Here is a 115,343-nt window from a genome sequence, read left to right as displayed (position 1 = left end):
GCCAGAGGCTGTCAGCCACAGCACCTGGCAACGGTTCCTCGACCCGAGCGAGCCGACCCATGCCGCCCTCGCCTGGGCAGATGGCAAAGCGGTGGGTATGGTGCATTTCATCTATCACCGCTCAAACTGGAGTATCGAAAACTCCTGCTACCTGCAAGACTTGCTGGTGACACCCGAAACCCGCGGCACCGGTGTCGGCCGCAAGCTGATCGAATTCGTCTACGCCACTGCCAAGGCGGACGGTTGCTGCAAGGTTCATTGGCTGACCCACGAAACCAACGCCACCGCGATCCAGCTCTACGAGCGCATCGCCGAACGCCCGGGTTTCATCCAGTTTCGCAAAGCCCTTTAAGGTTCAAGGAGAGCGGCATGTCGACTTTACTCGCGGACTGGAAAGGTGTCCCGGCACCAACGGTTCAACTGATCGAAGGGCGCTTCATTCGCCTGGAAAAACTCAACCCGGCGCGCCACGCCGACGGCTTGTTCAAAGCCCTGCAAGGCCCGGGCGCCGACCCGAAGCTGTGGGATTACTTGCCATACGGCCCGTTCCCGGAGCGTAGCGCGTTCAACGACTGGCTGAACAACCACGCCGCCAACAGCGACCCGTATTTTTTCAGCGTCATCGACCGTACCTCTGGTGAAGTGCAAGGCATCCTCAGCCTGATGTCGATCGTGCCGGCCCACGGTCGCATCGAAATCGGCCACGTCACCTTCGGCGCAGCGATGCAGCGCTCACCGAAAAGCACCGAAGCGGTGTACCTGCTGGCCAAAGAATCGTTCGCCCAGGGCTACCGTCGCCTGGAGTGGAAGTGCAACAACGGCAACGCCCGCTCCAAATACGCCGCCGAACGCCTGGGCTTCAGCTTCGAAGGCGTGTTTCGCCAGCACATGGTGGTCAAGGGCCAGAACCGCGACACCGCGTGGTATTCGATTCTGGATTCGGAATGGCCGGCGATTGGTGCCGGGTTTGAAAAGTGGCTGTCTGATGAGAATCAGACAGATTCGGGGCAGTTGAAAACATTGGCTGAGTGTCGGGGGTAACAGATGATGATCGTTCCCACGCTCCGCGTGGGAATGCAGCCCGTGACGCTCCGCGTCACATTCAAGAGCGGACGCAGAGAGCCCAGTGAGGCATTCCCACGCAGGAGTGTGGGAACGATCTTTACGCCAACTTCTGCGCCAACACCGCTATATGCTCCGGGCCAATCCCGCAGCAACCACCGAGATGGCTGGCGCCGCGCTTCTGCCAATCGGCTGCCCAATGCAGGTAACCGGGCGGATCGAGGTCCTCGCGCAACGGGTCCAGACCATCATTGGCCGTGGCCTCTTTCGGTTGCGGCGGGAAGGCGTTGGCGTACGCGCCGATGTGAGTCTTCGCACCTAAACGCTCGAAGGTTTCCCGCGCAGCATCAATCGCCGCACCGATTACTTCCGGCTGGCTGCAGTTGAACAGCAACGTTTCGACACCCAGTTCTGCGGCCACCGCAGCGGCTTCGGTCACAGGTTCACCCGAACGCAAACGCGGCACTTCGTCCGTGTCTTCATCCTTCAAGGTAAACGACAACCAGAACGGCTTACCGTCCTTTGGCAAACCGGCATGGATAGCCCGCGCCTCGACAATCGAACTCTGGGTTTCAGCCAGCCACAGGTCGACATGAGGTGCCAACCCGGTGACCAATGGCGTCAGCAATTCAGTCACCCGGGCAGCATCAAAAAGGTCCGGACGATAGGAACCGAACAGCGGCGGTAATGAACCCGCCACACGCACGGGCTGTTTAGCCGCGTCGGCTGCACGCCGTGCAAGCTCACCTGCCAAGGCGGCGAGCGCCTGACCTTCAGCCGCAAAACGTTCTTCACCGATATGAAACGGCACCACCGCGTAGCTGTTGCTGGTGATCACGTTCGCACCGCTTTCGATATAAGCCGTATGGACGGCCTCAACCGCTTGCGGTGCTTCGCTCAACGCCAACGCGGACCACTCAGGCTGCCTGAACGGCGCGCCTCGGCGTTGCAGTTCGCGACCCATACCGCCATCCAGAATTACCGTGCTGCCTGCGTCCATATGTTTTTTTCTCATATGCTTATGAAAATAACTCACTACCAGAGTCGTCCTTATAACTATTAAATACGCACCATTCCGTTAATAACAACTTCTTTTTTAGTCAGGAACTGCCCGTGAAACTTCAACCGCTACTGGCCCTGGGCCTGACGATTTTTGCTGCCTCTTCCCAAGCCTTTGCCGGTGCCACGCTGGATCGTATCGAGCAAAAGAAAGAGTTGGTGGGCGTGCTGATGGAAAGCTATCCGCCGTTCTCGTTCCTCAACGATCAGAACCAGCTCGACGGTTTCGACGTTGACGTGGCCAAAGCCGTGGCGGACAAACTTGGCGTCAAACTGCGTCTCGAAACGCCGTCCTGGGACGTGATCGCTGCCGGTCGCTGGAGCGGTCGCTATGACATCTGCATCTGCTCCATGACCCCGAGCAAGGCCCGCGCCGAAGTCTTCGATTTCCCGGTGGAGTACTACGCTTCGCCAGCCGTGATTGTGGTCAATGCCAAAGACGATCGCATCCATGACGCCAAAGACCTGAGCGACAAAAAAGTCGGCCTCACCAGCGCGTCCAGCTACGAAAGCTACCTGAACAAAAACCTGGTGATCGAAGGCGCTGAAGACACCCGATTGCAGTACCCGTTCGAGAACGTGCAGATCGCCCCGTATGACACCGACAATGTCGCCTTCCAGGACCTGAGCCTGGGCGCTGGCGTGCGACTGGATGCAGTCCTCACCAACCTTGTGACCGCACAACCGCGCCTGAACCAGGACCAGCGCTTCAAGCTTGCCGGCGAGCCGCTGTACTCGGAACCCAACTCCGTGGCCATCGAAAAGGGTGATGCCCAGTGGGATGGCAAAGTGCGCGAAGTCTTTGCCCAGTTGAAACAGGACGGCACCCTGACCCGGCTGTCACAAAAATGGATCGGCGCCGATATCAGCAAATGACTTCTTTCCCCCGACCTCCTCAGCCACCGCAACCGGTGGCTGAGTCATTGCTCAAACGCGCCTTTGGTTTTCGTACCCGCCTGTACCTGACTTGGGCGACGATGCTGGGTCTGTTCGCAAGTTTCTTCCTGAGCTTCGACCTGAAGTTTTCGATCATTCTCGACAAGCTGCCGAACCTGATCGGCCTGCATTTGGCGCCCAACGGCTTCTTGCAAGGCGCAGCACTGACACTGTTTTTGTGCCTGTGCTCGATTGTCGCCTCGTCGCTGCTGGGCTTCATCACCGCCCTGGCGCGGTTGTCGAAGAGTGCCGTGGCGTTCGGCATCGCAAGCTTCTACGCGTCATTTTTTCGTGGCACGCCGTTGCTGATTCAGATCCTGTTGATCTACCTCGGCCTGCCGCAGTTGGGCATTGTCCCCGGTGCCATTGCCGCCGGGATCATTGCGTTATCACTGAATTACGGTGCGTACCTGAGCGAAATCTTCCGCGCTGGCATCGTCGGTGTACCTCATGGCCAGCGCGAAGCTTCCCTCGCGTTGGGTATGCGCGAGTCGGTGATCTTCTGGCGAGTCACCCTGCCACAGGCCATGCGCACCATCATTCCGCCCACCACCAACCAATTCATCTCGATGCTCAAAGACTCATCACTGATCTCGGTGATGGGCGTCTGGGAAGTGATGTTCCTGGCGCAGTCCTATGGCCGTTCCAGTTATCGCTACATCGAAATGCTGAGCACGGCAGCGATCATTTACTGGCTGTTGTCGATTGGTCTGGAGTTGATTCAGGCGCGGATGGAGCGACATTACGCGAAGGCGTACAAGCAGCGGAGCTAGGGGTTCAGCTGATCGTACGCCGAACCCTCACCACTCCCATCTTCAAACCGAATGGTCGGAACACCGCATTCAGCGACTTAAGCGTCTGGTTCCCTTCCCCGTGCTCGATGTGCACCAGCGTTCGTACCGATATTTTGCACATCTTTGCGAATTGACTCTGGTGCAGGCCGGTGACCTCAACTCGCAAGCGTCGAACCGCATCACCAATCTCCAGGGTGCCTTCGGCCAGTCCTTGCTGAATGCTCTCGATCAGGAGAGCCCGGGCGTCAATGGAAAGCGTCATTTCAGCCCCCAGTTTTTCAAGCGCTGCTCAAGGTTTTTCAAAGCGATGCTCGGGTGGTTCATGGTGACGTCAGGCAAACCGCTGCCCGCCAGAATGTCCGGCAGCGCCAGCAAGTGCTCAGCATCTTGTCGCAGGCGTTCGAACACACCCTGCGGGTCAGCGATATCAGCTAACGCATGGCATACACCGCGCCAATCAATCTCCCCCGCCACCTCCAGCTCTTTTGACCATTTAGTGGTACGCGTCACATCCTCCTCGTCCATCACCATCGGCGCCAGATCGTAGATCGGAGCGAGGCGAAAGGAATCCATATCGCGGATGATCGAGGTGTTACGCCCATGGTTATCCGAATTGCCGAGAATTTTGTTGAGCAAATCACGACGCAGGTAATCCGCCACCAAGTCCGGCACTTGATCCGCCTGTCCAGCCTGTTTCCATAGAGTTGCGAGGAGCTGGATCACTTCCAGATGCTTCATGTAACTGCCGGGAATGGTCACGCCTGCCAGCGAATAGATTGATTCAACTGCCAGTCGCTCGACGCCCTGTTCGGTGACCTTGCGATCAAAACGCGGCATCCACAGACTGGGCTTGCTCGCCTCCTCCAACGCCAGCCCATCTGCCGCAATGGTCTCGATTCCTAGCGTCTGCAATGCCTTGTAGTAGTGGTATTCGCTTCTGAGGATGTCTTGATCCGTCTGACCTGCCTTGTTGCGGGCAAACTTCACAAACCAGTGACGCACTGCTTCGCCATCGTCCAGCACAGCGTCCGGGTATAGCAAACCTTCGCGGTTTTCGGTCATCAACAGTTTGGGTGCTTCACCTCCAGCCCCGGTCGCCCCACCAATGGCCGCGCCTTGCTCGTACGCGTATTCCAGGAAAGTGTTATCGCGGGCAATCACTTCTTCCCGGCGAAACCCCATAGGCGGCCTGCTATCCAACGCCTCGACCGACTCCTTGATGCGCATATTGCCGATAGGTGCCGGGGTGCTTCGGCCCAGCAAAAACAGGTCGGCACTCACCTCGTCAGGCTTTTCCTGACCCATGCGCGCCATCAGGAAACGCTTGGCTGCCCCAGCCGGCGCGATGTCATGCAGGAAGGCGGGCGCTTTTTTCAACGACACATTGTCCCAATCCAACGGCAATCTGGCGCTGACCGCTCGGGAGAAAGGGGATTGGATAAAGTCAAAATGACCGGCGATGTAATCCTGCTTGTAAGCGAATCGGCATGCCCCTTCGAACCCCTTTAACGGTTCGGCAAATACCAGCGTCATGGCGTCTAACCAATTTCCGGCGGCGTATAGCTGGAGAGTCAGTGTGTACATGGGCTAAACCTGCAATTTAATGCGTTCTCAGGGAGCTAAATGCTCATTCACTTGCAATATAGTGCATGTGCCTTTCAATAGCCTCATTGATATGCGCAATAAAATGCATTTATTGAGAAAATGACAGTATAAAAACGCATTAAAATGCATACAAGAACCTCAATTCCTCATACATCAATCTGTAAAACCCAACTGCATAGCTAGAAGACAGGCTGATCGAGCAGTAGCAGGACGAGTTTCCGAGCCTTCGCCAATCGACACATCCGAGAACGACGTAAGGAAAAACGTCAGTGCAAGAAGGTCAATGATCATCTGGCCTCGTGGGCTGGTCCTTTGCTACAACCAAAGCTCCAGCGCCTTGCAATAGAGCCGGAAATACCCGGCATCGGGGCATGCACCCGCCCTTTTAGAGTTCGACCTCCCCAAGGAAGAGGTCGCATTCAATGCCCATTTTGCACACTCATCGCCCACACCATCTCGCCCTGGCGATCGCCCTCGCCTTCGGCGGCATCGACATGTCCCATGCCCAGCAAACAGAGTCTGCCGTTACCGAGACCAAGCCCCGTCAGGTCAAGGCCCGAAAACCTGCGAAACCCAAACCCGACGCCCAGCAAACCGCCGGGCCGCACACACCTGATGCCCTCGCCAGCACAGCCGTGGAGTCGATCACCGCCGATAACACGCAAGCGCTTCCCGTTCCTGATCCACTGCTCGTCGACACGACGCATGACGCAAAAGCACCCACGGCAAGTGAAGGGTTGAGCACTGCGCTGACGCCTGATCTCCCGGCAGACGTGGCTACAAACGCCCGCGATGTGAAACAACACGACCTTGATAAACCCACGGTCCAGGAATTGTTCAGCGCATTCACAGTGGCACCCACCACTTATCAGACCCAAAGCGCAACCGCCCTCGAAACCGCCGATGGCTTTGCCGCGAGAGTCCTCAAGGGTGCCACCCTGTACAACCAGGGCAGTATCGCCGGCGATGTGAGGGTCGAGTCCGGTGGACTCTACGGCGGTGCCGGCTCAGTCAACAATCTGTTTGTAGACGGCGGCTTGTCGGCCAATGCAGCTCTTGGCGCCGCCAGAGTTCGTCAGGATCTGTACCTGAACGAGGGCGCCGTTCTGTTCTATGACATTGACGCCGAAGGCCGAAGCGCTACCGTTGTTGTCGAGGGTAAGGCAGCCATCGGCGGTGCTACGCTAGCAATCAATGCGGCCAATGCCGACCACCCGCTGACCAGCGAGCATGTCGTGCTCCAGGCTGGCAACGTCGAGGGAACGTTCGCCACCGTCACCAACAACCTGGCGTACATGACGCCCACCCTTGCCTACACCGACACCAGCGTTGGCCTGAGCTATGCCCGCAACGACGTGCCGCTGGAAAGCGCAGCCACCACCGACAATGCCCGCCAGGTCGCCAACAGCCTCGAATCCGATAAAACCGGCACAACGCAAATACAGAAGACTGATGCGGACAACGCTGCCGTCGATGCACTGCTCACTGCCAGCATAACCATCGCTGGGGCAGCACTGGAACAACTGGCCGGCGGCAACAATGCCAACCTCGCCAATGCCACTTTGAGCAGTATCCGGCCGGTAAGCGCGAGCATGCTTTCGGCCATGCGCGAGCTGAGCAACGATGCGAGCCTGCAAGATCGCTCGGCAACCGCTCACGACACCAACGGCAGGGTCTGGGTTCAGGCCCTCGGCAACTCCGCAACCCTCGATGACAAACGGGACAACAGTGCATTGCGGCAACGCACTCATGGCATTGTCGTGGGTGCAGACTGGTCCCTGGACAGTGAATGGCGCGTAGGTGTACTGGGTGGCAAATCACAAACACGCCTGGACAGTGTGCTACTGGACGGCGATCTCGACAGCTGGCACCTCGGTGCTTATGCCCTGCGTCAAAGCGGCCCGTTGGCATTGCGACTGGGTGCGACCTACAGCAGTCATGACGGTACGACCAAACGCAACATTGCCTTCAATCGTTATAGCAACAGACTCAAAGGTAGCTACAACGCCAGCAGCCAGCAGGTATTCGCCGAACTCGGTTACAACCTGAGCAGTGGCGCCCTGCAGGTCGAGCCTTTCGCAAACTTCGGTCATGAGCATTATCAACACGACAGCTACCGGGAAAGAGGCGGGCCGGCGGCATTGAAGGTCGACGAGCAAACCCAACGCAACTTCAACAGCATCTTTGGCCTGCGCCTGGCACACCGCAGCGACCTGGAAAACGGCATGCGCCTGACCCCGCGCATGAGCGCTGGCTGGAAGCACACCTACGGCAATGTCAGCAGCCATGTACATCAAACCTTTTTGGTCGGTGGCGAGTCGTTCTACGTCGAAGGTATTCCACTGGACCGCAACAGCCTGACACTGGAAGCGGGGGTGGACTTGAGGGTCTCGAAGCAGCACTCCCTGAGTGTTGCCTACAACGGTGAGATGAGCAGCAACAGCCACGAAAACGGCGTAATGGGGCAGTGGCGAATGAGCTTCTAACGTCCACAAATCCGCGGCGAAAAAAAAAGGGGGGCACATGCCCCCCCGAGGTAAAAGTGTTGCAATCGAGGCTGTTAAATCAGCCTTCGATCTCAATCAGGATTTCGCCCGGGTTGACCCGGTCGCCCTTGGCCACGTGGATGGCGGTGACTTTACCGGCGATGGCTGCTTGCACTTCGGTTTCCATCTTCATCGCTTCGGTGATCAGCACCGCCTGGCCGGCTTTCACGGTGTCGCCTTCCTTGACCAGCACATCGACGATGTTGCCCGGCATGGTGGTGCTGACGTGGCCCGGTGCGCTGGCTTGCTTGCGCTTGCTGCTGCCGCCGCCGACGAATTCGTTGAGTGGTTCGAACACTACTTCTTCCGGCATGCCGTCGATGGACAGGTAGAAGTGACGCTTGCCTTCGGACTTGACGCCCACACCGGTGATGTCGACGCGGTAGGTTTCACCGTGAACGTCGATGACGAACTCGGTCGGCACACCTTCGCCACCCGCCGAGGTCACGCCACCGGCTTCCGGAATTGGCAACAGCACTTCCGGGGTCAGGGTGCCGGCTTCGCGTTCTTCAAGGAACTTGCGCCCGATGTCCGGGAACATCGCATAGGTCAGCACGTCTTCTTCAGACTTGGCCAACGCGCCGATTTCGCCGCGCAGTTTGGTCATTTCCGGCTTGATCAAATCCGCCGGACGAACATCAATGACTTCTTCGTTGCCGATCGCCTGACGGCGCAGCTTCTCGTTAACAACACCCGGAGCCTTGCCGTAGCCGCCTTGCAGGTAGAGCTTCACTTCGTTGGTGATGGTCTTGTAGCGCTCGCCGGCCAACACGTTGAAGAACGCCTGAGTACCGACGATCTGCGACGTCGGGGTCACCAGCGGTGGGAAGCCGAGGTCTTCGCGAACCCGCGGGATTTCGGCCAACACTTCGCTCATGCGGTTCAGTGCACCCTGCTCTTTCAACTGGTTGGCAAGGTTGGAAATCATCCCACCCGGCACCTGGTTGACTTGCACGCGGGTGTCGACGGCGGTGAATTCACTTTCGAACTGGTGGTACTTCTTGCGCACGGCGTAGAAGTACAAACCGATTTCCTGCAGCAGCTCCAGACTCAGGCCGGTGTCGAACTCGCTGCCCTTAAGGGCGGCAACCATCGACTCGGTACCCGGATGACTGGTGCCCCAGGCGAAACTGGAGATCGCGGTGTCGATATTGTCGGCACCATTTTCGATGCCCTTGAGTTGGCACATCGCGGCCAGGCCGGCGGTATCGTGAGAGTGGATGAACACGGGCAGCGATTGCTCGCTTTTCAGTGCTTTGACCAATTCGCCAGTGGCGTACGGGGTCAGCAGGCCGGCCATGTCCTTGATCGCCACGGAGTCGCAACCCATGGCTTCCATTTGCCTGGCTTGCTCCACGAACGCCTCGATGGTGTGCACCGGGCTGGTGGTGTAGGCGATGGTTCCCTGCGCGTGTTTGCCGGCCGCTTTCACCGCTTCGATGGCCACCCGCAGGTTACGCACGTCGTTCATCGCATCGAAGATGCGGAACACGTCAATGCCATTCACGGCGGCCTTGGCGACGAAGGCTTTGACCACGTCGTCGCTATAGTGCCGGTAGCCCAACAGGTTCTGGCCGCGCAGGAGCATTTGCAGACGAGTGTTAGGCAGCGCCGCACGCAGTTTGCGCAAACGCTCCCACGGGTCTTCTTTGAGGAAGCGTACGCAGGCATCGAAGGTCGCGCCGCCCCAGACTTCCAGCGACCAGTAGCCGACTTTGTCGAGCTTGTCGCAGATCGGCAGCATGTCGTCAGTGCGCATGCGAGTCGCGAGCAGCGATTGGTGGGCGTCGCGCAGGATTGTGTCGGTTACGTGGATTTTTTTAGTCATTGGAATATTCCTCACAGGCCTGCGTGGGCGGCGATGGCGGCGGCGATGGCCAGGGCCAGCTCTTCGGGTTTGCGCTTGATCGAGTAGTTGGTCAGCTCAGGGTGGCTTTCAACGAAGCTGGTGTTGAACTGACCGCTACGGAATTCCGGGTTACGCAGGATTTCCTGGTAATAGGCGGCAGTGGTCTTGACCCCTTGCAGACGCATGTCGTCGAGGGCGCGCAAGCCACGGTCCATCGCCTCTTCCCAGGTCAACGCCCAGACCACCAGTTTCAGGCACATGGAATCGTAGAACGGTGGAATGGTGTAACCGGTGTAGATCGCCGTGTCGGTACGTACGCCGGGACCACCGGGTGCGTAGTAACGGGTGATCTTGCCGAAGCTCGGCAGGAAGTTGTTTTTCGGGTCTTCGGCGTTGATCCGGAATTGCAGCGCAAAACCGCGGTGCTGGATGTCTTCCTGCTTCACCGACAGCGGCAGGCCGGAGGCAATGCGGATCTGCTCACGGACGATGTCGATACCGGTGATTTCTTCAGTGATGGTGTGTTCCACCTGCACCCGGGTATTCATCTCCATGAAGTACACCTCGCCCTCGGCGAGCAGGAACTCCACGGTGCCGGCGTTCTCGTAACCCACCGCCTTGGCAGCACGCACCGACAAGTCGCCGATATAGGCTCGCTGCTCTGGCGTCAGTTGCGGGCTCGGGGCGATCTCGATCAGCTTCTGGTTACGACGCTGGATCGAGCAGTCACGCTCGAACAGGTGCACCACATTGCCGAAACTGTCGCCGAGGATCTGCGCTTCGATGTGCTTGGGATTGACGATGCATTTTTCGAGGAAGACTTCCGCCGAACCAAAGGCCTTGGTCGCTTCGGAAATCACCCGCGGGAAAGCTTGTTCGAGTTCATCGCGGCTGTTGCAGCGACGAATCCCGCGACCGCCACCACCGGAGGTGGCCTTGAGCATCACCGGGTAACCGATGCGATCGCCTTCGGTCAGGGCTTCGGCGATGTCGGCGACATTGCCTTCAGTGCCCGGCGTGACCGGCACGCCGGCCTTGATCATGCTGCGGCGGGCTTCGGTCTTGTCGCCCATGCGGCGAATGACTTCTGCTGACGGGCCAATGAATTTGATTCCGCGCTCGGCGCAGATATCGGCCAGCTCGGCGTTTTCCGAAAGAAAGCCGTAACCTGGGTGCAACGCGTCGCAACCGGTTTCCACCGCGAGGTTCACCAGCTTGCGCGGGTTCAGATAACCGGCCAGTGGCTCGGCACCAATGCTGTGGGCTTCATCGGCGCGTTTGACATGCAACGCATGACGATCGGCGTCGGAATAGATCGCGACCGAACGAATGCCCATCTCGGCGCAGGCACGTACGATTCGTACGGCAATCTCACCACGGTTGGCAATCAGGATCTTTTTTATCACTTGGAGGTTCCCTTGAGCCGGTTGCTACCCACGACCTTGGACTGGGTCGGCGCGTGACTAAATGTTTCAAGCCAGTCGCACAGTCACACTAGCCCGCTCAAGGGATTAACAAAAATCAATAATAATTGGGTCAGGCATAAGTAAAGACTTATAGTTGAAGAGCCAACCCGCGACCTGAGTATTTAAATAATGCGTAAGTCCTTGATGCGTATGACATTACGCCAGCTTCAGATCTTCAACGAAGTCTGCGATTTGCGTTCCTACAGCCGTGCAGCTGACGAAATGTCGCTCACACAACCGGCCGTCAGCCTACAGATTCGTCAGCTTGAAGAGCTGATTGGTCAGCCTTTGTTCGATTACGTCGGCAAAAAGCTCTACATGACCGAAGCGGCTGAAGCGTTACAGCGCGCCAGCCGGGATATTTTCGGGCGCCTGGAAAACCTCGATATGCAGCTCTCGGACATGCAAGGTTCATTGCAAGGTCAGCTGAAACTGGCCGTGGAATCCAGCGCCAAGTACTTCGTACCGCACTTGTTTGCCGCCTTCAAGCGCCAGCACCCGGAAGTGAACCTGCAACTGACGGTGGTCAACCGTGGACAGGTCATCCGACGCCTGTCCGACAACCGTGACGACCTGGTGATCATGTCCATGGTGCCGCAGGACATGGGCCTGGAGTTCTTGCCGTTCCTCAACAACCCGATCGTTGCCGTGGCGCCACCGGATCATCCGCTGTGCCACATGGGTCCCTTGCGCTTGCAGGATCTTGAACCCTACACATTGCTGCTGCGTGAGCCCGGTTCCGGGACACGGTTGGCGTGCGAGGAGTATTTCAAAGAGAAGCGCGTGCACTTCAACCAGACCCAGGAAGTCTCGTCGGCCGAAGCCCAGCGCGAATGCGTGGTAGCGGGTCTGGGCCTGGCCTTGTTGACGCGCCACGCCCTGAACCTGGAGTTGGCGACCGGCGGACTCAAAGAGCTGCCGGTCGAAGAGCTGCCGTTGTACCGCAGCTGGTGCCTGGTGCAGGCCAAAGCCAAACGCCTGTCACCGGTAGCGCATGCGTTCCTGGGGTTTATCCGCAGTGAACGGGTGCAGATCAGCGCGCTGGTTGAGCGTTTCGACGCGAAGCTGCCGGTGTTGCCTGCCAATAGTTGAGCTCCAGATCCGGATATTCACCGATCTCGGCCAGAAGCTGACGGTGCTCGCAACGGTCTTCAATCGCGCGGCGAAACGCCATGCGACGCTGGTCTTCTTGCTGACGGCGGGTTTTGACTGCGCTGTTGCGTTCTTCGTAGTGCTGGGCCATTTCGAGTCTCCCAAGGCGAGTACGGGAGTTTCAAGATAGGCGCAGGGGATGACGGTTTGGCGGCACGGGGATTACAGGGATGTGAACTTTCGGCGCCTTCGAGGACGCCATCGCGAGCAGGCTCGCTCCCACAGGTTCAGTGTTGCACACGCTCTTTGTGCAACACCGGCGATCAATTGTGGGAGCGAGCCTGCTCGCGATTAAGGTCGGAACGACCTTCCAGCAATCTCGGATCAGTCGTCGAGGGCTTTGACCGATTTGGGCGACAGACGCAAGCTTCGAAGGCTGCGTTTGACGCTCTTGAGGTGGTTGACCAGGCTCGGCCCGCGCGCCATGGCCACGCCCATGGCCAGCACGTCGATCACCACCAGGTGCGCGATACGCGAGGTCAGCGGTGTATAGATCTCGGTGTCTTCATGCACATCAATCGCCAGGTTGACAGTCGACAGCTCCGCCAACGGGGTCTGGCTCGGGCACAACGTGATCAGCGAGGCACCGCTTTCACGCACCAGGTTGGCGGTGATCAACAGGTCCTTGGAGCGGCCGGACTGGGAAATGCAGATCGCCACGTCCGTCGGCTTCAGCGTGACCGCCGACATCGCCTGCATGTGCGGGTCGGAATAGGCCGCAGCCGTCAGCAGTAACCGGAAGAATTTATGCTGGGCATCCGCCGCCACCGCGCCGGACGCACCAAAACCATAGAACTCGACGCGCTGGGCTTGGGACATGAGGGTCACAGCCCTCTGCAACTCCAACGGATCGAGCTTCTCGCGAACTTCCATCAGGGTGTGCAGGGTGGTGTCGAAAATTTTCAGGCTGTAGTCGGCGACCGAGTCGTCTTCGTGAATCGCGAACTGCCCGAAACTCGCTCCTGCTGCCAGGCTTTGCGCCAGTTTCAGCTTCAAGTCCTGAAAGCCCGAACAACCGATGGCCCGGCAGAAGCGCACGATGGTCGGTTCGCTGATGCCGACACTGTGGGCAAGATCGGCCATGGAACTGTGCATCACAGCCGCAGGATCAAGCAGCACATGATCGGCGACCTTGAGCTCCGACTTGCGTAACAGATGGCGTGACTGGGCGATGTGCTGCAACAGATTCAAAGGGCAGGACTCATTGTTATTGGCTGACGCCGAAGATGTAGCAATTTTGTAGTTATACTACAAGAATTCGCTTTTTGCCTGTTCAATCCGTAACTCAATGCCTGTGCTGCCCACGGTTTTGGCCCTGCATACGCGATGTAGCTGCCTTCGCACGTTACCCCACCCGTAAGCAGCCGCTGTCGTTTTCAAGCCCCTTGACGCGCCTTCATCCCTTATCTCAACTTGAAACGACAACTTCTCCCGTTCGGCACTCACTGCTGACACCTGCACTTTGCCCAACTAACAAAGTCAATCCACACCCAACCAACTCTTGGCGCACGAACACGCTTACATCTTGAACAACTGTGCCACTCCACAAACAAAATACTTCGCGCTAATAATGGCCGGGCAGGAAGCACTTTAATTCTAACTTATGGAATATTAAATATGACTATTAAAAACAGTGACTGGGTAGCGCAGATCAACCGTATGCCGGGTGACCTTTTTTTCCGCACTTACGGAACCGTGACCGTGGCGCATCCCGGCATTACACCGACATTGGTACTGAGCCCAATGCAAGACAAGTCCTTCGACCTAAGACTTGATCTGGAACTTAAAGACTCTGGCGACATTAAAACTCAGGTCGAAACAGAAAAAGCCGTCATCTATAAAAACCTCGGCGACTCACATGTCACCGGTGTCAGTATTTTCTTCGAAGGCGAACTTCTGCATCATATTAAAGACGTCATGATCACCCATTAAGATAAAAAGACACTCATTATCCCCAGGTCTTTTCCTGCCAGGCTAATCACATTAACTGGCAGGCGTTTTCATACGTAAAAAATAAAAACTCATTCTGGGGGCTCCCCTCTTAACAAGCTTGCAAGCTTGAACGCCTCCACCGGACGGCTGATGAGGTAACCCTGCACTTCATCGCAGGACTCAGCCTCAAGGAATGCCAACTGCTCCGCGGTTTCTACGCCTTCTGCCACCACTTTCAGCGAAAGCCCATGCGCCATGGCAATGATTGCCCGGGTGATCGCCGCGTCTTCCCCGCCCTCACCCAGCCCACGGATAAACGCCTGATCGATCTTCACGTAGTCCACGGGAATGCGCTTGAGGTAGCTCAGCGACGAATACCCCGTGCCAAAGTCGTCGATCGCCAGTTTCACGCCAAGGTCGCGCAACTGCTGGAAGGTCACGATGATGTGTTCGACGTTGTCCAGCAATTGGCTTTCCGTCAGTTCCAGTTCGAGGTAATGCGGCGCCAGACCGGTTTCTTCAAGCACCTGGCGCACCAGGCTGACCAGCTTGCCCTGACGCAGCTGGTGGACCGACAGATTGACCGAAACCCGAATCGGCTCCATCCCCTGACGCTGCCACTCGCACGCTTGCCAGCAGGCTTGGCGCAACACGAACTCGCCAATGGGTCCGATCAACCCGACTTCCTCCGCCAACCCGATAAAATCCCCCGGGGGCACCCGCCCCATGGTCGGATGATCCCAGCGCACCAACGCTTCGGCGGCGTTCAAGCGACCAGTCGCGAGGCAAAGTTTCGGTTGGTAAAACACTTTCAGCTGCTTTTCTTCGATGGCCTTGCGCAGTTGGTTCTCGAGTTGCAAGCGCTCGAGGGTGCTGGCCTGCAGGCTGTCGGTGTAGAAACGGAAATTGTTCCCACCCAGATGCTTGGCATGTTGCATGGCCATGTTTGACTGGCTGACCAACGCGGAAATTTCCCGCGCGTTGTCCGGCAACATGCTGATGCCCATCGACGCACTGACCACCAGCTCATGCCCTTCAACGGTCAGCGGCAAGCGCAGCTTGGTCGACAATCGGGTGGCGACCCGCGCCAGGCTCGACAGGTTGCCATAAGCGTCGAACAGCACCGCGAACTCGTCGCCGGACAAGCGCGCAATGGTGTCCGCCTCCGGCAGCGCATTGACCAGACGCCGAGCGATTTTCTGCAGCATCTGATCGGCGACTTCATGGCCGAGGCTGTCGTTGAGCAATTTGAAGCGGTCCAGATTGATGTGCAGCAGCGCCAGGCTCCGGCCGCCCTGGCGCACCCGTTGATGAGCTTCATGCAGGCGCTCGCGGAACAATGAGCGGTTGGCCAGCCCGGTCAGTTCGTCGTAGTGGGTCAGGTAGCGCATGCGCTCTTCAGATTCGCGCCGGGCTGACAGATCGGCGAAAAAGCCCACGATATGACTGACATTCCCTCGAGTATCGCGCACCACATTCAGTTGCAGCCATTGCGGATAGAGCTCGCCGTTTTTGCGCGCCTCCACCAACTCGCCCTGCCAACTGCCCTGCTGTTCCAGCGCCTGATGGATCGCCGAGTAGTGCCGCCGCGCGTCACGACTGCACGGCAACTCGACCACATTGCGCCCCAGCAAATCTTCAATCTGATACCCGGTGACCCGGCTGAACGCCTGATTGACCGCGATCAAGGCGTAATCCGGGTCGAAAATCACAATACCTTCGCTGGCGGCTTCAAACACTGTCGCCGCCAGTTGCCGCTGCTCTTCAAGCCCTTTGCTGACGCTGATGTCACGCCGGGTGCCGACCATCCGGATCACCCGACCATTGGCACCCCGCTCCACTGCCCGACCGCGGTCTTCGATCCAGACCCAGTGGCCATCGCCGTGGCGCACGCGGTATTCGATCTGATAATCCTCGGTGCGGCCCTTCAAATGCTCGACCAGCGCCCGCCGCAGCGGCGGCAAATCCTGCGGGTGCAGCCGCGGCTTCAAGTGACTGAGCATCGCCGTGACAAATTCCGGCTCAATGCCGAACAACTCCTTGAGTTGGGTGTGATGCACCTCATCGGTTTGCAGGTTCCAGTCCCAGAGACCCAACTCACTGGCCTTCAACGCCAGCGCCAGCCGCGCTTCGCTTTTGCTCAGGGCCTGGTTGGCGATGTCCAGTTCGCGGCTACGCTGGGCCACCCTGCTTTCGAGACCGACTTGAGCTTCGCGCAGCTCTTCTTCGGCGTGGCGACGCTGTTCGATTTCCCGCGCCAACTCCTGATTGAGCTGCTCGCTACGACTCTGCGCCTGCTGCAAGTGCTCGATCAGTGCCTGATTCTGGAAACGCCGCATCAACCCGTGCTGGATCAGCCGGTTGACCTGCCACGCGACCACACTCAGGGAACCCAACAGAATCAGCCCGAGCCAGCCCCAGCCCTGCTGCTGTTCATCGCCGCCCCAGAACAAATAACCGATCGCCGGTAACAGACACGGCAAGGTGAACGACAGGAAGGCCGGCAGGCTCACCGCATAAGCGACACTGGCCGAGAGGGTCGCCGCGCCGATCAGGCCGAATACCCAGGCTTGTTGCAGGAAGCTGTCGGTGGGCACCAGGGCAATACCGGCACCGGCCAGGGTCAGACCGGTCATGGCCGAACCCAGCAGAAACATTCGACGCCAGACTGGCTGCGCCTGACGACTGGGCATCGCCGAGTCGAAGGCTGCGACCTGAATCACCCGCAACGCCACCAGCGACAGTAACCAGATCAGCCAGATGCTCACCAGGAAGTAGCGCTGCGGGCTCCAGAGCAACCCGGCGCAAACCAGACCATTGATCAACATGAACAGCGTGGGCAGCAACGAGCCCTGATACAGCAGACGCGTGCGCTCGACCGCCATCTCCATGGCGTACTGTTTGCGGATAACCCGCGGCTCCACAGAAGGGCCCGACAGGCTGGGGCTGAGGGTCATAGGCAGTATTCTTGTTCTTATAAGGGTGAGCGTGATGAGCCCGAAATGTCGACGGAGCATACACAAGCAATGGCCCGGACCAAACTGCTCCAGATCATAAAATCGACAAAACAAATGGCCCGTTGCCAGCGCTCAAAACCGCAGAAGCGCGGCCCTTCAAGGCTTGCAACGAATGACTGACCGGTCGTCCCCTGCGCTTCTTTCATCGGTTAATGCAAAGCTCGGTTTGCCCGGTGTGGCGCGGCACCCTAGAATGCCCTGATGCGCGATGACCTCTCCCTTCTGCTGAACTCCCTCAACGATGCCCAACGCCAGGCCGTAGCTGCCTCCGTGGGTCGTCAGTTGGTCCTGGCCGGTGCTGGTTCCGGTAAAACCCGTGTGCTGGTGCACCGTATCGCCTGGTTGATCCAGGTCGAGAACGCCTCGCCACACTCGATCCTGTCGGTGACGTTCACCAACAAGGCCGCTGCCGAGATGCGCCATCGCATCGAGCAGCTGATGGGTATCAACCCGGCCGGCATGTGGGTCGGCACCTTCCACGGCCTGGCGCACCGCTTGCTGCGGGCGCACTGGCAGGAAGCCGGCCTGAGCCAGACCTTCCAGATCCTCGACAGTGACGATCAGCAGAGGCTGGTCAAGCGGGTGATCCGCGAGCTGGGACTGGACGAGCAACGCTGGCCGGCCCGTCAGGCCCAGTGGTTCATCAACGGGCAGAAAGACGAAGGTCTGCGCCCGCAACATATTCAAGCCAGTGGCGATCTGTTCCTGGCCACCATGCGCAGCATCTATGAAGCCTATGAGGCCGCGTGCTTGCGCGCAGGCGTCATCGACTTCTCCGAGCTGCTGCTGCGCGCCCTCGACCTGTGGCGTGACCATCCGGGCCTGCTGGCGCATTATCAGAAGCGTTTCCGTCATGTGCTGGTGGACGAATTCCAGGACACCAACGCCGTGCAGTACGCCTGGTTGCGTCTGCTGGCCAAGGGCGGCGACAGCCTGATGGTGGTTGGCGATGACGATCAGTCGATCTACGGCTGGCGCGGCGCGAAAATCGAGAACATTCACCAGTATTCGGCCGACTTCCCGGACGCGGAAGTCATTCGACTGGAACAGAACTACCGCTCCACCGCCGGGATCCTCAAGGCCGCCAACGCCTTGATCGCCAACAACACCGGGCGTCTGGGCAAAGAGCTGTGGACCGACGGCGGCGAAGGCGAAGCGATCAACCTGTACGCCGCGTTCAACGAACATGACGAAGCACGCTACGTGGTGGAAACCATCGAAAGTGCGCTGAAAACCGGCATGGCCCGCAGCGATATCGCGATTTTGTACCGCTCCAACGCCCAATCGCGGGTTTTGGAAGAAGCGCTACTGCGTGAACGCATTCCGTACCGCATCTATGGCGGCCAGCGCTTCTTCGAGCGGGCCGAAATCAAGAACGCCATGGCTTACCTGCGTTTGCTCGAAGGTCGTGGCAACGATGCGGCGCTGGAACGGGTGATCAACGTTCCGGCCCGTGGCATTGGCGAAAAGACCGTCGAAGCGATCCGTGATCACGCTCGTCACAGCGATGTGTCGATGTGGGAAGCCATGCGCCAGCTGGTGGCCAATAAAGGCCTCACCGGTCGCGCAGCCAGCGCCCTGGGTGCGTTCATCGAGTTGATCGAGCACCTGGCGACCACAACCGCCGAAATGCCGCTGCACCTGATGACCCAGACCGTCATCGAGCAGTCCGGCCTGATTGCCTATCACCAAGCGGAAAAAGGTGAGAAAGGTCAGGCGCGGGTAGAAAACCTTGAGGAACTGGTCAGCGCGGCGCGTAACTTTGAAAGCGCCGAAGAAGACGAAGACCTGACGCCGCTGGCCGCGTTCCTCGGCCACGCATCGCTGGAGGCCGGCGACACCCAGGCCGACGAGCACGAAGACAGCATTCAGCTGATGACCTTGCACAGCGCCAAAGGCCTGGAATTCCCTTACGTGTTCCTGGTGGGCATGGAAGAAGGCCTGTTCCCGCACAAGATGAGCCTGGAAGAGCCCGGCCGCCTTGAAGAGGAACGCCGCCTGGCCTACGTCGGCATTACCCGGGCCATGCAAAACCTGGTGATGACCTACGCCGAAACCCGACGCCTGTACGGCAGCGAAACCTACAACAAGGTTTCACGCTTCGTACGCGAAGTACCTAAAGGCCTGATTCAGGAAGTGCGGCTGTCCAACAGCGTCAGCCGTCCATTCGGTGGCGGCCAGAAGCAAAGTTCGAGCAGCATGTTCGCCGGCACGGAAATCCCGGAAACCGCGTTCAGCCTCGGTCAGCAAGTGCAACACGCGGTCTTCGGCGAAGGGGTGATCCTCAACTTCGAAGGCGCCGGCGCGCAGGCCCGGGTGCAAGTGAACTTCAGTGAAGGCAGCAAGTGGCTGATGCTCGGCTACGCCAAGCTCGAAGCCATCTAACGGCTATCTGCTGATAGCTTTCTGTGGGAGCGAGCCTGCTCGCGATGAACGATGACGCGGTGCTCCGATACTCCGCGGTGCCGCCATCGCGAGCAGGCTCGCTCCCACAGTGTCTTGCGCTGCAGCCAACTGCAGGCTCCCACAGGTTGATCTGATAGAAGGCATAATAAACATGGGCTCAGGCTTTTTTTCTTCCTGGACATTCTGGGCCTTGCTATCGGCGGCATTCGCTGCGCTGACCGCGATTTTCGCCAAGGTCGGCATCGAAAACGTCAACTCCGACTTCGCTACGCTGCTGCGCACGATCGTGGTACTGGTCAGCCTGGCCTTGATTTTGTACGCAACGGGCCAATATCAGTCATTAGGATCGATATCCGCCAAGAGCTACCTGTTCCTGCTACTGTCCGGCCTGGCAACCGGTGCCTCGTGGATTTGCTACTTCCGTGCGCTGAAACTCGGGCCAGCCTCGCTGGTAGCACCCGTCGACAAACTCAGTGTGGTGCTGGTGGCCGTGTTGGGCGTAGTGTTATTGGGTGAGCGGCTCGACCTGCGTCAATGGGGCGCAATTGGTCTGATCACAGCGGGCGTGGTGATGTTGGCATTGCGACGTTAAACAACACTCCTTCTCTATCAATCCACTTGTCCTACAGACAAATGTACAAGCGCCTCCTTGTATCGACGGAGCTGAACGCAGCCTGTCAGGCAAAAGCCCGAAACACTCTGCCGCTAGCCAGTGTCACTTCACCTGTGCAACATGGCGCGCGTGCCATCCACAAATGGGAATTCCCTTTATGAAACGTTTTCTTAGCATCGCCCTGGCGCTGTGCATCGGCCTGACGATGAGCCTCGACGCCAACGCCAAGCGCTTCGGTGGCGGCAAAAGCGTAGGCGCTGCGCCTACCCACCAGACCAGCCAAATGGCGCCGTCCTCGCCTGGCATGGGTTCTGCTGCCGCGACCGCCGGTGCTGCGGGTGCCGCAGGCGCTGCCGCCAAAGCTGGCGGTGCTTCGCGCTGGCTCGGCCCTCTGGCCGGTATCGCTGCCGGCGGCCTGCTGGCCTCCATGTTCATGGGCGGCGGCTTCCAGGGCATGCAGATTTTCGACATCCTGATCATGGCGGTCATCGGGTTCGTGATCTTCCGCTTTATCGCCGCTCGTCGCCGCAAGCAACAAGAGCATATGGCCCCTGCGGGCGCCCCAATGCAGCGTGAAGTGTACGAACAGAAGCCGGCCATGGGTTCGATTTTCGGTGGTTCGGCTGCCCCTGCTGCCGCTCGTCCGGTGATCAACGCTCCGGCCTGGTTCAACGAAGAGCGCTTCGTTGAAGCCGCACGCAACCACTTCCAGTCCCTGCAACAGCACTGGGACGCCAACGAAATGGACAAGATCGCCGAGTTCGTGACCCCGCAAATGCTGGAGTTCCTCAAGCGTGAACGTGCCGATCTGGGTGATGGCTTCCAGTCCACCTATATCGACAACCTCCACGTTCAACTGGACGGCGTGGATGATCGCGCAGACAAGACCATCGCCACCCTGACCTTCACGGGCGTGTCGAAAAACTCGCGTTTCGACCAGGGCGAAGTGTTCAGCGAAAGCTGGAACATGGAACGTCCGCAAGGCGAAAACCAGCCTTGGCTGGTGGCGGGTATCCGTCAGAACGGCTAATACCGCTCTCGATTCGCATGCAGTAATAAAAACCCCGGCCTAGTCCGGGGTTTTCTATTTCGCAGTTGCATCTATAGCGAGCTACTGTATAAACCGCCCCAACCAAACCGCGCCATTGAGCAAGAGGATCCCGGACGTGGAAGAAATCATCGAACAACTGCGAGAAGCCAACGAACCGGTACCGGTGCCCTTGGAGCTGCCTGACGAAGACCTGCTGGTGGAAATCGAAGAACAACTGTTCATCGATATCCCGTTCGTCTTCAGAGAATTCCTGCTGACCGTCAGCGACGTCGTGTACGGCAGCCTGGAGCCGGTGACTGTCACCGACCCGCAATCGCACACCTACCTGCCGGACGTTGCCGCCAACGCCTGGGATGCCGGTGTTGATCGCAGCATGATTCCGATCTGCCAGGACGGCGACAACTACTACCTGGTCGAAGAAGACGGCACCGTGGTGCTGTGGCTGGCCGAAGAAGAGCTGTTGGCCGAAGAAACCTGGGAATCGGTGTGGCACTGGGCGCGGGACGTCTGGCTGGAAAGCTGATCTGCCTGACGCTCTGCGGGGTCAATGCCCGGACGAATCCTTGTGGTTGTCCAGGGTTTCCAGCAAGGCGACCTGCATCCGCGTGTGCACGCGGATGAACCAGCGCCAGAGCAGGGCCGCCACCGCGGCGGTCACAACGGCAATCAGTACCAGCAACTTGTTGGTCGGCAAGATACTGGCCGACAAGGCTGCCAGCAGCAGAAAAATCACCAGCAGCGACAGAATCGGGATCACTTCGGCGATCACCCGACGCACTCGCTGCGTGTGGCGGCCCGCCATCTCCGGTTTCACGCCCATTTCCGCCAGCAACATCGAGAGCGCCTTCAGCTTGCGATAGGCGGCAATCAGGAATGGCAGCGACAGCAACAACGCCCCGCCCCAGATCAACGCCTTCTGCCAGCTCGGATCATTGATCCAGGCATGCAGGTAGTTGGAAATCCGTTCGGCAAAAAAACTGCCCGAGAAGAAGATTGCCATCACCAGCGCCAGATTGACCCCGACCTGCAACAGAATCCGCCGAATCATCGACGCCAGCTGTGCACCCTCGCCCTGCGGCTGAATGCTGCGCAGCCACTCCCCATACATCCCCAACACGCGGCCCAAACGCTGCGGGATAACTGCAGCCAGCTTCAACGAAAGCGGATCGGCAGCACGGATCAGGTACGGCGTCAGTAAGGTGGTGATGGCCGAAACAGCGACCGCCACCGGATAAAGGAAATCGCTGGTGACCTGCAAGGTCATGCCCAGCGCCGCGATGATGAAAGAGAACTCGCCAATCTGCGACAGGCCCATGCCGACTCGCAGCGAGGTGCGTCCGTCATTGCCGGCGATAAACGCCCCGAGACCACAGGAGAGTATCTTGCCGAGTACCACCGCGATGGTAATCACCGCAATGGGCCAGGCGTACTGAAGAAGAATCTGCGGATCGATCATCAGACCGATCGCAACGAAGAAGATGGCGCTGAACATGTCGCGAACCGGCTCGATCAGGCGTTCAATTTTCACCAGTTGCCGAGATTCTGCCATGATCGCACCGATCAGAAACGCCCCGAGCACCATGCTGTATTCAAGCTTGACCACCAGCAGGCAAAAGCCAAAACACAGGCCAAGCACGGTGATCAGCAGCATTTCGTTGCTGTCGAACTTCGCCACATAGGCCAGTACCCGCGGCACCAGCAGGATGCCGACCACCAGTGCGACGATCATGAACAGCGAGAGTTTGCCGACCGTGGAAAACACTTCGCCGGAGCTCACGGTGCCGCTGACGGCGATACTCGAGAGCAAGGCAATGATGCCGATGCCGAGGATGTCTTCGACGATCAATACACCAAAGATCAGTTGGGCAAAGCGTTGGTTCTTCATCTTCAGGTCGTTGAGTGCCTTGACGATGATGGTGGTCGAGGAAATCGCCAGGATCGCGCCCAGGAACAGCGAATCCATGGTGCTCCAGTCAAACCAGCGACCGATTTCGTAGCCGATCCAGATCATCAGTACGATTTCCAGGAACGCCGCGATAAACGCCGTGGCACCGACCTTGAGCAGCTTGCGTAGGCTGAACTCCAGGCCGAGGCAGAACATCAGGAAAATCACCCCGAGTTCGGCAAGGGTCTTGATGGTTTGCTCGTCGTGGATCAACCCGAATGGCGGGGTGTGCGGGCCAATGATGAAACCGGCGACGATGTAGCCCAGGACAACCGGCTGTTTGAGTCGATGAAAAACAATGGTCACCACACCCGCAACCAGCATGATCACTGCCAGGTCCTGAATAAAACTGATGGCATGCATGGCGAGGGCTCCTTGGCTGCTGGGTGTGCTGACGTCGTTGGCGATTACCAGATCGGATGAAAGGGCCCTTGAGGTGGGCTTTTGAAGGGTAACACCGCGACTTCGGGCGCAAAGGCGGTGCAATATATAGAAACAGATCGATTAGGGCGTGACGGCCATCATCGGCGTGGCGTCCCGTTAACGGTGGTTTTGAAAAACCAGCCAGGCACCCACAGAGGTGCACCCGCAATCCCAGCCTTGAACCGTGAGTAGTGTGCTATGGAACCCGGAAACGCCCAGCTGTCGATGACGGTATTGATGACCCCCGACATGGCCAACTTCTCTGGCAATGTCCACGGCGGCACCCTGCTCAAATACCTCGACGAAGTCGCCTACGCCTGCGCCAGCCGTTATGCCGGGCGCTACGTGGTAACCCTGTCGGTGGATCAGGTGATCTTTCGCGAACCGATCCATGTCGGTGAGCTGGTGACCTTTTTGGCGTCGGTCAACTACACCGGTAATACCTCGATGGAGGTGGGCATCAAGGTGGTGACCGAGAACATCCGCGAGCGCTCGGTACGTCACACCAATAGCTGCTTCTTCACCATGGTCGCGGTCGACGATCAGCGTAAGCCGGCCGCTGTCCCACCGTTGCAACCGCAGAACAGCGAAGATAAACGCCGATACGCCCAAGCCAAACAGCGTCGGCAGATTCGTCAGGAACTGGATCAGCGTTATCGCGAAATCAAGGCTGACGCCTGATACCGCGCCGATCGCAGCCTCTGTAGAAACTACTGCAGGCTGCGATCTTTTCTGCCGCGACGACGTTACAAACTGATCGCTGTCGCCTCGAACTTCACCCGAGGATGGGCAATACGGTCCTGGGCCCGCACCAGTTCCAGCTCATAGCTTGCGCTGGCCTGGGTTTCCAGCAGCACTTCATGCACTGCGGACGCGGCGAATTCAAAGGCCGCGACCAGGCTGTCCCCCAACAACACCCGCGCCAGGAACAGACCCGACGTCAGGTCGCCCACGCCCACTGGCTGACGTGGAAACGCCAGCAATGGACGACGTAGATGCCAACTGCCTTCGGCCGTCACCAGCAACATCTCGAAGCTGTCCGGCAACTTGCCGGGATAGTCCAGATGCTTGACCAGCACCGCCTTCGGGCCACGCGCCAGCAGTGCGCGAGCCATCGCCAGGCAATCGAACAATGACTGTGGCTTGCGACCGGAGAAACTGTCCAGCTCCAACTGATTCGGGCACATGAAATCCGCCACCGCCGCCGCTTCATCCAGCAGGAAGTCGCTGACTTCAGCCGGTACGATGCAGCCTTTCTCCGCATGCCCCATCACCGGGTCGCACAGGTACAAGGCGCTGGGGTTGGTCGCCTTGATTCGTGCCACGCCGCTGAGGATCGCTCGCCCTTGAGCAGCACTGCCCAAATAACCGGACAGTACAGCGTCGCAATTGCCCAGCTCGCCAATGGCCGCGATTCCCTCTACCAGCTCGGGAATCTGCTGCGGCGCCAGCACCTCACCGGCCCACTGGCCGTATTGAGTGTGGTTGGAAAACTGCACGGTATTCAGCGGCCAGACGTTCACCCCGACCCGCTGCATCGGGAAAACCGCGGCGCTGTTGCCGGCGTGACCGAAAACCACGTGGGACTGGATGGCGAGCAGATGAGGAGTACGTTTCATGCGGGATATCCGTAAAACGATTGAAATTCGAGCCGCGCAGTATGCGACTAAAAAGGCTGTGTGAAAACGTAGCGAGCGAAGGCAAGACAAGGCAAAAACAGGCGAGGAACGGCTGGGGTCGCACCCGACTTTACGGGTTGTAAATGAGCATTCCGAGCCTGTTTTTAACGCAGTATTGCTAGCGTAGAGCCGAAGGCTCTCAGCACGCAGTAGTTTTCACACAGCCTTTAAACGGAGCCTGTACGACAGACCAGAGACACAGTTAAGCTGACACTAATTCATTGGAGCACTGTTCATGCTGACCCTTGGAAATATCTTTGTGCTGATGCTGCTGGCGACCGGTGCCGCCTGGCTGTGGCACAACCATGGCTTGCGCGAGCGGGCCCTGGAACGGGTCAAGCGGCATTGCGCCAAACTCGACATCGAATTGCTCGACGGCAATGTGGCGTTGAAAAAAATCGGCTTCGTGAAAGACGCCAACGGACGGCGACGTCTGGCCCGCGTGTATAACTTTGAGTTCACCGTGACCGGCGAAACGCGTCACATGGGCACCATTACCCAATTCGGTGCCCATAGTGCGCAGATCGAATTGGCACCGTACCCGGTCCCGCTCGAGGAAAAACCTGTGCTGCCCAGCGCCGAGGTGATCGAGCTGAGTCAATGGCGCCAGGACCACAACAAGTTGCGTCACTGAGCCCTGAACCGCGTTAAGTCAGCTTCACCCGGCAACTCGCAAGTGTCCTCTGTAGTGATTCGGCAGCCTGCGGCTTATCGAAAATAAGCTCTATGCGCGAGTCCTGATGCCATTCACTGGGTTGCCAGTGCAGCACGGCGTTCTCCAGCGAGTTGGCCGACACCCAACCCTCGGCGCTGTGGATAACCAGCTTGGCCCGGCGCCAGTCCAACGCCGCCAGGCAAGCCTGGACCCGAGAAAGTTCGAACGACTGACTCGGGTGCCAACGCCAACCAATGCTCCAGCCACCTTCCTGCTGCTGACTCAGGCAAATCGGCTGTGTCGGATCAGTCCAGACAGCCGGCATTTGCGCCAGACCTTTAGGCACTTTTAAGTTATCCACACCCTCGACCGCTCGACTGTGCATGCCCGGCAAGTCACTCAATGCCAGAGCGCCCTGCTGCGTCCAATACAGCGGGCATTCCGGTAACTGCGCGGTGATGCGCTGGCGATCTTCATCGTTCAGATGCTCGGCCTTGTTCAACAGCAACAGACCCGCGCTTGGTAGCGCTTGCTGTTGCGCTTCTGGCAGTGGTTTTCCAGCGGCCAATGCTTGAGCGTCGAGCACCAGAACGCTTGGCTGAATCGCCAGAACGCCCTGCCACGGCGCTTCGCTTAATTGCTTGAGCAATTGCGCCGGGTGTCCCAGCCCCGAGGGTTCGATAAACAAGCGGTCAGGCCGTGATTTGCGCAGCAACCGCCCGAGGCCAATCTGAAACGGCGCACCATTCACGCAACATAAACAGCCGCCAGCCACTTCTCCCAGTGCGATACCATCGGCGCTTGTGGTCAGCAGTGCGGCGTCGAGACCGATCTGGCCGAACTCGTTGATCAGCACCGCCCAGCGCTCGTTCGCCGGCCGCTGCGTCAGCAGATGCTTGATCAGGCTAGTCTTGCCGGCACCTAACGGTCCGGCGATGACGTGAGTAGGAATGTTCTGCAACATGTTCGGCGGTTTCTTGGGAGGAAAAGGATGCGATTGATCGGCTTGTCGTTGCTGTTAGCCTTCGCTTCGGGCGAGGCGCTGGCGCAGGCCTGCGTGGTTCACAGTCAGGCAGAGCGGCTCGACGTCAAGGTCTGCCAGCAGAACCGCAACATTCCGAAGAAAATGTTCCATGACGGCTTCTGCCAGCCAAATCTCGCGGGGCAGAAGGTCGACGTCGCATTCCTCGAGCAATGCCCCAGCGGTGCCTTCGGTGTGTGCAGCAACGCTCAAGTTGCCAATATGCCTTACCGGCAGGATATTCACTATTACGGCGTGGCCACAGATGCGGCGTACCTGAAACCATATTGCGAAGGCCAAAGCCAGGGCGCTTGGCTAACGCCTTGAATCAACCGAGCCAGTCGAGGGTCAGGATCAGCCGGCGCTCACCCGGTGCGGGTTGCGGTGAACGATGAATCAGCCCGAATCCCTCGTTGCCGTGCCACTTCTCACCCTTGAGCAAGGCCACTTCACCACAGAGCATTTGCTCACAGTCCTGCGGCTCCGCCTCGGCTTTGGCCAGATTCTCACGCACTATGGCGCCCTCTCTGAGCCACTGACTGCCGATGCCGGCGTAGGTAGTAATCAGCCGCACGGGCACATGATCAACATGAAAACGCGGGCACATGGCGTTATCCAGCACCCGCAAACGTAAGCCGATACGCGTCGCTCCCAGCAAGCAGGCAAACGCACTGACCAACCATGAAACATCGGTGATAAACCCTTCATAGCCCTCCAGATCACTGAAGCTTTTGGCCAGGCCACGCAGATCGGGTTCAGCGTCGTCAGTCGCCAATTCCACCACCAACGACTCGGCCAATGGCTCGTTCAGCGATAACAGCACTGTACCGAAGTCAGCAATATGTGGCGGCAGACGACGCTGCCAGAGCGCCAGGTTGGTACCGTCTTCAAGTATCTGCGTGAAGACGTCAGGGGTTTGGCCCTGTACCTGGCGGACCACCGGGCGCGCTTTCAGACTCGGCGCCAACATCAGGCCGCCTCCTCTTCAAGCCATGGACCAAACGGGTCTGCCATCAGGCGCCAACCTTCGACGCCCAAGGACATTTCATCCTCATTGAGCAGGCAATTATCGAGGCGTTCGGTGAGTTGAGAAAAGTCGATATTCTGGCCGATGAACACCAGTTCCTGACGGCAATCACCGGTGACGGAGATCCAGTTTTCCATGATCGCGGCGGTACTTTCCTGATCCTGTGGCCACTGCGCTTTCGGCACGAAGCGCCACCAGCGACCGGCAAACCCGTGACGCATCAAACCACCGGCCTGGGACCAGCTACCGGCGTCCTGGTGCTTGCTGGCCAACCAGAAAAAGCCCTTGGAGCGCAGCAGTTTTCCATTCACCCACGGCCGATTGATGAAGCTGAAAAAGCGCTGCGGATGAAACGGCCGACGCGCCCGATAAGCCATTGAAGCGATGCCGTACTCAGTGGTTTCCGGCACATGCTCACCGCGCAACTCTTGCAGCCAGCCTGGCGCCTGGGAGGCTTTTTCAAAGTCGAAGCGGCCGGTGTTGAGGATTTGTTTCAGCGGTACTTCGCCCATGACCATCGGGATAATGTGCGCCTGGGCGTTGAGCCGTTTGAGGATCGCGATCAACTCTTCGCGCTCGGCGCTGCTGATCAGATCGATCTTGCTGATCAGCAGCACGTCGGCGAATTCGATCTGCTCGATCAGCAAGTCAGTGATCGAACGCTCGTCTTCTTCGCCAAGGGTTTCACCCCGTGAAGCGAGGCTTTCGGCGGCCTGATAATCGAGCAGAAAATTCATCCCGTCGACCACTGTGACCATGGTGTCGAGCCGCGCGATGTCGGCCAGGCTTTGGCCTTCTTCGTCGCGAAAGGTGAATGTTTCCGCCACGGGAAGAGGTTCGGAAATACCGGTGGACTCGATCAGCAGGTAATCAAAGCGACCGGCCCTGGCCAGTTTACTGACCTCTTCCAGCAGGTCTTCGCGCAAGGTGCAGCAGATGCAGCCGTTGCTCATTTCGACGAGTTTTTCTTCGGCGCGGTTCAAGGTGACATCGCGCTGGACTTCGCTGCCGTCGATGTTGATTTCGCTCATGTCATTGACGATCACGGCGACCCGAAGGTTCTCGCGGTTGCGCAGTACGTAGTTGAGCAGCGTGCTTTTGCCAGCGCCGAGAAAGCCGGACAGCACGGTAACGGGGAGACGATTGGGCATCAGGTGTTCCTCATCAGGAGTGGCCGGTCAGATGACACTTTTAATGTTATAGTATAACAGCATAAAGAAGCCAATCCCCTCTTGCTCCCAACGACGAAGGACGCAATGCTTGAGCCCGTTCGCACCACGAGAAAGCCCATGCACAACGCCTTGATATCCACGCTGTTAAGCCTTTCGCTGTTTGTCGCAGCAGACGCCTGCGCGCAGGCATCGAGCCAGGCGAAGTGCACGCGCAGCGCCAATCTGCTGGCCTGCGTAGACCCGGACGGCAATACTTACAGCGTCGCCACGGCGGGCAGCACAACGTACATGCGCGGGTTTGAAGTGAGCGGTAAACGCTATTGGGCGCAGACCAGCAGCCGTTATGGCCAACTGACGTTCTTCACCGGCTTGGCGTCCGACGGCGAAGCCTGGGTCGGTTACAGCCGCCGCGTTGGCTGGACCACCCTCAATCGGTTTTCCAGCTCCGGCGGTTCCAGCGGCAAGTTCACCTGTAGCCGACTGACGGGTTGCTAGACCTGCGATTTTTGCTGCGACTGCTGCCAGGCCATGTAGCTGTTCATCGGTGGATTCTTCTGAAAATAGCGCTGCAAGCCTTCAAAAAGGCCGTCGGCTACCGCCTTTTGGTGCCGCGCCGTTACCAGCCTCTGGCTGTCGCGGGCGTTGGAAATGAAGCCGGTTTCGACCAGGATCGATGGCACATCCGGTGACTTCAGCACTGCAAATCCGGCCTGTTCCACACGTTTCTGATGCAACGTGGTAATCCCCGCCAAGCTGCCAAGTACCATGTTACCAAGCTGCAAACTGGCGGCGATGGTGGCGTTCATCGACATGTCGAGAATCACCCCGGCGAGCATCGGATCCTTGTCCTTCAAGTTGAGCAGACTGGTCGCCCCCAGCAAGTCGGCCCCGTTTTCCCGTTGCGCCATGAAACGTGCGGTGGCCGAGGTTGCACCGCCTTCGGACAACGCGTAAACCGAAGCGCCAGAGGCCGTGAGCCGTGGCGCCGCGTCAGCGTGCACCGAGATGAACATGTCGGCCTTGTGCGTACGGGCGATCTCCACGCGCTTGCGTAGCGGCACGAAGAAGTCGTCGTTGCGCACCAATTTCACATCGAAACCTTTTTCGCGCTTTAAACGTTTGGCCAGCAATTGTGCGATGGACAGCACCACATCCTTTTCGCGCTCGCCTTTGGCGCCAATTGCGCCGGGATCCTTACCGCCATGGCCGGGATCGACCACGACGATGATGTCGCGCTTGGGGTGAGCCTTGTCGATCGGCGTTTCACGCTGAACCAAAGGTGCAGCCGCAGCGATCTGCACGGGCGCCGCGCTGAGAAGGTCGAGCACCAGACGATGACCCTGCCCGTCCTGTGGCGGCAATTGAAAACTATTGAGCCGCACCGGACCGGTAAGGTCGAGCACGATCCGCGTATCGCCTTGCCCGAAGTGCCCCGAACGGATCGAACGAATCACCGTGTTGGTGAGCGCCAACTGGCTGAAGTCACCGCTGAGCTGCGCGCCGCTCAAGTCGATGATCAGTCGCTCAGGCGCGCTCAACGAGAAGGTTTTGTACTGCACCGGCCCGCTCAGATCGAGTACCAGGCGAAGCTTGTCATCCGAACGCCAGAGCCGCGCATTGCGGATCTGTGTGGCCGACACGCCGAAAGGTAAAACCAGCGCAACGCTGGCCAACAACAGATTGAGCAATTGTCGCCTGTGCATAGTGAAAGACCGCTCGAGAAAAAGGCATCGTCGATTTTATTGTTATAACATAACATTGCAAAACATTTCCAACGATGGACCTGCTCATGAATGCGCTGACTCTGCCGGATATCGCCGCGCTGGCCTCACGCCAAGCCTTGCCACTCGAATGGGTGGGCATGTGCGGCATTGCTCTTCCTGTTGTGTTCGACGGCCAGCGATTGAGCGCGAAAGCCGACGCAGGCGTCAGTCTCGATGATGGCGAAACGCGCGGCATCCATATGTCGCGGCTGTATCTGGCGCTGGAAATACTTGAGCAGGAAAGCCTCACTCCGGTGTTGCTGCGGCAAGTTCTGCAACGCTTCCTCGACAGCCACGAAGGTTTATCCAATGCTGCGTACCTGCGGATTCACGCTGATTTGCTGCTCAAACGTCCTGCCTTGATCAGCCCTTTGGCTGGCTGGAAAAGCTATCCGATCACTGTCGAAGCTCGATTGGAAAACGCAGTGTTCCACGTGGAACTTAAAATTGAAGCGTCTTACTCATCCACTTGCCCCTGTTCAGCAGCGCTTTCAAGGCAACTTATTCAGCAGCAATTCATTGACGACTTTGCCAACAAAGCATTGCACCACGCTGACATTCTTGCGTGGCTCGGCTCTTCGAAAGGCATCGTCGCGACACCCCACAGCCAACGCAGCAGTGCACAATTACACCTACGACTGGATGACTATCTGGACGATCTGCCCTTGATCGCGGTGATCAATGACGCCGAAGCCGCGCTCGGTACCGCCGTTCAAACCGCGGTCAAACGCGCCGACGAACAAGCCTTCGCACTGGCTAACGGTCAAAACCTGATGTTCTGCGAAGACGCTGCACGACGTTTAAATCTGGCGTTGAAACGCTCGCCTGGCATCAAGGCTTTTCAGTTGCGTGTAGTTCACGCCGAAAGTCTGCACGCCCACGATGCAGTGGCCGAAAGTCGCTGGAACTGGGAGGCCGCATGATTCGTTGCCAAGGACTCCGCTGGGGTGCACCCGGTCAACCTCTGACGCCCGCCATCGATCTCGATTTGCCCAGCGGCAGCCTGACGGCGGTAATCGGTGCCAATGGCTCGGGTAAAAGCAGCTTGCTGAAAGTCATCGCCGGTCTGCAAAAACCGCTAGCAGGTAAAGTCGTCCTCGATGTTTCACCACGGGGTGGATTGTCCTTTTTGCCACAACAACACCACCTCGACCGACAGTTCCCCATCAGCCTGCAGGAGTTGGTGAGCGCCGGATTCTGGGGCAACAAACAAACGCCGGACATTCGCCGCCAACGCCTCGACAGTGTGCTGAACGACTGGTGCCTGAACGATTTGGAACAACGCCCGTTGATGGCGCTGTCGGGCGGCGAATTGCAACGCGCCCTGCTCGCCCGTTTGAGCCTCGCCGAAGCGCCACTGTTGCTACTCGACGAACCTCATGCGGCACTGGATGAACTCGGCCAGGCGCTGCTGTGGAAACACATCCACACCTGGCACAACGAAGGCCGAACGCTGGTCGTGGTGTGTCATGACCTGGCTGCGGTTCGCCAACACATTCCTCAAGCATTGCTGATCAAAAATACGGGCTGCGCCCTGGCGCCGAGCCATGAACTGATTCTCCAGCAACCACACACGCAGGTGGCGTAATGCTCGTCGCTGCGCAACTTTGGCAACCGTTCCACGAATTCGTGTTCATGCGCCGAGCACTCATCGGCGGTCTGGTATTGGCTTGCAGCACCGCACCACTTGGGGTGTTTTTGATACTGCGGCGCATGAGCCTGATCGGCGACGCCGTGGCTCACGGCATCTTGCCCGGTGCCGCGTTAGGGTTTTGGTTCGCCGGTTTGAGCTTGCCGGCGCTGACCATTGGTGGCCTCGGCGCTGGCCTGAGCATGGCCGGATTGGCAGCATGGATCACTCGCCGCACCGGCCTTCGGGAAGACGCCAGCCTGGCGGCGATCTACCCCATCTCGCTGGCCAGCGGCGTGCTGATTCTGGGGATCGCCGGCAAACGTCTCGACTTGCTCCACCTGCTGTTTGGCTCGGCATTGGCCGTCGACGGCCCAACATTGACCGGCATGCTGTGGGTCTCGGGCATTAGCCTGATCGCCATGACACTGATCTATCGGCCACTGTTGCTGGACACCCTCGACCCATTGTTTCTGCAAACCGTCAGCCGTCTCGGCCCTTTGGCGCACGGCGTATTTTTGACCCTGGTGGTGCTGAATCTGGTGATCGGTTTCCAGGCCATCGGCGCGCTGATGGTAGTCGGTTTGATGATGTTACCGGCCGCCGCTTCACGCTTCTGGAGTCGTCACTTGCCGATGCTGATGGCCATCGCCGGGCTGCTCGGCTGCCTCTCGGTATGGCTCGGTTTGTTGCTGTCGTTCTACTACTCGCTCCCCAGCGGCCCGGCCATCGTGCTGGTGGCTGGCGCGTTGTACCTGCTGTCCGTGGTGTTCGGTCCGGTGCACGGTTTGCTGCGCCGCCCGCCTTTGCTCACATCCCAATGAGGTGTTTTCCGATGCGCGCTCTACTCGTGCTGTTCAGTGTGTGGTTGTCGATGTCGCTTTCAACGGCATCGGCAGCCGAAAAGCTCCCGGTGGTCACCAGCTTCAGCATCCTTGCCGACATGGTTCATCAAGTCGGCGGCGAGCACATCCAGATCACCAACATGGTCGGCCCGGATGCTGACGCTCACACCTACGAACCCACTCCGGACGACGCCAAGGCCCTGCTCAAGGCCAGGCTGATCTTCAAGAACGGCCTCGGTTTCGAGCCATGGCTGGACCGCATGGTTGCCAGCACCGCCACCAAAACCCCGGTGATCACCGCCAGCCACGGAGTGATTCCAAGGACCATGAACGAGGACGGCGAGACCATCCCCGACCCGCACGCCTGGCACAATCTGGCGAATACCGAGCTCTATGTGAATAACATCACCAAAGCGCTAATTGCCGCAGACCCGGCGAACAAAGCCGACTACGAACACAACAGCCAGACCTACTTGAAACAGATATACCGTCTGCTGGCCGAAGCCAAGGCCAAGCTCGGTGCATTGCCTCCAGGCAACCGCAAGATCGTTACATCTCATGACGCCTTCGGCTATCTGGGTCAGGCGTACGGCATCGACTTCATGGCACCTCAAGGCTTGTCCACCGAGCGTGAACCATCTGCCGCCGAAGTGGCCGCATTGATCACCCAGATCCGTCAGGCCAAGGTCAAAGCGGTATTCATGGAAAACATCAAGGACGCCCGTCTGCTCAAGCAAATCGCCGATGAAAGCGGCGCGCAGATTGGCGGCACCCTGTACTCGGATGCTCTCGCCGCCGAAGGTCCGGCCAGCACTTTTGCCGGGCTGTTCGAATACAACCTCAACACGCTTTACGACGCCTTGAGCACGCCATGATCCCCAAGAACCCGTCCGGCGATTTGCCGCGGACGATAGAGATCAGGCGCGAGGTTTGACCGTCCCGCAATCCTGCCCCAACCATACGGCACGAGTATCCATGCTGCCCTTTTGCTGAATGCCGGTGGCGTTGAACGTGCCGTTGACCGTGGTGTTGAATTCGCGATCGCTAAGGAACGTAGCAACACCGGCGCCCTGGGCTTTCGGGCAGCTGAAGCGGAACTTCCATTGGTTACCGCTGCGGTCGGTGATTTGCTGCTGGCAACCCGATTGGGGGTCTTGCAGGGGAATAGTGTCGGATTGAACCTGTGCCTGGGTCAGGCACACACGAATCCCTTTACCACCCATGGTGATGCCTTGTTTCTCCAGTGCAGCCTTTTGTGCCGGCGTCATCTGACTGCCCAACTGGTTAAGGATCAACTGCAGATCCGGCAGGTTCTGGTCATCGACCTTCATGTTGCTTGAGGTCATTTCCCACAAACCCGGTTGCAGCATCTGCGCCTGAGCGGCCACAGGAAGCCAAAAGCCAACAGCCATGGCCAAACCCAGCAGACGTACGTTCATCGAGTAACTCCTAGACAATAGTGGCCGTTAGACGTCGCCAATCTACTTCGGTTGCATGTCTAATTAAATAGCGACATTCACCGTGGAACATGGTCTGTTAAGCATCGAATTGTCAGGAGCACGATTGCCCCATGGATTTTTTTGGACCCCATCTTTTCGCGTATCTGATCGCGCTCATCCACTCACTGGGCACGATCGCCGCCATTCACGCCGTATTGACCGTCAGGACCGCTCAAGGCTCGATTGCCTGGGCCTTATCACTGGTGTTCGTGCCTTACCTAACGCTTATCCCTTATCTGGTCTTCGGTCGCAGCACTTTCGACGCTTATATCAAGGCGCGCCGACAGGCCAACGAAGAGATGCGCAAGGCCATCGCGGACCTGAACTGGCGTCCGTGGATCGAGGAAGCGCTGACCGCCCGTGCCTCCAAGGCCTACGCCTCGTTGCGGGCGATGCCGAAGCTGGGGCGAATGCCGTGCCTGTCAAACAATCAGGTGCGCCTGTTAATCAATGGCCAGGCAACCTTTGATGCGATTTTCGAAGCGATCCGCGCCGCTCGCGAAGCCGTGTTGATTCAGTTTTTCATCATCCATGACGACCAACTCGGCCGACGCCTGCAAACACTGCTGATGGAAAAATCCGCTGAAGGTGTCGCCATTTACCTGCTCTACGATCGGATCGGTAGCCACTCCCTGCCTCACAGCTACGTTCAACCCTTGCGTGATGCCGGTGTGCAGGTCGAAGCGTTTGCCACGCGCAGTGGCTGGCTCAATCGGTTCCAGGTGAACTTTCGCAACCACCGCAAGATTGTCGTGGTCGACGGAGTACAGGGCTTTGTCGGCGGGCATAACGTTGGCGATGAATACATGGGCGAGAAACCACCGCTGGCACCGTGGCGCGATACGCACATTGCCGTCATCGGTCCCGTGGTTGCGTGCATGCAGGAGTCGTTCGCAGAAGACTGGTTCTGGGCCTCCCGCAAACTGCCACCGCTGATACTGCCGCAGAGCTACCCCGATGACGGCGTGCTCTGCCAACTGCTGGCCAGCGGCCCGGCGGACCCTTACGAAACCTGCTCACTGTTTTTCGTTGAAGCCATCCAGTCCGCAACCGAACGCGTGTGGATCACCAGCCCGTATTTCATTCCCGACGAAGCGGTATTTGCCGCGCTACGCCTGGCGGTGCTGCGTGGTGTCGATGTGCGACTTCTGCTGCCATCGCGACCGGATCACCGGATCGTCTATGCCGCCTCCAGCCTGTACGCCTTCGAAGCCGTACGCGCCGGAGTTCGGGTGTTCCGTTACCAACCGGGCTTCTTGCATCAGAAGGTCGTGCTGATCGACAGTGAGATCACTGCCATCGGCAGTGCGAATCTGGACAACCGTTCGTTCAGGCTCAACTTCGAAGTCATGCTACTGACCGTCGACAGCGAATTCGCTCATGAGGTGGAACACATGCTCAACGACGACTTCGCTCAGGCCCACGAAATTGCCAAAGGCGAAAGCCGGAAGACCCATCGCCTGCAACAACTTGGCATGCGGGTCGCCCGGCTTATCTCGCCGATCCTTTAAGGCTGATCCTTTAAGGGGTGTAGATGTCGTCACGCGTCCACGGTAGCTCATGGCTGCCGTCGGCGTGAGTCTTGACCGCGAGGATCTGGTGCAAGTTGATCCAGCCCCGCGCGAACGCATAGGCGCAACCCGCCAGATACAGTCGCCAGATTCGCAGCGCCTGCACCGGCACCTCTTTGGAAGCGGCTTCAAGGTTGTCTTCCAGCCGCTCGCTCCAGTGGTCCAGCGTGCGTGCGTAATGCAGACGCAGGCTTTCGACGTCGACGATCTCCAGCCCCGCTTCACTGATCTCGGCCGAAATCATCGACAGATGCGGTAATTCCCCGTTAGGGAATACGTAGCGCTCGATGAAATCGCCAGCTCCACGTCCGACCGGCCGGCCATCCGTGTGCTTGGCGGTAATACCATGGTTCATCACCAGGCCGCCTTCACGCACGGCACCAAACAATGTTCTGCAGTACTCCGCCAGGTTGGCATGCCCGACGTGTTCGAACATGCCGACACTCACGATCTTATCGAACCGCCCATCCTGAGGTAGATCGCGGTAATCGAGCAGTTGTAGCTCAACCTGGTCCTGCAAACCTTCAGCGATCACTCGCTCCCGGGCCAATGCCAACTGTTCCTTGCTCAGGGTGATGCCAAATACTTTTACCCCGAACTCCCGCGCCGCATAACGCGCCAACCCTCCCCAGCCGCAGCCGACATCCAGCAGGTATTCGCCGGGTTGTAGCCTTAGTTTGCGACACAGGTGGCGGAATTTTGCTTGTTGGGCCTGTTCCAGGGTTTCGCTACCGGTTTCGAAGTAAGCGCAGGAATACGCCATGTCACTGTCGAGCCAGAGCTGATAGAAAGCATTCGAGAGGTCGTAGTGATAGGAAATCGCCGCTGCGTCGGTGGCTTTGTCATGGACAGCGCGCACCGGCTGCTTGCCGTCAGCGTCATCCAGCAACGCTTGGCTCCACTCATCACATACCCGGATCACGTCGCTGATCTGGCCTTCAAGTTCGAGTTTGCCCTCAACGAAAGCGGCGCCCAACAGGTCGAGGCTTGGGTGAGTGAATTGAGACACCAATTGTGGGTCCTTGACCACAATCGTGACGCTGGGCGCAGGGCCCAGATTGAATTCATGGCCGTCCCAGAGTCGCAAGCGAAGCGGTAATTGCAGATTCTGTAAGGCCGGTGGTAGTTGCGCGAGCATGAATAGTCCCCCTTGTTTCAGACGTCTGATTTGAGGGTAGACCATTGTGGAAAATTAGCTGGCTATCGATTTAATAGCCTTTTCCTATGAGTCATGACAGAGCAACAAACTGTCGTAAACCCACTGTTCCAGCCGGGTAACGGGCTGAAGAAGTGCGCCCTCTCAACAGTTGACTGTCAATTGTGCGCACAGTTCGGCAACGCTTCAGCCGTTCAGTCCCTGCACTTCGTTGAGTAGCAGGCTGGCCCCTCAACCCTCTTCTTTCAGCTTCAGCAGCGGCTCCTGGAACCGCAACAAACGCCCGGCATTGCCCAACACCAGCAACGTGCTCAGGTTATGCAGGACCGCAGCAATCATCGCCCCTGCCGCCCCCAGCCAGCCGAACGCGGCGAACGCGACGATCGCCAGCGTCCAGCCTAGACCGATAATCACATTGACCTGCAAGGTCTGCCGGCACTGGCGACTCAGGCGTACGCAGGTACCGAGTCGACGCAGATCACTGCCGATCAACACGATGTCGGCCGAGGCCAGGGCGATGTCTGCCCCGCCCGCACCCATGGCCACTCCGACCACGCCGGCCTTCAGCGCCAACGAATCATTGATGCCATCGCCGACCACCATCGGCCGGAAACCATTGTCGATTTCAGTCAGGACGCGGTTGAGTTTGTCTTCCGGCAAGGCTTGCGCCTCGACATCGCTAATGCCGACTTCATAGGCCAGGCTGTGGGCGACGCTCTGCCGATCGCCGGTCAACAACAACTGCCGGCCAAGGCCCAGCTCGCGCAGTTCTCTCATGGCAAAACGCGCTTCCGGTTTGACGCTGTCCGCCAACAACAGCCACGCGAGGAAACGCCCATCCAATGCCAGACCGGCAATCGGCCCATCGTGCTCCGGCACCGTTGAGGTGGCGATGCCCAACTGCGCAAACAACTCGGGTCGGCCGAGCGCCGCTTCGCCCTGTTCGGTCATCGCTACCACGCCCAGGCCCTGACGTTCACGAATGTCCGACAGCAGCAGGAAATGCTCCTGAGTGACCAACCCGGCCAACGCCCGACTGACCGGGTGGCTGCTGGCCGAGCCGAGGCTGGCGGCCAGTTTCAGTAAGGTGCTGCGGTCCTCGACCGGGCTGTCGATCGACTGCAAACGCAACGTGCCGAACGTCAGGGTGCCAGTCTTGTCGACTACCAACGACGTCAGGTCCGCCAACTCTTCAAGGAACGCCGAACTGCGAATCAGAATGCCGTGGCGCGCAGCCACTGCGATCCCGGCAATCGCCGTGGCCGGGGCCGACAGCACCAATGCACAGGGGCACGCGGCAACCAGTACCGCGAGCATCGCTTGCGCATCATTGGTGACGAACCAGGTCACCGCGGCCAACAGCAACACCAACACCATGTAGCTGCCGGCATAGCGTTCCAGCAAACGGGTGATCGGTGGCTTGGAGCGCTCGGCACTTTGCATCAGCGCAATGACTTTGCCGAGGGTCGATTCGTTGCCGGTGCGGGTCACTTCCAACCGCAGCAAACCATCGAGGTTGATCGCTCCGCCGAACACTTGCATGCCGACGGTGGCCTCAAGCGGCACCGACTCACCGGTAATAGGTGCAGTGTCCAGGCTCGCTTGACCGGACAGTACCCGTCCATCCGCTGGGACCCGATCGCCTGCGCGCACTTCGACGATGTCTCCAGCCTTTAGCGCAGCGTTGTCGATTTCGATAATCGAGCCATTGGCCTGAACCTTGCGCGCGTGGCTGCGCGTCAGACGGCCCAGCGCGTGAATCGCTTCCTGAGAGCCAATCACGCTGCGCTCTTCCAGCACGTGGCCGAAGATCATGATGATCGGCAACAAGGCCGCGGTCAGCAGATCGCCCGTAGCCCAGGCGCCCATCATCGCCAGAGCAATCAGTTGATCGGTGATCCCGTGCAGGCTCGGATAACGCAGGCTGTACCAGGCCGAACGCATAACTGGAACGGCCACCAGCAACGACGCCAGCCCGAGCAATAACTGGCTGACACCGGTTTGCTCCGGCGACAACCAGCGCCAGACCAGTCCCAGGCCGAGCAAGCCCAAAGCAAGCATTGCCAAAGTCAACTGCCGTGCGGCGCTGCGTTGTTCAGCCGTGCTCAACATGCTTGGCGCGGCGGCGGTTTGAGCGGTCATTGTTCGGCTCCCTGAATAATCAGGCGGGAATCGTCTTTAGGGTTGACCGTCGTAACCGAACCGGCCTGACCGAGAATTTTCGGCATACGCTCACGGTAGATCCGCAGGAGCATTTCCGGGTCGGTACCCTTCTGTTGCGCCTGGGCCAGGCTGAGCACTGTGGCGGTGTCGGACGACGCTTTGGCCAGGCGTTCGCTGGCTTGGGCGTGAGCGACTTGCAGTGTGCGGTCAGCTTGTTGGGTCGCGGTCTGAGTGAGTTTTTCGGCTTCAGTACGTGCGTTCGCCACGGCTTTATCCGCCTGCTGACTGGCGGTCAGTACCGCGTTAAAAGCATTTACCGCAGGTTCGGGCAGGCTCGATTGCACATCGACCCGGGCGACCTCGATGCCCAGTCCCTGCCCCGTCGCGGCTAACTCGGCCAAGCGTTGATTGATCCCTTGCACCAGATCACCGCGCAGACGTTCGCGACGTTCGGCGGCTTGATTGTCAGCACCGATCAACTCCGGCCGAGCGACCAGAATAGTGTCCAGGTCTCGCGCGGCCGTCAGCGCCACCGCACTGCGAGTCACCAAACGATCCAGCGCCGGCAGCACATGTTCACCCTGCAGGACAAAAGCGTAAGGCTCGGTCACTTTGTAAAACACCCGAACGTCCAGTTGCACCACGCCCGAATCGCCAGTGAGCAAATACCCGGAGCCGGCCAGCGCATCGCTCAGTGGATTGGCGAAACTCGCCACACGCTCACCTTGCAGCGCAGCATCAGAGCGCAGCAGATTTTCCACCCGCCGTTCGATCACTCGATCCGCTGCTGGCAACAAAATCACCTGCTCGAACGGACGCGGCCACGCCAACAGCAAGCCGGCGTTCTGGATGCGATCCAGCGCTCCGAAGTGCAACACCACGGCGCGATTCTGCGGATCAATCTGCCGCACATTGGAGAAAGCCCAGGCCAACGCAGCCAACACCGTTACGGCATAGAGCGCGAGAAAAGCCAGGCGACCGGCCTGAATCCACGGACTGTCGAGTTCATTTGTTCCACGTGGAACCACACTCATGGCTGCGACCCAGACTTGTTATCCAGCGTCGGCGGTCCATCAACCAATACTCGGAATGGCGCAGCATCGGTACGCAGAATCAGCTTTGTGCCCGGCTTTACCATCGTGTCCAAGGTGTCCAACGAACGCAGCAAGTTGTACAACTGCGGCGAACCCGCGTAAGCCTTGCCGTAGATTTGCGCGGCTTCAACCCGAGATTGAGCCTCGATATCCGCAGCCTTCACCGTGGCGTCGGCCTGGACGATGCGCGCATCGCGCTCGGCGGCGGAACGGATTTGCGCCGCCTCTCGCTTGCCGATGGCGGTGCGTTCGGTGGCAATGGTTTCACGCTCGGCGCGCATACGATCGACAGTAGCGGTCAGGGTCACTGACGGCAGTGTCAGCCGTTCGATCCCCACTTGCAGCACACGCACGCCGTAAGTGGTCAGCAGTTGTTGATCAATCTGCTTGCGCAGTTGCGCCTCGAAATCAGCGATATGCACCTGGTTGGCGTCGGTGTTCACCAGGTTGGCCAGGTCGAAACTGCTGGCGGTGGTTTCCAGCGCGGAGCCGACAAACGTACGAATCTGCCGCGCTGCTTCGTCTGGCTGGTTCTGTACCGCTCGCATGAAGCGCTGCACATTATCCGGATCACCCTGCACCTGCCAGGCGACATAAGCCTGAACGATGATCCGCAAACCATCGCGCGTGCCCACGTCCTGCAAACCGCTGGAGGTGGTGCGCAGGCGCAGGTCTACCGGAATCGCCGCTTCGAACGGTGTCGGCCAGCGCCAACCGAGGCCAGGTTCGAGCAGTACCCGCGAAGGATTGCCGAAACGGGTAATCACCGTCGCCTCGCCCGAACGCACTTGCACCAGACTGGCCGCTGCAATGGCAAACAGCACCAGCAGCGCCGCCCAGCCCATACGTCGCCACGGAAACGGCCCCGCCTCTTGCGGGTCGCCATGGTGATGATGGTGGTGGCCGTGATGATGCCCGCCATGGTCGTGGCCGGCGTGGTCGTGATGATCATGCGGCTCGTGGGAATGCGACGGGCTCAATTGGCGGCTCCTGACTGAACGGGTTGACGTGACGGCGAAGTGTCAGTCGGTAAGGTGGCGGGTAACGTGTAGCTGCGTAAGTCGATGGTCGGCGTACTGTTGCCGCCCAAGCGATGATCAAGCACCAGTACCTTGGCGTTGGCCAGGCCTTGCGACAGCTGGGCAAAGTATTGCTCCAGCACAAAGGCCCGACCGGCTACGGCGTAGGCTTTGCGCTCGGCAGCGAAACGCAGGTCGGCGGCCTGGGCCGCAGCGTTGACTTCGCGGGCCGTGGCCAGCGCCTGGTCATGGGCGACACTGGCCTGCAATTGCGCCTGATTGGTCTGCTCGGCAGCCGCGCCACGCTCGCGAGAGATCAACGCTTGCGCGCCGATCTGCGCGGCTTGCACGCTGTGATAGGCGTTGGCAGCTCCGGCCGGAGGGTGAATGGCTTCGACGACCGTGGCAAGAATTTCCACGCCACTGTCGAGTTTCTGCAAATCAGCCTGCACTGCACGACCAATGTCTTCGGCGAGCCCTACCCTATCTGCCCCAAGCAAACCGTCGAGAGTCCTTGAGGCAAAATCGTGCACCAGAATCCGGCTAGCAGTGCTGCGAATCAGTGTCGGTACATCGGTGCTGTTGTAGGTCGCCGCCAACGCGGCCTGATCGCTCAAACCGATGCGGTAGACGAAACGCACGTCCATGTTGACGATCTGGAAGCTCTGTTTATCGTTACTGCTACTGGCAATCACCTGAGACTTGTCGTTCACATGACTGGCGTCCCACAACCGGTTGGCAATGGCTGGCGCGGGCCCTTCCGCAGGATCGGCCACCGTCGCTGCTGGCGCGTCACCGACGCTGGTCGCCAATTCGTGAACCACACCATTTTCGACGCTCAGCACCCGGCCCAACGGCCAAGGCAGACCGGCATGCAAACCTGGACCAAACACCTGCACCGGCTTGCCGAAGCGTTCGTAGATCCCCCGCCCTTGCAGCGGTATTTCGTGAATCCCGGTGAGCAACCAACCCACGAACAGCACCACGGTCAGCACAGGCAAGAAGGCCCGACGCATGTAAGTGAAAGCCCAGATCTGCCGCAGGTCGATGCCAAAGCGGTTATGCAATTCGTGCTGCAACGCCAACAAAGGTTGTGGCGGCCAGCGCAACATGTCCGCGACAAAACTGCGCGCCAGCAACGTCGGTTCGAGCAGATCGCGACGAGGACTGAACAACGACAACACCGCACGCAGCAACAACTCTGCGGCGACCAGCCCCGGCAGTAACCCGATCAACACCGCCAGGCGCGCCGGCCAGACGGCAGTTTCGCCGCTGAACAACAGACAGAATGCGCTGATCACCAGACAGATGATCGCCACGCGAGTGAGTTGCGCCAACTGCCCGGCTTCGGGCCATTCAGCGGGATTTTCCTGAGCCAGTTGGCGCTCGCATACCAGCAAACCGAACGCCAGCAGCAACGATATCGCCGCCCCAACGCTGGCCGAAAGGCCCAGCGCAGCGGCGGGTAATGTCAGGTTCCAGAATTGTTCGAGGCTGAACAACGCCAGCAATGACCAACCAGCCAGCCACAACGTCGGCGCGCCGATCTGCGCCAGCAATCGAATCCAGCGCTCACCCGCTCGCGCCAACAGTCGCTCATACCAGCCAAGAACCTCGATGGGTTCTATCTGTTCCGCAGCCAGCACCACCACCGGCTCAACCAGCGCCCGCGCCCGCCATTGGGTGATCCACCAGGCCGATTGCAAACCGGCCACCACCACGATCAACGCCGAGGACTGGCTGACCAATAGCGGAGGCCAGAGCGATTTCGGTGCAAACAGCCCGACAAAAAACGCCAACAACAATCCTGCTGCTGCGAGACTCGCCAGGCCAATGCCCACCCGCTTCAACCGACGTCCGTGAAACACCGCCTGCTGAAAACGCGGCAGTCCTTCCACGTTCGCCCCCTCAGCCTCCAGATCGACTTGCATACCACCTCAGTACTTGCTGTTACGTGAACCAGACCTGTGGATAAGTCGTCAGGCCGTTGCATTTTTTGCAAATCGTTACGATATAACGATGGTAGTGAATTTTTCGCTCCCCGCCCATCACCCAACCCGCACATATAAAGATGAAAGCGTAGCCGGGCTGAGCAAGGGCATCAGCTCGGCAAATGCCCCAGCGGTAATGGCCCTGGGGTTTTCACCGTATGAATTGCGAAGTTGCTGCGAATATCACTCACACCCGGCAACTTGAGTAGGCTGCCGGTCAGGAAGCGCTCATAACCGCGCAAATCCGGCACCACCACTTGCAGCAGAAAATCCGATTCGCCTGACACCAGAAATGCCGAAATCACCTCGGGCAATGCCGTTACCGCCAGACGAAACGCTTCGGCCTCTTCGTCGTTGTGGCGCTCGACCTTGACCCCGACAAACACGGTCAACCCCAGCCCCACTTCGTCGCGGTCGAGGTTCGCTTGATACCCGCGAATCACCCCGGCCTCTTCCAGCATTCGCACCCGGCGCAGACACGGCGAAGCCGACAGGCCGATCTCGTCCGCCAGTTGCACGTTGCTCAGGCGACCGTCGCGTTGCAGCGCGGCAAGGATTCGGCGGTCGTAGGCGTCCAGTTTCATGGTTTGGCAGTTCCCGACTGTTTTTATTCATTGATTGGCAGAAGCTGCCAAGTCTAGCTGTTTACAGGCGCGACTACGCAAGCACCTGCCCTGCCCTTCGGCCCTAGACTTTGATCACCGAATCGCTAACGAATGGGGTGCAGCATGGCAGAACTCTGGATGTTCTTTTTGGCCTTGGCAGTGGTTTACCTGTTGCCCGGTCCAGACATGATTCTGCTGCTGCAAACCGGTGCCCGGCAGGGCAAAGCCGCCGCGCTGGCCACCGCCATCGGTCTGGCGATTGCCCGGGGTTGCCACGTTGCGCTGGCAGCGCTGGGCTTGGCGACGCTGTTCAAGGCTGCACCCTGGACCTTTGAAGTGGTGCGCCTGGCCGGTGCGGCCTATCTGCTGTGGCTGGGGATTCAATGCTTGCGCTCAAACATGCTGCCGAATCTGAACACCAACGGCACAGCCGCTGCGAAGCTGGCGTGGCGCGAGGCGATCCAGCGCGGCTTGCTGACCAACCTGCTCAACCCCAAGGCGCTGCTGTTCTGTTCGGTGCTGTTGCCGCAGTTCATTGACCCGCAGGCAGGGCCGGTGCTGACGCAGTTCGCGACCCTGGGCGTGTTGCTGGTGGTGGCCGGTTTGCTGTTCGACAGCGGTTACGCACTGATCGGCGCCTGGCTCGGTCGCTGGCTGGAGCGCAGCCCCTCGGCGCAGCGCGTGCAACAATGGCTGTTTGGCAGCTTGCTGATCGGTTTTGCGCTGCGCCTGACGTTCGTTCAGCAGGCTTAACGATTGGCCTTGCGCTTGTGGCGATAGATCAGCCACAGGGCCAATGCCGTGAACACCAGCACAGAGCCCATCTGCAGCCACTTTTTATAGGGGCGCAAGGTTGAACGAACGGGTTCCAATACCTGAGTCACGTAACGTTTATCGGCGTTCTGAAAGTCGGGATAAGGGCATTGATGCCCGAAGTTCACCGCCCAATCCACATATGGACCTTCTTTGACATAGCGCTGATAGAACGCACTCTCTTCCTCAAGACTGGTTCCCCAACCCGCCGCTGCGCACAGAACTGCCGCGAATGCCTGGCTGCTGTGGGGCAGAAGGTCCGCGGCTTTGCTGGCCAGCCCCGTGGCAACATACCGATAGTGGAAACGCTCATCGGGTTTGGCTGCGCTGGCCTGCTGGCGGTGCACCTCCCCCTCTGAAATCAGCGGACCGACTTTTAACTCAGTTGTCTCAAGGCTGTAGTTGCCATAGAACGTGGCGTAATCCGGGGCCATTTCGTAACCGAGAAGCTCCATTCCCCAATGACGAGCAGCCATGCCTGCATTGAAATAAGCCGCTGCACGACGAGTGGGCCACCACGCTGATTCTGCCTCCTGGCGCAGCTCCGCGTAATGTTTGGCCTTGGCTTGCAACTCGGGATTATCAAAGTACGCCGGCGCTTCGTCGTAGCGCTCCTCACGCAGCAATCGACGCCCGAGCAAATCGCGCAGGCGTGCCGCGATCGGTGCTGGGACATAACGCTCGCGCTCCTGCTGGGTCAACGGCGCAGGCGCCGGCACCTGGTGGTCGACAAACTGCTTGAGTTCATCAACCGTCAGCACCCGTTCCGCGACGACAGCCGCGTCCTCCCAGTAGAGATCCTGGCTACGATACAGCTGCTCAAACGCTTGCAGGTAATCACCACGCTCCAGCGCCAACAGCGCACTTTCACCGTCGACCCGGCAGCCGGGTTTGAGCGTTTCATAGTCGCCGCTGGAGGTACTGCGCTCGCCCCAGTTTTCATCCTGCGGGAAGGCTCTGGCTGCCTTGGCATAAGCGCCGGCAGCCGCTGCTTTGTCACCCTCACGCAACGCCATTTTGGCTCGCAGCCACCAGGCCAGGCCGCCGTCACCGGCATGTTCGAGCAAGGCTTTGGTGGTGGCGTAATCACCGATCTGATAATTCAGCGCCGCCAGGCGGTCGGCGTTATCCAGGCTGCCAACGGTGCTCTGGAGCAGCGACTTGATCATTTTTTGTTCAACTGGCGGTTGTTCACCGTACGACCAACCGACATGGCTGATCAACGCCGCCGTAACCAATTGCCGCACCGCTTTGCCTTTGAGTACCTCGTTGAGCTGCGCCTCCGGCATCTCGCCCAGCTCATTCATCAACTGCTTGAGCGAGCTGTAACCGACTTGCGAGCCTTGCAGGCTCTGCGTCGCGTAAAGCTCGACGGCGGTGTTCCAGTCGCCGGCCAGACGTACGAGCCGCGCTTCTTCGCCGAGGCTGGCAATGCCCAATTCCTGAGGGTCGCTGAAACCCTCGATACTCAACTGGCGAGCCTGCACAAAGGCCTGCCGGGCCTGTTGCAGACTCTCGCGACGCCCAGCTTCGTCGAGGTCATTGGCCTCCCGGCTGATCGCGAACAAGGCCCGACCCAGCGAGTAAGCCGCCCAGGTGCTGCGCAACGCACGCTGATCGGCCGGCAGCGCCAGCACTTTGCGGAAATACTCTGCCGCCACGGCATCTTCGCCCGCGTTGAAGGCTACCGCTCCGGCGGTGTACAGGCTGAGTTCAGGCGGCAGGCTGGCGCCCTCGGCTTGCACCTGTTGCGCATCTTGAAGCGTTCGCAGCTGCGCCACCTGCGCACGCTGAGCGTCGCTCAAACCCGTCTGTTCAGCGGTGTTTCGTGCCTGCACATAAAGATCATTGTCAGCGCCGTAAACATAGTCGCCCGTCATGACCTGCGCAGGCTTCAAACCGGCGATGGCTTTGCCCAGGCGATTCACTTCGAACCGGAAGCTGCCTTCCGGCAATTCACCCAGGGTCTGTGCCCGGTCGCCGAGCAAGCGCAGCGGAAAATCAGGCCCACAGGCCATCGCGCAGCCCAGCGGCAGACAGAGGCTTAAAGCGAGCAATTGACGCGGCCAGTTAGGGATAGACATGTGAGCTTCCTTGATCAATTTTTGTGCAGCGCGCCCAACCAAGGGTGCGTTCGGCCTCTGCCGGCAATCGGCCGTCTTTGAGACGGGTAAAGCTGAGTTGTCTGGGCGTCTGCTGTACGGCATAACCGTTGAGCGCATCTACCGCATCACATTCAGTGACTGCCAGCGTCACGCGCTCGGGCAGACCACCGTCGAGGTTGCCGCGATTGCTCACGGCGATGTCGTACAGACCGTCATGGCTGGAAAGGTTCAGGTCGAGCTGATTGGCCAATCGATCACCCCGCGCCACCGCGCGTAACGTTGCCAGGCTCCATGCGCGTCGGTCGCCCTTGAGCGGCAGACGAAACCAGATCAACCCGGCCAGATGGGGCGGTGGCTCGGTGCGCAATTGGCTGGCGAGTGTCGATAACTGTTGCGGATCAGCCAACAACTCACGGCGCTGCCCAATGCGATCCAAAGGCACCTCGCTTTCGACTATCGGCGCCCCGCCGTCCCCCGGCAGCAATGCGATACCGTAGGCCGGCAACGCCAGGTAGAAGGGTTTCGCAGTGATCCGGCTCCAGCGCCCGGCCCATTGTTTCGCCTGCGCCGGATCAAACAGCCCATGCTCGGGACTGCTCACTGCATGCACCTGCAACACGCTGCTGTCGACCACCGCCAGCAACCCCGGCAGTTCGGGACTGTCGAGCCAGGCAGGCAGCGCGGTGATGCTCAGTTTCAAACTGGCAGGCAGCACGTTGCGCAACCCGGCAAGAAACTCACGGTAGGCCGGCAAACGCGCCGTGCCGGCATCGTGGTCAATCTCGACGCCAGCCGGCGTCAGGCCCTGAGCCTGCCAATCGGCCACTACGCGCTGGATCTGCACCGTGGCTTCGGTTTGATCCAGGTTCTTGAGTTGGCCATCGAGTCGAATCACCGCAATCAGCGGGCGACCATCATTTTTCAATAACCCCGGATTGATTCGCGCACGACGCCAGCCAGCCTGTGGATAAGTCTGCAGGGCCAACACCCGCAACGTCGAAAAGTCCCCGCGCGATTGCGCCAGAGCATCTTCATGGGCATCGGTCCATTGCCGCTGCCAGACGTAAAGCTGTTGATCGAGCGGCGGCGCGTCCTGCTGCTGGCAACCGTTGAGCAGCATAGCGGCTAGTAATAGCGCGCAACGGACGAAAAAAGTCGCTGACATAAAGGCCTGTGGCTGAGTTAATCCCTTAACGCAAAAAGGGCCTTTCAGGGCCCTTGTTGCTCAGCGCGCCAGCCTACGCAGCCAACGGCTTGCGGGCAATGATCACCTGACTTTTCGCCACTACCGCGTCCAGTGCCTGCTTGATCTGCGCCCCGCGTGGTGAGTCCAGCACGGCCTGCCAGGTATCAGCCCAGTGATGAAGCAGTGGATGATCGGGGTTGGCGAAATCGACCTTGGCTTCCCAGAACAGCAGCATCCACATCGACCAGTAGAAGCCGTACTGGCTGTGACTGATCAGCTCGAGGCCGGCGTCGCTGACCATCTGCTTGAACTGCTCTTCGCTGATGATCCGGATGTGGTTGGGCTTCTGGAAATACTCGGGGCGCGCGATGTCTTTTTGCAGGTCTTCGGAACTGGGATGCGGGACGCTGAGCAAATACAACGCTCCGGGCTTGCCCACGCGGACCAGTTCGGCGAGGAACTGCGCCGGATCATCGACGTGCTCGATGACTTCGGTGGACACCACCCGCGTCGCTGTTGCATCGGCGATCGGCAGCGGGTTGCAGTCGGTGATGTGGCACTCGACAGCGCGCGCCGGTGTATCGCTCAAGCGCTGACGAGTCGCTTCGACCTTGGCCGCGTCGATGTCGGCAATGATGATCTTCGCGCCGCGCTTGCCGCAGAAATGTACGTTGCCGCCGTCACCGCAGCCGACGTCCAGCAGGATGTCCTCGGGAGTCACCGGGAAGCCGGTGAATAACTCGCCGGTTTGCTGATTGAACCAGCCGCTAAGGGCCGCATCGTACAGCCCCAGCATGTACGGATCGACCTTGGCTGCGGGCGCTTCTGGCTGCACAGGAGCGGGAGCGGGGGCCCTCGCCGTGAGTTTCTTCAAAAGTCTCAGCATGAGGTCACTCCAGGGGATGGGACGGCGGTTGGGGACGTGCCCAGGCGTTGCACCAGTGCAGCGCCGCGATTACGCATGGGCATTTCGACGCAGCGGTAATTGAGCTCACTCAACAGGACGATCACCCCGCCAGCAATCAGCAGGGTCAGGATTGGATGCCCGGCCGGACTGGGCAGACCGGCCGCCTGCAAGCGGAAGATGAATTCACGGACCAACGAATAGGCCGGAATATGAATCAGGTAAATACCGTAGGAGCGACTGCCGATCCAGGTCATCAGACTCTTCAGCAATCCTCGAGGCATCAAGTAATCACGGTTGTAGGACGCCACCCAGACCAGCACCGCGCTGAGCACGGCAATCGCGCCGATACGATAGTCGGTGAACGTGAAGCGATCGGTGGCCAGTACACTCAGCGCCACCGCAACGATCAGCAACACCGACACACCAGCCCAGGGCCGACGCAAAACCGTTGGTTCCCAGCGCACATAACCGGGTCGTGCACTCCACATGGCCAACAGCACACCAAGGGCCAGTGCGTCGGTTCGGACCACCATCAGAATCGGCGTGCGCAACGTCAGCAACTGCACCGCGACCAGCGCCAGCAGTGCCCACACCAGGTGTTTGCGGCAGACCACAATCAGCAGCGGAAACAACAGGTAGAACTGCTCCTCCAGCGACAGGCTCCAGTAGACGAAACTGGTGCCGTACTCGTAGTGGTAGAAGCTGTCGGCAAAGCGAAAATTGGCATACTGTGCGATCCCCGCCAAGGTCGCCTGCACATTGGCGTGCAGCGTGCCGAAGGCCCCGGAGCGGTTGAGAAATACACAGGCCAGCAACATCAGCGCCAGCCACAGCCACGCCGACGGCAACAGCCGAAAGGCACGGCGCAACCAGAAGTTGCGCGTCTGCTGCCAGTATTCCTGACGCGTGCTGCAGCCTTGCAACGCCGGTATCAGACTGCGAGCGATGACAAACCCCGAGATGGCGAAAAACAAATCGACGCCCCACCAGGGTTGGCCAAACGCAGTGATGGTTTTCAGCAGGGGCACCGTGTCGGTGAACAAACTGCCTTGCAGGTGATGAAACAACACCCCGAGCACCGCAATGCCACGCAACAACTCGATGTCCATGATCCGTTTGCTGCTCATGCCGTCCTCCTGGGCATTGCATCGGCATCCACCGGCTTGCGGGCAATGATCACTTGGCTCTTGGGCATGAATTGATCGAGCATCTGCTTGATCGCCAGCCCGTTGGGTTGCGCCAGCAGGTCTTGCCAGGTTCGCGCCCAACTCTCCATCAGCGGCGGGTATGGCGCCTGAATCCGGTCTCGCACCGCGCCCCCGGGATCGCGCCCGGCGGCCCGCTCGCTGGCCCAGAAAAAGATCATGCCCATGACCCAGAAAAAGCCTGTGGCTTGACGATGCTCAATCACCAGCCCAGCGTCTTCAACCAACGCGGCAAAGCGTTCCGGGGTAAAGATCTGTACATGGTTGGGTGACTGGAAATAGCTGGCCGGTGCGATGCCCTGCTGCAAATGCTCACCCACCGGCGCCGGCACACTCAGCAGGTACAACGCGCCGGGGCGTCCCATGCGCACCAGCTCGGCCATGAACGGCTCGGGCCGATCGATGTGCTCAAGCACTTCCATGCACACGACCTTGCTCGCGCAGCCATCGGCCAAGGGCAGCGGCAGGCTGTTGCTCACCAGCCCCAGGCTCGGCTTGTCCGACTGGGCTTCCACTTGCCGGGCGAGGTCGCGGACCTTGTCGTGTTCGCTGTCGGTGAAGATCACTGACGCGCCCTGGCGTACCGCAAACAACGTCGCCACCCCTTCACCGCAACCGACGTCCAGCAAGGTGTCGTCCGCCGTGATGGCGAAGCCCTTGAGCAGCTCACCGCTGTCACCTAGAAACCAGCCGTCGAGCGTGGCGTCGTGCAGGCCCACATCCCTGGGTGAGAGCGGACTCGGCACAATCGGCAACGGTTCGGATTCCACCGCAGGAAACAAGCGTTTCATCAGTGCGCGGATCATGCCTTGGGGGTTTCCACAGCAGACACCGCGCGGGCCTTGAACAGCCGGGCGAAAAATCCTTCAAGGCGTTGTTCAGCGGTTGCCTGGCTGCAGAAGGTTTCGAGACTGGCCACCGCATGGGCGGACATCTGCGCGTAACGCCCGGGATCGTCTTTGGCAACCTCGTAGCTAGCCCGATAAGCCCTGCACAACGACGCCCAATTGGTGACGTAACGCAGGGTGCGGAACGCCCTTCGCGGGTCGTGAGGCCAGGCGGTCAGTTCATCAGTGGTATCGATCAGGAAAGCGTTGTCGACGTCCAGGTAATCGATCATCGCCGTGGTGCGTGGCGCCACTGCCGGTTTGCCGCAGGACATGAACTCCATCAACGGCAGACACTGGCCTTCACCGTAGGATGTGTTCACCACATAACTGGTAGCCTGAACCAGACGCTCGTAGTCCGCATCCGCAAGGTAGCCGTATATCAGTACGATGCGGCAGCGATAAGACTGGTTTTTGTACAAGTGGTGAAGAATGTCGGTCAGCGCTTCCTCGGCATCGTGGTGGGTCAGTTTGAGCACCAGCGTCGCGTCTTCCACCTCGCGGAAGGTCACGCAGAAGGCACTGAGCATGTCTTCCCAGTTTTTGCGCCCGTCACTTGGGTTGAACACCGAGGTGTAGATCACACCGTCGAGGACCAACTCGTGCTCGCGAGCCGGCGCCTGGAAATCGATCCCCTCGCCGATGCGCAAATGCGCAGGACCAAAGGCACGCAGGTCCAGATGCCGACTGTCTGCCAGCAATCCCTTGATCGTCAATCGCACCTGACTGGCCAGCGGCTGGCGCTGCAACTGTGCCCCCCGCGAGGCAAAACGGTCCCACACCGGCGCCGGCACCGCGACGATCGGATAATCAGCGCCCATTACCTCGCGCACGGCATTAACGGTGTAGCTGGAGTGGGTAATCGCAGCACCTGAGGCGCGCAATACGGTGCGCCAGTCATTGCGTGGTTCACCGGCAAATGGCTCGTCGGGAATGGTACTGAACTCCCAGGCAAACACCGCGAGGGTCGGACAAGCAAAGTGCACGGGTGTTCGATGAGGCGGAGAGAACGACAGGAACACGCAGTCTTCCCCACGGGACAGGCAGTCGAGGTACAGGGCATCGACTTCGGTCTGCGGGTCGCTGACTTCCACCACCCGCCCCAAGCGCTCCAGCACCGGTCGGTATTCCTTGAGCACGAAGTAATAGCTGTACTCAGAGCGCCCGAGGTTCTGGGCGATGGTGTGCTGGTTGGTTTCCGAGTGAATGATGATCAGCATGAGGCGTTATCCGTCACGGCCGTTGCTTGCGAAGTCAGCGGTGCCAACCCGAAAAAATCCGACAGGCGCTGTTGTACCGGGGCGAATGCGCAGTAGTCGTGCATGCGTTCGATGGCGGAGTGAGACATACGCTGATAATCCTGCGGTTGCTCCTTGGCCATTCGATAGCTGTTTTCGTAAGCCGTTTTCAACGAGCCCCAGTCCGGCCGATAGCGCAGGGTGCGGTAGATGATGCGACTGTCCTGAGGCCAGATGGTCAACTCTTCGCTGGACTCGACCACGAACGCCACGCGCTCGTCGATGTAATCCTCCATCGCCGTGTGGTCCGGGGCGATCACCGGTTTGCCACTGGCCATGAACTCCATCAACGGCAGGCACAGGCCCTCGCAGCGCGAAGCGTTGACGTAATAGCTGGCGGCTTCATAGAGCCGGGCGTATTGCGGATCGTCCAGATAACCGTGCATCACCACCACCCGACAGGCGAACGGCGACAGCTGCGCCAACAAGGTCATCAGTTCGGTGTAGTAGGACGACAGATCGTTGTGGGTAATCTTCAGCACCAGCGTGGCGTCCTCGGTTTCCCGGAAGGCCCAGCAGAACGCCGAGATCAGTCGATGCCAGTTCTTGCGACCGTCCCGAGGATTGAACACGCTGACGTAGATCACGCCGTCCACATCGGTTTCGACCTGGGCGGTGGTGTCGGGCACCGTCGGCGATGTCGGCTCGGGCACCGCAACCGACTGTGGGCCGGCGATGGCCGGCAGGAAGCTGGCCAGTCGCTCGTGGGCAGCGTCCGATAACAGATCGCGAATCCCCTCCCAGTACCACTGACTCAGGAAATGCGTGCGATGCACCGGCACCGGTTGCACCTTGCCCAGATCCAGAGCCCACAAGCGCAGGTAATGTCGGGCAATGACGAAGCGGCGTTTCAGCGTCAGTGGCGGCGGCCGTAAAGCCTCCAGCTCAGCCTCGCGCTCAGCCAGTTGCTCGGCGGTCAGCGGCACAGGAATCAGCGCATCGGCAGACAGCCCAAGCGTGCGGCTATCGAAGATGCAGCCCTTGATGTCGAGGGTCGAGCCCGAGTTGACCGGTCTGCTGGTGTGGCGGCTACGAATGGCCGTGAAGTTTTCCCATATCGGTGTCGGCAAGACCAACACCGGAAAGTCTTCGCCCATGGCCCGGCGAATCGCCCGGGCGGTGTGACTGGAAAGCGTGATGACCCGCTCCTGGCGCGCCAGCATGTGCGTCCAGTCCTGTCGTGGATCGTTGTCCCACTGCTCATCGGGAATCGAGTCGAACTCCCAGGCCACTACACAAATCGTCGGGCACTCAAGGTCGTTCGGGGTTTTCTGCGGCGGCGTAAAGGACAGGAACAGGCTGTCTTCGCCGACGGCACGCAATTGTCGATAGAGGGGGTCGACCTCGGCGGTGGAGGACACCACATGCACCCGCCCAAGGCTTTCGAGCACCGGGCGATAAGCCTTGAGCACGAAGTAATAACTGTATTCGGGGCGACCGAGGCTCTGGCTGATGGAGCTGTCGTTGACGTCCGAGTAGAGAATAAAATTCATGGCATCCCACGATGAAACCACCGTCCCGGCAGCCTCACTCTATGACGGCAAAGCTGGGGAACGAGTTGGCATTTGCCGGCCCTCGTCCATCGTCTTCTTGCCCGTCTACGTTCTTGTTTTAGTGGTCAGTTTCGCGGAGTTTCAGAACAGCCCCGCCGAACCCTGGACGATCGTGATGAGGGGCATTCTAAACACATCCGCCGAGGGTTCGTGAACCGTCCAGCGAGAATAAATCGGTCTACTCTGACGAGAACTGACCGGTCACGGTTGGACTTGTTGAAATTGCCGCGCAATTGGCACAGATTGGCGACCAAACAACTAAAACAAAACTTCCGTACCAGATATTTCCGAGAAAACTGCGTGATCATTCCGGATTTAACCAGCCAAGACTGGGGTTTGACGAAGTTTGCTGACTGAGGGGGCCACTGTTTGAAAAAGCGACTGTTCGTTACGGGTCTCAGTGGATTCGTAGGACGTCACATCCAATCCCGTCTGAACGCTTCTGACTCGGGGTGGGAATTGTTGCCCGTCCCATCCCGTTATGATCTTTGCGAACCCGGGAGCCTCGATGGCCTGTGGCCGCAACTGCCTGACGCCGTGATTCACCTGGCTGGACAAACCTTTGTCCCCGAAGCCTTTCGTGACCCGGCGAAGACTTTTCAGGTCAACCTGCTGGGTACCCTGAACCTGCTGCAAGGCCTAAAGGCCCGAGGTTTCAACGGCACCTTCCTGTATGTCAGCTCCGGCGATGTCTACGGCCAGGTCAGCGAAAGCGCCTTGCCGATCGACGAACACCAGCCGCCCTGCCCGCGCAACCCCTATGCCGTGAGCAAACTCTCGGCGGAAATGCTGTGCCTGCAATGGGGCATGACCGAAGGCTGGCCGGTACTGGTCGCGCGCCCTTTTAACCACATCGGTGCCGGGCAGCTGGACAGTTTTGTCATCGCCAGCGCCGCCCGGCAAATTTGCCGGATCAAGCACGGCCTGCAAGCGCCTGAACTGGAAGTGGGGGACATTGATGTAACGCGTGATTTTCTCGATGTCAGCGATGTCGTCTCCGCCTACCTGGCATTGCTTGAACGCGGTGCACCCGGGCAGGTCTACAACATCTGCTCCGGTGTCGAGCAAAGCATCCGTGCACTGATCGAGCAACTGGCCGATCTGGCCCAGGTCGATATGCAACTGATTCAAGACCCTGCGCGCCTTCGCCGCGCAGAACAGCGTCGGGTCTGTGGCAGCCATGCCAAGCTGCATCAGACCACCGGATGGGCGCCTGAACTTACAACACAACAATCCCTGCGGGCGATCCTGTCCGACTGGGAGTCACGGGTACGACAAGAATGACAAAAAGTGCATTGATCACAGGGATCACCGGACAAGACGGCGCCTACCTGGCCAAGTTGCTGCTCGACAAGGGCTATAAAGTCCATGGCCTGGTGGCGCGGCGCAGCAGCGATTCACGCTGGCGACTGCGCGAAATGGGCGTCGAGGGTGACATCGTCTATCTGGACGGTGACATGGCAGACGCCTGTTCGGTGCAGCGCGCGGTGATCAAGTCGGCCCCCGACGAAGTCTATAACCTGGCAGCGCAAAGCTTTGTCGCCGCGTCCTGGGACCAACCCGTGACTACCGGGATCGTCGACGGGCTGGGCGTGACCCACCTGCTCGAAGCGATCCGTCAGTTCAGCCCGCACACTCGTTTCTACCAGGCTTCGACCAGCGAAATGTTTGGCCTGATCCAGGCCGAGCAGCAGGACGAAAACACCCCCTTCTATCCGCGCAGCCCGTACGGCGTGGCCAAGCTCTACGGCCACTGGATCACCGTGAACTACCGCGAAAGCTTCAACCTGCACGCCAGCAGCGGCATCTTGTTCAACCACGAATCACCGCTGCGCGGGATCGAATTCGTGACCCGCAAAGTCACCGACGCCGCCGCCCGCATCAAACAGGGCAAGCAGCAGGAGTTGCGTCTGGGCAACATCGACGCCAAACGCGACTGGGGCTTTGCCGGCGACTACGTCGAAGCCATGTGGCTGATGCTGCAACAGGACAAGGCTGATGACTTCGTAGTCGCTACAGGTGTGACCACCACGGTCCGCGAGATGTGCCAGATTGCCTTCGAGCATGTCGGCCTCGATTACCGTGACTTCGTGAAAATCGACCCGGCGTTTTTCCGTCCGGCCGAAGTCGACGTGCTGCTGGGTAATCCGGCCAAGGCACAACGGCTGTTGGGCTGGAAACCAAAAACAGATTTACAGACCCTGATCCGCATGATGATGGATGCGGACATGAAGCGCGTCGCCAAGGAGTAGGCCATGCTGATTCCCGTGATTCTTTCCGGTGGTGCCGGAACCCGGCTGTGGCCGGTTTCGCGTGAAGGTCATCCCAAGCCGTTCATGACCTTGCCTGACGGCCAGACGCTGCTGGGCAAAACCTATCGACGCGCGGCCGGGCTGCTCGGCACACACGGAGATATCGTCACGGTGACCAACCGTGACTACTACTTTCAAAGCAAAGATTACTATCAGGACGCCCATCTGGGTCATCACCGCGGACACTTCGTGCTCGAACCGGTAGGCCGCAATACCGCCCCGGCCATCGCCGCCGCCGCCCTGTCGCTGCAGGCATTGCATGGCAACGAAGCGATTCTGGTGGTGATGCCGGCTGACCACCTGATCCAGAACGAAGGCGCGCTCAAGACCGCCGTCGGGCATGCCGTGAAACTGGCCGAGGCCGGGCATCTGGTGACCTTCGGTGTGATCCCGACGACGCCGGAGACCGGTTTCGGTTACATCGAACGGGGTCAGCCGCTGGATGAGCAAGGAGCGGCCAAGGTCGCACGCTTCGTCGAAAAACCCGACCTGCAAACCGCCACGCATTACCTGGAAAGCGGCAACTTCCTGTGGAACTCGGGCATGTTCTGCTTCTCGATCGGCACCTTGCTGGCGGAGTTGCAGGTCCACGCCCCGCAATTGCTCGAACAGGCCGACGCGTGCCTCGCGGCCAGCGCCACAGTCGAGACCGGTGGTTGTCTGCAGCAGGAGTTGTCGGCGCCACATTTCGCCGAGATGACCGATATCTCTATCGACTACGCCTTGATGGAGCATTCCGACAAGGTGGTGGTGGTGCCTGCCGGTTTCGACTGGAGCGACATCGGTTCATGGGGTGCCGTCAGTGCCCTGGTTCCGGCCGACGCGCAGAACAACCGCGCCAGTGGCGAAGCGCTGTTCATCGACAGTCACAACAACTTCGTCCAGAGCGATGGCCGCATGGTCGCGACTGTGGGTGTGGATAACCTGATCGTCATCGACACCGCCGACGCCGTACTCGTGGCCCACGCCGACCGCGCGCAAGACGTGCGCAAGGTGGTCAAACAGCTCAAAGAGAAAGAGCACGAAAGCTATCGCCTGCACCGTACCGTCAGCCGGCCTTGGGGCACTTACACCGTGCTGGAAGAAGGTCCACGCTTCAAGATCAAACGCCTCGTGGTCAAACCCGGCGCCAAGCTGTCGCTGCAAATGCACCACCACCGCAACGAACATTGGGTGGTGGTCGAAGGCATGGCCAAGGTCACCAACAATGGTTCGGGGTCGCACCTTGTGGCCAAAAACGAGTCCACCTTTATTGCCGCAGGGCACAAGCATCGCCTGGAAAACCCGGGGGTGATCGACCTGGTGATCATTGAAGTTCAAAGCGGCGAGTATCTGGGAGAAGACGATATCGTCCGCTTCGAAGATCAATACGGCAGGACGGTCTGAATGTTGCTGAATTTGCATCGCTCGCTGTGGAGCTATCGGGGTTTCATCCTCGGTAGCGTCAAGCGAGAGTTCCAGTCGCGCTATCGCAACTCACTGTTCGGTGCCCTGTGGACCGTGCTCAACCCGCTCTCGATGATCGTCGTCTATACGGTGGTCTTTTCCCACATCATGCGCGCCCGCTTACCGGGGGTGGATGACGGCATGGCCTACAGCGTCTACCTCTGTGCCGGGCTGCTGACCTGGGGCCTGTTTTCGGAAATCACCTTGCGCAGCCAGAACATGTTTCTGGAAAACGCCAATCTGCTGAAGAAAATCAGCTTCCCTAAAATCTGTTTGCCGGTGATCGTGCTGCTCAATGCCAGCATCAATTTCGCGATCATCATTGGCCTGTTCCTGGGCTTTCTACTGATCACCGGGCGCCTGCCGGGCATGGCCTTGCTGGCGCTGCTGCCGCTGCTGGCCTTGCAGGTGATCTTCTGCGCCGGGCTGGGAATGATTCTCGGAGTACTGAACGTATTCTTTCGCGATGTCGGGCAGTTCTTCGGCATCTGCCTGCAATTCTGGTTCTGGCTGACGCCGATCGTGTACCCGATGAGCATCCTGCCCAAGTGGGTCCAGCACCTGTTGCAACTCAATCCCCTGACCAACCTGATCGGCAGTTATCAAAACCTGTTCCTCTACGGCCAGTGGCCGGTCTGGAGTTCCCTGCTGCCGACCCTGATGATCGGTGTGGTGTTCTGCGCGATCGGGCTGCGACTGTTTCGCCATCGGGTCGGCGAAATGGTGGATGAACTCTGATGGGACACATACGCGTTACGGGCCTGGGCAAGGCTTACAAGCAGTACCCCACCCGCTGGAGCCGACTGGCCGAATGGCTGATCCCGTTTTCACCGATCCGCCATCGCCAGCACTGGGTGCTCAAGGATGTGGAGTTCGAGATTGCCCCCGGCGAAGCAGTGGGCATCGTCGGCGTTAACGGTGCCGGTAAAAGTACCTTGCTGAAGATGATCACCGGCACCACCCAGCCGACCTGTGGACAGATTCAGCTCGAAGGCCGGGTTGCCGCACTGCTGGAACTGGGCATGGGGTTTCATGCGGACTTTACCGGCCGGCAGAATGCGGTCATGGCCGGGCAACTGCTGGGCATGTCGATCGAAGACATCGAAGCCCTGATGCCCGAGATCGAACGTTTCGCGGAAATCGGCGAAGCCATCGATCACCCCGTGCGCACCTATTCAAGCGGTATGCAGATGCGTCTGGCCTTCAGCGTGGCTACCGCCCGGCGCCCGGACATCCTGATCGTCGATGAAGCACTGTCGGTGGGCGACGCCTACTTCCAACACAAGAGCTTCGAGCGCATCCGCAGTTTTCGCAAAGCCGGTACCACGCTACTGATCGTGTCCCACGACCGTTCGGCCATCCAGTCGATCTGCGATTCGGCGATCCTCCTGGAAAACGGTCGCATGGCCATGTACGGCAAGCCCGAGGCGGTCATGGATTACTACAACGCCTTGCTCGCCGAACGGGAAGGCCAGACTGTGCGTCAGGAAATGCTCGCCGGTGGGCAAGTGCAAACCGTTTCCGGCACCGGCGAAGCCGGTATCCTCAGTGTGCGCTTGCTGGATGAGCACGGACGCGCCATCGACGCCGCCGAAGTCGGTCAACCCGTGGTGCTGGAAGTGCAGGTCGAAGTCCGCCAGGACATCGAGCGGTTGGTATTGGGCTTCATGATCAAGGATCGCCTGGGCCAGGCCATGTACGGGATCAACACCCATCGCCAGGATCAGGCGCTGACCGATCTCCAGGCCTCTGAGCGGGTCACCTATCGCTTTGCCTTCGTCATGGGCCTGGGCAAGGGCAACTATTCGGTAGCCCTGAGCTTGTCTCGGCTGGACTCGCACCTGGACCGCAATTTCGAATGGCGCGACTACGGCCTGGTGTTCCACGTGATCAACAACCGGCATGAAGACTTCGTCGGCTGCTCGTGGCTGGGAGCGAAAACCAGCATCACTCGCACCACCGCACGGACTGTTTCGGGGACCACACCATGACTCGCCTACTGGTGGAATGCACCCATGTGTTCCAGCACCCCAAGGTCAATTCGGGCATTCAGCGGGTGGTGCGCAACGTCATCAATCAACTGTCGGAAAACGTCGATGGCGTGCAATGCATTCCCGTAGTGATGCTCAACGGCAAGCTCTACCAAGTGCTGAAGCTAGCCCCTTTGAACATCCCGTTTTTCGATGGCTTGATGATCTTTGGTGGACGGTTGGGGCGGTTGGCTCATCGTTTCTGGCAACTGCATCAACGCCTCCACAAGCGCAGTCATTCGCGAATTGCCAAGCGTTTGCTGCACGTGGTCTACCGCGTCACGACGATAGCCTGTTTCAGCATTCCGTTGCGTCTGATCGAGGGCCTCAATCAGTATCAACTGCCCAAGCGTTGCTCGCCGCTACAGCATCAGCCGGGGGATCAACTGGTGCTGCTGGACTCGTCCTGGCATAGCGACTTTTTTCCGTTTGCCGAACAACTCAAACACGAAGGCGTGGGCATCGTTTCGGTGATCTACGACCTGATTCCCCTGACCCACCCGCAATTCTACGACACACGGCTGGTGCAGATTTTCAACGAGTGGTTCGACTGGATCAGTAAAACCGCCGACGGTTTCGTAGCGATTTCCTCCACAGTGCGCGATCAGGTGCGTGAAGAATTGCATCGCCGGGTCGGCCCGGCGAAAGCCGAGACGTTGTGGTTCGACTATTTCCACCTCGGCTCCGAACTGGACCTGAGCGAAGCCACCGCTGCCGTGGAACCACGCCTGGCCCGTTTGTTCACAACGCCGGAACCGGTGTTCCTGATGGTCAGCACCATCGAGCCGCGTAAGAACCACGACTATCTGCTGGACGCCTTCGAACTGGCTTGGGCTGCGGGCTCCAAAGCCCGACTGTGCATTGCCGGCAGAGTCGGCTGGAAGTGTGATGCCCTGCTAGCCCGCGTGCGTGAACATCCAGAGCTGAACCAGCGGCTGTTCATGTTTAACGACCTGAACGACACCAGTCTCGAACATGCCTACTCCTACGCCAGTGCTCTGGTGTTTCCATCCTATGTCGAAGGTTTCGGCCTGCCGCTGGTGGAAGCAATGCAGCGCGGCCTGCCGGCGATGGGCAGCGACATTCCGGTGTTCCGCGAGATTGGCGGTGAATTCATGGCCTATTTCGATCTCACGGCCCCGCAAAGCCTGGTCGACCTTGTCACCCACATGGAAAACACCGGGACCTTCCCGGCCGCCCGCAAGGTGAGCGAATGGCACTGGCTCGGCTGGCGCGAGGCCAGTGCGCAATTGGTCGAGCGAGTCCTGCGCAACCTGAAAAAGGCCCCGGTAGCCGTTGAGAGGCAGCATGCAGATTGCCCTTAACGCACGAATTCTGCAGGCACCCCGAACCGGTATCGGCCACTATCTGGCCGAACTGGTCAACGCACTGACCCATGAGCCTGACCTGGAACTGTCATTGTTCCACGGCTGGGGCTGGAGTTCGTCGCTACCGGCCGCAGCAATGCCTGGCTACTCACGGCTGACTCCCTTGCTGCGGCAGATCCCCGGTGCCTATCAGGCACGTCGCTGGCTGGAACAACGGCGCTTCGACCGAGGGCGCCCGGCGGCCATCGACCTCTACCACGAGCCGAGTCTGTGGCCCTTGGCGTTCAAGGGCCCGACCATCATCACCCTGCACGACCTGACCCATCTGCACTACCCATCGACCCAACCGGCAGCGCGGTTACGGGAGATTGAACGTCGACTGGGCCAAGGCGTGCGACAGGCACGTCTGATCCTGACCGACTCACAGTTTATCGCCGACGAAGCCCAGCGCTATTTCGGCCTCGGGCCCGAGCGTTTCGTGATTGCCCCACTGGGCGCCGCGGCGCGTTTTCATCCACGTTCGAACGAGTCCTTGCAGCAGGCGCTGCAACCTCACGGCGTGCAGCCACAGGGGTACTTTCTGTGTGTCGGTACTCTGGAGCCGCGCAAGAACCTGTCGCTGGCATTGCGTGCTCACGCCGAGTTGCCTGAAGCACTGCGTCAGCACTTTCCGTTACTGGTAGTGGGGATGGCCGGATGGAAGGGTGACCAACTCGATGATGAACTGCACAAGGCCCTGGCAGCCGGCCATGCCCGCCTGCTGGGGTACCTGCCGGATGAACAGATCGCACAGCTGGTAGCTGGCGCCCGGGCGCTGGTTTTCCCCTCTGTTTACGAAGGTTTTGGTCTGCCGATTCTGGAGGCCATGGCCAGCGGCACACCTGTGATATTGACCCGACGCTCGGCCATGCCCGAAGTTGCTGGCACCGCGGGCAATTATATTGAACCTGATGATGTGCATGGGTTGTGTGAAGCCATGAGTCGTTTGGTCGACGATGAAACGCATCGGCAGGTATGCCGGGAAGCGGGATTGCAACGGGCGAAGCTTTTTTCCTGGGAACGTTGCGCGAATCTGACAGCTCGCGCCTACCGCCAGGCTTTGGGAGGTTGAATGCGTGTTCTTCATTTTTACAAAACGTATTTGTCAGAAACCGTCGGAGGTATCGAACATGTCATGTTTGAACTATGCGAAAGCGGCGCACCGCATGGCATTCAGAGCAAGGTTCTGACGTTAAGCGCCAACCCGACACCAGCGGTCATCCCGTTTTATCAGCACGAGGTCCATCGCGCCAAACTCGATGTGCAATTCGCATCTACCGGTTTTTCCTACAGCGTCTTCAAGCAGTTTCGGGAATTGGCCGCAGAAGCCGACGTGGTCAACTATCACTTTCCCTGGCCGTTCATGGATGTGGTGCATTTCCTCAGCGGCATGAACAAACCCTGCGTAGTGACGTACCACTCGGACATCATCCGGCAAAAGCATCTGCTCAAACTCTACCGGCCGTTGATGATGCGCTTTCTTGCCAGCGCTGACCGGATTGTCGCGGCATCGCCAAACTACCTGCATACCAGTGACGTCCTGAAAAACTTCTCGGACAAAACCCGGGTCATTCCCTACGGCCTGAATAAATACTCTTATCCAAAACCTGATACCGAACGCATGGCTCGTTGGCGCGAGCGCCTGGGTGAGCGATTTTTCCTGTTTGTGGGCGTCATGCGCTATTACAAAGGCCTGCACATCCTGCTCGATGCGCTCAAAGGCGTCGATTACCCGGTGGTAATTGTCGGTGCCGGGCCTCTGGAAAATGAGCTGCACGCCCAAGCCGCAATGCTTGGTCTACACAACCTGCATTTCCTCGGGCGCCTGGACGACGAAGACAAAGTCGCACTGTTGCAACTGAGCTACGCGATTGTGTTCCCGTCACACCTACGCTCCGAAGCATTTGGCATCTCCCTGCTCGAAGGGGCGATGTACGGTAAACCGATGATCTCCAGTGAAATCGGTACTGGAACCAGCTATATCAATATTCACGGAGAAACCGGGCTGGTGGTGCCGCCAAGTGATCCACAGGCGTTTCGCGAAGCCATGCGCACGCTATGGGAAAACCCTGTCCAGGCAGCGGAAATGGGCGTGAAGGCTGAAGCGCGTTACCGGCAGCTGTTTACCGCTGACGAAATGGGTCGCAAATGGACCGAGCTGTATCAGGAACTGCTGGAAGAGAAATCGCTGTCTTATGCGTAGTTGCCTTTGGTGGGAGCGGGCTTGCTCGCGAAAGCGGCGAGTCAGTCGACATCAATGTTGAATGATCAATCGCTTTCGTCGGATCGCCGCCCGGAGCAAGCCCGCTCCCACACTGATTAAAGGTCGAGCACCAGCGGTTGTTGGCCCTCTGCCGGAACCGCACAGCAAATCAGCACTTCCCCCGCACCGGGTAACTCCGCCGGGGGCTGTGGATAACTCACCTGACCGCTGATCAAACGGGTCTTGCAGGTGCCACAGGAACCGCCGCGGCAGCTGAACTCTGGCCGCAAACCCTGACTCTCTGCCAATTCCAGCAAACTGCCACTGTCTGGCTGCCAGCGAGCATCGATGGCCGAACGCTGAAACATTACTGCGACCGGGGTGGTGGCCGCTTGCGGCTGCTCAATGACTACCGCCTCCGGATCCGGCTGCCGACGCAGCGTTGAAGGACCAAAGGTTTCGGCGTGAATCCGCTGATCGCGGATATCCAACCCACGTAAATCGTCGTACAGCCCTTGAGTGAAACTGCTCGGACCACACAAGACGAAATCCAGCTGATCGTAGTCTTCCACCAGCAGGATGGTTTTGAGCAGCGCAAGATCGATACGCCCGGCCAGGTCAAAATCCTCACCCTCCCGGACCTGATCTTCCGGTTGGCTGAGCAGTCGAACGACCCGCACATCGCCATCCGTACCGTCCAGCAAACGGTCCAGCTCAGCCCGAAACGGTTGATCGGCCATGCTGCGCGAACTCTGGAACAACCAGCTCGGCCGCGTACGTCGGGTGCGCCGGCCCTGGTAAACCACTTCACGCAGCATCGACAACAACGGCGTGATGCCGACCCCGGCCGCCAACAGCACCAGTGGTCGCTGTTCATTGGCGGCTACCGTGAAATGTCCTTGCGGTGCGCGGGCTTCAATCAAATCACCGACCTGAATCCCTTCGTGCAGGTGCGAAGACACCAATCCATCACGCTTCACGCTGATGCGCAAGAATTCATCGCTGGGCGCACTCGACAGACTGTAAGTGCGGATATGCACCTGGCCATCAAGCGTGAAGCGCACCGGCAAATGCTGCCCGGCCTGGAACAGCGGTAACCCGGCGCCGTCAGCCGGCTCCAGATAGATCGAGCGAATGCTCTGGCTTTCCCGCTCGATCCGGGACACCCGCAATGGCCGCCAGCAATCGCCCAATGCCGCTGCCTGCAACCTGGCGGCAGCCTGTTCCCAGGTGCCGGTCAGCAAACTGGTGGGCGAAACCCCATCGAAGCGCCAGCGTAACGCCAACGCTGCGGGTCGCCGAACCACCTGCTGCACATGCAGCTTCCACAGCCGTTCGGCGCCTTGAAAGGCTTCTACTTGTGGGCCATCGAGGATGATTTCGGTACGACCGCTGACCTGCAGCAGATCGCCCGTAGTGAAATCGATAAACAGCAACCCGGCCCGCGGATTGAGCAGCAGGTTGCCCAAGGTATTGAAGTGCAGATTGCCGGCAAAATCAGGGATGGTCAGGCAGTCACCCTCGACCTGAACAAAACCCGTCTGGCCACCACGGTGGGAAACATCCACAGAACGTGAGTTATCCACATCCACGTAACTGGCGACAAAAAGGGTGTCGGTATCCCGAATCATCGCCGTGGCCGCGTCATCCAGCGAATTCAGGCGCTGTGCGATACGGGTCGACGGATCGGCCAACGGCACCGATTCGAACTGACGTAATTGAATGTACTGCGGGCAATTACCGAAGGACTGCTCGACCGACACGCTCAGGCCTTGCGCGCCAATCGCACTGACCCGGCCGTTGATCCGGTTACGCCGCCTGGTGTGTAACTCGATCCCCAGCAAGCCAATCGCTGCCCCGGCGTGTAATTGCGCCGGGTCCTCCAACGTGGGCAGGCTGTCGAGTTGCAACTGCGCAGGTTCAGGGGAATGGGCGAAGCCCGGCTGGCCTTCGAGGATGCTCGCCCAAGGGTTACCGTCGGCGTCCACGGCACCGAACACCATGAACGGCAACTGCCGATAGAACTGCCGATGCTGATCCGGCATTACCTTGCGGATCACCTTGCGCCCGTGCGCTTCCATACGTTCGGCAACCCCTGCATGAGCCTGCAACTGTTTCTCGCCGGCATGCCAAGGTGAAAGCTCCATCACGGTTCTCCCCTGCGCACCCGGCGCAGTGTGAACGGCCCGACATTGTTGGGCCGTAGCGCTTCAGGCAGTTTGCAATCCGGCCACGGTGCGTGGCATGCCGACAAAACCGGGCAACGCCTCGATCCGCGCCAGCCAGGCCCGCACGTTGGCATAGTCAGCCAGCGAAACGTTGCCTTCCGGGGCATGGGCGATGTAGCTGTAGGCAGCAACATCGGCGATGGTCGGCTCATCACCAGCAAGATAGGTCGATTTGCTCAGTTCCTGATCAATCACCTTGAGCAGGTTGTGGGAACGGGTAATCACTTCATCGGCATTGTTAGGCGCACCGAACACCGTGATCAGTCGTGCAATGGCCGGGCCGAAGGCAATCGGTCCGGCCGCTATCGACAACCAGCGCTGAACCCTGGCTGCACCGACCGGGTCGGCGGGCAGCCAGCGGCCCTTGCCGTACTTCTGCGCCAGGTACACCAGAATCGCGTTGGAATCGGCCAGCACCACACCTTGGTCGTCGATCACCGGGACTTGGCCAAAGGCATTGAGTGCAAGAAAGTCTGGCTGTTTGTGCGCGCCTTTCGCCAGATCAACGAAGATCAGTTCGGTTGGCAGCTCAAGCAACGACAGCATCAGCTCCACACGGTGGGCGTGGCCGGAACGTGGGAAGTTGTAGAGTTTGATGGCGTGCATAGTCGACTCCGCGGCTAGATTGCGCCGTTCAGGAGAGAACGGCACTAAGTGGCGCTATCTTCCACCTGCCATCAAAACAACAGAATAACCAGAAAACACAATCGATCATTTCACCCAGCGCAATAACACCTCAGGCGCGCAATGCCGGATGTTCACGTAATGCCTTCACCGCATAATCCACAAAACTGCGTACCCGCACCGGCGCCTTGCGCCCGCCCTGATACACCACATGGATGGGCAACGGAGGCAGTTCGAAGTCTTGCAGGACGATTTCCAGCTCACCGCTGGCGACCTTGCCGGCCACTTGATAGGAAAGAACCCGGGTCAATCCAAGCCCCAGAGCGGCGGCCGTGATTGCCGCCTGATTCGCCGTGACGACCAGACGCGGTTCAGGGCGAATGCTCAACACCTCTCCGGCCTCGCTAAAGGGCCAGTTTCGCTGCTGCCCAATGGACGAGGTGGCAACAATCCGCGCTCGGCCCAGATCATTGGGATGCATTGGCCGGCCATGACGCTTCAGATAATCGGGAGACCCGCAGATAACCCGCCGCACCTCGCCCACCAAAATGGCGTGCTGGTTGCTGTCAGGTAGTTCACCGATGCGCACGGCGACGTCGATGCCCTCCTCGACCATGCTCACCACCCGGTCGACCAGCAGTGCGTTGATACTGATATCGGGAAACTGCTCAAGGTAGCTAACCATCACCGGCGTCACGAACAACTCACCGAACAGCACTGGCGCAGTGATCGTCAGTTGCCCACGCGGTTGCGCATGACTGCCGGCAGCTGACGCTTCGGCCTCCTGAATGTCCGCCAGAATGCGTCGACAGTCTTCCAGATAACGCTGACCGGCCTCGCTCAAATGCAGACTGCGCGTGGTCCGTGTGAGCAATTGAGTGCCGATACGCACCTCCAGCGCCGCCACCGCCCGCGTCACGCTGGCCGCCGACAACCCCAGACGCCGAGCCGCCGCAGAGAAGCCCTGCTCTTGCGCCACGGCGACGAATACCTGCATTTCCTGGAGTCTGTCCATGAGCTACCTGTTGCATCGTCGCGCCCGACCTTGAGTGAGCCGGTTACAGACTGCCTTCGACATCTTCCAGACTGAAAGTCTCGGTATTGTCGTCATAGGAGAATATTTCAGCGTACCGGCCCCAACTGATCACGTTCTCCAGCGTTTCTTCTACCGCTGCGTCAGTGAGCGAATCCCCCAACTCCTGCTCGAACCGTACCCGCGGCGCCCAGTGACCACGTCGTTCCTGCAACACCTGGCGAATGCGGGTGGCCAATGGCACATACCTGAGCAGGTGTTCGGCAAAAATGGTTTTGCGCTCTTGGGTGCCGTACTCATCGAACAGCTTGCCGGCGTCGGTCAACTTGATGTCGGCGCCCTTGAGTTCGGCAAACCCCAGATGCTCGAGCATCTCCGCGACCGGAAACAGGTCATCGACCTCCAGCAACAGACGCTCGGCGACATTGGAGAGGCTGTCCTGCCCATAATACGGCTCGGCCGCCAGTGCAGAAATCAGACCTGCCATCAGGTTGGTCGACACGTCAGGCAACGGGCTGCCCAATTGCAGTTCGGCCTTGCCGGTTTTGGCGTCGGCACTGCGCCGGTTGGTCATCAAGGCATAGATATCATCGACCATTTTGCGAAAGGCCGGGTCCAGACGGTTGCGCGGGTGAGCGAACGGTACACGGATTTGCGCCACGACCCGGCCGGGGTTCGACGACAACACCAACACGCGGTCGCACATCAACACCGCCTCTTCGATGTTGTGGGTCACGATCAGGATGGACTTGATTGGCAACTGGCCGCCGCTCCACAGGTCCAGCAAGTCGGTTCTCAGGGTTTCTGCCGTCAATACATCCAGCGCCGAGAAAGGCTCGTCCATCAACAGCAAGGTCGGATTGACTACCAGCGCCCGGGCAAAACCTACGCGCTGGCGCATGCCACCCGACAATTCCCGTGGGTATGCGTTTTCGAAACCGTCGAGGCCAATCAGGTCGATCGCTGCCAGTGCACGCTTGCGCGCAGCCTTGGGTTCGACCTGCAACGCCTGAAGACCGGCTTCGACGTTTTCCAGAACCGTCAGCCAGGGAAACAGGGCAAAGGTCTGAAAGACCATGGCCACGCCTTCGGCGGGTCCGGTCAACAATGAACCGTTATAGCGAACCTCGCCTGAGGAGGGCAGGATAAGACCGGCAATGATCCGTAGCAGCGTCGATTTGCCAGAGCCGGAGCGACCCAGCATGCCGACGATTTCACCTTCGCGCAGGGTCAGATCGACATCGCTGAGTACCTGCAACTCGTCCTTGCCCTTGCCAAATCCTCGACAGACGTTCTTCAGTGCATAAATTTCGGAGTGCGCGCCTGTTTTTTCAGTCTGGCTATTCATCAAATCGACACCTGTTAATTCAGACGGAGTTTGTTTTCAGCGATGGCGTACAGCGGCCGCCACAGCACGCGGTTGAACGCCACGACAAAGAACGACATCACCACCACACCCAAGGTGATTTTCGGAAAGTCGCCAGCCGCGGTGGTCTGGGCGATATAGGCCCCCAAACCGTGAGCGACCACCTTGTCCTGCCCCCAGGAAACGAATTCAGACACGATACTGGCGTTCCACGCCCCGCCCGAGGCGGTAATCGCACCGGTCACGTAATAAGGAAAGATGCCGGGCAGCATGACCTTGCGCCACCACTGCCACCCGCGAATGCGGAAATTGGTCGCAGCCTCGCGGAAGTCGTTGGGAAAGGCGCTGGCACCAGCGATCACGTTGAACAGGATGTACCACTGGGTGCCCAGCACGATCAGCGGGCTTAACCAGATATCCGGGTTCAACTGATAGCGCAGAATCACGATGACAAACACCGGAAACAACAGGTTCGCCGGGAATGCCGCAAGGAACTGGGCCAACGGCTGGATTTTCTCCGCCAGATGCGGGCGCAAGCCGATCATCACACCCAGCGGGACCCAGATCAGCGAGGCCACCAGAATCAACAGGGCCACCCGCAGCAGGGTAATCGTGCCCAGACCGATCACATGCCAGAGTTCACCCAGCGTCACCTCGCTGCCGACATAGATGACGATGTGATACAGCGCGTAAAGAGTCATCGCAACAATCGCCGCTGCCCAAACCCAATCGATAGCCCTTGAAACTGTCGGACTGGCCTGAACTGCCACCGCTTTGGAGCGTGGCAGGCTCAGGCGCATGTTGGTGATGCGCACGATGGCCCGGAGAAACGGCCGCAACAGGCGCTGAACCACCCGGGTGCGCTGGATCAGATTCAGTACCCAGGACTCGGGGGCCCCGGCCTGTGAAGCCGTGTCTTCCATCCGGAACTTGTCCGCCCAGGCTACCAGCGGCCGGAACAGGAATTGGTCGTAAACCAGGATGACCACAATCATCGCCAGAATGACGTAACCCACGGCATGCATGTTGCGTTGTTCGATGGCCGTCGCCAGATAGGAACCAACCCCCGGCAAAGTGATGGTCTTGTCACCTACGGTGATCGCTTCCGAGGCCACTACGAAAAACCAGCCGCCGGACATGCTCATCATCATGTTCCAGACCAGGCCCGGAATGGCGAACGGCACATCAAGCTTCCAGAACTTTTGCCAACCGGAAAGCTGCAGGTTGCTGGACACCTCTTCCAGATCCCGAGGCACCGTACGCAGCGACTGGTAGAAGCTGAACGTCATGTTCCAGGCCTGGCTGGTGAAAATGGCAAAGATCGCCGCGCACTCCGCGCCCAGCACACGTCCTGGAAACAACAGCAGGAAAAATGTCACGGTAAACGAGATATAGCCCAGCACTGGCACCGATTGCAGAATGTCCAGTACCGGCACCAGCAGCTTCTCGGCCCGCCGGCTCTTGGCGGCCAACGTCCCATAAACCAGGGTGAAAATCAGCGCCGCCACCATGGCCGCGAGCATACGCAATGTGGTGCGGATCGCGTACTCGGGCAAGTCGGCCGGGTCCAAAGAAATGACCTGCGTCTGCAATGTCGAGATCGGGGCCCAGGTCTCGTGTGCGCCAATCGAGAAAAACAGCAGGAAGCCAATCACCAACGGCATGGCGATCAGGTCCCAGCGATTGGGAAGCAACCGTTTTGCCGTGGCCGGTATGTAATGACGCAATACCTTATTCATGTTCAGTGATTCCAGTAGCGTTCTGGTGGTGATCGTTGACCACCGATCAACAGGTTCTAGAGCGACCGCGCACAGAACGGCTCAACAAGCAGTTGAAGCACAGCTAAGTAAACTCTAGCGGGGTAATAAAACGACGGAGGGAGGCCACACAAACGAACGCTATGGGGCGAGGCAGAAAACAGTTCAGCGGTTCAGAACGCAGGGGATCTGAACACATCGTTTACCCTCTGTACCTCACTCGGCATCTCAATGGGTGGCCCGCCGAGAATGGGCAGGATCCATGGCTGGAGTCTCCTGAACGGGAGTGAAAAGGACATTTGGACGGGAAAAGCACGACGTCATCCAGCCAGCAGATTTTGCCTGCGGCACACTCAATTGAAATCGATGCCGACGCGCTGTATTTCCGGGGCGGATTGTACGTTTCAAATTGTTACAGAAACATAAACTTGACGTATTTTTTACGCATTTGTGAATGCTCACCATCCCTTTGGCGGGATCAGGGCCAAAACGGAAGAGCCAGATACGAATATCCCCAGGGTCAAGAGTCTTTCGTCAGAGTCTGTTGACGCAGCAACGTTCAGTCAAAAGCAATCCAGGCTGAGTGGTGATTGCCAAAAAAACGTTGCCACTCCCCCTCAATGAGCATCATTTCTGGCTGGAGCGTCTCTCCACTTATTGAGCCCAGTTGATCCAGCGAGCCGTCACGAACCTAACGATGACAAACAACGCCTCGGCCATTAGAATTTGATTAAAATCGAACGCCTTAGGGTACTGGCAACTCCATGGAAAACAAGACTGCACGACTGACTGTGCTCATTGATCCCGTCAAGAAAAAAGCCCTTGAGGAGCTCTGTGCATCTCAGGACCTGACGCCTTCACAGGTCGTCCGCCAGCTTATTCGAGACTACCTGGAGACACATGGCGTGTCCTACTCGACCAAAAGCAAAATAGCGGTCAATGGTAAGTAGTTCACTCGCCATGGAGTGGCACATCGGGAGCCCGCTCATCGCTCTGCCTACTAAAGCTCCAGCTCAGCCGAGGCGTGGCGCCTTGTCGATCTCGAAATCGCCCAATGCACCACTGAAGTCGGCATGATAATGCTCTGAACCAAGCGCTTGGAGTATTCCCGCTCTGTCCAGCTTGCCCAGGACTTTGTCGTTGGCTTCGCACAGCTTTACGACAATGCTGCGCTTGCGTAAGTGCTCAATGACTTCGAGCAGCGTTTGCAAGCCCGTTATGTCCATGAACGGCACTCGCTTTAGACGAATAATCAATGTCCCCGGATCGGTATGCGTTTGGGCCAGAACGCGCTCAAAGGTTTCTGCTGCGCCAAAGAAAAGCGGCCCTTCAATGGTGTACACCAAAACGCCAGGCGGCAGACGAACGTGCCCATTGATCCGTAACTCAACCTCAAGCTCCTTTTCGACCATTTGCTGCACTTCGACAGAAGATGCCATCCGACGCATGAATTGCAGCATTGCGAGAATGACACCAATGTTCACTGCAATCGCTAAATCGCTGAAAACGGTCAGGCTGAAGGTGATTAGAAGTATTGCCACGTCGGCTTTCGGGGCGCGCTTGACCATGCGCTGGAAATGCTTCAACTCGCTCATGTTGTAGGCGACCACAAACAGGATAGCTGCCAACGCACACAGCGGAATATCCGAAGCCAACGGCGCCAGGAATAAAATCAGCATTATCAATGTGAGCGCATGTACAAAACCCGCGATGGGACTGTTGCCTCCATTGCGGATGTTGGTAGCGGTTCGAGCAATTGCGCCCGTCGCGGCAAAGCCACCGAACAAGGGGGTGACCAGGTTAGCGATGCCTTGGCCGATTAACTCCTGATTGGAGTCATGCTTGGTACCGGCCATACCGTCGGCGACAACAGCAGACAGCAATGACTCAATGGCGCCCAACATTGCGATGGCGAACGCCGGGCCAATCAACTCAATCACTTGAGGCAGTGTTATTGCGGGAAGGCCGACCGCAGGCAATCCCTGAGGAATCCCCCCGAAAGCACTCCCGATCGTTGCAACGCCGGCGAACTGAAAATATGACTGCAGTGCCGTCACAACGACCATGGCGATCAAGGGGCCAGGAACACGTCTTATGCCAGGTATTTTGGGGGCGGTGATCACCAGCACCAGACTCGACAGTGCTAACAGTGTCGTGGGTACATTAAAGCTGGGGAGAGCCTGAACCAGGTGCCAGAGTCGCTCATGGAAATGCTCACCGCTGATTTTCGGCAAACCGAAGAAATCTTTCCACTGCCCGACCCAAATGATCACACCAATGCCGGCGGTGAATCCAACAATCACCGGGTCGGGAATGAACTTGATGATGGCGCCAAGCTTGGTGATACCGAGCAATAACAAAATCGCCCCGGCCATCATCGTTGCGATCTGCAAGCCATCAACGCCGTATTTGGCGGTCACTCCGGACAAAATGACGACGAATGCCCCTGTCGGGCCTGCGATCTGAAGACGGCTCCCTCCGAAAAGAGAAACCAGGAGACCACTGACAATAGCTGTGTAAATTCCTTGCTCCGGCTTGACGCCTGAGGCGATGGCAAACGCCATGGCCAAGGGCAGCGCCACAACGCCGACGATGACCCCAGAGACGATATTTCGAAGCCAGTGCTCAGGCCGTAACAGGCCTGCCTTCCAGGCTTCGCGTATCGCAATCATGACTAGCCCTCTCTGATGGCATGTGCATAATATTTACATGAAGTGATAATAGCAAAGCCACTGAAATACCCTTGGCACAGCATTCGCGACGCTCAAAAAACCAGTGTTGAATGATCCAGAATCATGTTCGTGGGCAAAATGAGTCCACGCTCGGAGATCCACATGAAACGCGAAGACGTCAAAACCAAACACGGTGAAGGCATGCACTTCGACACGCACGTGATAGTCAACCCGGCCAACACGCACGAGTGGATCATCCTGTTTAAAAAAGAGGTGGGAAGCAGTTATTTTCTGATCAATGACAATGAAGAAATCGAGTCATTTCGACACTTGGATGACCTGATCCATGAGCTTCGGGAGATCGGCATCAAGTCCGCTGAGATTCATTTCTGACTGTCTCTCCCTTGGAGAGGGATCATGTCAGTAGCGAGCGCTCTGATGAGGCAGCCGGATCACACGGATGAGTGCAGCTGGATGAGTATCCATTGTGGAACTACAAACCCACTGCCTTATCGATCGATACGCTGAGATGCTTCTTGGTGGGTGAGTCCAGGGTGGCGCAAAGGCAACTGGCAAGGAATACCGCTAGCCTTATCAAGAAGGGTTGGAGCAGAGCCGCCCCTCATCTAATTTTTCCCTGAGCTGTACTTAGCAGGCCATATCCATCGACCAGCAAGGAGAACAGCGGCCAGCCCCAGTGTGGGCAGCCACACCCATAAAATCTCAGACTGCAGCACTGCCCAGCCGCGCTGACTCAGAAACTGCGTCAGACCGATGGGGGACACTTCGATCGGCCTGAACGGCATGAACCACCGTAGCTCACTGAAGGGCCAGAACAAGGCAACCCCCAGGCCGCCATCGGTGCAGGCATCCAGTAATGGATGAGACACGGCCGCCAGGAAGAGAAAGCTGATGCACCGCCCAAGGCTCGCATGCAGTGACTTATGAAACACACTCGCCAGACAGCTAATGGCCAAGGCAAAGGCTATCGAATGGGCTGCACCGCGATGCCCCCAGGTGTCGGTATAGGCAATGCCCAGTTTGAATGAAATCACGTCGGCATCAGGTAGCGCGGCCAGCACCGCGCCCATGATCAATAACCTGGCGCTGATGTGGCGCCGCCCCATCACGGCTCCAACAATAAGGGGCACGACAGCATGGGTGATAATGCTAGGCATGGAGCGTTGTTCCTCACGGTAATAGCAGGAGTGAAGGCTGAAGGTCCTTCACGTTTAAACATCCGCCTCTTTGTTCGCGCCCATCGCACTGAGGAACCGCTGTTGGAGCCTCAGCATTTCACTGGGCCCGATACGCTGGTACTCAAGGCCGAAACGTGGAGCAACCTCGCTGATTAGCTGGCTTAAGGCCGGATAATGCCGGTGGCTCCAGTGCGGGAACAGATGGTGTGTCAGGTGCAGGTTGGCCCCGCCGAGCCAATACCCCAGCCAGCGCGGCGTTGTCTGCCAGTCAATGGTGGTATCAAACACATGGCGATACCGGCCGTGAGGTAATACGCCACTTTCCGGCGCCTGATAAAACTTCGCCTTTGCCCAATGAGTACCGATGATCAGCATCACGAACAGCAACGAGGAGAGCATTTGGCTGCCCAGATAAACCAGCACGATGTCGAGCGCGCTGATGGTCGGTGGCAAAACCCAGAGCGGGATCAACAGCGCCAATACCAGGTGCGTGCCTTTGCCAAACACAAACACACTCCAGCCGCGCACGCCGTGTTGCGCCATTCGCCTGGTAACCGGCGTTTGCCCCGCCCGGTCCAACCAGTCGAACAGAAAAATGTAACAAGGGAAGGTCATGGCCGCAACCAGTGGCCAGTAAAAGCGCTGCACTCGCATAAAGGGCTTCCAGCGCTGGAATGGGGTCTGGCGTAGAACACCATTGGGCTCAATATCGAGGTCGTAGCCCTCAACATTATTGTGCCAGTGATGAAAAATAACGTGCCGCACTCGCCAACAATCAGGATCAAGACCCAGTGGTATGCTGACTAGGCAATTGAGCCAGCGATTGGCCCAGCGTCGTTTGAAAAACGCATTGTGGGACGCATCATGGACCACGTTGACCGTGATAAACATGGCCGTAAAAATGAAGCCGAAGTAATAGCCGAAGTAAGCCCACCCTGTGGATTGCTCCAGGCTCACACCGTAAAACCCGGCACATAGCAGCACCAGCACCAGCAGCTTGGCGATCATCCAGGTATCGGCGAAACGATGATCATGATGCACCGCCAGATAGTCGCTGGCCGCCTGCATCAGTGCTCTATGCACATCAGCTTCATCGCGCTGGAATGCTAGCGGTTTCATTATTGGGGCACCCTGTCCATGGAAGTCTCCTGCCCCATCTGGCGCAGGAACTGTTGCTGTTGCCTCAGCAGTTCGCGATAGCCAATACAGCGATAGTCCATGCCGTGTTGCACCGCCAACTGTTCAATGATCGCCGCCAGCGCGGGGTAATGACGATGACTCCAGCCGGGGAACAGATGATGGGTCAAATGGTAATTCAGCCCACCGGTGAAATGGCGCAGCCAGGGAGGCGTGGTCAGCCAGTCGCAAGCCGTAGAGAAATTATGTCGATACCAGCCATGGGGCATTACCGCCGTATCAGGCGCACGATAAAATTGCGCCTGTGCCCAATGCGTACCAAGCAGCAAGTAAACCACCAATAACGACGCACACATCTGGCTCACGGCATACGCCAGCAGCACCGTCGACCAACTGATGCCATTGAGCTGACAAACAGTCAACGGCACCCCCAGCACCAATAGCAAATGGGTGACCTTGCTGACGACAAATACCGTCCAGCCCCGGCCTCCCGGCAACACGTCTTTTGACTTGAGTGGCGTTTTTCCTAATCGATCCGACCAGTCAAATATCCAGGCGACATAGGGCAGCGACAACGCCGCGATCACCGGCCAGTAAAGGTGTTGATAGCGCATGTGTGCACGCCAACGCTGGAACGGAGTCTGTCGGAAGATGCCGTTCTCTTCCGTATCCAGGTCGTAATGTTCGACGTTGGCGTAGACGTGGTGAAAATCGACGTGGCGCACCCGCCAGTAATCCGGATCCACACCCAACGGCAGCGTGGCCAAGCGCCCTACCAGGCGGTTGGCCCAAGGTGCACGGAAGAAGACGTTGTGAGAGGCGTCATGATTGACCACCACGTTGAACAGCATTCCCATCATCACAAACAGGAAGTAGCAACCGACAAACGCCCACGCATTGTGCTGCATCAGGCTCAAGGCATAGAACCCCGCGCACGACACCAGCAACAGCAAGGCCCTGGCGAGCAGCCAACCATCGGCATAACGGTGGTCATCCGCCAGATAGGCGCGAGCCGCGCGCTTGAGTGCTTGATGAAAGGCCTGCTCGCCATCAGCGGGAAAGACCAGGGGCCTGAGCGACTCAGCCATGAGATTGCTCCACCGCAGGCGCAGCGTCGGATCGCCGCCGGGTGCAAGACCACAACACCGCGACTCCGTGCACCCCAAGCGAGACAAGCACGACCTGCCAATCCCCCTGTGACCATCTCAGCAGCCCGAGAAACAGCACTGGCAGCCCCAATGAAATTGCCAGCCAACCCATTACGCTCCAGGCGCGCCCTTGCACCATGCCCGCCAGCGCCACCGGTCCCAGCGCCAACAAGGTGAACAGCGCGACTTGCGGCCAATGAACGTTGGTGTAGCCGTAGCCATATTCATAGACATAGGCAATCACCCCGACAAACACCAGCAGCGCACCACTGAAAACGGTCAGGTTCGAGCAACGCAAGCGTCCACCTTCATCGGACACGCTCACCGGCATGCGCATGTAGTGCAACAATGGCAGATTGCTCGCCCAGAATGGGTTTGCAGACGGCTTGGCGCCACCCACGCCATAGTCGAACGGCGCTTGCGGCAGGCTGGGACAAAACGTGCCGAACAGTTTGTCCCAGAAGACAAAACTGCCGCCAAAGTTCTTGTTCGAGTAGGCCATGTCTTTGACGTGATGTACCCGATGGTGGGCAGGCGTGACGAACACCGACTCCAGGACTCCCAACTTGGGCGTCAGTGCACTGTGATTAAACAGTTGAATTGTGTAATGCAGGATGGACACCGTGACAAACACCGACAACGGTACACCCAGCACAGCCAACACCATAAAGAACGGGATAGAGGTCAGTGACGAGTACCAAGAGTTGCGTACCCCCAATGACAGATTGAAATGCTCGCCCTGATGATGAACCACGTGCACCGCCCACAGCACACGCAAGTAGTGATGTGCCCGGTGCAACCAATAAAAACCGAAGTCCCAGGCAAACAGTGCAAATACCCAAGTCAGCACCGGTGGCCATGACTCAAACAGCGAGAGGCTGAAGTGGGTGGCGACATAGCCATAACAGGTGATTTCCAGCCCACGGAACAACCACAGCATGAGATGGCCGGAGTTCAGGTTGAACATCACGTCATGCCAGTTGACCACGTCACGCTGGCGCCACTGCACGACCAGCATCTCGCCAATCACCACCAGCAACATGAACAGGATGGGGAACGCCAGATCAATCATCACGCCACTCCTCTGACCGCACGATAGCGAATCAAACCAATACACCGCACCAGCCATCCAGCCACCAGTGCCAACAACGTACCGCTGGCCAGGTCAATCAACAGGTGACGGCGTAACTGCAGGATCGAAAAAGCAATCGCCACAGCCCATAGGATGAACAACACCGTTCTCACTTTGTGCCTTTCATCGCCAACTGCCCATACGGCCAGCACCGTCAGTGCCATGTGCAATGACGGTAAGCAATTTTGCTTTGAGTCGAACTGTGTTAATGCACTCAACACATCAGAACTGAGGCTGGTGCCGTAATCGAGCGGATAGACCATGGTCGTCGGCCACAACACATAAACGACCCCCGCCCCTATCGCAGTCAGTTGCATGGCCCTGGCCAACCGTTTAACCCGATCAAGCGGGGCAAGCAGGTAAGCCAACGGAATCATGATGAAGAACGACAGGTACAACCAAATGGCGTGCGGGCTGAATGGGATCAGGCGATCAATCAATGAGGGCGAGATGACAGTCCCCGCGTCTTGAAGACGGTCAGTGAGGTTGTAAACAACCCCCACAGATCCCCAACCTAGCAGCATGTGCCACAACCTTGGAAAGATTGCCTTGATCATGGATTCACCTGCCGAATGATTCGTCGTCTTTTCTGATCGAACGCTGGCATCACGGTCTGTACCGTCAGTTGCCACTCCAGTGGTTCGGTGGCGATCCCCTGTTGCTCGAGCACTGCCACGAGTTGCGCGTGACACTGTGCCAAGTCCTGTTGTGAACAGTCGGCAACGAGCTGTAAACGATGTTCGGCCTGTTGAATCAACCGGTAATCACTGGTCAGCGGCAACGCGTTGGCAATGGCCCGCGTGCACAGATCGGCAAATATCACCTGCGGCGTCCCCTGGCGATTGAGCAACAACAACTGGTCATCGCATCGACCTTCTATCCGTTCAATGGCCATGGTCGCTTGCCCGCACGGGCATGGGGTGGCCTTCCTGACCAGTACATCATCGAGCCGGTAGCGCACGATGGGTTGTGTGCTACGGGTGAAATCGGTGATCAACGGCGTAAAGCGATGCTCATCGATCCACTGTGGCTCGATGTAGAGAAATTCTTCATTCAAATGCAGCGTGCCGTGGGAACATGAAGCTGCCAGAAACCCCTCGGTGGCCTGATACACCTCACCGATGTCAGGAAACACCTGCTCCAGTATCCGTCGATCATGCATGTCCAGGACTTCGGCTACCGAGATCACTTTCTTGACGTTGAGGGCCAGTTGCTGATCGAGGACCGCGAGCGCTAGCGCCCTCAACACCTGGGCCGGCGCGACAATGATCGTCGGTGCCTGCTGCTGCAAGCGCGGCAGTTGCGCCGGGAAAGGCGCAAACAGATCGTAGAACTCCAGGCTCAGCCAGCGGTTGTTCACGTTGTGGTAGAGGTTGTTGTCCGCACGTAAAAACAGCGCGACGCGTTCACCGGCAAAAATACCTTCGGGCAGCATCTTTGCCAGCATGCCCCCGGCCCAGACCTGTTGCTCCCGCTCACTGACGACAAACACACCGCGCTGCCCCGACGTGCCAGACGACAACCCAACACTGTAGGCGCCGACCGTGGGGGTGAAGTCGCGTTCGGTTTCGCTGCGTCGGGCACACGCCAGTAACTGATCGCACTGCAATTGGGCGGTGTTCATCTGGTCGAACTGCGCCATCATCAGCGCCTTATCCATCAGCGGCCACTCGGTCACCGACAGCGCGCTGTAAGGGCGAAAATAGGGACTCTGTGCAAGGACCCGCCGAGCGAAGCGCTTCAGCTGTTTTGCCTGATAGGCTTGCAGCACCGCGCGATCGGTGAAGGTCAAACGCTGGGTACGAAAGTAGTGCCAGAGGGTCTTCACCGGGATCATAGGTCGCCCTCATGACACAGACGGATGTCGACATGACCGGCCGCCCACAGCTGGTTCAGTCGGCGGAGCGTGTCGTAATAGACGCGGGAATCATCCATCAGCAAATTGGCCAATACCGAGGGTCCGCGCAAGGTTTGATAGCTCTGGGCAGACCATCCGGCGTCACTGGCCAACAACGTCCAGCCTTCGTCGGTGAGAATGAACGCGCCGATATGCCCCGCCGCATGGCCTGGCAAAGGCACCAGGAAGATCTGCCCCTCACTTCCCGGCAGTTCAAAGCCGTGATCGAAAGGCGCCAACTGCTCAGACAAGCCCACCCGTGCAAAGCTCTCAATAAACTGCAGTCGTGCTTCAAAACTCTCCGGGATCAAGCCGGGAATGAAGGCCTGCTTCAGTGCCGCAAACCCACGCAACGTCCGGGTTTGTTGCCAACCCTGGCCCGAGCAGATGAAATTGGGCTGGTTGAAATCGCGCAGCCCGGCAATATGGTCGGCATGAAAATGCGAAAGGATCAGCCCCTCGATGTCATTGCCCGCCAAGCCTGCGGTGCGCAGTTGCTCGACCAATGACTCGCGTGGATCGAAGTACACTGGAGTGACCTGGCGGTACACACGAAAGAGGCCGGACTGCGTCTGCTCCTGGAAATGCGTCGAGTAGCCGGTATCCCATAGCCAGCGACGACTGCCTACCTCCAGCAGATACGCCCGCGCCGGGAACTTACACACACGCAGACCGGCCCCGCGTTGTGCCATGCAGGCGATATGGGTGCAGTAGCCCACCTCGAATTGGGTGACTTTAGCCATGAGCCGCCGCGCCCTGTTGCCTGAACCAGGCACCTGTTTGCTCGATCCCCTGCTCCATCGTGTAGCGTGGCGAGTACCCCAGTTCCTCAGTGGCGCGCACCTGGCTGAGCGTCATATCGAAATTCAACGCGGCGACGCTGTAGCGCGTCAGTTGCGGCTCTTTGCCCGTAGCGCAGCTCAGTAGCTCCAGCCCGCCGGCCAGTGCGTGCAAGAGTGGGTAGGGAATCGCCTGCAACTGATAGCGCAGGCCCAACTGTCCATGGAGCAAAAGATGCAGCATGTCAGCCAAACGCATCGGCTGGTGGTTGGTGATGTTGTAGGTCGCCCCGGAAGGCAAAGGGTTGCTGCGGCTCGCCAGGTCCATGGCGTGCACCACGTTGAGCACAAAGGTCAGGTCCAACAGCGCTTTGCCGCCGCCGGGAAGGCGCAACACGCCGCGATCGTGCTCAAGCCGGCTCAGCACCCTGGGCAGGATCACCCGATCATGTGGGCCGAACAGGCCACGGGGCCGCAAGATTACGTAGGTGGTGTTCGGATAGCGCGGCACCAGCGCCTGGATGCCCTGCTCCGCCGAGTACTTGCTGGCGGCGTAATGGTTGGCGAACCGTGGGGCGCGGTAGCTCTCGACGATTTCATGATGATGCTGGAAGTCAAAGTAGATCGAGGGCGTGGAGATATGAACAAAACGCCGAACACCGGCACGCCCCGCTGACTCAGCCAGTTTTTGCGTGGCAACCACGTTGGCCTGGTAGAAATCTTCCCGGCGACCCCACGGCGAAGACTTCGCCGCGCAGTGCCAGACCGCATCACACCCGCTCATCAATGGCTGGCATTGCTCAAGGCTTGCATGGGTTAAATCCAACGCCGTAAAGTCGGCGCCTAGCTCACGCAGGGCATTACCAACCTGGGTGTCGCGACCGGTGGCATGCACCTCATGACCAGCGTCGAGCAGCCACTGTGCTGCGTTTCGCCCAAGCCCGCTGGTGGCGCCGGTCAGCAGTACGTTCATGGCAGCAGGACCATGCCGGCCAAGGATAAACCAGCCGCTGTGCCGATGAGCATAGCTGGCTCGGCGCGATTAAACCGTCCGCTGGTGACCGCCGCGTGCAATGCCGTGGGGATCGATGCGGCCACCTGGTTGCCGTGATAGCGGTAGATATCCACCAACACGCTGGAAGAGACATTCAGGCGTCGACGCATATGTTCCAGCGACAGATGGCTGGCCTGATGCGGCACCACCGTGGCGATTTGTTCCAGGGTCAACCCGCTCGCCCCCAACAGACGAGCCAGGTAGTCCTCGATCAACGCCGAGGCTTGCCTGAACAATTGCTTGCCGCGCATCTGGAACAGGAAGTCGCGATCGGTCATGCCCGCGCGCGGATTGCGTCGTGTGCCGCCCGCCCGTATCTCACAGAGTCCGCTGCCTTGGGGGTGGGTTTCAACCAGGCTGGCGAGGATCCCACTGGTGCCATCGCCCCGTTCAATGATGGCGCACGCTGCACCGTCGCCGAAAATCAGCGAGGACTCTTCATCGTCCCAGTCGATCCCGCGTGACGCCAGGTCGGCCGACACGATCGCGATGCGTCGGTAAGTGCCGGCATTTAACAGCCCTGCGGCGACCTGTAGCGCCGAGATAAAGCTCACACAGCTGCTATTGATGTCGAAACCGGGGGTGCCGGGCGCCAACTGGGAGACCTTTAGGATGTGCACCGCCGTGCACGGCAATGCCTGCACGGAAATCGCCGAAGCCGAGATCAGCAAGTCGATTGATGCGGCGTCGATACCCTGGCGGTCCAGGGCGTCGTGAAGAGCGGCTGCCGCCAGCTCTGCCTGGCTGGCATCATCCGAGGCATGATAGCGATAGATAATGCCCGAACGCTTCTCGACATAGCCCGCAGGCTTGTTCAACAACTGATCAAGGTCGACCGACTCGACGCGATTGGGCGGTAGCGCCACGCCGGTGGCGATGATCTTGAGAGGAAGCAATGCGGGCGATGAAAAAGGTGACTTCATTAAATATTCGACCTTGAATTCAGCAATGAAGGACGGAAGGCCGACAGACATCGGAACCGAAGTTGTTGTTGCGCAGGGAGAAAAGACCGGCATTCAGCGAGGTCTTGCTCAGGGCATGGCGATGGATCACCCGCTCGGCGCGCAGCGCACAGGCCACTAGCACCCACGAAAAAGACCCAGCCAGCATATCGATTCCATCCATGGTGTGAGCGCTTGTTAGTTGTTGAGGAGACGGCGGATATTTATAAAACCGAAGGAACTTAGGAAGCCAAGGACGAGGCGATTGCCTCAAGTGCAGACACGGGAAAGAGTGGGGACTGTTCTCGAATGTCTATGACGTTTTCGGAAAAATCGAGTTGCAGCCACATCCCGACCTCCAGATCGGAAAGCAGCTGGTAAACGCGGTCTACCTTTGAACCCTGCACCTTGCGCGAACGTCCATGCGAGGGGACGACTTGGACCCGGAGCCATGGCTGGTAGTCCTCCCATATTCCCTTGGCCAAGGCTCTCCTTCACATAGCGATCCACATCGGCCTGTGTCTTTACTTTTCGGCCTCGCACAGCAATCTCCCGAGCATAAGGACAGCCTGCGCTACTCCTTCAGCAAATTTTCTAACTAACTCCTAGGAAATCTCTGGTAGGAGAGAAAGCCGTAAGCTGAGTGTGTAGCGTATTGCATCGTACTCAGCGCGACGGAAACCTGATGAGCGGCGAGGCCAAAAAAATGAAAACCCTTTGTATTTAAAGGGTTTGCCATTGTGTCGTGCTCAATTACTACTGTGTCAGACGTTATTATTCTATGTCAGTGTGAATTATTGAAAACCACGAGTTCCTGATCGCCGCTATGACTTACTCCACCGTCACCGATTTCGCCAGGTTACGCGGCTGGTCAACGTCAGTGCCTTTAAGCACAGCGACATAGTACGAGAGCAACTGCAACGGAATGGTGTAGAGGATCGGCGACAGGATGTCGTGGATGTGCGGCATGTTGACCACATGCGTGCCTTCGCCATTGCTCATGCCGGCTTTTTCGTCAGCAAACACAATCAGCTGGCCGCCACGGGCACGAACTTCCTGCAGGTTGGATTTCAACTTCTCCAACAGTTCGTTGTTCGGTGCCACTGTCACTACGGGCATGTCGTCGTCGACCAGCGCCAACGGGCCATGCTTGAGCTCGCCGGCCGGGTAGGCTTCAGCGTGAATGTAGGAGATTTCCTTGAGCTTCAGCGAACCTTCCATCGCCACCGGGTACTGTGCGCCACGACCGAGGAACAGTGTGTGGTGCTTGTCGGCGAACAGTTCGGCGACTTTTTCGACGGTGCTGTCCATCGCCAGCGCTTCGCCCAGTCGAGCCGGCAAGCGACGCAGCTCTTCCACCAGCTCGGCCTCCAGGTCTTTGGACAAGGTGCCACGCACCTGACCCAGAGACAGGGTCAACAGCAGCAGCCCCACCAACTGAGTGGTGAACGCTTTGGTCGACGCCACACCGATTTCGCGACCGGCCTGGGTCAGCAGCGTCAGGTCGGACTCACGCACCAAGGAACTGATACCAACGTTGCAGATCGCCAGGCTGGCAAGGAAACCCAACTCTTTGGCATTGCGCAGTGCAGCCAGGGTGTCGGCGGTTTCACCCGACTGAGAGATGGTCACGAACAGCGAATCGGGTTGCACGACTACTTTGCGATAGCGGAATTCGCTGGCGACTTCTACCTGGCACGGGATCCCGGCCAGTTCTTCCAGCCAGTAACGCGCCACCATACCGGCGTGATAGCTGGTGCCGCAGGCGACGATCTGCACATTGCGGACCTTGGCGAACAGCTCGGCGGCTTGTGGCCCGAAGGCTTGGACCAACACCTGATTCGGGCCAAGACGGCCTTCCAGGGTGCGTTGCACGACCGACGGTTGCTCGTGGATCTCCTTGAGCATGTAGTGACGGAACTCGCCCTTCTCGGCGGATTCGGTGTTATCGCGGTACTGCACCGCTTCGCGCTCGACAACGTTGCCGTCGATATCCCAGATCTGCACGCTGTCACGGCGGATCTCAGCGATATCGCCTTCTTCCAGGTAGGTGAAACGGTCGGTGACCTGACGCAGTGCCAGTTGGTCGGATGCGAGGAAGTTCTCGCCCAGACCCAGGCCGATCACCAGCGGGCTACCACTGCGAGCTGCGACCAGACGATCCGGTTGCTGCGCGCTAATAACAGCCAGGCCGTAAGCGCCGTGCAATTCTTTGACGGTGGCCTTGAGGGCGACGGTCAGGTCAGGGAGCTCCTTGAGCTTGTGGTTCAGCAGGTGGGCAATGACTTCGGTATCGGTGTCCGAAGTGAACACGTAACCCAGTGCCTTGAGCTGCTCACGCAGGGCTTCATGGTTTTCGATGATGCCGTTGTGCACCACCGCCAGATCGCCGGAGAAATGCGGGTGAGCGTTACGCTCGCATGGCGCACCGTGAGTCGCCCAACGGGTATGGGCAATACCCAGACGACCGGGCAGAGGCTCGGCGGCCAGTGCTTGCTCCAACTCGCTGACCTTGCCCGGGCGACGCATGCGCTCGAGTTTTTCACCGTTGGTGTAAACCGCCACACCGGCGCTGTCGTAGCCGCGGTATTCGAGGCGCTTCAGACCTTCGAGCAAAATGGCGGTGATATTACGTTCCGCGACTGCACCGACAATTCCACACATGCTATTTCTCCTGGCTGATTGCCGCGCATATCACGTTAATGCCGCGGGCCTGAATCTGATCGCGAGCCTCTTGTGGCAGGCGATCATCGGTAATAAGGGTATGGATGCTGCTCCATGGCAGCTCCAGGTTTGGAATCTTGCGGCCGATCTTGTCGGATTCGACCATCACGATCACTTCACGAGTCACGTCGGCCATCACTCGGCTTAGACCGAGCAATTCATTAAAGGTCGTGGTACCTCGTACCAGATCAATGCCATCGGCACCGATGAACAACTGATCAAAATCGTAAGAGCGCAGGACCTGCTCGGCGACCTGCCCCTGGAATGACTCGGAATGCGGGTCCCAGGTTCCCCCGGTCATCAACAACACCGGCTCATGTTCAAGTTCGCTCAACGCATTGGCGACGTACAACGAATTGGTCATGACGACCAGGCCTGGTTGTAGGCCAAGTTGTGGAATCATTGCCGCCGTGGTGCTGCCACTGTCGATAATGATCCGCGCATGTTCGCGAATCCGCGCCACCGCTGCTTGGGCAATGGCGTGCTTGTACCGGGAAACCGGTTGGCTCGGGTCACTGACCAACTCTTGCGGCATGGTGATCGCACCGCCGTAACGGCGTAGCAACAAGCCATTGCTTTCAAGTGCCGCCAGATCTTTGCGAATTGTAACTTCCGAGGTTTCAAAACGCTTGGCCAACTCATCCACACTGACTTCGCCCTGCTCAGTGAGCAAGGCAACGATATTGTGGCGACGTTGTGGTGTATTGCGCTTTGACATGAGCTGGTAAGTTTCGATTCGAAAGATATCGGAAGCAATCAAAACCTATCGGCGAAACTTCGTCAAGCCAGCACTTAAAAAAAACATCTGTGGATAACCTATAAAAAGATCGCAGCCTGCGGCAGCTCCTACGAGATGGTGTAAACGAAATCATCGTAGGAGCTGCCGCAGGCTGCGATCTCTTGATCTGACGAGCTGTGGATAACTCAGCTCTTCTGGACTTTCACCGGACGCTTCCAGCCATCGATATTCTTCTGTCGAGCCCGACCAACGGCCAGCTGGGATTTATCCACAGTCGAGGTAATCGTCGAACCCGCCGCAGTGGTCGCGCCGTCCAGGATATCCACAGGCGCTACCAACGAGTTGTTGGAGCCAATGAATACGTCTTCACCCAGGACGGTCTTCCACTTGTTGACGCCATCATAGTTGCAGGTGATGGTGCCGGCGCCAATGTTGGTCCGCGCGCCGACTTCGGCATCGCCCAGATAGGTCAGGTGGCCGGCCTTGGCGCCTTCACCCAGATGGGCATTCTTCAGTTCGACAAAGTTACCCACATGCGCGCGGGCTTCCAGCACAGTGCCCGGACGCAAGCGCGCGAACGGACCGGCATCGCTGCCCTCGCCCAATACCGCGCCTTCGATGTGGCTGTTGGCCTTGATGACCACGCCCTTGCGCAGGGTACTGTCCTTGATCACGCAGTTCGGGCCAATGACCACGTCGTCTTCGATGACCACACGGCCTTCGAGAATCACGTTGATGTCGATCAGCACATCACGGCCGACTGTCACTTCACCGCGCACATCAAACCGTGCCGGATCGCGCAACGTCACGCCCTGGGCCATCAGGCGACGGCCTTCGCGCAACTGATAGTGACGCTCAAGCTCCGCGAGCTGTTTGCGATCATTGGCGCCCTGCACTTCCATCGCGTCGTGAGGCTGCTCAGTGTCCACGATCAGGCCGTCGCTGACTGCCATGGCAATGACGTCGGTCAGGTAGTACTCGCCCTGGGCGTTGTTGTTGGAGAGCCGGCTCATCCAGTCGCCCAGATGACTGGCCGGCACCGCCAGAATGCCGGTGTTACCTTCAGTGATCGTACGCTCGGCTTCGCTGGCATCTTTGTGCTCGACGATAGCGGTCACCCGACCATCGGCGTTGCGCACGATACGGCCATAACCCGTTGGGTCATCGAGCTCGACCGTCAACAGCCCCATCTGCAGTGGTGCCACAAGCTTGAGCAGGCGTTGCAGCGTCGGGACTTCGATCAGCGGCACGTCGCCGTAAAGAATCAACACAGTGTCGGCGGTGATGAACGGTACAGCCTGGGCCACTGCGTGACCTGTGCCGAGTTGTTTGTCCTGCAACACGAAGTTCAAGTCATCTGCTGCCAGACGCTCGCGCACCGCGTCGGCGCCATGGCCGATCACCACGTGAATACGCTGTGGATCAAGTTGGCGGGCGCTGTGGATAACGTGGCCAAGCATGGAATTCCCCGCCACCGGGTGAAGCACCTTCGGCAGAGCTGAACGCATGCGAGTGCCTTGACCGGCAGCGAGAATAACGATTTCTAGAGACATGACTGGCTACCAATCCTGGGTGGTCAGCGGCTGCGACCAAGAGGTAATTTGCAAAAAAAGAAAAAGGGTAGCCGAGGCTACCCTTTTTAATCAATCACACAACAAGTCGTAACGGATTAACCGCCGAACTTCTTGCGGATCTGCTGGACGGTGCGCAGCTGAGCTGCAGCCTCGGCCAGACGTGCGGCAGCGGAACCGTAGTCGAACTCGGCGCCTCTTTCATGCAAGGCCTTCTCGGCAGCCTGAACGGCTTGCTGAGCGGAGGCTTCGTCCAGGTCGGCAGCACGTTGCACAGTGTCGGCAAGAACCTTGACCATGTTCGGCTGAACCTCGAGGTAACCACCGGAGATGTAAAACACCTCGGTTTCCCCACCCTGTTTTACCAGGCGGATCGGACCTGGCTTGAGTTCAGTGATCAGCGGAGCGTGACCCAGAGCGATACCAAGATCACCCAGGCTGCCGTGCGCAATCACCATCTCGACCAGACCGGAAAAGATTTCTCCTTCCGCGCTGACGATATCGCAATGGACTGTCATAGCCATCTGCTTGCCTCAACCTGATTAGCGCCCGTTGCCGGGCGCCGGGATTACAGTTTCTTGGCTTTCTCGATCGCTTCTTCGATGCCGCCGACCATGTAGAACGCTTGTTCTGGCAGGTGGTCGTAGTCACCGTTGAGGATGCCTTTGAAGCCAGCAATGGTGTCTTTCAGGGAAACGTATTTACCCGATGCACCAGTGAAGACTTCAGCCACGAAGAACGGCTGCGACAAGAAACGCTGGATCTTACGAGCGCGGGACACCAACTGCTTGTCGGTTTCCGACAGCTCGTCCATACCCAGGATCGCAATGATGTCCTTCAGTTCTTTGTAACGCTGCAGAACATACTGAACGCCGCGAGCGGTGTCGTAGTGGTCCTGACCAATCACGTTCGGGTCCAGCTGACGCGAAGTCGAATCCAGTGGATCTACCGCTGGGTAGATACCCAGGGAAGCGATGTCACGGGACAGAACGACGGTGGCGTCCAAGTGGGCGAAGGTGGTCGCTGGCGACGGGTCAGTCAAGTCATCCGCAGGTACGTATACCGCTTGGATCGAGGTGATCGAACCGTTTTTGGTGGAAGTGATGCGCTCTTGCAGAGTGCCCATCTCTTCAGCCAGGGTCGGCTGGTAACCTACTGCAGAAGGCATACGGCCCAGCAGTGCGGATACTTCAGTACCGGCCAGGGTGTAACGATAGATGTTGTCGACGAACAGCAGAACGTCGTTACCTTCGTCACGGAACTTCTCGGCCATGGTCAGGCCGGTCAATGCTACGCGCAGACGGTTTCCCGGCGGCTCGTTCATCTGACCGTAAACCAGTGCCACTTTGTCCAGAACGTTGGAGTCCTTCATCTCGTGGTAGAAGTCGTTACCCTCACGAGTACGCTCACCCACACCGGCGAACACGGAATAACCGCTGTGCTCGATGGCGATGTTACGGATCAGTTCCATCATGTTTACGGTTTTGCCTACACCGGCACCACCGAACAGACCGACTTTACCACCCTTGGCGAACGGGCAAACCAGGTCGATAACCTTGATGCCGGTTTCCAGCAGGTCATTGCCGCCAGCTTGTTCAGCGAAGGACGGTGCAGGACGGTGAATGCCCCAGCGTTCTTCGGTGTCAATCGGGCCAGCTTCGTCGATCGGGTTACCCAGTACGTCCATGATCCGGCCCAGGGTCGCTTTACCGACCGGTACGGAGATGGCTGCGCCGGAGTCCTTGACTTCCAGACCACGCTTCAAGCCCTCGGTGGAGCCCATCGCAATGGTACGAACCACGCCGTCGCCCAGCTGCTGCTGAACTTCAAGCGTAGTTCCGGCCGCGCTTTGTACTTCCAGCGCGTTGTAGATGCTCGGTACGCTGTCGCGTGGAAATTCCACGTCGATAACGGCGCCGATGATTTGAACGATACGTCCGCTACTCATAGCTGGATCCTCTGAATATTTGAACCGTTAAACCGCGGCAGCGCCGCCGACGATTTCCGAGATCTCTTGGGTGATCGCAGCCTGACGCGCCTTGTTGTAGATCAGCTGCAAATCGCTGATCAAGTCACCGGCGTTGTCGGTAGCGTTCTTCATTGCGATCATCCGCGCCGCTTGTTCAGCTGCGTTGTTCTCGACCACCGCCTGGTAGACCTGCGACTCCACGTAGCGGACCATCAAGCCGTCAAGCAGCTCCTTGGCATCCGGTTCGTAGAGATAGTCCCAGTGGTGCTTGAGTTCTTGATCCGGGGTCGCCACCAGTGGAATCAATTGCTCCACGGTAGGCTGTTGCGTCATGGTGTTGATGAACTTGTTGGACACCACGCACAGGCGGTCAATACGGCCGTCCAGGTAGGCATCCAGCATCACCTTGACGCTGCCGATCAGATCATTGATCGACGGCTCTTCACCCAGGTGGCTGATAGCTGCAACGACGTTACCGCCGAAGTTGCGGAAGAAAGCCGCACCTTTGCTACCAATCACGCACAGATCGATCTCGACGCCTTGTTCGCGGTTTACCGCCATGTCCTTGACCAAAGCCTTGAACAGGTTGGTGTTCAAGCCACCACACAGACCACGGTCACTGCTCACGACGACATAACCAACGCGCTTGATAGCACGCTCGATCATGAACGGGTGGCGATATTCCGGGTTAGCGTTGGCCAGATGACCAATAACCTGGCGGATGCGCTCCGCGTAAGGACGGCTAGCCGACATGCGCATTTGTGCCTTGCGCATTTTGCTGACCGCCACTTTTTCCATGGCGCTGGTAATTTTTTGCGTGCTTTTGATGCTCGCAATCTTACTGCGAATCTCTTTTGCGCCTGCCATGTAACACCTATCAGGTTAGCAAGCGGGAGCCTCTCGGCCCCCGCTGCGGCTTACCAGGTTTGGGTGGCCTTGAACTTCTCGATACCGGCTTTCAGGCCAGCGTCGATTTCGTCATTGAAGTCACCCTTCACGTTGATCTTCGCCATCAATTCGGCGTGATCGCGGTTGAAGTAAGCAATCATCGCCTGCTCGAAGCTACCGATTTTTGGAATCTCGATGTCTACCAGGAAGCCACGTTCGGCGGCATACAGGGACAACGACATGTCGGCAATGGACATCGGCGCATATTGCTTCTGCTTCATCAGCTCGGTAACGCGCTGACCATGCTCAAGCTGCTTGCGAGTGGCTTCGTCCAGGTCAGAAGCGAACTGGGCGAATGCAGCCAGTTCACGGTACTGAGCCAGAGCGGTACGGATACCACCCGAAAGCTTCTTGATGATCTTGGTCTGAGCGGCACCACCCACACGGGATACCGAAACACCGGCGTTCACTGCAGGACGGATCCCGGAGTTGAACATGGCCGATTCCAGGAAGATCTGACCGTCGGTGATCGAAATCACGTTGGTCGGAACGAACGCGGAAACGTCGCCAGCCTGGGTTTCAATGATTGGCAGAGCGGTCAAGGAACCGGTCTTGCCAGTCACGGCACCGTTGGTGAACTTCTCTACGTACTCTTCCGAAACGCGGGATGCGCGCTCCAGCAGACGGGAGTGGAGATAGAACACGTCGCCTGGGTAGGCTTCACGGCCTGGTGGACGACGCAGCAGCAGGGAAATCTGGCGGTAAGCCACTGCTTGCTTGGACAGATCGTCATAAACGATCAGCGCGTCTTCACCGCGGTCGCGGAAATATTCGCCCATGGTGCAACCGGAGTACGGTGCCAGGAATTGCAGTGCAGCCGATTCCGAAGCACTGGCAGCTACGACGATGGTGTTAGCCAAGGCGCCGTTTTCTTCCAGCTTGCGAACCACGTTGGCGATGGTCGATTGTTTCTGACCGATCGCTACGTAGACGCAGAAGATGCCGCTGTCTTTCTGGTTGATGATCGCGTCGATCGCCAGAGCGGTTTTACCGATCTGACGGTCACCGATGATCAGCTCACGCTGGCCACGGCCGACAGGGATCATGGCGTCGACAGCCTTGTAGCCAGTCTGTACAGGCTGGTCTACCGACTTACGCCAGATCACGCCCGGAGCAACTTTCTCGACCGCATCGGTCTCGGTGTTGTTCAGCGGACCTTTACCGTCAACTGGGTTACCCAGTGCGTCGACTACGCGACCCAGCAGTTCCTTACCAACCGGAACTTCAAGGATGCGGCCAGTGCACTTGGCGCTCATGCCTTCAGCCAGAGTCTGGTAAGAGCCCAATACAACGGCACCTACAGAGTCTTGCTCCAGGTTGAGGGCCATACCGTAGACGCCGCCCGGAAACTCGATCATCTCGCCGTACATAACGTCGGCCAGACCGTGAATCCGCACGATGCCGTCAGATACGCTGACGACAGTGCCTTCGTTACGGGCTTGGGAGGTCACATCGAGCTTTTCGATGCGGCCCTTGATAATTTCACTTATTTCGGAAGGATTGAGTTGCTGCATTGCTCTGCTGCCCCTTCAAACTCAAGATTTCAATGCTTCGGCAAGGTTCGCGAGTTTGCCGCGAACCGAGCCATCGATAACCAGGTCGCCGGCGCGGATGACAATGCCCCCTATCAGGGATTTGTCTTCCTCGACTTGCAGGCGCACTTCCCGGTTGAGTCGTGCACTGAGAACCTTGGCGAGTTTGTCTTGCTGTTCTTGGTTCAACGCGAAAGCACTGGTCACTTCAACGTCTACCGACCTCTCTTGTTCGGCCTTGTACAGGTCGAACAGAGCGGATATCTCCGGCAAAAGCGGGAGACGGTCGTTTTCGGCAACGACGTTGATGAAGTTCTGTGCCTTGGCATCAAACTTGTCGCCGCACACGTCAATAAACGTGGCGGCCTTGTCTGCGCTCGTCAGTCGCGGGGCCTTGAGCACGCGCTGCATGGTGTCGTCTTGCGACACTGCTGCAGCCAGGCCGAGCATGGCTGACCAAGAGGCCAGTTGCTGGTGGGCCTGGGCATGCTCGAAGGCTGCCTTAGCGTAAGGTCGGGCCAACGTGGTCAGTTCTGCCATGATCGCCCTCGCTTAAATTTCAGCAGCCAGTTTGTTTACCAGCTCCGCGTGCGCGTTTTGATCGATTGTGGCACCCAGGATCTTCTCGGCGCCGCCAACGGCCAGGGCACCCAGTTGGGCACGCAGCGCGTCTTTGACACTGTTCAGTTCCTGTTCGATCTCGGCCTGAGCCTGCACTTTCACACGTTCAGCGTCGACACGGGCTTTATCAACAGCCTCTTCGACGATCTGATTACCGCGCTTCTTGGCTTGCTCAATGATTTCGGCTGCCTGAGCTTTTGCTTCGCGCAGTTGTTGACCCGCTTTATCTTGGGCCAATTCCAGGTCGCGAGCTGCTCGGGCGGCAGCGTCCAGTCCATCCGCGATCTTCTTCTGACGTTCGTGCAAAGCCGCGATGACCGGAGGCCACACGAACTTCATGCAAAACAGTACAAAAATGAAGAACGCAACGGACTGGCCAATCAGGGTTGCATTAATGTTCACGCCAACACCTCGCTCGTTCGTTGTCCATCAGACTTGCTCAACTCGAAAATCCGAGTGATTAGTGAGCGAGTTGACCAACGAAAGGGTTCGCGAAGGTGAAGAACAGAGCGATACCAACGCCGATCATGGTTACGGCGTCGAGCAGACCGGCAACGATGAACATTTTAACTTGCAGCATTGGAACCATTTCTGGCTGACGCGCTGCGCCTTCCAGGAACTTGCCACCCAACAGGCCGAAACCAATTGCGGTACCCAGTGCGCCCAGGCCGATCAACAGTGCAACAGCGATAGCGGTTAGACCAACTACAGTTTCCATCTTTCCTCCCGACTTTTACGTCGTATGGTTTAGGTTTTTTAGATTAAAGCGGTAAAACAAATCGTTTCATCGAGCCCGGTACGGGCCCCCTCTCACCGAGGCGAGAGGGACATCAGACTAGCCGAAGCCGGTCTTAATGGTTCTCTTCGTGCGCCATCGACAGGTAGACGATGGTCAGCATCATGAAGATAAACGCCTGCAGGGTGATGATCAGGATGTGGAACACAGCCCACGCCCACTGCAGCACAATGCCCAGGCCGCTAAGCCAGAGCAGGCCGCTGCCGAACATCACGGCGATCAGGATAAACACCAGCTCGCCAGCGTACATGTTGCCGAACAGACGCAGTGCCAGCGAAATCGGCTTGGCAATCAGCGTCACGAATTCCAGCAGGAAGTTCACCGGAATCAGCAGCGCCTGAACAAAAATGTTCTTGCTGCCGAACGGGTGCAGGGTCAGTTCGCCGATAAAGCCGCCGATGCCCTTGATTTTGATGCTGTAGAAAATGATCAGCGCGAACACCGAGAAGGCCATGGCCAGCGTAGCGTTCGGGTCGGTGGTCGATACGGCGCGGAACGGAATCTCGTGGTTGCCGGAAATGGCCGCAGCCAGTTGCGGGATCCAGTCGACCGGTACCAGGTCGATGGCGTTCATCATGAACACCCAGACGAAGATGGTCAGAGCCAAAGGTGCAACCACCGGGCTACGGCCATGGAAGCTGTCTTTCACGCTGCTGTCGACGAATTCGACCAATACTTCAACGAAGTTCTGCAAGGCACCTGGTACGCCGGAAGTCGCCTTCTTCGCCGCCATGCGGAAAAGAAGAACGAAAATCAGACCCAACGCGACCGACCAGCCGAGAGTATCGACGTGGAAAGCCCAGAAGCCCATTGCCTTGGCTTCTGCTGCGGTGTGGGCAAAGCCCCAGCCGCCGGTAGGTAGCTGACCGAAGGTCAGGTTTTGCAAGTGGTGCTGGATATAGCCCGAAGCGGATTCTGCTGCCATGGTTGCCTCAAACGCCCTAAGGTCTCGAAAGTCTTGTTCTCATCAGCAGGGGAGCGAACCAGCTGACCAGTTGGGTCAGCACGAAGACGCCGAATACAGCTAGCGGCGCCAGTGGCTTCACACCTGCGAACGTCAATGCAAAGAGCACTGCCGTCAAAATCAGTTTGCCCGCCTCGCCGGCATAAAAAGACCGGACAATGGCTTGAGCTGCTCGGGCGCCGGAAAACCGAAATGCCCTGTGAGCGAAATAAACATTGGGAAGCAAGGCTATCAGGCCTCCGCAGAGTCCTGAGTATCCGGCTACGACTCCATGCCATTGCCAGAGCGCCAAAGCGGCAAGCAGCAAAACGACAAATTGCGCCAATAACACGGGAAAAACCGCCAAGCGATGGAACGGCAAGCGGTTTGGCGTGCGGGTTTCCATCACTTTTGCTCCTCAAAGGCCGGCTGCCAGAATTCAATAACTTGGCATAATTTGTGCCGACAAAATGCGCGCAGAGTATAGGGGCGGTTCAGCCCCTATTCAACTGTCAGGTAGTGATTTCGAACGTCGCGCTACATGAGGAAATGTTTCAGCGGATATGTGCGAGGACGCCTTGAAGCTCATCAAGGGAGTTGTAGCCAATCACCAACTGCCCTTTGCCCTTCTTCCCGTGGCGGATCTGCACCGCAGAGCCTAGGCGCTCTGCCAGGCGTTGTTCGAGACGAGCGATATCCGGGTCAGGTTTTGAGGGTTCGGCAGGCGCCGGTTTACCACTCAACCACTGGCGAACCAGTGCCTCGGTCTGACGCACGGTGAGGCCACGTGCGACAACATGTCGCGCCCCCTCGACCTGTTGATTTTCCGGCAAACCGAGCAAAGCACGGGCATGACCCATTTCCAGGTCGCCGTGGGACAGCATGGTCTTGATGACTTCAGGCAATGCAATCAGGCGCAACAAGTTGGCCACGGTCACGCGGGATTTGCCCACAGCTTCGGCGACTTGCTGCTGAGTCAGCTGGAATTCCTGCTGCAGACGCTGCAGGGCTACCGCTTCCTCGATCGGATTGAGGTCTTCGCGCTGAATGTTCTCGATCAACGCCATGGCGATTGCAGTTTCATCCGGCACATCGCGCACCATCGCCGGGATGGTTTCCTGGCCAGCCTGCTGGCTGGCCCGCCAGCGGCGTTCGCCGGCGATGATTTCAAAACGGCCAGCACCGATCGGGCGAACCACGATCGGCTGCATCACGCCTTGAGCCTTGATCGACTGCGCCAGTTCTTCCAGCGCCTGAGGATCCATGTCGCGACGCGGCTGGTACTTGCCGCGCTGGATCAGGTCCAGCGGCAGGTGTTGCAGCTCACGCTGATCGGCCTGCACCGCTTGCTCTTCAAGCGAACTGACAGTCGGACCACTCAGCAGTGCATCCAGTCCACGTCCGAGACCTCGTTTCTTGACGGCCATGGGGATTCCTTAAGTTGCCTGAGCAGCGGCAATGCGTGAATTTTTGCGTTGACGACGAACCATCTCGCCCGCCAGGGCCAGATAGGCCAGTGCGCCACGGGATTGTTTGTCATAGGCCAACGCCGGCATGCCATAACTTGGCGCTTCGGCCAGACGGATGTTGCGCGGTATCACAGTGTCGTACAGTTGCTCGCCGAAGTGTTCCTTGAGCTGTGCCGACACATCGTTCATCAGGCTCAGGCGCGGGTCGTACATGGTCCGCAGCAGGCCTTCGATTTTCAGGTTCGGGTTCAGCAGCTCAGCGATGCGCTTGATGTTATCCACAAGGTCGCTCAACCCTTCGAGCGCGAAATACTCGCACTGCATGGGGATAATTACCCCGTCGGAGGCAACCAGAGCATTGAGCGTAAGCATCGACAGCGACGGTGGGCAGTCGATCAAAATGTAATCGTAGTTCTCACGGATCGGCGCCAAAGCGCTGCGCAGACGGCTTTCCTTCATCTGCATTTCCAGCAGAACGACTTCAGCCGCGGTCAAATCGCGGTTGGCCGGCAACAACTGGTAACCACCGTGTTCGGAAAAGTGCATGGCCTGGGCCAAGTCGCATTCACCGATCAACAGGTCGTAGACCGAGTTTTCCAAGCCGTGTTTATCCACACCGCTACCCATGGTGGCGTTGCCCTGTGGATCAAGATCGATCAACAACACCCGACGCTTGGTCGCGACCAGGGATGCTGCGAGGTTGATGCAGGTGGTGGTCTTGCCCACACCACCCTTTTGGTTCGCTATCGCGAATACCTTAGCCATTCTTGCTTGTGTTCCCAATCATGCCGTGCGGCGCAGTATCAGCAGATGGCGTTGGCCTTGGCAACCGGGTACGGCCAGGGCGTGTTCGCTATCGAGGTGGAAGTCTGCCGGCAATGCTACCAGCTCATCGGCGGGATGAACGCCCTTCATTGCCAGCCAACGCGTATCGCTATCGCCCAAGTGGCGAGTCCAGTTGCTGAAGTTCTCCATGCTGCTGAATGCCCGGGAAATAATCCCGTTGAACGGCAGTTCAGGCGTGAAGGCTTCGACGCGACTGTGGATAACTTGCAGATTATCCAGTTTGAGTTCGAGTTTGACCTGAGTCAGGAAGCGGGTTTTCTTGCCGTTGCTGTCCAGGCACGTCACTTGCGACTCGGGAAACAGGATCGCCAGTGGAATACCCGGCATGCCGCCGCCGCTGCCAACATCCAGCCAGCGGCCGTTTTCGATGAAGGACATCACGCTCAGGCTGTCGAGCAAGTGCCGTGAAACCATTTCGTCCGGATCACGCACGGCGGTCAGGTTGTAGGCCTTGTTCCATTTGATCAACAGGGCCAGATAACCCAGCAGCTGCGCGTGCTGGGTTTCTGTCAGGTTCACACCGAGCTGGCGAGCACCTGTGGATAACTCTTCGGCGTGTTGCGAGGTGACCAACGAACTCAAGCGCTTTGCTCCAACTGACGGCCCGCGCCGCGTTTTTTCAAATGAATCATCAACAGCGAAATCGCTGCCGGGGTCACGCCCGGAATCCGCGAAGCCTGGCCCAGGGTCTCTGGACGGGTCGCGCCGAGCTTGCTCTGGATCTCTTTGGAGAGACCGGAGATGTTCGTGTAATCGATATCCACAGGCAATTTGGTGTCTTCACTGGCCCGCAGGCGAGCAATTTCATCTTGCTGGCGGTCGATGTAACCGGCGTATTTGGTCTTGATTTCGACCTGCTCGGCGACCTGTGGATCTTCTGCACCGGCACCGGTTACCGAGATCAGACCAGCGTAGTCGATTTCCGGACGGGTCAGCAGGTTCAGCAAGTTGTATTCGTGGGTCAGCGGCGTGCCGAATTTTTCGGCGATCGCATCGCCCTGTGCTGTACCGGGGCGAACCCAGGTGCTTTTCAGGCGTTGCTCTTCCACTTCGATGCTTTCGCGTTTTTTGCAGAAAGCCGCCCAACGCACGTCATCCACCAGACCCAGTTCGCGACCTTTTTCGGTCAAGCGCAGGTCGGCGTTGTCTTCGCGCAGGATCAAACGGTATTCGGCGCGGGACGTGAACATCCGATACGGTTCCTGGGTCCCCAGGGTAATCAGGTCGTCGACCAATACGCCGATGTACGCTTCGTCGCGACGCGGGCACCAGCTGTCTTTGCCCTGGGCTCGCAATGCGGCGTTGGCCCCAGCCAGCAAACCTTGGGCTCCGGCTTCTTCGTAACCGGTGGTGCCGTTGATTTGCCCGGCGAAGAACAGACCGCCGATGACTTTGGTTTCGAGGCTGTACTTCAGGTCACGCGGATCGAAGTAGTCGTACTCGATGGCGTAGCCCGGGCGAACGATATGGGCGTTTTCCATGCCGCGAATCGACTGCACGATCTGCAATTGCACATCGAACGGCAAGGATGTGGATATCCCGTTCGGGTACAGCTCGTGGGTGGTCAAACCTTCCGGCTCGATGAAGACCTGATGGCTTTCCTTGTCGGCAAAGCGGTGAATCTTGTCTTCGATCGACGGGCAATAACGCGGGCCAATGCCTTCGATCACTCCGGAATACATCGGCGAACGGTCAAGGTTCGAGGCGATGATCTCGTGAGTGCGGGCGTTGGTGTGGGTAATCCAGCAACTGACCTGCGCAGGATGCTGTTCTTTGGACCCCAGGAACGACATCACCGGAATCGGTGTATCACCGGGTTGCTCGGTCATGACCGAGAAATCCACAGAACGGCCATCGATACGCGGCGGCGTACCGGTTTTCAGGCGACCCACGCGCAAAGGCAGCTCACGCAGACGATGTGCCAGGGCGATCGACGGAGGATCGCCGGCACGACCGCCGGAATAGTTCTGCATACCGATGTGGATAAGTCCGCCGAGGAAGGTGCCGGTGGTCAACACCACGGAGTCTGCGAAGAAACGCAGGCCCATTTGGGTGACAACACCACGCACTTGTTCCTGTTCGACGATCAGGTCGTCGGCCGCCTGTTGAAATATCCACAGGTTCGGCTGGTTCTCGAGAATCTCGCGCACAGCGGCCTTGTACAGGACGCGGTCGGCTTGGGCGCGAGTAGCGCGCACGGCTGGGCCTTTGCGGCTGTTCAAGACGCGAAACTGAATACCACCTTTATCGGTCGCCATGGCCATCGCGCCGCCAAGGGCATCGATTTCCTTGACCAGATGGCTTTTGCCGATCCCGCCAATCGCGGGGTTGCAGCTCATTGCTCCGAGGGTTTCCACGTTATGCGTCAGCAACAGGGTTTTTGCCCCCATACGTGCTGATGCAAGTGCTGCCTCGGTACCGGCATGACCGCCGCCGATGACGATCACTTCAAAACGGGAAGGGAAATCCACCACGCACCTCGTGCCTGCTTCAGTTGGGTAATCAGGAATGGTTTGAGCTCAGGTTTTCGGACCTGGTCGACAAGTATAGGGACTTCGCCCTTCCTAAAGAACCCTTTGCACAAAATTTAACCAGCTGTGGGTAAGTCACGAACAATAGAAATTAAAAAGAAAGAAATTTATTAAATCTTTGTTTTTATGTTTATTTCTATAGAGCACCATTTCTGTGGATAGATCGATGTAGGCCTTTGTTTTCAATGTGTACAGACGATTAAAAGCCTGTGATCATGTGCCAAGGAGGCCCTTGGATAACCGGTGTAAGCCTGTGGATGAATGAGGTGGTTATCCACAGCAGTGGTTTTCCTCAGTTTTCAGGCCCTGTTATCAACCGTGCTCAGTGGCAGTTATTCACAGGGTTTAATCCACAGAAAAGCGCTTAATGGGGTAAATTCCGCCCACGGGGAAACGTCCGAAGCGATCGATGCCGCTCGGCGATGCGAAAAATCTGGGAGATACACAGACTTGTGGGAGCTGGCTTGCCTGCGATTTAAGCAACACGGTGTGTCAGACACGCCGTCTCGCGAGCAAGCTCGGCTCCTACGGAGGGAGAGGTGCGGTTATTTACCGATACAGAAGCTGGAAAAGATCCTGCCCAACAGGTCGTCGGAGCTGAATTCGCCGGTAATTTCACCCAACGACTGCTGTGCCTGACGCAAATCTTCAGCCAGCAGCTCTCCGGCACCGGCCAAGGTCAGCTGCGCACGACCATGTTCGAGTGAAGCACTGGCATGGCGCAGGGCTTCCAGGTGACGCCGGCGGGCGCTGAAGCTGCTTTCCGAGGTTTGCTCATAGCCCATGCAGGCCTTGAGATGGTCACGCAGCAGTTCCAGGCCTTCGCCAGCAGACCTGGCGCTCAAGCTGATGGTTACGTGGCCATCTTCACTGACTTGCAGCGCTATCGCTTCGCCGGTCAGGTCTGCCTTGTTGCGGATCAAGGTCACTTTGGCCGGATCCGGGCGCTGTTCGAGGAATTCAGGCCACAAGGCAAAAGGATCGAGCGCTTCAGGCGCAGTGGCATCGACCACCAGCAATACCCGATCTGCCTCGCTGATGGCCTTCAATGCCCGTTCCACACCGATTTTCTCGACCTGGTCTTCGGTGTCGCGCAAGCCAGCGGTGTCGACCACATGCAGCGGCATACCGTCGATGTGGATATGTTCGCGCAGGATATCCCGAGTCGTGCCGGCAATCTCGGTAACAATCGCCGCTTCACGGCCGGCCAATGCGTTGAGCAGGCTGGATTTACCGGCGTTAGGACGACCGGCAATCACCACAGTCATGCCGTCACGCAGCAATGCGCCCTGCCCGGCTTCACGCAATACGGTGGATAACTCATCGCGCACCGCATCGAGCATCTTCAGCACGTGGCCATCGGCAAGGAAGTCGATTTCTTCTTCAGGGAAGTCGATTGCCGCCTCAACGTAGATCCGCAGCGCAATCAGTTGCTCGGTGAGGTTATGCACTCGCTGCGAAAACGCCCCTTGCAACGAACGCAGTGCGTTTCGGGCTGCCTGTGCAGAACTCGCTTCGATCAAATCGGCGATGGCTTCGGCCTGGGCCAGGTCGAGTTTGTCGTTGAGGAACGCGCGCTCGCTGAATTCACCCGGCCGGGCCAGACGGCAACCCAGTTGCAGGCAGCGCTGCAGCAACATATCCAGAACGATCGGACCACCATGGCCCTGGAGTTCCAGCACATCTTCGCCGGTGAATGAATTCGGTCCGGGGAAATACAAGGCGATGCCTTCGTCCAGCACTTCCTCGTCTTCGCTGAGAAACGGGCCGTAATGGGCGAACCGTGGTTTCAGTTCGCGACCGCTGATGGCCTTCGCCGCAACACTCGCTAGCGGACCGGAAATACGGACGATACCGACACCGCCACGGCCTTGAGCGGTGGCGACAGCGGCAATAGTTTCACGAGGAGCACTCATGATTCGATATCCAGATAAAAATGACGGATAGCAAAACGCCCCACTAGGGGGCGTTTTGAGTGGTTATCCACAGAGTAAGTTATGCAGCCGCTTTTTTGGTAGCCGCTTCAATCTTACGCGTGATGTACCACTGTTGGGTGATGGACAGGCAGTTGTTCACAACCCAGTACAGCACCAGACCCGCCGGGAACCACAGGAAGAAGAAGGTGAAGATGATTGGCATCAGCTTCATCACCTTGGCCTGCATCGGATCCGGAGGAGTCGGGTTCAGCTGCTGCTGGATGAACATGGTTGCGCCCATGATGATCGGCAGAATGAAGAACGGATCCTTGATCGACAGGTCAGTAATCCACAGCATGAACGGTGCCTGGCGCATTTCCACGCTTTCCAGAAGTACCCAGTACAGCGAAAGGAAAACCGGCATCTGCACGAGGATTGGCAAGCAACCACCCAGCGGATTGATCTTCTCTTTCTTGTACAGCTCCATCATGGACTGCGACATTTTCTGCCGGTCGTCACCATGTTGTTCTTTCAGCGCAGCCAGTTTCGGCGCCACTGCACGCATGCGCGCCATGGATTTGTAGCTGGCAGCCGACAGCGGGAAGAAGATCCCCTTGATCAGCATGGTCAGGAAGATGATCGACCAGCCCCAGTTACCGACGATCGCGTGGATGTGTTGCAGCAGCCAGAAGATCGGCTGGGCAATGAACCACAGAATGCCGTAGTCGACAGTCAATTCCAGACCTGGGGACAACTCTTTCAGCACAGCCTGGCTTTTCGGACCTGCGTACAACGTAGCGCTGGTTTCAGCCTTGGCACCTGGCGCAACGGACAATACCGGGCCAGTGAAACCGATGATGTAGTTGCCTTGGCTGTCTTTGCGAGTCTGCACCACGTTGCTGTCGTTCTTGGCTGGGATCCAGGCAGTCACGAAGTAGTGTTGCAGCCAGGCGACCCAGCCACCGTTAACGGTTTCTTTCAACGAAGCCTTGTCGATATCTTTCATCGACACTTTTTTGTACGGCTCTGCACTTGTCCACAGGGCAGCGCCCAGGTAAGTGGCAGTGCCGGTAGCGGTAGTCGAAGAAGGATCGGCACTTGCATCGCGCTTGAGCTGGGCAAACAGGTTGCCCGTCCAGGCCTTGTCGCTGGTGTTGTCGATCAGATAAGTGACTTTCAGATCGTACACACCGCGAGTAAAGCTGAAGCGCTTGATGTAGTTGACGCCAGCATCGCTGAATTTCAGGTCAACATTGAGCTGGTTCTGGCCATCAGCCAGTTGATAAGTCTTCTGTTCTGTCGAGTAAACAGGACGACCGCTAGCGCGAGCATCCGGACCGTTGGTACCGGTCAGACCGCTTTGGGCCAGGTAAGTACGCTCGCCGCCGTTATCAAACAGCTGGAACGGAATTTCCGGATGGTCCTGACGACGTGGATACAGCGGCAGCATCAGCTGAGCGATATCACCACCTTGAGGATCGATAGCCAGTTCGAGCACATCCGTTTTGACGTGGATGAGGTCTTTATTGGTGACTACCGGCGTTACGGTAGGGGCACTGATATCGGTATTCGCGCTGGGTACATCGGCACTGGCAGCAGCATTGTTACCAAGTGGCGTATCCGGAATAGCCGGGGCAGCCTGATTGGAAGCAACATTCTGAATCGGCAAGGCAGCCTGACCATAGTCCTGGTTCCATTTCAGAACCATAACGTAGGACACGATTGCCAGGGCGACGATCAGGATCGTGCGTTTAATATCCATGATTACTCGGCCATCGAAGAAGAACGGGAGGTAGGGATAGATGGAACCGGGTCATAACCACCGGGATTCCACGGATGACAGCGACCTAAACGACGAAAGGTCAGCCAGCCACCGCGCAGAAGGCCATGATTTTCTATGGCTTCATACGCGTAGCAGGAACAACTGGGGTAGAAACGACAGTGGCTGGCCATCAAAGGACTAATGGCATAACGATAAAACTGGATCGGAACGAGCGCCAGTTTACGCATCAGTGCTGTCTACCCCTACAGTTTCGGTTTTGACTGCTGGTACCGGCGTGCTGCGTGCCAGACGTTTCCAGAGTTTGCCGAAATGCTGAATCAATTCGGGGTTTTCTACATCACCCAAACCTTTGCGCGCGACGATAACGATATCCCAACCAACCAGAGAATCCTGGTGGAGGCGAAACGATTCGCGCATCAAACGCTTGAGGCGATTGCGTTCAACGGAGAGCTTCACACTCTTTTTCCCGATAACCAGCCCGAGACGGGGGTGATCGAGATCGTTGGTGCGTGCAAGGAGCAGGAGATTTTTCCCCGGAACCTTGCCGGTAGGGGAGTCAAAGACTGCCTTGAAATGCCGGGGGGTAAGCAAACGCTTTTCCCGACTGAAGTCCTGACTCACCTCCAGTACCGGATTATCAAACTGCCAGACGCGCACGACCTTTGGCGCGACGACGCGACAGGACGGCACGGCCGTTCTTGGTAGCCATGCGAGCACGGAAACCGTGGGTACGAGCGCGTTTGATAGTGCTTGGTTGGAAAGTACGTTTCATGTCGTGTTACCTGGTTCGTCCACAACGGGCCGGAATGGCCCCCGTTTTAAGAGACCGGGGATTCTAGAGAAAGCAAGCCTCTAGGTCAATTTCCAACCAACGTTTCCTTTAAATGGATATCCGCAGGGTTCGTCCTTGAAAGGTGGACAGCTAGATATAAAAATAAAGAAGGGAATTATTTAAAGCTTTTCTGTAAAGCTTATAAAAGCTAGAGCCGCCATCTTCTGTGGATAACTACCTTTAGCCCTTCTATTCCGTGCTGTACAGAGAATGACAACTACAGTGGAAAACGGTGTTCAGCCTGTGCTGCGCTGTCGGATAAGCTGTGTGTGGAATGGGTGGTTATCCACAGGCAGGTTATCCACCGGGTTTGCCCCCCACTTGTGCAACGAGCTTAAGCGGGCTTATCCACAGAGCTTATGCACAGACCATTGGTCGTCTTTTTTACGTATAAAGCGTTGATTCTTCGACACCCGTGAGCAACCTACGTGTGGATAAGTCGGCGTCTGGTCGCTACAATGGCCGCTTGTTTTTGCCTCACCGGCTTTCAACTTAGGGGATATCCGTGTCAGTGGAACTTTGGCAGCAGTGCGTGGAGCTATTGCGCGATGAGCTGCCTGCCCAACAATTCAACACTTGGATCCGTCCACTACAGGTCGAAGCCGAAGGCGACGAGTTGCGTGTCTACGCACCGAATCGTTTTGTTCTCGACTGGGTCAACGAAAAGTACCTGAGCCGCGTGCTCGAGTTGCTGGATGAGCACGGCAATGGCATGGCGCCGGCGCTTTCCTTATTAATAGGCAGCAAACGCAGTTCAGCACCTCGTGCTGCGCCGAATGCACCGTTGGCCGCAGCGGCGTCTCAAGCCCAGGCCGCGGCTGCACCTGCACTCGTCAGTGCACCTGCGCCTGCCACGTCGACCAAGCGTGCAACACAAAAAACCGCCGAGGTCAGCGAAGAACCGTCTCGCGACAGCTTCGACCCAATGGCCGGCGCCAGCTCGCAACAGGCCCCGGTACGTGCAGAACAACGCACCGTGCAGGTCGAAGGCGCGCTCAAGCACACCAGTTACCTGAACCGCACCTTTACCTTCGAGAACTTTGTCGAAGGTAAGTCCAACCAACTGGCCCGCGCGGCAGCCTGGCAGGTCGCGGACAATCCCAAGCACGGTTACAACCCGCTGTTCCTGTATGGCGGCGTTGGCTTGGGTAAAACCCACTTGATGCACGCTGTGGGTAACCACCTATTAAAGAAGAACCCGAATGCCAAGGTCGTGTACCTGCATTCCGAGCGCTTCGTGGCCGACATGGTCAAGGCGTTGCAACTGAATGCGATCAACGAGTTCAAGCGCTTCTACCGTTCGGTCGATGCGCTGCTTATCGATGACATTCAGTTCTTCGCCCGCAAGGAACGTTCCCAGGAAGAATTCTTCCACACGTTCAACGCCCTGCTTGAAGGTGGACAACAGGTCATTCTCACCAGTGACCGTTATCCGAAAGAAATTGAAGGCCTTGAAGAGCGCTTGAAGTCGCGCTTCGGCTGGGGCCTGACGGTCGCCGTCGAGCCGCCGGAGCTGGAAACGCGCGTCGCGATTCTGATGAAGAAAGCCGACCAGGCCAAAGTCGACCTGCCGCACGATGCTGCGTTCTTCATCGCCCAGCGTATTCGTTCCAACGTCCGTGAACTCGAAGGCGCGCTCAAACGCGTAATCGCCCACTCGCACTTCATGGGCCGCGATATCACCATCGAGTTGATTCGCGAATCCTTGAAGGACCTGTTGGCGCTTCAGGACAAACTGGTCTCTGTGGATAACATTCAGCGCACGGTCGCCGAGTACTACAAGATCAAGATTTCGGATTTGCTGTCCAAGCGCCGTTCGCGTTCGGTTGCACGTCCAAGGCAAGTGGCCATGGCGCTGTCCAAGGAACTGACCAACCACAGTTTGCCGGAAATCGGCGACGTATTTGGCGGTCGCGACCACACCACGGTTTTGCACGCATGCCGCAAGATCAACGAACTTAAGGAATCCGACGCGGACATCCGCGAGGACTACAAGAACCTGCTGCGTACACTGACCACTTGATGAACACCAGCGCAGCTTATTAAGGCAAGGGACTAGACCATGCATTTCACCATTCAACGCGAAGCCCTGTTGAAACCACTGCAACTGGTCGCAGGCGTCGTCGAGCGCCGACAGACCTTGCCGGTGCTTTCCAACGTGCTGCTGGTTGTCGAAGGCCAGCAGTTGTCGCTGACCGGTACCGACCTGGAAGTCGAGCTGGTCGGTCGTGTGCAACTCGAAGAACCGGCCGAGCCGGGCGAAATCACTGTCCCGGCGCGTAAGCTGATGGACATCTGCAAGAGCCTGCCGAACGACGCGCTGATCGACATCAAGGTCGATGAGCAGAAACTCGTCGTGAAAGCCGGCCGTAGCCGCTTTACCCTGTCGACATTGCCAGCCAATGACTTCCCGACAGTGGAAGAAGGCCCGGGCTCGCTGACCTGCAGTCTGGAGCAGAGCAAACTGCGTCGTTTGATCGAACGCACCAGCTTCGCCATGGCTCAGCAGGACGTTCGCTACTACCTCAACGGCATGTTGCTGGAAGTCTCGGCCGGCATCATCCGTGCCGTGGCCACCGACGGTCACCGTCTGGCCATGTGCTCGATGCAGGCCGACATCGGCCAGCCGGATCGCCACCAGGTGATCGTCCCACGTAAAGGTATTCTGGAGCTGGCGCGTTTGCTGACCGAGCCGGATGGCAATGTCAGCATCGTTCTGGGCCAGCACCATATTCGCGCCACCACCGGTGAGTTCACCTTTACCTCTAAACTGGTAGACGGCAAATTCCCCGACTACGAGCGCGTTCTGCCAAAAGGTGGCGACAAGCTGGTATTGGGCGATCGTCAGGCGCTACGTGAAGCATTCAGCCGTACCGCAATTCTGTCCAACGAGAAGTACCGCGGCATTCGCCTGCAACTGGCCAACGGTCAGCTGAAGATCCAGGCGAACAACCCTGAACAGGAAGAGGCGGAAGAAGAAGTTGGCGTTGAGTACAACGGTGGCTCGCTGGAAATCGGCTTCAACGTGAGCTATCTGCTCGACGTGCTGGGCGTGATGACTACTGAGCAAGTGCGTTTGATCCTGTCTGACTCCAACAGCAGTGCGCTGGTGCAAGAGTCCGACAACGACGACTCGGCTTACGTTGTCATGCCGATGCGCCTGTAAACATGTTCAGCAGACGCTAGATGTCCCTCAGTCGTGTCTCGGTCACCGCGGTGCGCAATCTGCACCCGGTGACCTTCTCCCCCTCTCCCCGCATCAACATCCTGTACGGCGCCAACGGCAGCGGCAAAACCAGTGTTCTGGAAGCCATCCATCTGCTGGGGCTCGCCCGTTCGTTTCGTAGCAGCCGCCTTTTACCAGTCATCCAGTACGAGCAGTTAGCGTGCACGGTGTTTGGCCAGGTCGAATTGGCCGAAGGTGGACACAGCGCGCTGGGGATATCCCGGGACCGCCAAGGGGAGTTCCAGATTCGCATCGACGGGCAGAACGCCCGCAGTGCTGCGCAACTGGCAGAAATCCTGCCGTTGCAATTGATCAACCCCGACAGCTTCCGCCTGTTGGAAGGTGCACCGAAAATTCGCCGACAGTTTCTGGATTGGGGTGTGTTCCACGTGGAACCACGTTTTATGTCCACTTGGCAGCGCTTGCAGAAGGCCCTGCGCCAGAGAAACTCTTGGCTGCGGCATGGTACACTTGACGCCGTTTCGCAAGCGGTTTGGGACAGAGAATTGTGCCAGGCCAGCGCTGAAATTGATGAATACCGCCGCGCTTATATCAAAGCTTTGAAACCAGTCTTTGAACAGACCTTGAGCGAACTCGTCGAACTCGAGGGCTTAACGCTTAGCTATTACCGGGGTTGGGACAAAGAGCGAGAGCTGAGTGCAGTGCTCGCTGCGTCCGTTCACCGGGATCAGCAAATGGGGCATACCCAGGCCGGACCACAACGCGCTGATTTGCGTCTTCGATTGGGCGCACACAATGCCGCGGACATCTTGTCTCGTGGTCAGCAGAAGTTGGTGGTTTGTGCATTGCGGATTGCCCAAGGGCATTTGGTCAGCCAGGCCCGGCGCGGCCAATGTATTTATCTGGTGGATGACTTGCCGTCCGAGCTGGATGAGCAGCACCGCCGCGCGCTTTGCCGTTTGTTGGAAGACTTACGCTGCCAGGTTTTTATCACCTGTGTAGATCATGAATTATTGAGGGAAGGCTGGCAGACGGAAACGCCAGTCGCCCTGTTCCACGTGGAACAGGGCCGTATCACCCAGACCCACGACCATCGGGAGTGAAGGCATGAGCGAAGAAAATACGTACGACTCAACGAGCATTAAAGTGCTGAAAGGCCTGGATGCCGTACGCAAACGTCCCGGTATGTACATTGGTGACACCGACGATGGCAGCGGTCTGCACCACATGGTGTTCGAGGTGGTCGATAACTCGATCGACGAAGCTTTGGCTGGTCATTGCGACGACATCAGTATCATCATCCACCCGGACGAATCCATCACCGTGCGCGACAACGGTCGTGGCATCCCGGTAGACGTGCATAAAGAAGAAGGTGTCTCGGCGGCCGAGGTCATCATGACCGTACTGCACGCCGGCGGTAAATTCGATGACAACTCCTACAAAGTATCCGGCGGTCTGCACGGTGTAGGTGTGTCGGTTGTAAACGCCCTGTCCGAAGAGCTGATCCTGACCGTTCGCCGCAGCGGCAAAATCTGGGAACAGACCTACGTCCACGGTGTTCCGCAAGAGCCGATGAAAATCGTTGGTGAAAGCGGGTCCACCGGTACGCAGATCCACTTCAAGCCTTCGGCTGAAACCTTCAAGAACATCCACTTCAGCTGGGACATTCTGGCCAAGCGGATTCGTGAACTGTCCTTCCTCAACTCCGGTGTCGGCATCGTCCTCAAGGACGAGCGCAGCGGCAAGGAAGAGCTGTTCAAGTACGAAGGCGGCCTGCGTGCGTTCGTTGAATACCTGAACACCAACAAGACTCCGGTCAACCAGGTGTTCCATTTCAACGTCCAGCGTGAAGACGGCATTGGCGTGGAAATCGCCCTGCAGTGGAACGACAGCTTCAACGAGAACCTGTTGTGCTTCACCAACAACATTCCTCAGCGCGATGGCGGCACTCACCTGGTGGGTTTCCGTTCGGCACTGACGCGTAACCTGAACACCTACATCGAAGCGGAAGGCCTGGCGAAGAAACATAAAGTCGCCACCACCGGTGACGATGCCCGTGAAGGCCTGACCGCGATCATTTCGGTCAAGGTGCCGGATCCTAAGTTCAGCTCCCAGACCAAAGACAAGCTGGTTTCTTCCGAAGTGAAGACCGCGGTCGAACAGGAAATGGGCAAGTACTTCTCCGACTTCCTGCTGGAAAACCCGAACGAAGCCAAGCTGGTTGTCGGCAAGATGATCGATGCGGCCCGTGCTCGTGAAGCAGCGCGTAAAGCCCGTGAGATGACCCGTCGTAAAGGCGCGCTGGATATCGCCGGCCTGCCGGGCAAACTGGCTGACTGCCAGGAAAAAGACCCTGCCCTGTCCGAACTGTACCTCGTGGAAGGTGACTCTGCTGGCGGCTCCGCCAAGCAGGGACGTAACCGCAAGACCCAGGCGATTCTGCCCCTCAAGGGCAAGATCCTGAACGTCGAGAAGGCGCGTTTCGACAAGATGATCTCTTCGCAAGAAGTCGGCACCTTGATCACCGCATTGGGCTGCGGCATCGGCCGCGACGAGTACAACATCGACAAGCTGCGTTATCACAACATCATCATCATGACCGATGCTGACGTCGACGGTTCGCACATCCGTACCCTGCTGCTGACCTTCTTCTTCCGTCAGCTGCCGGAGCTGATCGAGCGTGGCTACATCTACATCGCTCAGCCGCCGTTGTACAAAGTGAAGAAAGGCAAGCAAGAGCAATACATCAAAGACGACGACGCCATGGAAGAGTACATGACGCAGTCGGCCCTGGAAGATGCGAGCCTGCACTTGAACGAGGAAGCACCGGGTATCTCCGGAGAAGCCCTCGAGCGTCTGGTGAATGACTTCCGTCTGGTAATGAAGACCCTCAAGCGTCTGTCTCGCCTGTACCCGCAGGAACTGACCGAGCACTTCATCTACCTGCCAGCGGTGAGCATGGACCAACTGTCCGATCACGCAGCAATGCAGAACTGGCTGGCCCAGTACGAAGTTCGCCTGCGCACCGTCGAGAAATCCGGCCTGGTCTACAAAGCCAGCCTGCGTGAAGACCGTGAACGTAACGTCTGGCTGCCAGAGGTCGAACTGATCTCCCACGGCCTGTCGAACTACGTCACCTTCAACCGCGACTTCTTCGGCAGCAACGACTACAAGACTGTCGTCTCGCTGGGCGCTCAACTGAGCACCTTGCTGGACGAAGGCGCTTATATTCAGCGCGGCGAGCGCAAGAAAGCCGTCACCGAGTTCAAGGAAGCCCTTGAATGGTTGATGGCCGAAAGCACCAAGCGTCACACCATCCAGCGATACAAAGGTCTGGGTGAGATGAACCCGGATCAGCTATGGGAAACCACCATGGACCCAGGCTCGCGCCGGATGCTCAAAGTGACCATCGAAGACGCCATTGGCGCGGACCAGATCTTCAACACCCTGATGGGTGATGCGGTCGAGCCACGTCGTGACTTCATCGAAAGCAACGCCTTGGCGGTCTCTAACCTGGACTTCTGATCCGTTGTCGGCTCACAAAATAGTTGCTAAATCTCACAAATAAATGACTCAGGCCCACCTTAGCGGTGGGCCTACTGAAGGCCAGCGCAGAGCGCTGGCTTTTTTTTTGCGAAAATTTTGTAGATGCTGTTCGACTCCAAAAAGAATCTACGTTTCTCACAAGTTCATGAAGCTGCTTGCCGGAGTTGGAGGATGCACTAGGCGTCACTACTATCGGTAAAGGCAAGTTGCGAGTGGTATCGCAAAGATCTTCAGGCGGCGACTTAGTATCCAGTCGATGGTTTTAATTGCGAGGATAAACTGTTCACTAGTATAAATATTACGTATTAGCCTTTAGTTTCATTTATAGGATGGATACGTATTTGCCTTTGAGGAAAGTACCCGCCTGACTAGTTGCTTTATATTAACAGCATAACGGGTAAAGTTAATACTAGCTCAGCAACTTCCAAAGATATTGGTATTATGTTTTGGTGTGATCGGCTTCAGGGTTTTGTGCTGTTTTTTTGTGGATTTTAGTTGCTGGCTGGCTTAGTATTTATCGGTTAATTTGGATTGGATCTTTGCGGGGAATTGGAATAAAAACAGAGATTTAGAGTTCTTTCTTGAGGGCGATATGAGCGCGATCGTATAACAGTCGTCGTTAAAGGTTGACCGCAAGGGATCCGGGATATCGTAAATTACAATAAACGTGGGCTACCAAGCTTACGCTTGGTTATTGGATAGGATAAGAGTAATGAGAAATGGAGGTGTGAAATGTAAAAACGCGATCAAAACCTGAGGGTTCTGACCGCGCCGAGAGGTACTGCAATTGCGTTGTGGTGACTGCAATTTCAGCTTTTTTTCGGCGCTTGTCAATCCTCCCTCATCACTTTGACTTTAGCGAGGCCTCTCGACGGGAAAGTGTTGCCTGTCGATTGTGCCCCTCGAGCCCGCAGTGTGCTTGGTTATCCAAGTGCAGCGACGGCGCTCGTCAGTGGAGGTTGCAATGGCAGTCCGAACGGTTGTTACGCGCAGTTCTTGTCACTTCAGGGGCTATTTTCCGTCCCTAAAAAATGGTCGCCCGGTTCCCTGGGAATCTCAGCTTGAAGGCGGTTTTTTCCGCTTGCTTGAGCTGTCTCCGTTAGTCCGTAGCTATAAAATTCAGCCCAGCCGCGAGAGGATCCGAGTGAACGATTTCTACGTGGAGTACATCCCTGATGTTCGTGCGGTTCTTGAGGATGGTCGTGAATGGTGGTTCGAGGTAAAGCCGGAAAAACGCCTGCTCGTACATAGTGTTAAGGAAAAAATGGCAGCGGCCACTGCACATTTTGCTGATACGAATCGGAATTTCTCCATCGTTACCGATGCCCTGATCTGGGCGGATACGTTGTCGGAGAATCTTCGAGAGGTCCTTTATCACCGTCGAGGTCCCTTCCTTACTCAGCCAGAACGGTTGGAGACTCGATCAAAGCTTGAGATGAGCCAGCCAAAGAATCTGAGTGAGCTTTGCTCTGTTTTTGGTGAAGCGGCTGCGTGGCGTTTGCTTGGATTGGGTGTTGTTGGTGTCGACCTCGAACAGTCGATCACGCCTCAGACAGAGATATTCCTAGGAGGGCACCGTCATGCAGACCTTTTCTCTTAAATTACAGTTGTCGATTGCTATCAACGGCAATCCGATAACATTACATCGACGCTTAATCGATCGACGCTTGCTATTTGTTGATCAATACGGCGAGTATTTAAAGCTCACTGAAAACGAATTTTATATAGGCTATGAAAATCAAGAAATTGAAATAAGCGCTGTACAACCGTATCTGGGAGAGATCCCTTATTTCAGAAATGTCCAAGCGGACCTAACATGCTTTCCTGTGTTACATGCAGAAGAAGCGATGAGGCGTCGCAAGTATTTGGATTGTTTGGTGGAAACAAGCGGGAAAAAACTACCTAGTCGGGAAGTGATTGCAGAAGCAGTAAAAAAAGTCGCGTGGGAACTAGGTGAACCGCGAACCCCGTCCGTCAGTACTGTCAGAAGGTGGTTTGCACGGTATATGGGCAATGATGTTATACGGTTGGTGCCAAAGCATAATAAAAAAGGAAGAAAGAGTCTTATCGTTGATGAGTTGGAGGCGCTGCTTCAGGACGTAATCAATACTGAATATCTCAAGCTAGAACGTCCGCCCATCATTAAGGTAGTGTCCGAGTTCCACTATAGGATTGATGCTCTTAATGCACAGTGTCTTCCGTCCCAAAGGATACGCAAACCTTGTGAGATGACCATCCGCCGATACGTAGACAAGCTAGATCCTTATGAGGTGGATGTAGCTCGCCTCGGTAAGCATGCCGCAAACAAGAAGCATCGCGTCGCCGTGGGGGAACTCATGGTTTCTCGAATTCTCGATCGGTGGGAAATTGATCATACTCTTTTGGATGTGTTGCTGACTGATCCCGAGACTGGGCTGGTTATAGGCCGCCCCTACCTCACTGTTGTTCTGGACAGGTGCTCCAGGATGATCATGAGCTTTTTGCTGCACTTCTCGGCGCCCAATACGGAAACTGTGCTGAGGGTCATTGAGCGTGCCATTCGACCTAAAGCTGCATGGTTGGCTCGTTTCCCCAAGGTCAAAAGTGAATGGCGTGCTCACGGAATGCCCTTGCGCATCGTTCCGGATAATGCCGCGGAGTTTCACGCTGAAGATGTAATTTCGGGCTTCAATGAGCTAGGGATCGAGATCATGTATCCGCGCTCCAGGGGACCTGAGATGAAAGGAGCCGTTGAGCGGTTCTTTGGAACGTTGAACACGGGATTGATACATCAGATCCCAGGGACGACCTTTTCTAATGTACAGCAGCGAGGTGATTACCCTTCTGAAGACAACGCCTGTCTTACGCTGCCGGATCTAGAGGAGAAATTGGTTCGCTGGATTGTGGATATCTACCATCAACGTCCCCATCGCGGTCTGTCAAACAGTACACCTGCCCTGATTTGGTTAGCAAAAGAGGCTCGCCGACAAGTCCGGCTACCCACTGATCTAGACTCTCTTGAGTGTGTTCTGGCTCGTCGAAAATGGGTGAAGGTTCACCATTATGGCGTTGAGCTCGCAGGGCATATGTACCACTCCCCTGAATTGGCCGAGCTGCGACTTCGTTTAAAACCTGATGAAAAAATCCAGGCTCGTTACCGTGACGAACTCGGGCACATTTGGGTTCACGATCAGATCAGGAATGTCTTTATCCAAGTACCGTCGAAAGACAAGCGGTTGGCAGGTATGAGCCGTGACCTTTACGTGGCGGCCAAAAAGAATCTCCGTGAAAGCGGTAACACCCAGCCTGACTTCGACGCGATTCACCAAGTCTATCGCGACATCATGACGGATATAGAAGGGGCTCGGCATTCGCACAAGCTGCGTAAACGGCGTGCAGCGGCTAAGGCGAGACTGGACAAAGAAGGTCTCCCGGCCAATGTCTCATTTGTCCCCAGCGTTGATTCGCAATCGTCTTGGCTCAAATTGTTCGATGACGCTCCGGTAGTAGCAGGATTTGCTGTGAGCAATCGGGTATCTCGTAAGGAGAATGGTCATGACCATCGAAGCTAGTTCCCACACGCCCTTGTCCCTTCGCCAGCATTTTGTAATGAGCCCCCAGGCCGATCGGACAATCAAACGGTTGACTGAGATTTACGAGGATCCGCTAGGGACGAATACGAGTAGAGGTTTGCTGATCTTGGGTCCGAGTGGTGTGGGCAAAAGCACTGTGATCGACGAGTTCGTAAAGGCCGTTTCCCGCGATCAATCCGTCCCGGGCAAAAAGCTGCCAATACTGGTCGTAGAAATCCCAGCCGAGCCGACCAAAAAGACGGTGGCAGCTGCATTGCTAAAGGCATTGAATGATCCTTTTGCCGATGTACAAAGTCACTCTGCCGAATTCAAACTTTCTCGAGTCGTGACCCTGTTATCAACCCTTGGCGTCGAGATGGTGATTTTGGATGAGGCGCAGCACCTGGTTGATCACAAACGAACCAGTACTGGGGTTCATGAGGCAGCAGACTGGGTCAAAAGTCTGATGAACCGAACTAGCATCGCCTATGTGCTTGTTGGTTTAAGGACACTTGAGCGACTGCCTCGGGCTAACGAACAGTTCAGAAGGCGTTTTTCGGCAGTGCTGGACTACGATCGCTTTCAATTAACCGAATCAAAATGGGGTCACTTTTACACGCTGTTGAAGGTGCTTCATGGTTTGTTGCCGGTTCCGGCAATAGATTTCACGACTGAGCAGATGGTCCAGCGGTTGCATCATGCTTCATTTGGAGTCATCGATTACCTGGACAAAATCCTGGATCGGGCTACTTGGCTGGTCAAGGTGCGGATTCCACGGCCATCCGGCCACCTATTCCATGAGCATCCGGCCACT

General features: G+C 58.0%; 103 protein-coding genes (1 of these 103 running past the window's edge). 38 read left to right on the top strand and 65 right to left on the bottom strand.

What is annotated here, in order from left to right; translation table 11 throughout:
- Together BK658_RS23570 and BK658_RS23565 are read left to right on the top strand one after the other, a co-directional pair.
- Nucleotides 1-352: the 3' portion of a GNAT family N-acetyltransferase gene (locus tag BK658_RS23570; RefSeq protein ID WP_123584407.1), read on the top strand. The gene continues 95 nt to the left of window position 1, outside the view; only the last 352 of its 447 coding nucleotides appear in the window; the start codon falls outside the window, past its left edge; its stop codon occupies nucleotides 350-352.
- 17 nt (nucleotides 353-369) lie between these two features.
- Nucleotides 370-1,041 carry a GNAT family N-acetyltransferase gene (locus BK658_RS23565; RefSeq protein WP_123584406.1) on the top strand — a complete coding sequence of 224 codons (672 nt, stop codon included), beginning with the start codon at nucleotides 370-372 and terminating at the stop codon, nucleotides 1,039-1,041.
- Nucleotides 1,042-1,162: 121 nt separating this feature from the next.
- Here BK658_RS23565 and BK658_RS23560 read toward each other — a convergent pair whose 3' ends face one another.
- Complete coding sequence (locus BK658_RS23560) at nucleotides 1,163-2,062, bottom strand: homocysteine S-methyltransferase family protein (protein WP_123584405.1); 900 nt, start codon at nucleotides 2,060-2,062, stop codon at nucleotides 1,163-1,165.
- A gap of 113 nt (nucleotides 2,063-2,175) precedes the next feature.
- Between BK658_RS23560 and BK658_RS23555 the strand changes: the two genes are divergently transcribed.
- Nucleotides 2,176-2,997: an ABC transporter substrate-binding protein gene (locus BK658_RS23555; protein ID WP_123584404.1), complete on the top strand. Its 822-nt coding sequence runs from the start codon at nucleotides 2,176-2,178 to the stop codon at nucleotides 2,995-2,997.
- Nucleotides 2,994-3,830 (top strand): amino acid ABC transporter permease, encoded by an 837-nt coding sequence (locus BK658_RS23550; RefSeq protein ID WP_123584403.1) that lies wholly within the window; start codon nucleotides 2,994-2,996, stop codon nucleotides 3,828-3,830. Before BK658_RS23555 ends, BK658_RS23550 begins: the two co-directional genes overlap by 4 nt.
- A 4-nt stretch (nucleotides 3,831-3,834) precedes the next feature.
- Here the strand turns inward: BK658_RS23550 and BK658_RS23545 are convergent, their stop codons facing one another.
- Entirely contained in the window at nucleotides 3,835-4,113 is a 279-nt protein-coding gene (locus BK658_RS23545) for a helix-turn-helix domain-containing protein (RefSeq protein ID WP_123584402.1), read from the bottom strand.
- Nucleotides 4,110-5,435: a type II toxin-antitoxin system HipA family toxin gene (locus BK658_RS23540; RefSeq protein WP_123584401.1), complete on the bottom strand. Its 1,326-nt coding sequence runs from the start codon at nucleotides 5,433-5,435 to the stop codon at nucleotides 4,110-4,112. The genes BK658_RS23545 and BK658_RS23540 overlap by 4 nt, the downstream gene beginning before the upstream one ends.
- Nucleotides 5,436-5,878: 443 nt before the next feature.
- Between BK658_RS23540 and BK658_RS23535 the strand changes: the two genes are divergently transcribed.
- On the top strand, nucleotides 5,879-7,942 hold the full coding sequence (locus BK658_RS23535; RefSeq protein WP_123584400.1) for an autotransporter outer membrane beta-barrel domain-containing protein: 2,064 nt from the start codon (nucleotides 5,879-5,881) through the stop codon (nucleotides 7,940-7,942).
- A 79-nt stretch (nucleotides 7,943-8,021) separates the two neighbouring features.
- Here BK658_RS23535 and oadA read toward each other — a convergent pair whose 3' ends face one another.
- Nucleotides 8,022-9,830: a sodium-extruding oxaloacetate decarboxylase subunit alpha gene (oadA, locus tag BK658_RS23530; protein WP_123584399.1), complete on the bottom strand. Its 1,809-nt coding sequence runs from the start codon at nucleotides 9,828-9,830 to the stop codon at nucleotides 8,022-8,024.
- Between the two features lie 11 nt (nucleotides 9,831-9,841).
- Nucleotides 9,842-11,257, bottom strand: coding sequence for an acetyl-CoA carboxylase biotin carboxylase subunit (locus tag BK658_RS23525; RefSeq protein ID WP_054594785.1), 1,416 nt, complete (start codon nucleotides 11,255-11,257; stop codon nucleotides 9,842-9,844).
- A gap of 189 nt (nucleotides 11,258-11,446) precedes the next feature.
- On the opposite strand from BK658_RS23525, the gene BK658_RS23520 reads away from it, so the two are divergent.
- Nucleotides 11,447-12,409, top strand: a complete 963-nt coding sequence (locus BK658_RS23520; RefSeq protein WP_123427499.1) for a LysR family transcriptional regulator — start codon at nucleotides 11,447-11,449, stop codon at nucleotides 12,407-12,409.
- Here BK658_RS23520 and BK658_RS23515 read toward each other — a convergent pair.
- Together BK658_RS23515 and hexR are read right to left on the bottom strand one after the other, a co-directional pair.
- A complete protein-coding gene (locus BK658_RS23515) occupies nucleotides 12,351-12,560 on the bottom strand; it encodes a PA3496 family putative envelope integrity protein (RefSeq protein WP_081013719.1) in 210 nt (69 codons plus the stop codon). The genes BK658_RS23520 and BK658_RS23515 overlap by 59 nt on opposite strands.
- A 233-nt stretch (nucleotides 12,561-12,793) precedes the next feature.
- Complete coding sequence (hexR, locus tag BK658_RS23510) at nucleotides 12,794-13,660, bottom strand: transcriptional regulator HexR (RefSeq protein ID WP_007954250.1); 867 nt, start codon at nucleotides 13,658-13,660, stop codon at nucleotides 12,794-12,796.
- 426 nt (nucleotides 13,661-14,086) lie between these two features.
- Between hexR and BK658_RS23505 the strand changes: the two genes are divergently transcribed.
- Complete coding sequence (locus BK658_RS23505; RefSeq protein ID WP_123584398.1) at nucleotides 14,087-14,401, top strand: hypothetical protein; 315 nt, start codon at nucleotides 14,087-14,089, stop codon at nucleotides 14,399-14,401.
- An 89-nt stretch (nucleotides 14,402-14,490) separates the two neighbouring features.
- Here BK658_RS23505 and BK658_RS23500 read toward each other — a convergent pair whose 3' ends face one another.
- Nucleotides 14,491-17,358, bottom strand: a complete 2,868-nt coding sequence (locus BK658_RS23500) for a GGDEF domain-containing phosphodiesterase (protein WP_123584397.1) — start codon at nucleotides 17,356-17,358, stop codon at nucleotides 14,491-14,493.
- 261 nt (nucleotides 17,359-17,619) lie between these two features.
- Between BK658_RS23500 and uvrD the strand changes: the two genes are divergently transcribed.
- The 4 genes from uvrD to BK658_RS23480 all read left to right on the top strand — a co-directional run bounded on the left by uvrD (nucleotide 17,620) and on the right by BK658_RS23480 (nucleotide 22,011).
- Nucleotides 17,620-19,803 carry a DNA helicase II gene (uvrD, locus tag BK658_RS23495; protein WP_123584396.1) on the top strand — a complete coding sequence of 728 codons (2,184 nt, stop codon included), beginning with the start codon at nucleotides 17,620-17,622 and terminating at the stop codon, nucleotides 19,801-19,803.
- Between the two features lie 172 nt (nucleotides 19,804-19,975).
- On the top strand, nucleotides 19,976-20,416 hold the full coding sequence (locus tag BK658_RS23490) for an EamA family transporter (protein ID WP_123584395.1): 441 nt from the start codon (nucleotides 19,976-19,978) through the stop codon (nucleotides 20,414-20,416).
- A gap of 178 nt (nucleotides 20,417-20,594) precedes the next feature.
- A complete protein-coding gene (locus BK658_RS23485) occupies nucleotides 20,595-21,467 on the top strand; it encodes a Tim44 domain-containing protein (protein ID WP_123584394.1) in 873 nt (290 codons plus the stop codon).
- 136 nt (nucleotides 21,468-21,603) lie between these two features.
- Nucleotides 21,604-22,011 carry an SMI1/KNR4 family protein gene (locus BK658_RS23480; protein ID WP_019694340.1) on the top strand — a complete coding sequence of 136 codons (408 nt, stop codon included), beginning with the start codon at nucleotides 21,604-21,606 and terminating at the stop codon, nucleotides 22,009-22,011.
- Between the two features lie 21 nt (nucleotides 22,012-22,032).
- On the opposite strand, the gene BK658_RS23475 is transcribed toward BK658_RS23480, so the two are convergent.
- Nucleotides 22,033-23,796: a cation:proton antiporter gene (locus tag BK658_RS23475; RefSeq protein ID WP_123584393.1), complete on the bottom strand. Its 1,764-nt coding sequence runs from the start codon at nucleotides 23,794-23,796 to the stop codon at nucleotides 22,033-22,035.
- Between the two features lie 258 nt (nucleotides 23,797-24,054).
- On the opposite strand from BK658_RS23475, the gene BK658_RS23470 reads away from it, so the two are divergent.
- The gene (locus tag BK658_RS23470; protein WP_019694342.1) at nucleotides 24,055-24,537 is read left to right on the top strand and encodes an acyl-CoA thioesterase; all 483 of its coding nucleotides are present in this window, start codon (nucleotides 24,055-24,057) and stop codon (nucleotides 24,535-24,537) included.
- 65 nt (nucleotides 24,538-24,602) lie between these two features.
- On the opposite strand, the gene pdxY is transcribed toward BK658_RS23470, so the two are convergent.
- The gene (gene pdxY, locus BK658_RS23465; RefSeq protein WP_123584392.1) at nucleotides 24,603-25,475 is read right to left on the bottom strand and encodes a pyridoxal kinase PdxY; all 873 of its coding nucleotides are present in this window, start codon (nucleotides 25,473-25,475) and stop codon (nucleotides 24,603-24,605) included.
- A gap of 295 nt (nucleotides 25,476-25,770) precedes the next feature.
- On the opposite strand from pdxY, the gene BK658_RS23460 reads away from it, so the two are divergent.
- Nucleotides 25,771-26,169 (top strand): DUF3301 domain-containing protein, encoded by a 399-nt coding sequence (locus tag BK658_RS23460; RefSeq protein WP_103314819.1) that lies wholly within the window; start codon nucleotides 25,771-25,773, stop codon nucleotides 26,167-26,169.
- A gap of 13 nt (nucleotides 26,170-26,182) precedes the next feature.
- On the opposite strand, the gene BK658_RS23455 is transcribed toward BK658_RS23460, so the two are convergent.
- A complete protein-coding gene (locus BK658_RS23455; RefSeq protein WP_123584391.1) occupies nucleotides 26,183-27,154 on the bottom strand; it encodes a CobW family GTP-binding protein in 972 nt (323 codons plus the stop codon).
- A gap of 27 nt (nucleotides 27,155-27,181) precedes the next feature.
- Here BK658_RS23455 and BK658_RS23450 point away from each other — a divergent pair, with 27 nt between their 5' ends.
- Nucleotides 27,182-27,538, top strand: a complete 357-nt coding sequence (locus BK658_RS23450; protein WP_123584390.1) for an NADH:ubiquinone oxidoreductase — start codon at nucleotides 27,182-27,184, stop codon at nucleotides 27,536-27,538.
- A gap of 1 nt (nucleotide 27,539) precedes the next feature.
- Here the strand turns inward: BK658_RS23450 and BK658_RS23445 are convergent, their stop codons facing one another.
- Nucleotides 27,540-28,181: a DUF1826 domain-containing protein gene (locus BK658_RS23445; protein WP_123584389.1), complete on the bottom strand. Its 642-nt coding sequence runs from the start codon at nucleotides 28,179-28,181 to the stop codon at nucleotides 27,540-27,542.
- The gene (zigA, locus tag BK658_RS23440) at nucleotides 28,181-29,389 is read right to left on the bottom strand and encodes a zinc metallochaperone GTPase ZigA (protein ID WP_123584388.1); all 1,209 of its coding nucleotides are present in this window, start codon (nucleotides 29,387-29,389) and stop codon (nucleotides 28,181-28,183) included. Before zigA ends, BK658_RS23445 begins: the two co-directional genes overlap by 1 nt.
- A 138-nt stretch (nucleotides 29,390-29,527) precedes the next feature.
- Here zigA and BK658_RS23435 point away from each other — a divergent pair, with 138 nt between their 5' ends.
- On the top strand, nucleotides 29,528-29,905 hold the full coding sequence (locus tag BK658_RS23435) for a glutamine synthetase (protein ID WP_123584387.1): 378 nt from the start codon (nucleotides 29,528-29,530) through the stop codon (nucleotides 29,903-29,905).
- Here BK658_RS23435 and BK658_RS23430 read toward each other — a convergent pair.
- On the bottom strand, nucleotides 29,902-31,113 hold the full coding sequence (locus BK658_RS23430) for an N-acetylmuramoyl-L-alanine amidase (RefSeq protein WP_123584386.1): 1,212 nt from the start codon (nucleotides 31,111-31,113) through the stop codon (nucleotides 29,902-29,904). The two genes, BK658_RS23435 and BK658_RS23430, sit on opposite strands and share 4 nt — an antisense overlap.
- An 86-nt stretch (nucleotides 31,114-31,199) precedes the next feature.
- Here BK658_RS23430 and folE2 point away from each other — a divergent pair, with 86 nt between their 5' ends.
- Genes folE2 through BK658_RS23410 form a run of 4 tightly spaced genes read left to right on the top strand, consistent with a single transcriptional unit; the run spans nucleotide 31,200 to nucleotide 34,523 of the window.
- The gene (folE2, locus tag BK658_RS23425; protein WP_123584385.1) at nucleotides 31,200-32,096 is read left to right on the top strand and encodes a GTP cyclohydrolase FolE2; all 897 of its coding nucleotides are present in this window, start codon (nucleotides 31,200-31,202) and stop codon (nucleotides 32,094-32,096) included.
- Nucleotides 32,093-32,761, top strand: coding sequence for a metal ABC transporter ATP-binding protein (locus BK658_RS23420; RefSeq protein ID WP_123584384.1), 669 nt, complete (start codon nucleotides 32,093-32,095; stop codon nucleotides 32,759-32,761). The genes folE2 and BK658_RS23420 overlap by 4 nt, the downstream gene beginning before the upstream one ends.
- Entirely contained in the window at nucleotides 32,761-33,627 is an 867-nt protein-coding gene (locus tag BK658_RS23415) for a metal ABC transporter permease (protein ID WP_123584383.1), read from the top strand. Before BK658_RS23420 ends, BK658_RS23415 begins: the two co-directional genes overlap by 1 nt.
- Before the next feature lie 11 nt (nucleotides 33,628-33,638).
- Entirely contained in the window at nucleotides 33,639-34,523 is an 885-nt protein-coding gene (locus BK658_RS23410) for a metal ABC transporter substrate-binding protein (RefSeq protein ID WP_123584382.1), read from the top strand.
- Between the two features lie 42 nt (nucleotides 34,524-34,565).
- Here the strand turns inward: BK658_RS23410 and BK658_RS23405 are convergent, their stop codons facing one another.
- The gene (locus tag BK658_RS23405) at nucleotides 34,566-35,087 is read right to left on the bottom strand and encodes a DUF3617 domain-containing protein (RefSeq protein ID WP_123584381.1); all 522 of its coding nucleotides are present in this window, start codon (nucleotides 35,085-35,087) and stop codon (nucleotides 34,566-34,568) included.
- A 131-nt stretch (nucleotides 35,088-35,218) separates the two neighbouring features.
- Here BK658_RS23405 and cls point away from each other — a divergent pair, with 131 nt between their 5' ends.
- The gene (gene cls, locus BK658_RS23400; protein ID WP_123584380.1) at nucleotides 35,219-36,658 is read left to right on the top strand and encodes a cardiolipin synthase; all 1,440 of its coding nucleotides are present in this window, start codon (nucleotides 35,219-35,221) and stop codon (nucleotides 36,656-36,658) included.
- A 10-nt stretch (nucleotides 36,659-36,668) separates the two neighbouring features.
- Here the strand turns inward: cls and cfaB are convergent, their stop codons facing one another.
- The 6 genes from cfaB to BK658_RS23370 all read right to left on the bottom strand — a co-directional run bounded on the left by cfaB (nucleotide 36,669) and on the right by BK658_RS23370 (nucleotide 44,725).
- Nucleotides 36,669-37,856 (bottom strand): C17 cyclopropane fatty acid synthase CfaB, encoded by a 1,188-nt coding sequence (cfaB, locus tag BK658_RS23395; RefSeq protein ID WP_123584379.1) that lies wholly within the window; start codon nucleotides 37,854-37,856, stop codon nucleotides 36,669-36,671.
- A 249-nt stretch (nucleotides 37,857-38,105) separates the two neighbouring features.
- Nucleotides 38,106-40,016, bottom strand: a complete 1,911-nt coding sequence (locus BK658_RS23390) for a cation-translocating P-type ATPase (RefSeq protein WP_123584378.1) — start codon at nucleotides 40,014-40,016, stop codon at nucleotides 38,106-38,108.
- Nucleotides 40,013-41,071 carry a protease modulator HflK gene (hflK, locus tag BK658_RS23385; RefSeq protein ID WP_123584377.1) on the bottom strand — a complete coding sequence of 353 codons (1,059 nt, stop codon included), beginning with the start codon at nucleotides 41,069-41,071 and terminating at the stop codon, nucleotides 40,013-40,015. The genes BK658_RS23390 and hflK (BK658_RS23385) overlap by 4 nt, the downstream gene beginning before the upstream one ends.
- The gene (hflC, locus tag BK658_RS23380; protein ID WP_123584376.1) at nucleotides 41,068-42,111 is read right to left on the bottom strand and encodes a protease modulator HflC; all 1,044 of its coding nucleotides are present in this window, start codon (nucleotides 42,109-42,111) and stop codon (nucleotides 41,068-41,070) included. Before hflC ends, hflK (BK658_RS23385) begins: the two co-directional genes overlap by 4 nt.
- Nucleotides 42,108-44,081, bottom strand: coding sequence for a protease modulator HflK (gene hflK, locus BK658_RS23375; RefSeq protein WP_123584375.1), 1,974 nt, complete (start codon nucleotides 44,079-44,081; stop codon nucleotides 42,108-42,110). Before hflK (BK658_RS23375) ends, hflC begins: the two co-directional genes overlap by 4 nt.
- A 170-nt stretch (nucleotides 44,082-44,251) precedes the next feature.
- Nucleotides 44,252-44,725: an Lrp/AsnC family transcriptional regulator gene (locus BK658_RS23370; protein WP_054594814.1), complete on the bottom strand. Its 474-nt coding sequence runs from the start codon at nucleotides 44,723-44,725 to the stop codon at nucleotides 44,252-44,254.
- A 144-nt stretch (nucleotides 44,726-44,869) separates the two neighbouring features.
- Here BK658_RS23370 and BK658_RS23365 point away from each other — a divergent pair, with 144 nt between their 5' ends.
- The gene (locus BK658_RS23365) at nucleotides 44,870-45,499 is read left to right on the top strand and encodes a LysE family translocator (protein ID WP_123584374.1); all 630 of its coding nucleotides are present in this window, start codon (nucleotides 44,870-44,872) and stop codon (nucleotides 45,497-45,499) included.
- On the opposite strand, the gene BK658_RS23360 is transcribed toward BK658_RS23365, so the two are convergent.
- The 7 genes from BK658_RS23360 to BK658_RS23330 form a co-directional block, all read right to left on the bottom strand.
- Nucleotides 45,496-47,643, bottom strand: coding sequence for a hypothetical protein (locus BK658_RS23360; protein WP_123584373.1), 2,148 nt, complete (start codon nucleotides 47,641-47,643; stop codon nucleotides 45,496-45,498). The two genes, BK658_RS23365 and BK658_RS23360, sit on opposite strands and share 4 nt — an antisense overlap.
- A complete protein-coding gene (locus tag BK658_RS23355; protein ID WP_123584372.1) occupies nucleotides 47,630-48,829 on the bottom strand; it encodes a DUF3142 domain-containing protein in 1,200 nt (399 codons plus the stop codon). The genes BK658_RS23360 and BK658_RS23355 overlap by 14 nt, the downstream gene beginning before the upstream one ends.
- A 73-nt stretch (nucleotides 48,830-48,902) precedes the next feature.
- On the bottom strand, nucleotides 48,903-49,736 hold the full coding sequence (locus BK658_RS23350; protein ID WP_123584371.1) for a class I SAM-dependent methyltransferase: 834 nt from the start codon (nucleotides 49,734-49,736) through the stop codon (nucleotides 48,903-48,905).
- Complete coding sequence (locus BK658_RS23345) at nucleotides 49,730-50,884, bottom strand: acyltransferase family protein (RefSeq protein ID WP_123584370.1); 1,155 nt, start codon at nucleotides 50,882-50,884, stop codon at nucleotides 49,730-49,732. The genes BK658_RS23350 and BK658_RS23345 overlap by 7 nt, the downstream gene beginning before the upstream one ends.
- Nucleotides 50,881-51,768 (bottom strand): class I SAM-dependent methyltransferase, encoded by an 888-nt coding sequence (locus BK658_RS23340; protein WP_123584369.1) that lies wholly within the window; start codon nucleotides 51,766-51,768, stop codon nucleotides 50,881-50,883. The genes BK658_RS23345 and BK658_RS23340 overlap by 4 nt, the downstream gene beginning before the upstream one ends.
- Entirely contained in the window at nucleotides 51,765-53,069 is a 1,305-nt protein-coding gene (locus tag BK658_RS23335) for a glycosyltransferase (RefSeq protein WP_123584368.1), read from the bottom strand. Before BK658_RS23335 ends, BK658_RS23340 begins: the two co-directional genes overlap by 4 nt.
- Nucleotides 53,063-54,640, bottom strand: a complete 1,578-nt coding sequence (locus BK658_RS23330; protein WP_123584367.1) for a glycosyltransferase — start codon at nucleotides 54,638-54,640, stop codon at nucleotides 53,063-53,065. Before BK658_RS23330 ends, BK658_RS23335 begins: the two co-directional genes overlap by 7 nt.
- Nucleotides 54,641-55,069: 429 nt before the next feature.
- Between BK658_RS23330 and BK658_RS23320 the strand changes: the two genes are divergently transcribed.
- The 8 genes from BK658_RS23320 to BK658_RS23285 are packed head-to-tail and all read left to right on the top strand — an operon-like array spanning nucleotide 55,070 to nucleotide 64,058.
- Nucleotides 55,070-55,984, top strand: coding sequence for a GDP-mannose 4,6-dehydratase (locus BK658_RS23320; RefSeq protein WP_123584365.1), 915 nt, complete (start codon nucleotides 55,070-55,072; stop codon nucleotides 55,982-55,984).
- A complete protein-coding gene (gene gmd / locus BK658_RS23315) occupies nucleotides 55,981-56,952 on the top strand; it encodes a GDP-mannose 4,6-dehydratase (RefSeq protein ID WP_123584364.1) in 972 nt (323 codons plus the stop codon). Before BK658_RS23320 ends, gmd begins: the two co-directional genes overlap by 4 nt.
- Before the next feature lie 3 nt (nucleotides 56,953-56,955).
- The gene (locus BK658_RS23310; RefSeq protein WP_123584363.1) at nucleotides 56,956-58,398 is read left to right on the top strand and encodes a mannose-1-phosphate guanylyltransferase/mannose-6-phosphate isomerase; all 1,443 of its coding nucleotides are present in this window, start codon (nucleotides 56,956-56,958) and stop codon (nucleotides 58,396-58,398) included.
- On the top strand, nucleotides 58,399-59,196 hold the full coding sequence (locus BK658_RS23305; RefSeq protein ID WP_123584362.1) for an ABC transporter permease: 798 nt from the start codon (nucleotides 58,399-58,401) through the stop codon (nucleotides 59,194-59,196). It abuts the gene before it with no gap.
- Nucleotides 59,196-60,449 carry an ABC transporter ATP-binding protein gene (locus tag BK658_RS23300; RefSeq protein WP_123584361.1) on the top strand — a complete coding sequence of 418 codons (1,254 nt, stop codon included), beginning with the start codon at nucleotides 59,196-59,198 and terminating at the stop codon, nucleotides 60,447-60,449. Before BK658_RS23305 ends, BK658_RS23300 begins: the two co-directional genes overlap by 1 nt.
- A complete protein-coding gene (locus BK658_RS23295; RefSeq protein ID WP_123584360.1) occupies nucleotides 60,446-61,813 on the top strand; it encodes a glycosyltransferase family 4 protein in 1,368 nt (455 codons plus the stop codon). The genes BK658_RS23300 and BK658_RS23295 overlap by 4 nt, the downstream gene beginning before the upstream one ends.
- Nucleotides 61,797-62,927, top strand: a complete 1,131-nt coding sequence (locus BK658_RS23290; RefSeq protein ID WP_123584359.1) for a glycosyltransferase family 4 protein — start codon at nucleotides 61,797-61,799, stop codon at nucleotides 62,925-62,927. Before BK658_RS23295 ends, BK658_RS23290 begins: the two co-directional genes overlap by 17 nt.
- Nucleotides 62,928-64,058, top strand: coding sequence for a glycosyltransferase family 4 protein (locus BK658_RS23285; protein WP_123584358.1), 1,131 nt, complete (start codon nucleotides 62,928-62,930; stop codon nucleotides 64,056-64,058).
- A 116-nt stretch (nucleotides 64,059-64,174) separates the two neighbouring features.
- Here BK658_RS23285 and BK658_RS23280 read toward each other — a convergent pair whose 3' ends face one another.
- From BK658_RS23280 to BK658_RS23260, 5 genes are all read right to left on the bottom strand, one after another.
- Nucleotides 64,175-66,205: a 2Fe-2S iron-sulfur cluster-binding protein gene (locus tag BK658_RS23280; RefSeq protein WP_123584357.1), complete on the bottom strand. Its 2,031-nt coding sequence runs from the start codon at nucleotides 66,203-66,205 to the stop codon at nucleotides 64,175-64,177.
- Between the two features lie 63 nt (nucleotides 66,206-66,268).
- Entirely contained in the window at nucleotides 66,269-66,892 is a 624-nt protein-coding gene (locus BK658_RS23275; RefSeq protein ID WP_054594832.1) for a glutathione S-transferase family protein, read from the bottom strand.
- Nucleotides 66,893-67,022: 130 nt separating this feature from the next.
- Complete coding sequence (locus tag BK658_RS23270) at nucleotides 67,023-67,925, bottom strand: LysR family transcriptional regulator (protein WP_123584356.1); 903 nt, start codon at nucleotides 67,923-67,925, stop codon at nucleotides 67,023-67,025.
- Between the two features lie 43 nt (nucleotides 67,926-67,968).
- Nucleotides 67,969-69,291, bottom strand: coding sequence for an ABC transporter ATP-binding protein (locus BK658_RS23265; protein ID WP_123584355.1), 1,323 nt, complete (start codon nucleotides 69,289-69,291; stop codon nucleotides 67,969-67,971).
- A gap of 14 nt (nucleotides 69,292-69,305) precedes the next feature.
- Nucleotides 69,306-71,048 (bottom strand): ABC transporter permease, encoded by a 1,743-nt coding sequence (locus tag BK658_RS23260; RefSeq protein WP_123584354.1) that lies wholly within the window; start codon nucleotides 71,046-71,048, stop codon nucleotides 69,306-69,308.
- Nucleotides 71,049-71,830: 782 nt separating this feature from the next.
- On the opposite strand from BK658_RS23260, the gene BK658_RS23255 reads away from it, so the two are divergent.
- Nucleotides 71,831-72,016 (top strand): ribbon-helix-helix protein, CopG family, encoded by a 186-nt coding sequence (locus tag BK658_RS23255; protein ID WP_123584353.1) that lies wholly within the window; start codon nucleotides 71,831-71,833, stop codon nucleotides 72,014-72,016.
- Nucleotides 72,017-72,079: 63 nt separating this feature from the next.
- On the opposite strand, the gene BK658_RS23250 is transcribed toward BK658_RS23255, so the two are convergent.
- On the bottom strand, nucleotides 72,080-73,738 hold the full coding sequence (locus tag BK658_RS23250; protein WP_123584352.1) for a SulP family inorganic anion transporter: 1,659 nt from the start codon (nucleotides 73,736-73,738) through the stop codon (nucleotides 72,080-72,082).
- A gap of 162 nt (nucleotides 73,739-73,900) precedes the next feature.
- On the opposite strand from BK658_RS23250, the gene BK658_RS23245 reads away from it, so the two are divergent.
- On the top strand, nucleotides 73,901-74,131 hold the full coding sequence (locus BK658_RS23245) for a hypothetical protein (protein ID WP_123584435.1): 231 nt from the start codon (nucleotides 73,901-73,903) through the stop codon (nucleotides 74,129-74,131).
- A gap of 233 nt (nucleotides 74,132-74,364) precedes the next feature.
- Here BK658_RS23245 and BK658_RS23240 read toward each other — a convergent pair whose 3' ends face one another.
- The 31 genes from BK658_RS23240 to rpmH form a co-directional block, all read right to left on the bottom strand.
- Nucleotides 74,365-74,916, bottom strand: coding sequence for a metal-dependent hydrolase (locus BK658_RS23240; protein WP_123584351.1), 552 nt, complete (start codon nucleotides 74,914-74,916; stop codon nucleotides 74,365-74,367).
- A gap of 54 nt (nucleotides 74,917-74,970) precedes the next feature.
- Nucleotides 74,971-76,056 carry a fatty acid desaturase family protein gene (locus tag BK658_RS23235; protein WP_123584350.1) on the bottom strand — a complete coding sequence of 362 codons (1,086 nt, stop codon included), beginning with the start codon at nucleotides 76,054-76,056 and terminating at the stop codon, nucleotides 74,971-74,973.
- Nucleotides 76,056-77,162, bottom strand: coding sequence for a fatty acid desaturase family protein (locus BK658_RS23230; protein ID WP_123584349.1), 1,107 nt, complete (start codon nucleotides 77,160-77,162; stop codon nucleotides 76,056-76,058). Before BK658_RS23230 ends, BK658_RS23235 begins: the two co-directional genes overlap by 1 nt.
- Nucleotides 77,155-78,294 (bottom strand): sterol desaturase family protein, encoded by a 1,140-nt coding sequence (locus BK658_RS23225; protein ID WP_123584348.1) that lies wholly within the window; start codon nucleotides 78,292-78,294, stop codon nucleotides 77,155-77,157. The genes BK658_RS23230 and BK658_RS23225 overlap by 8 nt, the downstream gene beginning before the upstream one ends.
- Entirely contained in the window at nucleotides 78,294-78,911 is a 618-nt protein-coding gene (locus BK658_RS23220; RefSeq protein WP_123584347.1) for a phosphatase PAP2 family protein, read from the bottom strand. The genes BK658_RS23225 and BK658_RS23220 overlap by 1 nt, the downstream gene beginning before the upstream one ends.
- Nucleotides 78,908-80,191, bottom strand: coding sequence for a F390 synthetase-related protein (locus tag BK658_RS23215; RefSeq protein ID WP_123584346.1), 1,284 nt, complete (start codon nucleotides 80,189-80,191; stop codon nucleotides 78,908-78,910). The genes BK658_RS23220 and BK658_RS23215 overlap by 4 nt, the downstream gene beginning before the upstream one ends.
- Nucleotides 80,188-80,994 carry an MBL fold metallo-hydrolase gene (locus tag BK658_RS23210; protein WP_123584345.1) on the bottom strand — a complete coding sequence of 269 codons (807 nt, stop codon included), beginning with the start codon at nucleotides 80,992-80,994 and terminating at the stop codon, nucleotides 80,188-80,190. Before BK658_RS23210 ends, BK658_RS23215 begins: the two co-directional genes overlap by 4 nt.
- The gene (locus tag BK658_RS23205) at nucleotides 80,987-82,003 is read right to left on the bottom strand and encodes an NAD-dependent epimerase/dehydratase family protein (RefSeq protein WP_123584344.1); all 1,017 of its coding nucleotides are present in this window, start codon (nucleotides 82,001-82,003) and stop codon (nucleotides 80,987-80,989) included. Before BK658_RS23205 ends, BK658_RS23210 begins: the two co-directional genes overlap by 8 nt.
- Entirely contained in the window at nucleotides 82,000-83,007 is a 1,008-nt protein-coding gene (locus BK658_RS23200) for a 3-oxoacyl-[acyl-carrier-protein] synthase III C-terminal domain-containing protein (RefSeq protein WP_123584343.1), read from the bottom strand. Before BK658_RS23200 ends, BK658_RS23205 begins: the two co-directional genes overlap by 4 nt.
- A gap of 19 nt (nucleotides 83,008-83,026) precedes the next feature.
- Nucleotides 83,027-83,194 carry a hypothetical protein gene (locus tag BK658_RS30620; RefSeq protein ID WP_185019888.1) on the bottom strand — a complete coding sequence of 56 codons (168 nt, stop codon included), beginning with the start codon at nucleotides 83,192-83,194 and terminating at the stop codon, nucleotides 83,027-83,029.
- Between the two features lie 662 nt (nucleotides 83,195-83,856).
- Nucleotides 83,857-85,689 carry a glutamine--fructose-6-phosphate transaminase (isomerizing) gene (gene glmS, locus BK658_RS23190; RefSeq protein WP_123584341.1) on the bottom strand — a complete coding sequence of 611 codons (1,833 nt, stop codon included), beginning with the start codon at nucleotides 85,687-85,689 and terminating at the stop codon, nucleotides 83,857-83,859.
- A 1-nt stretch (nucleotide 85,690) separates the two neighbouring features.
- Nucleotides 85,691-86,467: a DeoR/GlpR family DNA-binding transcription regulator gene (locus BK658_RS23185; RefSeq protein ID WP_123584340.1), complete on the bottom strand. Its 777-nt coding sequence runs from the start codon at nucleotides 86,465-86,467 to the stop codon at nucleotides 85,691-85,693.
- Between the two features lie 206 nt (nucleotides 86,468-86,673).
- Nucleotides 86,674-88,041: a bifunctional UDP-N-acetylglucosamine diphosphorylase/glucosamine-1-phosphate N-acetyltransferase GlmU gene (gene glmU, locus BK658_RS23180; protein WP_123584339.1), complete on the bottom strand. Its 1,368-nt coding sequence runs from the start codon at nucleotides 88,039-88,041 to the stop codon at nucleotides 86,674-86,676.
- A gap of 116 nt (nucleotides 88,042-88,157) precedes the next feature.
- Nucleotides 88,158-88,583 (bottom strand): F0F1 ATP synthase subunit epsilon, encoded by a 426-nt coding sequence (locus tag BK658_RS23175; protein WP_123584338.1) that lies wholly within the window; start codon nucleotides 88,581-88,583, stop codon nucleotides 88,158-88,160.
- Between the two features lie 44 nt (nucleotides 88,584-88,627).
- A complete protein-coding gene (gene atpD / locus BK658_RS23170) occupies nucleotides 88,628-90,007 on the bottom strand; it encodes a F0F1 ATP synthase subunit beta (RefSeq protein WP_019694391.1) in 1,380 nt (459 codons plus the stop codon).
- Nucleotides 90,008-90,034: 27 nt separating this feature from the next.
- Nucleotides 90,035-90,895, bottom strand: coding sequence for a F0F1 ATP synthase subunit gamma (gene atpG, locus BK658_RS23165; protein ID WP_054594852.1), 861 nt, complete (start codon nucleotides 90,893-90,895; stop codon nucleotides 90,035-90,037).
- Between the two features lie 50 nt (nucleotides 90,896-90,945).
- Entirely contained in the window at nucleotides 90,946-92,490 is a 1,545-nt protein-coding gene (atpA, locus tag BK658_RS23160) for a F0F1 ATP synthase subunit alpha (RefSeq protein WP_054594853.1), read from the bottom strand.
- A gap of 21 nt (nucleotides 92,491-92,511) precedes the next feature.
- Nucleotides 92,512-93,048: a F0F1 ATP synthase subunit delta gene (locus BK658_RS23155; RefSeq protein WP_123584337.1), complete on the bottom strand. Its 537-nt coding sequence runs from the start codon at nucleotides 93,046-93,048 to the stop codon at nucleotides 92,512-92,514.
- A gap of 12 nt (nucleotides 93,049-93,060) precedes the next feature.
- Nucleotides 93,061-93,531, bottom strand: a complete 471-nt coding sequence (locus tag BK658_RS23150) for a F0F1 ATP synthase subunit B (protein ID WP_019694394.1) — start codon at nucleotides 93,529-93,531, stop codon at nucleotides 93,061-93,063.
- Between the two features lie 58 nt (nucleotides 93,532-93,589).
- Nucleotides 93,590-93,847 carry a F0F1 ATP synthase subunit C gene (gene atpE, locus BK658_RS23145; RefSeq protein ID WP_019694395.1) on the bottom strand — a complete coding sequence of 86 codons (258 nt, stop codon included), beginning with the start codon at nucleotides 93,845-93,847 and terminating at the stop codon, nucleotides 93,590-93,592.
- Nucleotides 93,848-93,980: 133 nt separating this feature from the next.
- On the bottom strand, nucleotides 93,981-94,850 hold the full coding sequence (atpB, locus tag BK658_RS23140; RefSeq protein ID WP_054594856.1) for a F0F1 ATP synthase subunit A: 870 nt from the start codon (nucleotides 94,848-94,850) through the stop codon (nucleotides 93,981-93,983).
- Nucleotides 94,851-94,866: 16 nt separating this feature from the next.
- Complete coding sequence (locus tag BK658_RS23135) at nucleotides 94,867-95,274, bottom strand: F0F1 ATP synthase subunit I (protein WP_071552654.1); 408 nt, start codon at nucleotides 95,272-95,274, stop codon at nucleotides 94,867-94,869.
- Between the two features lie 148 nt (nucleotides 95,275-95,422).
- Complete coding sequence (locus BK658_RS23130; RefSeq protein ID WP_054594858.1) at nucleotides 95,423-96,295, bottom strand: ParB/RepB/Spo0J family partition protein; 873 nt, start codon at nucleotides 96,293-96,295, stop codon at nucleotides 95,423-95,425.
- 9 nt (nucleotides 96,296-96,304) lie between these two features.
- The gene (locus tag BK658_RS23125) at nucleotides 96,305-97,102 is read right to left on the bottom strand and encodes a ParA family protein (RefSeq protein ID WP_019694399.1); all 798 of its coding nucleotides are present in this window, start codon (nucleotides 97,100-97,102) and stop codon (nucleotides 96,305-96,307) included.
- Between the two features lie 18 nt (nucleotides 97,103-97,120).
- Nucleotides 97,121-97,765 (bottom strand): 16S rRNA (guanine(527)-N(7))-methyltransferase RsmG, encoded by a 645-nt coding sequence (gene rsmG, locus BK658_RS23120; protein ID WP_123584336.1) that lies wholly within the window; start codon nucleotides 97,763-97,765, stop codon nucleotides 97,121-97,123.
- On the bottom strand, nucleotides 97,762-99,654 hold the full coding sequence (mnmG, locus tag BK658_RS23115) for a tRNA uridine-5-carboxymethylaminomethyl(34) synthesis enzyme MnmG (protein ID WP_123584335.1): 1,893 nt from the start codon (nucleotides 99,652-99,654) through the stop codon (nucleotides 97,762-97,764). Before mnmG ends, rsmG begins: the two co-directional genes overlap by 4 nt.
- A 605-nt stretch (nucleotides 99,655-100,259) precedes the next feature.
- Complete coding sequence (gene mnmE / locus BK658_RS23105) at nucleotides 100,260-101,630, bottom strand: tRNA uridine-5-carboxymethylaminomethyl(34) synthesis GTPase MnmE (protein ID WP_123584333.1); 1,371 nt, start codon at nucleotides 101,628-101,630, stop codon at nucleotides 100,260-100,262.
- A 79-nt stretch (nucleotides 101,631-101,709) separates the two neighbouring features.
- Nucleotides 101,710-103,392, bottom strand: coding sequence for a membrane protein insertase YidC (gene yidC / locus BK658_RS23100; RefSeq protein WP_123584332.1), 1,683 nt, complete (start codon nucleotides 103,390-103,392; stop codon nucleotides 101,710-101,712).
- Between the two features lie 2 nt (nucleotides 103,393-103,394).
- A complete protein-coding gene (yidD, locus tag BK658_RS23095; protein ID WP_052966011.1) occupies nucleotides 103,395-103,640 on the bottom strand; it encodes a membrane protein insertion efficiency factor YidD in 246 nt (81 codons plus the stop codon).
- Nucleotides 103,633-104,034 (bottom strand): ribonuclease P protein component, encoded by a 402-nt coding sequence (gene rnpA, locus BK658_RS23090; RefSeq protein WP_031319651.1) that lies wholly within the window; start codon nucleotides 104,032-104,034, stop codon nucleotides 103,633-103,635. The genes yidD and rnpA overlap by 8 nt, the downstream gene beginning before the upstream one ends.
- A gap of 16 nt (nucleotides 104,035-104,050) precedes the next feature.
- Nucleotides 104,051-104,185: a 50S ribosomal protein L34 gene (gene rpmH, locus BK658_RS23085; protein WP_003213577.1), complete on the bottom strand. Its 135-nt coding sequence runs from the start codon at nucleotides 104,183-104,185 to the stop codon at nucleotides 104,051-104,053.
- A 565-nt stretch (nucleotides 104,186-104,750) separates the two neighbouring features.
- On the opposite strand from rpmH, the gene dnaA reads away from it, so the two are divergent.
- From dnaA to BK658_RS23050, 7 genes are all read left to right on the top strand, one after another.
- Nucleotides 104,751-106,268: a chromosomal replication initiator protein DnaA gene (dnaA, locus tag BK658_RS23080; protein WP_123584331.1), complete on the top strand. Its 1,518-nt coding sequence runs from the start codon at nucleotides 104,751-104,753 to the stop codon at nucleotides 106,266-106,268.
- 39 nt (nucleotides 106,269-106,307) lie between these two features.
- A complete protein-coding gene (gene dnaN, locus BK658_RS23075; protein ID WP_044460382.1) occupies nucleotides 106,308-107,411 on the top strand; it encodes a DNA polymerase III subunit beta in 1,104 nt (367 codons plus the stop codon).
- Nucleotides 107,412-107,431: 20 nt separating this feature from the next.
- Nucleotides 107,432-108,535, top strand: a complete 1,104-nt coding sequence (gene recF / locus BK658_RS23070) for a DNA replication/repair protein RecF (RefSeq protein WP_054594865.1) — start codon at nucleotides 107,432-107,434, stop codon at nucleotides 108,533-108,535.
- Nucleotides 108,536-108,539: 4 nt separating this feature from the next.
- Complete coding sequence (gene gyrB / locus BK658_RS23065) at nucleotides 108,540-110,957, top strand: DNA topoisomerase (ATP-hydrolyzing) subunit B (protein ID WP_019694408.1); 2,418 nt, start codon at nucleotides 108,540-108,542, stop codon at nucleotides 110,955-110,957.
- 985 nt (nucleotides 110,958-111,942) lie between these two features.
- On the top strand, nucleotides 111,943-112,578 hold the full coding sequence (locus BK658_RS23060; RefSeq protein WP_123584330.1) for a TnsA endonuclease N-terminal domain-containing protein: 636 nt from the start codon (nucleotides 111,943-111,945) through the stop codon (nucleotides 112,576-112,578).
- Entirely contained in the window at nucleotides 112,559-114,529 is a 1,971-nt protein-coding gene (locus BK658_RS23055) for a DDE-type integrase/transposase/recombinase (RefSeq protein ID WP_123584329.1), read from the top strand. The genes BK658_RS23060 and BK658_RS23055 overlap by 20 nt, the downstream gene beginning before the upstream one ends.
- A partial coding sequence (locus tag BK658_RS23050) for a TniB family NTP-binding protein (RefSeq protein WP_123584328.1) occupies nucleotides 114,513-115,343 on the top strand: 831 nt, incomplete at its 3' end. The genes BK658_RS23055 and BK658_RS23050, both read left to right, overlap by 17 nt.

The organism is Pseudomonas brassicacearum (genome assembly GCF_003732175.1).
GTDB lineage: Bacteria > Pseudomonadota > Gammaproteobacteria > Pseudomonadales > Pseudomonadaceae > Aquipseudomonas > Aquipseudomonas brassicacearum_G.
Note: the sequence above shows the minus strand (reverse complement) of the source record. Positions and strands in the feature narration are given on the sequence as shown.

Coding starts and splice junctions, on each gene's coding strand:
- BK658_RS23565 (WP_123584406.1), top strand. CDS start 370: ATGTCGACTTTACTCGCGGACTGGAAAGGTGTCCCGGCACCAACGGTT.
- BK658_RS23560 (WP_123584405.1), bottom strand. CDS start 2,062: ATGGACGCAGGCAGCACGGTAATTCTGGATGGCGGTATGGGTCGCGAA.
- BK658_RS23550 (WP_123584403.1), top strand. CDS start 2,994: ATGACTTCTTTCCCCCGACCTCCTCAGCCACCGCAACCGGTGGCTGAG.
- BK658_RS23545 (WP_123584402.1), bottom strand. CDS start 4,113: ATGACGCTTTCCATTGACGCCCGGGCTCTCCTGATCGAGAGCATTCAG.
- BK658_RS23540 (WP_123584401.1), bottom strand. CDS start 5,435: ATGTACACACTGACTCTCCAGCTATACGCCGCCGGAAATTGGTTAGAC.
- BK658_RS23535 (WP_123584400.1), top strand. CDS start 5,879: ATGCCCATTTTGCACACTCATCGCCCACACCATCTCGCCCTGGCGATC.
- oadA (WP_123584399.1), bottom strand. CDS start 9,830: ATGACTAAAAAAATCCACGTAACCGACACAATCCTGCGCGACGCCCAC.
- BK658_RS23520 (WP_123427499.1), top strand. CDS start 11,447: ATGCGTAAGTCCTTGATGCGTATGACATTACGCCAGCTTCAGATCTTC.
- BK658_RS23515 (WP_081013719.1), bottom strand. CDS start 12,560: ATGGCCCAGCACTACGAAGAACGCAACAGCGCAGTCAAAACCCGCCGT.
- BK658_RS23505 (WP_123584398.1), top strand. CDS start 14,087: ATGACTATTAAAAACAGTGACTGGGTAGCGCAGATCAACCGTATGCCG.
- BK658_RS23500 (WP_123584397.1), bottom strand. CDS start 17,358: ATGACCCTCAGCCCCAGCCTGTCGGGCCCTTCTGTGGAGCCGCGGGTT.
- uvrD (WP_123584396.1), top strand. CDS start 17,620: ATGCGCGATGACCTCTCCCTTCTGCTGAACTCCCTCAACGATGCCCAA.
- BK658_RS23490 (WP_123584395.1), top strand. CDS start 19,976: ATGGGCTCAGGCTTTTTTTCTTCCTGGACATTCTGGGCCTTGCTATCG.
- BK658_RS23485 (WP_123584394.1), top strand. CDS start 20,595: ATGAAACGTTTTCTTAGCATCGCCCTGGCGCTGTGCATCGGCCTGACG.
- BK658_RS23475 (WP_123584393.1), bottom strand. CDS start 23,796: ATGCATGCCATCAGTTTTATTCAGGACCTGGCAGTGATCATGCTGGTT.
- BK658_RS23470 (WP_019694342.1), top strand. CDS start 24,055: ATGGAACCCGGAAACGCCCAGCTGTCGATGACGGTATTGATGACCCCC.
- pdxY (WP_123584392.1), bottom strand. CDS start 25,475: ATGAAACGTACTCCTCATCTGCTCGCCATCCAGTCCCACGTGGTTTTC.
- BK658_RS23460 (WP_103314819.1), top strand. CDS start 25,771: ATGCTGACCCTTGGAAATATCTTTGTGCTGATGCTGCTGGCGACCGGT.
- BK658_RS23455 (WP_123584391.1), bottom strand. CDS start 27,154: ATGTTGCAGAACATTCCTACTCACGTCATCGCCGGACCGTTAGGTGCC.
- BK658_RS23450 (WP_123584390.1), top strand. CDS start 27,182: ATGCGATTGATCGGCTTGTCGTTGCTGTTAGCCTTCGCTTCGGGCGAG.
- BK658_RS23445 (WP_123584389.1), bottom strand. CDS start 28,181: ATGTTGGCGCCGAGTCTGAAAGCGCGCCCGGTGGTCCGCCAGGTACAG.
- zigA (WP_123584388.1), bottom strand. CDS start 29,389: ATGCCCAATCGTCTCCCCGTTACCGTGCTGTCCGGCTTTCTCGGCGCT.
- BK658_RS23435 (WP_123584387.1), top strand. CDS start 29,528: ATGCACAACGCCTTGATATCCACGCTGTTAAGCCTTTCGCTGTTTGTC.
- BK658_RS23430 (WP_123584386.1), bottom strand. CDS start 31,113: ATGCACAGGCGACAATTGCTCAATCTGTTGTTGGCCAGCGTTGCGCTG.
- folE2 (WP_123584385.1), top strand. CDS start 31,200: ATGAATGCGCTGACTCTGCCGGATATCGCCGCGCTGGCCTCACGCCAA.
- BK658_RS23420 (WP_123584384.1), top strand. CDS start 32,093: ATGATTCGTTGCCAAGGACTCCGCTGGGGTGCACCCGGTCAACCTCTG.
- BK658_RS23415 (WP_123584383.1), top strand. CDS start 32,761: ATGCTCGTCGCTGCGCAACTTTGGCAACCGTTCCACGAATTCGTGTTC.
- BK658_RS23410 (WP_123584382.1), top strand. CDS start 33,639: ATGCGCGCTCTACTCGTGCTGTTCAGTGTGTGGTTGTCGATGTCGCTT.
- BK658_RS23405 (WP_123584381.1), bottom strand. CDS start 35,087: ATGAACGTACGTCTGCTGGGTTTGGCCATGGCTGTTGGCTTTTGGCTT.
- cls (WP_123584380.1), top strand. CDS start 35,219: ATGGATTTTTTTGGACCCCATCTTTTCGCGTATCTGATCGCGCTCATC.
- cfaB (WP_123584379.1), bottom strand. CDS start 37,856: ATGCTCGCGCAACTACCACCGGCCTTACAGAATCTGCAATTACCGCTT.
- BK658_RS23390 (WP_123584378.1), bottom strand. CDS start 40,016: ATGACCGCTCAAACCGCCGCCGCGCCAAGCATGTTGAGCACGGCTGAA.
- hflK (WP_123584377.1), bottom strand. CDS start 41,071: ATGAGTGTGGTTCCACGTGGAACAAATGAACTCGACAGTCCGTGGATT.
- hflK (WP_123584375.1), bottom strand. CDS start 44,081: ATGCAAGTCGATCTGGAGGCTGAGGGGGCGAACGTGGAAGGACTGCCG.
- BK658_RS23370 (WP_054594814.1), bottom strand. CDS start 44,725: ATGAAACTGGACGCCTACGACCGCCGAATCCTTGCCGCGCTGCAACGC.
- BK658_RS23365 (WP_123584374.1), top strand. CDS start 44,870: ATGGCAGAACTCTGGATGTTCTTTTTGGCCTTGGCAGTGGTTTACCTG.
- BK658_RS23360 (WP_123584373.1), bottom strand. CDS start 47,643: ATGTCTATCCCTAACTGGCCGCGTCAATTGCTCGCTTTAAGCCTCTGT.
- BK658_RS23355 (WP_123584372.1), bottom strand. CDS start 48,829: ATGTCAGCGACTTTTTTCGTCCGTTGCGCGCTATTACTAGCCGCTATG.
- BK658_RS23350 (WP_123584371.1), bottom strand. CDS start 49,736: ATGCTGAGACTTTTGAAGAAACTCACGGCGAGGGCCCCCGCTCCCGCT.
- BK658_RS23345 (WP_123584370.1), bottom strand. CDS start 50,884: ATGAGCAGCAAACGGATCATGGACATCGAGTTGTTGCGTGGCATTGCG.
- BK658_RS23340 (WP_123584369.1), bottom strand. CDS start 51,768: ATGATCCGCGCACTGATGAAACGCTTGTTTCCTGCGGTGGAATCCGAA.
- BK658_RS23335 (WP_123584368.1), bottom strand. CDS start 53,069: ATGCTGATCATCATTCACTCGGAAACCAACCAGCACACCATCGCCCAG.
- BK658_RS23330 (WP_123584367.1), bottom strand. CDS start 54,640: ATGAATTTTATTCTCTACTCGGACGTCAACGACAGCTCCATCAGCCAG.
- gmd (WP_123584364.1), top strand. CDS start 55,981: ATGACAAAAAGTGCATTGATCACAGGGATCACCGGACAAGACGGCGCC.
- BK658_RS23310 (WP_123584363.1), top strand. CDS start 56,956: ATGCTGATTCCCGTGATTCTTTCCGGTGGTGCCGGAACCCGGCTGTGG.
- BK658_RS23305 (WP_123584362.1), top strand. CDS start 58,399: ATGTTGCTGAATTTGCATCGCTCGCTGTGGAGCTATCGGGGTTTCATC.
- BK658_RS23300 (WP_123584361.1), top strand. CDS start 59,196: ATGGGACACATACGCGTTACGGGCCTGGGCAAGGCTTACAAGCAGTAC.
- BK658_RS23295 (WP_123584360.1), top strand. CDS start 60,446: ATGACTCGCCTACTGGTGGAATGCACCCATGTGTTCCAGCACCCCAAG.
- BK658_RS23290 (WP_123584359.1), top strand. CDS start 61,797: ATGCAGATTGCCCTTAACGCACGAATTCTGCAGGCACCCCGAACCGGT.
- BK658_RS23285 (WP_123584358.1), top strand. CDS start 62,928: ATGCGTGTTCTTCATTTTTACAAAACGTATTTGTCAGAAACCGTCGGA.
- BK658_RS23280 (WP_123584357.1), bottom strand. CDS start 66,205: ATGGAGCTTTCACCTTGGCATGCCGGCGAGAAACAGTTGCAGGCTCAT.
- BK658_RS23275 (WP_054594832.1), bottom strand. CDS start 66,892: ATGCACGCCATCAAACTCTACAACTTCCCACGTTCCGGCCACGCCCAC.
- BK658_RS23270 (WP_123584356.1), bottom strand. CDS start 67,925: ATGGACAGACTCCAGGAAATGCAGGTATTCGTCGCCGTGGCGCAAGAG.
- BK658_RS23265 (WP_123584355.1), bottom strand. CDS start 69,291: ATGAATAGCCAGACTGAAAAAACAGGCGCGCACTCCGAAATTTATGCA.
- BK658_RS23260 (WP_123584354.1), bottom strand. CDS start 71,048: ATGAATAAGGTATTGCGTCATTACATACCGGCCACGGCAAAACGGTTG.
- BK658_RS23255 (WP_123584353.1), top strand. CDS start 71,831: ATGGAAAACAAGACTGCACGACTGACTGTGCTCATTGATCCCGTCAAG.
- BK658_RS23250 (WP_123584352.1), bottom strand. CDS start 73,738: ATGATTGCGATACGCGAAGCCTGGAAGGCAGGCCTGTTACGGCCTGAG.
- BK658_RS23245 (WP_123584435.1), top strand. CDS start 73,901: ATGAAACGCGAAGACGTCAAAACCAAACACGGTGAAGGCATGCACTTC.
- BK658_RS23240 (WP_123584351.1), bottom strand. CDS start 74,916: ATGCCTAGCATTATCACCCATGCTGTCGTGCCCCTTATTGTTGGAGCC.
- BK658_RS23235 (WP_123584350.1), bottom strand. CDS start 76,056: ATGAAACCGCTAGCATTCCAGCGCGATGAAGCTGATGTGCATAGAGCA.
- BK658_RS23230 (WP_123584349.1), bottom strand. CDS start 77,162: ATGGCTGAGTCGCTCAGGCCCCTGGTCTTTCCCGCTGATGGCGAGCAG.
- BK658_RS23225 (WP_123584348.1), bottom strand. CDS start 78,294: ATGATTGATCTGGCGTTCCCCATCCTGTTCATGTTGCTGGTGGTGATT.
- BK658_RS23220 (WP_123584347.1), bottom strand. CDS start 78,911: ATGATCAAGGCAATCTTTCCAAGGTTGTGGCACATGCTGCTAGGTTGG.
- BK658_RS23215 (WP_123584346.1), bottom strand. CDS start 80,191: ATGATCCCGGTGAAGACCCTCTGGCACTACTTTCGTACCCAGCGTTTG.
- BK658_RS23210 (WP_123584345.1), bottom strand. CDS start 80,994: ATGGCTAAAGTCACCCAATTCGAGGTGGGCTACTGCACCCATATCGCC.
- BK658_RS23205 (WP_123584344.1), bottom strand. CDS start 82,003: ATGAACGTACTGCTGACCGGCGCCACCAGCGGGCTTGGGCGAAACGCA.
- BK658_RS23200 (WP_123584343.1), bottom strand. CDS start 83,007: ATGAAGTCACCTTTTTCATCGCCCGCATTGCTTCCTCTCAAGATCATC.
- BK658_RS30620 (WP_185019888.1), bottom strand. CDS start 83,194: ATGCTGGCTGGGTCTTTTTCGTGGGTGCTAGTGGCCTGTGCGCTGCGC.
- glmS (WP_123584341.1), bottom strand. CDS start 85,689: ATGTGTGGAATTGTCGGTGCAGTCGCGGAACGTAATATCACCGCCATT.
- BK658_RS23185 (WP_123584340.1), bottom strand. CDS start 86,467: ATGTCAAAGCGCAATACACCACAACGTCGCCACAATATCGTTGCCTTG.
- glmU (WP_123584339.1), bottom strand. CDS start 88,041: ATGTCTCTAGAAATCGTTATTCTCGCTGCCGGTCAAGGCACTCGCATG.
- BK658_RS23175 (WP_123584338.1), bottom strand. CDS start 88,583: ATGGCTATGACAGTCCATTGCGATATCGTCAGCGCGGAAGGAGAAATC.
- atpD (WP_019694391.1), bottom strand. CDS start 90,007: ATGAGTAGCGGACGTATCGTTCAAATCATCGGCGCCGTTATCGACGTG.
- atpG (WP_054594852.1), bottom strand. CDS start 90,895: ATGGCAGGCGCAAAAGAGATTCGCAGTAAGATTGCGAGCATCAAAAGC.
- atpA (WP_054594853.1), bottom strand. CDS start 92,490: ATGCAGCAACTCAATCCTTCCGAAATAAGTGAAATTATCAAGGGCCGC.
- BK658_RS23155 (WP_123584337.1), bottom strand. CDS start 93,048: ATGGCAGAACTGACCACGTTGGCCCGACCTTACGCTAAGGCAGCCTTC.
- atpE (WP_019694395.1), bottom strand. CDS start 93,847: ATGGAAACTGTAGTTGGTCTAACCGCTATCGCTGTTGCACTGTTGATC.
- atpB (WP_054594856.1), bottom strand. CDS start 94,850: ATGGCAGCAGAATCCGCTTCGGGCTATATCCAGCACCACTTGCAAAAC.
- BK658_RS23135 (WP_071552654.1), bottom strand. CDS start 95,274: ATGGAAACCCGCACGCCAAACCGCTTGCCGTTCCATCGCTTGGCGGTT.
- BK658_RS23130 (WP_054594858.1), bottom strand. CDS start 96,295: ATGGCCGTCAAGAAACGAGGTCTCGGACGTGGACTGGATGCACTGCTG.
- BK658_RS23125 (WP_019694399.1), bottom strand. CDS start 97,102: ATGGCTAAGGTATTCGCGATAGCGAACCAAAAGGGTGGTGTGGGCAAG.
- mnmE (WP_123584333.1), bottom strand. CDS start 101,630: ATGAGTGCTCCTCGTGAAACTATTGCCGCTGTCGCCACCGCTCAAGGC.
- yidC (WP_123584332.1), bottom strand. CDS start 103,392: ATGGATATTAAACGCACGATCCTGATCGTCGCCCTGGCAATCGTGTCC.
- yidD (WP_052966011.1), bottom strand. CDS start 103,640: ATGCGTAAACTGGCGCTCGTTCCGATCCAGTTTTATCGTTATGCCATT.
- rpmH (WP_003213577.1), bottom strand. CDS start 104,185: ATGAAACGTACTTTCCAACCAAGCACTATCAAACGCGCTCGTACCCAC.
- dnaN (WP_044460382.1), top strand. CDS start 106,308: ATGCATTTCACCATTCAACGCGAAGCCCTGTTGAAACCACTGCAACTG.
- recF (WP_054594865.1), top strand. CDS start 107,432: ATGTCCCTCAGTCGTGTCTCGGTCACCGCGGTGCGCAATCTGCACCCG.
- gyrB (WP_019694408.1), top strand. CDS start 108,540: ATGAGCGAAGAAAATACGTACGACTCAACGAGCATTAAAGTGCTGAAA.
- BK658_RS23060 (WP_123584330.1), top strand. CDS start 111,943: ATGGCAGTCCGAACGGTTGTTACGCGCAGTTCTTGTCACTTCAGGGGC.
- BK658_RS23055 (WP_123584329.1), top strand. CDS start 112,559: ATGCAGACCTTTTCTCTTAAATTACAGTTGTCGATTGCTATCAACGGC.